This is a genomic window from Amycolatopsis samaneae (assembly GCF_039541975.1).
In the GTDB taxonomy this organism is placed as follows: Bacteria; Actinomycetota; Actinomycetes; order Mycobacteriales; family Pseudonocardiaceae; genus Amycolatopsis; species Amycolatopsis samaneae.
The window spans coordinates 226602-339488 of record NZ_BAABHG010000012.1 but is presented as its reverse complement, the minus strand read 5'-3'; the positions used below and the strand labels follow the sequence as shown (position 1 = coordinate 339488).

General features: G+C 70.4%; 107 protein-coding genes, 2 tRNA genes, 1 other RNA gene and 1 pseudogene (2 of these 111 running past the window's edge). 64 read left to right on the top strand and 47 right to left on the bottom strand.

Annotation, left to right across the window (positions count from 1 at the left end):
• From ABD987_RS30540 to ABD987_RS30520, 5 genes are all read left to right on the top strand, one after another.
• Nucleotides 1–111, top strand: partial view of an ATP-dependent DNA helicase UvrD2 gene (locus ABD987_RS30540; RefSeq protein ID WP_345401632.1) — the final stretch only. Its footprint begins 1974 nt before the window's first position; only the last 111 of its 2085 coding nucleotides appear in the window; its start codon lies beyond the left edge, outside the window; the stop codon is at nucleotides 109–111.
• 207 nt (nucleotides 112–318) lie between these two features.
• Nucleotides 319–585, top strand: coding sequence for a hypothetical protein (locus ABD987_RS30535; RefSeq protein WP_345401629.1), 267 nt, complete (start codon nucleotides 319–321; stop codon nucleotides 583–585).
• A 150-nt stretch (nucleotides 586–735) separates the two neighbouring features.
• Complete coding sequence (locus tag ABD987_RS30530; RefSeq protein ID WP_345401626.1) at nucleotides 736–1122, top strand: WhiB family transcriptional regulator; 387 nt, start codon at nucleotides 736–738, stop codon at nucleotides 1120–1122.
• 338 nt (nucleotides 1123–1460) lie between these two features.
• Complete coding sequence (locus ABD987_RS30525) at nucleotides 1461–2324, top strand: class I SAM-dependent methyltransferase (protein ID WP_345401623.1); 864 nt, start codon at nucleotides 1461–1463, stop codon at nucleotides 2322–2324.
• Entirely contained in the window at nucleotides 2321–2506 is a 186-nt protein-coding gene (locus ABD987_RS30520) for a hypothetical protein (protein ID WP_345401620.1), read from the top strand. Before ABD987_RS30525 ends, ABD987_RS30520 begins: the two co-directional genes overlap by 4 nt.
• Nucleotides 2507–2592: 86 nt before the next feature.
• Here ABD987_RS30520 and ABD987_RS30515 read toward each other — a convergent pair whose 3' ends face one another.
• The 3 genes from ABD987_RS30515 to ABD987_RS30505 all read right to left on the bottom strand — a co-directional run bounded on the left by ABD987_RS30515 (nucleotide 2593) and on the right by ABD987_RS30505 (nucleotide 6103).
• Nucleotides 2593–3534, bottom strand: coding sequence for a hypothetical protein (locus ABD987_RS30515; RefSeq protein WP_345401617.1), 942 nt, complete (start codon nucleotides 3532–3534; stop codon nucleotides 2593–2595).
• Between the two features lie 112 nt (nucleotides 3535–3646).
• Entirely contained in the window at nucleotides 3647–4990 is a 1344-nt protein-coding gene (locus ABD987_RS30510) for an ABC1 kinase family protein (protein WP_345401614.1), read from the bottom strand.
• 60 nt (nucleotides 4991–5050) lie between these two features.
• Nucleotides 5051–6103: a TOMM precursor leader peptide-binding protein gene (locus ABD987_RS30505; RefSeq protein ID WP_345401611.1), complete on the bottom strand. Its 1053-nt coding sequence runs from the start codon at nucleotides 6101–6103 to the stop codon at nucleotides 5051–5053.
• 220 nt (nucleotides 6104–6323) lie between these two features.
• On the opposite strand from ABD987_RS30505, the gene ABD987_RS30500 reads away from it, so the two are divergent.
• On the top strand, nucleotides 6324–6833 hold the full coding sequence (locus ABD987_RS30500; RefSeq protein WP_345401715.1) for a M48 metallopeptidase family protein: 510 nt from the start codon (nucleotides 6324–6326) through the stop codon (nucleotides 6831–6833).
• Between the two features lie 34 nt (nucleotides 6834–6867).
• Here the strand turns inward: ABD987_RS30500 and ABD987_RS30495 are convergent, their stop codons facing one another.
• A complete protein-coding gene (locus tag ABD987_RS30495) occupies nucleotides 6868–8211 on the bottom strand; it encodes a zinc-dependent metalloprotease (protein ID WP_345401608.1) in 1344 nt (447 codons plus the stop codon).
• Between the two features lie 203 nt (nucleotides 8212–8414).
• On the opposite strand from ABD987_RS30495, the gene ABD987_RS30490 reads away from it, so the two are divergent.
• Nucleotides 8415–9419 (top strand): YlbL family protein, encoded by a 1005-nt coding sequence (locus ABD987_RS30490; RefSeq protein ID WP_378214281.1) that lies wholly within the window; start codon nucleotides 8415–8417, stop codon nucleotides 9417–9419.
• Between the two features lie 85 nt (nucleotides 9420–9504).
• On the opposite strand, the gene ABD987_RS30485 is transcribed toward ABD987_RS30490, so the two are convergent.
• The gene (locus ABD987_RS30485; RefSeq protein ID WP_345401602.1) at nucleotides 9505–10086 is read right to left on the bottom strand and encodes a PPA1309 family protein; all 582 of its coding nucleotides are present in this window, start codon (nucleotides 10084–10086) and stop codon (nucleotides 9505–9507) included.
• Between the two features lie 168 nt (nucleotides 10087–10254).
• Here ABD987_RS30485 and ABD987_RS30480 point away from each other — a divergent pair, with 168 nt between their 5' ends.
• From ABD987_RS30480 to ABD987_RS30440, 9 genes are all read left to right on the top strand, one after another.
• Nucleotides 10255–13254, top strand: a complete 3000-nt coding sequence (locus tag ABD987_RS30480; protein WP_345401712.1) for a UPF0182 family protein — start codon at nucleotides 10255–10257, stop codon at nucleotides 13252–13254.
• 66 nt (nucleotides 13255–13320) lie between these two features.
• Nucleotides 13321–13394, top strand: a tRNA-Met gene (locus ABD987_RS30475).
• A gap of 514 nt (nucleotides 13395–13908) precedes the next feature.
• A tRNA-Met gene (locus ABD987_RS30470) sits at nucleotides 13909–13982 on the top strand.
• 364 nt (nucleotides 13983–14346) lie between these two features.
• Nucleotides 14347–14847, top strand: a complete 501-nt coding sequence (locus tag ABD987_RS30465) for a PadR family transcriptional regulator (RefSeq protein ID WP_345401599.1) — start codon at nucleotides 14347–14349, stop codon at nucleotides 14845–14847.
• Between the two features lie 63 nt (nucleotides 14848–14910).
• Entirely contained in the window at nucleotides 14911–16017 is a 1107-nt protein-coding gene (gene prfB, locus ABD987_RS30460) for a peptide chain release factor 2 (protein ID WP_345401596.1), read from the top strand.
• A 124-nt stretch (nucleotides 16018–16141) separates the two neighbouring features.
• Nucleotides 16142–16831 (top strand): cell division ATP-binding protein FtsE, encoded by a 690-nt coding sequence (gene ftsE / locus ABD987_RS30455; protein WP_345401593.1) that lies wholly within the window; start codon nucleotides 16142–16144, stop codon nucleotides 16829–16831.
• Nucleotides 16832–16888: 57 nt separating this feature from the next.
• The gene (gene ftsX / locus ABD987_RS30450; RefSeq protein WP_345401589.1) at nucleotides 16889–17782 is read left to right on the top strand and encodes a permease-like cell division protein FtsX; all 894 of its coding nucleotides are present in this window, start codon (nucleotides 16889–16891) and stop codon (nucleotides 17780–17782) included.
• 47 nt (nucleotides 17783–17829) lie between these two features.
• Nucleotides 17830–18312 carry an SsrA-binding protein SmpB gene (gene smpB / locus ABD987_RS30445; protein WP_345401586.1) on the top strand — a complete coding sequence of 161 codons (483 nt, stop codon included), beginning with the start codon at nucleotides 17830–17832 and terminating at the stop codon, nucleotides 18310–18312.
• A complete protein-coding gene (locus ABD987_RS30440) occupies nucleotides 18309–19205 on the top strand; it encodes an amidohydrolase family protein (RefSeq protein ID WP_345401583.1) in 897 nt (298 codons plus the stop codon). The genes smpB and ABD987_RS30440 overlap by 4 nt, the downstream gene beginning before the upstream one ends.
• On the opposite strand, the gene ABD987_RS30435 is transcribed toward ABD987_RS30440, so the two are convergent.
• The 5 genes from ABD987_RS30435 to ABD987_RS30415 form a co-directional block, all read right to left on the bottom strand.
• Nucleotides 19195–20550 (bottom strand): acyltransferase family protein, encoded by a 1356-nt coding sequence (locus ABD987_RS30435; RefSeq protein WP_345401580.1) that lies wholly within the window; start codon nucleotides 20548–20550, stop codon nucleotides 19195–19197. The two genes, ABD987_RS30440 and ABD987_RS30435, sit on opposite strands and share 11 nt — an antisense overlap.
• Nucleotides 20551–20659: 109 nt before the next feature.
• Nucleotides 20660–20890 (bottom strand): hypothetical protein, encoded by a 231-nt coding sequence (locus ABD987_RS30430; RefSeq protein ID WP_345401577.1) that lies wholly within the window; start codon nucleotides 20888–20890, stop codon nucleotides 20660–20662.
• A 244-nt stretch (nucleotides 20891–21134) separates the two neighbouring features.
• A complete protein-coding gene (locus ABD987_RS30425) occupies nucleotides 21135–21776 on the bottom strand; it encodes a response regulator transcription factor (RefSeq protein ID WP_345401574.1) in 642 nt (213 codons plus the stop codon).
• Between the two features lie 55 nt (nucleotides 21777–21831).
• On the bottom strand, nucleotides 21832–22968 hold the full coding sequence (locus ABD987_RS30420; protein ID WP_345401570.1) for a sensor histidine kinase: 1137 nt from the start codon (nucleotides 22966–22968) through the stop codon (nucleotides 21832–21834).
• Complete coding sequence (locus tag ABD987_RS30415) at nucleotides 22965–23660, bottom strand: sensor domain-containing protein (RefSeq protein WP_345401567.1); 696 nt, start codon at nucleotides 23658–23660, stop codon at nucleotides 22965–22967. Before ABD987_RS30415 ends, ABD987_RS30420 begins: the two co-directional genes overlap by 4 nt.
• Nucleotides 23661–23819: 159 nt before the next feature.
• On the opposite strand from ABD987_RS30415, the gene ssrA reads away from it, so the two are divergent.
• Nucleotides 23820–24191, top strand: a transfer-messenger RNA (tmRNA) gene (gene ssrA, locus ABD987_RS30410).
• A gap of 209 nt (nucleotides 24192–24400) precedes the next feature.
• Here the strand turns inward: ssrA and ABD987_RS30405 are convergent.
• On the bottom strand, nucleotides 24401–25189 hold the full coding sequence (locus ABD987_RS30405) for an IclR family transcriptional regulator (RefSeq protein ID WP_345401564.1): 789 nt from the start codon (nucleotides 25187–25189) through the stop codon (nucleotides 24401–24403).
• Nucleotides 25190–25371: 182 nt separating this feature from the next.
• Between ABD987_RS30405 and hutH the strand changes: the two genes are divergently transcribed.
• From hutH to ABD987_RS30375, 6 genes are all read left to right on the top strand, one after another.
• On the top strand, nucleotides 25372–26934 hold the full coding sequence (gene hutH / locus ABD987_RS30400) for a histidine ammonia-lyase (RefSeq protein WP_345401561.1): 1563 nt from the start codon (nucleotides 25372–25374) through the stop codon (nucleotides 26932–26934).
• A 2-nt stretch (nucleotides 26935–26936) separates the two neighbouring features.
• Nucleotides 26937–28586, top strand: coding sequence for a urocanate hydratase (gene hutU, locus ABD987_RS30395; RefSeq protein WP_345401558.1), 1650 nt, complete (start codon nucleotides 26937–26939; stop codon nucleotides 28584–28586).
• A complete protein-coding gene (locus ABD987_RS30390; RefSeq protein WP_345401555.1) occupies nucleotides 28586–29785 on the top strand; it encodes an allantoate amidohydrolase in 1200 nt (399 codons plus the stop codon). The genes hutU and ABD987_RS30390 overlap by 1 nt, the downstream gene beginning before the upstream one ends.
• Entirely contained in the window at nucleotides 29782–31089 is a 1308-nt protein-coding gene (locus ABD987_RS30385) for a formimidoylglutamate deiminase (protein WP_345401552.1), read from the top strand. The genes ABD987_RS30390 and ABD987_RS30385 overlap by 4 nt, the downstream gene beginning before the upstream one ends.
• Nucleotides 31077–32222: an imidazolonepropionase gene (gene hutI, locus ABD987_RS30380; protein ID WP_345401549.1), complete on the top strand. Its 1146-nt coding sequence runs from the start codon at nucleotides 31077–31079 to the stop codon at nucleotides 32220–32222. The genes ABD987_RS30385 and hutI overlap by 13 nt, the downstream gene beginning before the upstream one ends.
• 466 nt (nucleotides 32223–32688) lie before the next feature.
• Entirely contained in the window at nucleotides 32689–33873 is a 1185-nt protein-coding gene (locus ABD987_RS30375) for an FAD-dependent oxidoreductase (protein WP_345401546.1), read from the top strand.
• Nucleotides 33874–33897: 24 nt separating this feature from the next.
• Here the strand turns inward: ABD987_RS30375 and ABD987_RS30370 are convergent, their stop codons facing one another.
• A complete protein-coding gene (locus ABD987_RS30370; protein ID WP_345401543.1) occupies nucleotides 33898–34737 on the bottom strand; it encodes an SDR family oxidoreductase in 840 nt (279 codons plus the stop codon).
• A gap of 110 nt (nucleotides 34738–34847) precedes the next feature.
• Between ABD987_RS30370 and ABD987_RS30365 the strand changes: the two genes are divergently transcribed.
• The 3 genes from ABD987_RS30365 to ABD987_RS30355 all read left to right on the top strand — a co-directional run bounded on the left by ABD987_RS30365 (nucleotide 34848) and on the right by ABD987_RS30355 (nucleotide 36711).
• A complete protein-coding gene (locus tag ABD987_RS30365; protein WP_345401540.1) occupies nucleotides 34848–35222 on the top strand; it encodes a winged helix-turn-helix transcriptional regulator in 375 nt (124 codons plus the stop codon).
• A 129-nt stretch (nucleotides 35223–35351) separates the two neighbouring features.
• Nucleotides 35352–36479 carry an inorganic phosphate transporter gene (locus tag ABD987_RS30360; RefSeq protein WP_345401537.1) on the top strand — a complete coding sequence of 376 codons (1128 nt, stop codon included), beginning with the start codon at nucleotides 35352–35354 and terminating at the stop codon, nucleotides 36477–36479.
• A 10-nt stretch (nucleotides 36480–36489) separates the two neighbouring features.
• Nucleotides 36490–36711, top strand: coding sequence for a hypothetical protein (locus ABD987_RS30355; protein WP_345401534.1), 222 nt, complete (start codon nucleotides 36490–36492; stop codon nucleotides 36709–36711).
• Here the strand turns inward: ABD987_RS30355 and ABD987_RS30350 are convergent.
• Nucleotides 36693–37442, bottom strand: coding sequence for a hypothetical protein (locus ABD987_RS30350; RefSeq protein ID WP_345401531.1), 750 nt, complete (start codon nucleotides 37440–37442; stop codon nucleotides 36693–36695). The genes ABD987_RS30355 and ABD987_RS30350 overlap by 19 nt on opposite strands.
• Nucleotides 37439–37648 (bottom strand): hypothetical protein, encoded by a 210-nt coding sequence (locus tag ABD987_RS30345; protein ID WP_345401528.1) that lies wholly within the window; start codon nucleotides 37646–37648, stop codon nucleotides 37439–37441. Before ABD987_RS30345 ends, ABD987_RS30350 begins: the two co-directional genes overlap by 4 nt.
• Nucleotides 37649–37766: 118 nt before the next feature.
• Between ABD987_RS30345 and ABD987_RS30340 the strand changes: the two genes are divergently transcribed.
• Both ABD987_RS30340 and ABD987_RS30335 read left to right on the top strand, forming a co-directional pair.
• On the top strand, nucleotides 37767–39359 hold the full coding sequence (locus tag ABD987_RS30340) for a sensor histidine kinase (RefSeq protein WP_345401525.1): 1593 nt from the start codon (nucleotides 37767–37769) through the stop codon (nucleotides 39357–39359).
• Complete coding sequence (locus tag ABD987_RS30335) at nucleotides 39337–40005, top strand: response regulator (RefSeq protein WP_345401522.1); 669 nt, start codon at nucleotides 39337–39339, stop codon at nucleotides 40003–40005. Before ABD987_RS30340 ends, ABD987_RS30335 begins: the two co-directional genes overlap by 23 nt.
• On the opposite strand, the gene ABD987_RS30330 is transcribed toward ABD987_RS30335, so the two are convergent.
• A complete protein-coding gene (locus tag ABD987_RS30330) occupies nucleotides 39956–41110 on the bottom strand; it encodes an FAD-dependent monooxygenase (RefSeq protein ID WP_345401519.1) in 1155 nt (384 codons plus the stop codon). The genes ABD987_RS30335 and ABD987_RS30330 overlap by 50 nt on opposite strands.
• A 138-nt stretch (nucleotides 41111–41248) precedes the next feature.
• Here ABD987_RS30330 and ABD987_RS30325 point away from each other — a divergent pair, with 138 nt between their 5' ends.
• Complete coding sequence (locus tag ABD987_RS30325; RefSeq protein ID WP_345401709.1) at nucleotides 41249–41740, top strand: TetR/AcrR family transcriptional regulator; 492 nt, start codon at nucleotides 41249–41251, stop codon at nucleotides 41738–41740.
• 254 nt (nucleotides 41741–41994) lie between these two features.
• On the opposite strand, the gene ABD987_RS30320 is transcribed toward ABD987_RS30325, so the two are convergent.
• The 3 genes from ABD987_RS30320 to ABD987_RS30310 are packed head-to-tail and all read right to left on the bottom strand — an operon-like array spanning nucleotide 41995 to nucleotide 44752.
• Nucleotides 41995–42783, bottom strand: a complete 789-nt coding sequence (locus ABD987_RS30320; protein WP_345401516.1) for an ABC transporter permease subunit — start codon at nucleotides 42781–42783, stop codon at nucleotides 41995–41997.
• Nucleotides 42780–43835: an alpha/beta hydrolase family protein gene (locus ABD987_RS30315; protein WP_345401513.1), complete on the bottom strand. Its 1056-nt coding sequence runs from the start codon at nucleotides 43833–43835 to the stop codon at nucleotides 42780–42782. Before ABD987_RS30315 ends, ABD987_RS30320 begins: the two co-directional genes overlap by 4 nt.
• Nucleotides 43832–44752, bottom strand: coding sequence for an ATP-binding cassette domain-containing protein (locus ABD987_RS30310; protein ID WP_345401510.1), 921 nt, complete (start codon nucleotides 44750–44752; stop codon nucleotides 43832–43834). The genes ABD987_RS30315 and ABD987_RS30310 overlap by 4 nt, the downstream gene beginning before the upstream one ends.
• Before the next feature lie 140 nt (nucleotides 44753–44892).
• Between ABD987_RS30310 and ABD987_RS30305 the strand changes: the two genes are divergently transcribed.
• Complete coding sequence (locus tag ABD987_RS30305; protein WP_345401507.1) at nucleotides 44893–45687, top strand: ion transporter; 795 nt, start codon at nucleotides 44893–44895, stop codon at nucleotides 45685–45687.
• Nucleotides 45688–45794: 107 nt separating this feature from the next.
• Here ABD987_RS30305 and hrpB read toward each other — a convergent pair whose 3' ends face one another.
• Together hrpB and ABD987_RS30295 are read right to left on the bottom strand one after the other, a co-directional pair.
• The gene (hrpB, locus tag ABD987_RS30300) at nucleotides 45795–48218 is read right to left on the bottom strand and encodes an ATP-dependent helicase HrpB (RefSeq protein WP_345401504.1); all 2424 of its coding nucleotides are present in this window, start codon (nucleotides 48216–48218) and stop codon (nucleotides 45795–45797) included.
• On the bottom strand, nucleotides 48215–49054 hold the full coding sequence (locus ABD987_RS30295) for a glutamate ABC transporter substrate-binding protein (RefSeq protein ID WP_345401501.1): 840 nt from the start codon (nucleotides 49052–49054) through the stop codon (nucleotides 48215–48217). Before ABD987_RS30295 ends, hrpB begins: the two co-directional genes overlap by 4 nt.
• Nucleotides 49055–49143: 89 nt before the next feature.
• On the opposite strand from ABD987_RS30295, the gene ABD987_RS30290 reads away from it, so the two are divergent.
• Nucleotides 49144–49650: a MauE/DoxX family redox-associated membrane protein gene (locus ABD987_RS30290; RefSeq protein ID WP_378214282.1), complete on the top strand. Its 507-nt coding sequence runs from the start codon at nucleotides 49144–49146 to the stop codon at nucleotides 49648–49650.
• A gap of 13 nt (nucleotides 49651–49663) precedes the next feature.
• Nucleotides 49664–50479: a DsbA family protein gene (locus ABD987_RS30285; RefSeq protein ID WP_345401495.1), complete on the top strand. Its 816-nt coding sequence runs from the start codon at nucleotides 49664–49666 to the stop codon at nucleotides 50477–50479.
• A gap of 70 nt (nucleotides 50480–50549) precedes the next feature.
• On the opposite strand, the gene ABD987_RS30280 is transcribed toward ABD987_RS30285, so the two are convergent.
• Complete coding sequence (locus ABD987_RS30280; protein ID WP_345401492.1) at nucleotides 50550–52121, bottom strand: alkaline phosphatase D family protein; 1572 nt, start codon at nucleotides 52119–52121, stop codon at nucleotides 50550–50552.
• A gap of 266 nt (nucleotides 52122–52387) precedes the next feature.
• On the opposite strand from ABD987_RS30280, the gene ABD987_RS30275 reads away from it, so the two are divergent.
• The 4 genes from ABD987_RS30275 to ABD987_RS30260 are packed head-to-tail and all read left to right on the top strand — an operon-like array spanning nucleotide 52388 to nucleotide 54770.
• Complete coding sequence (locus tag ABD987_RS30275) at nucleotides 52388–52726, top strand: hypothetical protein (RefSeq protein WP_345401489.1); 339 nt, start codon at nucleotides 52388–52390, stop codon at nucleotides 52724–52726.
• Complete coding sequence (locus ABD987_RS30270) at nucleotides 52723–53850, top strand: C40 family peptidase (RefSeq protein WP_345401486.1); 1128 nt, start codon at nucleotides 52723–52725, stop codon at nucleotides 53848–53850. The genes ABD987_RS30275 and ABD987_RS30270 overlap by 4 nt, the downstream gene beginning before the upstream one ends.
• Nucleotides 53851–53859: 9 nt before the next feature.
• The gene (locus ABD987_RS30265) at nucleotides 53860–54240 is read left to right on the top strand and encodes a YbaB/EbfC family nucleoid-associated protein (RefSeq protein ID WP_345401482.1); all 381 of its coding nucleotides are present in this window, start codon (nucleotides 53860–53862) and stop codon (nucleotides 54238–54240) included.
• On the top strand, nucleotides 54237–54770 hold the full coding sequence (locus tag ABD987_RS30260) for a YbaB/EbfC family nucleoid-associated protein (protein ID WP_345401479.1): 534 nt from the start codon (nucleotides 54237–54239) through the stop codon (nucleotides 54768–54770). The genes ABD987_RS30265 and ABD987_RS30260 overlap by 4 nt, the downstream gene beginning before the upstream one ends.
• Before the next feature lie 9 nt (nucleotides 54771–54779).
• On the opposite strand, the gene ABD987_RS30255 is transcribed toward ABD987_RS30260, so the two are convergent.
• Nucleotides 54780–55583 (bottom strand): hypothetical protein, encoded by an 804-nt coding sequence (locus ABD987_RS30255; RefSeq protein WP_345401476.1) that lies wholly within the window; start codon nucleotides 55581–55583, stop codon nucleotides 54780–54782.
• Between the two features lie 134 nt (nucleotides 55584–55717).
• On the opposite strand from ABD987_RS30255, the gene ABD987_RS30250 reads away from it, so the two are divergent.
• Nucleotides 55718–56212, top strand: coding sequence for a CHAP domain-containing protein (locus ABD987_RS30250; protein ID WP_345401474.1), 495 nt, complete (start codon nucleotides 55718–55720; stop codon nucleotides 56210–56212).
• On the opposite strand, the gene ABD987_RS30245 is transcribed toward ABD987_RS30250, so the two are convergent.
• Nucleotides 56178–57083, bottom strand: coding sequence for a LysR family transcriptional regulator (locus tag ABD987_RS30245; RefSeq protein ID WP_345401471.1), 906 nt, complete (start codon nucleotides 57081–57083; stop codon nucleotides 56178–56180). The two genes, ABD987_RS30250 and ABD987_RS30245, sit on opposite strands and share 35 nt — an antisense overlap.
• Nucleotides 57084–57187: 104 nt before the next feature.
• Between ABD987_RS30245 and ABD987_RS30240 the strand changes: the two genes are divergently transcribed.
• The 4 genes from ABD987_RS30240 (at nucleotide 57188) to ABD987_RS30225 (ending at nucleotide 62424) form a co-directional block, all read left to right on the top strand.
• Nucleotides 57188–57643 (top strand): carboxymuconolactone decarboxylase family protein, encoded by a 456-nt coding sequence (locus ABD987_RS30240; RefSeq protein WP_345401468.1) that lies wholly within the window; start codon nucleotides 57188–57190, stop codon nucleotides 57641–57643.
• Nucleotides 57644–57667: 24 nt separating this feature from the next.
• Nucleotides 57668–59665: a thioredoxin domain-containing protein gene (locus tag ABD987_RS30235; RefSeq protein ID WP_345401465.1), complete on the top strand. Its 1998-nt coding sequence runs from the start codon at nucleotides 57668–57670 to the stop codon at nucleotides 59663–59665.
• 121 nt (nucleotides 59666–59786) lie between these two features.
• Complete coding sequence (locus tag ABD987_RS30230; protein WP_345401706.1) at nucleotides 59787–60344, top strand: hypothetical protein; 558 nt, start codon at nucleotides 59787–59789, stop codon at nucleotides 60342–60344.
• Between the two features lie 190 nt (nucleotides 60345–60534).
• Nucleotides 60535–62424 carry an acyl-CoA dehydrogenase family protein gene (locus ABD987_RS30225; protein WP_345401462.1) on the top strand — a complete coding sequence of 630 codons (1890 nt, stop codon included), beginning with the start codon at nucleotides 60535–60537 and terminating at the stop codon, nucleotides 62422–62424.
• Nucleotides 62425–62871: 447 nt separating this feature from the next.
• Here ABD987_RS30225 and trhA read toward each other — a convergent pair whose 3' ends face one another.
• Nucleotides 62872–63513, bottom strand: a complete 642-nt coding sequence (trhA, locus tag ABD987_RS30220) for a PAQR family membrane homeostasis protein TrhA (RefSeq protein ID WP_378214283.1) — start codon at nucleotides 63511–63513, stop codon at nucleotides 62872–62874.
• 128 nt (nucleotides 63514–63641) lie between these two features.
• Here trhA and ABD987_RS30215 point away from each other — a divergent pair, with 128 nt between their 5' ends.
• Nucleotides 63642–64418: an isoprenyl transferase gene (locus ABD987_RS30215; protein ID WP_345401456.1), complete on the top strand. Its 777-nt coding sequence runs from the start codon at nucleotides 63642–63644 to the stop codon at nucleotides 64416–64418.
• 52 nt (nucleotides 64419–64470) lie between these two features.
• On the opposite strand, the gene ABD987_RS30210 is transcribed toward ABD987_RS30215, so the two are convergent.
• A complete protein-coding gene (locus tag ABD987_RS30210) occupies nucleotides 64471–64719 on the bottom strand; it encodes a hypothetical protein (protein WP_345401453.1) in 249 nt (82 codons plus the stop codon).
• 733 nt (nucleotides 64720–65452) lie between these two features.
• On the opposite strand from ABD987_RS30210, the gene phoH2 reads away from it, so the two are divergent.
• On the top strand, nucleotides 65453–66739 hold the full coding sequence (phoH2, locus tag ABD987_RS30205) for an RNA 5'-3' helicase PhoH2 (RefSeq protein ID WP_345401703.1): 1287 nt from the start codon (nucleotides 65453–65455) through the stop codon (nucleotides 66737–66739).
• 69 nt (nucleotides 66740–66808) lie between these two features.
• Here phoH2 and guaB1 read toward each other — a convergent pair whose 3' ends face one another.
• Nucleotides 66809–68248: a GMP reductase gene (guaB1, locus tag ABD987_RS30200; RefSeq protein WP_345401450.1), complete on the bottom strand. Its 1440-nt coding sequence runs from the start codon at nucleotides 68246–68248 to the stop codon at nucleotides 66809–66811.
• 35 nt (nucleotides 68249–68283) lie between these two features.
• Here guaB1 and ABD987_RS30195 point away from each other — a divergent pair, with 35 nt between their 5' ends.
• Entirely contained in the window at nucleotides 68284–68751 is a 468-nt protein-coding gene (locus ABD987_RS30195) for a DUF309 domain-containing protein (protein WP_345401447.1), read from the top strand.
• Between the two features lie 67 nt (nucleotides 68752–68818).
• Here the strand turns inward: ABD987_RS30195 and ABD987_RS30190 are convergent, their stop codons facing one another.
• Nucleotides 68819–69442, bottom strand: a complete 624-nt coding sequence (locus tag ABD987_RS30190; RefSeq protein ID WP_345401444.1) for an MBL fold metallo-hydrolase — start codon at nucleotides 69440–69442, stop codon at nucleotides 68819–68821.
• An 87-nt stretch (nucleotides 69443–69529) separates the two neighbouring features.
• On the opposite strand from ABD987_RS30190, the gene ABD987_RS30185 reads away from it, so the two are divergent.
• Nucleotides 69530–70759, top strand: coding sequence for an NADH:flavin oxidoreductase/NADH oxidase family protein (locus tag ABD987_RS30185; RefSeq protein WP_345401441.1), 1230 nt, complete (start codon nucleotides 69530–69532; stop codon nucleotides 70757–70759).
• Between the two features lie 599 nt (nucleotides 70760–71358).
• On the opposite strand, the gene ABD987_RS30180 is transcribed toward ABD987_RS30185, so the two are convergent.
• Nucleotides 71359–71541 carry a hypothetical protein gene (locus ABD987_RS30180; RefSeq protein WP_345401438.1) on the bottom strand — a complete coding sequence of 61 codons (183 nt, stop codon included), beginning with the start codon at nucleotides 71539–71541 and terminating at the stop codon, nucleotides 71359–71361.
• Nucleotides 71542–71578: 37 nt separating this feature from the next.
• Nucleotides 71579–72448: a hypothetical protein gene (locus tag ABD987_RS30175; RefSeq protein ID WP_345401435.1), complete on the bottom strand. Its 870-nt coding sequence runs from the start codon at nucleotides 72446–72448 to the stop codon at nucleotides 71579–71581.
• 43 nt (nucleotides 72449–72491) lie between these two features.
• Here ABD987_RS30175 and ABD987_RS30170 point away from each other — a divergent pair, with 43 nt between their 5' ends.
• Nucleotides 72492–73730 (top strand): hypothetical protein, encoded by a 1239-nt coding sequence (locus tag ABD987_RS30170; RefSeq protein ID WP_345401432.1) that lies wholly within the window; start codon nucleotides 72492–72494, stop codon nucleotides 73728–73730.
• 13 nt (nucleotides 73731–73743) lie between these two features.
• Here the strand turns inward: ABD987_RS30170 and ABD987_RS30165 are convergent, their stop codons facing one another.
• The 4 genes from ABD987_RS30165 to ABD987_RS30150 all read right to left on the bottom strand — a co-directional run bounded on the left by ABD987_RS30165 (nucleotide 73744) and on the right by ABD987_RS30150 (nucleotide 78634).
• Nucleotides 73744–74412, bottom strand: a complete 669-nt coding sequence (locus ABD987_RS30165) for a Pr6Pr family membrane protein (RefSeq protein ID WP_345401428.1) — start codon at nucleotides 74410–74412, stop codon at nucleotides 73744–73746.
• Between the two features lie 276 nt (nucleotides 74413–74688).
• Entirely contained in the window at nucleotides 74689–76227 is a 1539-nt protein-coding gene (locus ABD987_RS30160) for an ATP-dependent DNA ligase (RefSeq protein ID WP_345401700.1), read from the bottom strand.
• Between the two features lie 113 nt (nucleotides 76228–76340).
• Entirely contained in the window at nucleotides 76341–77732 is a 1392-nt protein-coding gene (gene pdxR, locus ABD987_RS30155) for a MocR-like pyridoxine biosynthesis transcription factor PdxR (RefSeq protein WP_345401425.1), read from the bottom strand.
• 32 nt (nucleotides 77733–77764) lie between these two features.
• Nucleotides 77765–78634 carry a helix-turn-helix transcriptional regulator gene (locus ABD987_RS30150; protein ID WP_345401422.1) on the bottom strand — a complete coding sequence of 290 codons (870 nt, stop codon included), beginning with the start codon at nucleotides 78632–78634 and terminating at the stop codon, nucleotides 77765–77767.
• Nucleotides 78635–78762: 128 nt separating this feature from the next.
• On the opposite strand from ABD987_RS30150, the gene ABD987_RS30145 reads away from it, so the two are divergent.
• Both ABD987_RS30145 and ABD987_RS30140 read left to right on the top strand, forming a co-directional pair.
• A complete protein-coding gene (locus ABD987_RS30145; RefSeq protein WP_345401419.1) occupies nucleotides 78763–79788 on the top strand; it encodes an aldo/keto reductase in 1026 nt (341 codons plus the stop codon).
• 68 nt (nucleotides 79789–79856) lie between these two features.
• Nucleotides 79857–80654, top strand: a pseudogene (locus ABD987_RS30140) (DMT family transporter); the annotation flags it as partial.
• Nucleotides 80655–80699: 45 nt separating this feature from the next.
• Here the strand turns inward: ABD987_RS30140 and ABD987_RS44625 are convergent.
• Nucleotides 80700–81101 (bottom strand): SRPBCC family protein, encoded by a 402-nt coding sequence (locus tag ABD987_RS44625; protein WP_425551096.1) that lies wholly within the window; start codon nucleotides 81099–81101, stop codon nucleotides 80700–80702.
• A 166-nt stretch (nucleotides 81102–81267) separates the two neighbouring features.
• Complete coding sequence (locus tag ABD987_RS30135) at nucleotides 81268–82152, bottom strand: hypothetical protein (protein ID WP_345401413.1); 885 nt, start codon at nucleotides 82150–82152, stop codon at nucleotides 81268–81270.
• Between the two features lie 163 nt (nucleotides 82153–82315).
• Between ABD987_RS30135 and ABD987_RS30130 the strand changes: the two genes are divergently transcribed.
• From ABD987_RS30130 to ABD987_RS30105, 6 genes are all read left to right on the top strand, one after another.
• Nucleotides 82316–83149, top strand: a complete 834-nt coding sequence (locus ABD987_RS30130; RefSeq protein ID WP_345401410.1) for a TnsA-like heteromeric transposase endonuclease subunit — start codon at nucleotides 82316–82318, stop codon at nucleotides 83147–83149.
• A 5-nt stretch (nucleotides 83150–83154) separates the two neighbouring features.
• On the top strand, nucleotides 83155–85416 hold the full coding sequence (locus ABD987_RS30125; protein ID WP_345401406.1) for a hypothetical protein: 2262 nt from the start codon (nucleotides 83155–83157) through the stop codon (nucleotides 85414–85416).
• A 38-nt stretch (nucleotides 85417–85454) separates the two neighbouring features.
• Nucleotides 85455–86657, top strand: a complete 1203-nt coding sequence (locus tag ABD987_RS30120) for a TniB family NTP-binding protein (RefSeq protein WP_345401403.1) — start codon at nucleotides 85455–85457, stop codon at nucleotides 86655–86657.
• Nucleotides 86654–87853: a TniQ family protein gene (locus tag ABD987_RS30115; RefSeq protein WP_345401400.1), complete on the top strand. Its 1200-nt coding sequence runs from the start codon at nucleotides 86654–86656 to the stop codon at nucleotides 87851–87853. The genes ABD987_RS30120 and ABD987_RS30115 overlap by 4 nt, the downstream gene beginning before the upstream one ends.
• Nucleotides 87850–89076, top strand: coding sequence for a TniQ family protein (locus tag ABD987_RS30110; RefSeq protein ID WP_345401396.1), 1227 nt, complete (start codon nucleotides 87850–87852; stop codon nucleotides 89074–89076). The genes ABD987_RS30115 and ABD987_RS30110 overlap by 4 nt, the downstream gene beginning before the upstream one ends.
• Nucleotides 89077–89592: 516 nt before the next feature.
• Nucleotides 89593–90183, top strand: a complete 591-nt coding sequence (locus tag ABD987_RS30105) for a TetR/AcrR family transcriptional regulator (protein ID WP_345401393.1) — start codon at nucleotides 89593–89595, stop codon at nucleotides 90181–90183.
• A 62-nt stretch (nucleotides 90184–90245) separates the two neighbouring features.
• Here the strand turns inward: ABD987_RS30105 and ABD987_RS30100 are convergent, their stop codons facing one another.
• Complete coding sequence (locus ABD987_RS30100; protein ID WP_345401390.1) at nucleotides 90246–91643, bottom strand: class II fumarate hydratase; 1398 nt, start codon at nucleotides 91641–91643, stop codon at nucleotides 90246–90248.
• 114 nt (nucleotides 91644–91757) lie between these two features.
• Between ABD987_RS30100 and ABD987_RS30095 the strand changes: the two genes are divergently transcribed.
• The gene (locus tag ABD987_RS30095) at nucleotides 91758–92753 is read left to right on the top strand and encodes an NAD(P)/FAD-dependent oxidoreductase (RefSeq protein WP_345401387.1); all 996 of its coding nucleotides are present in this window, start codon (nucleotides 91758–91760) and stop codon (nucleotides 92751–92753) included.
• A gap of 134 nt (nucleotides 92754–92887) precedes the next feature.
• Here the strand turns inward: ABD987_RS30095 and ABD987_RS30090 are convergent, their stop codons facing one another.
• From ABD987_RS30090 to ABD987_RS30060, 7 genes are all read right to left on the bottom strand, one after another.
• Nucleotides 92888–94729 (bottom strand): glycoside hydrolase family 5 protein, encoded by a 1842-nt coding sequence (locus tag ABD987_RS30090; RefSeq protein ID WP_345401384.1) that lies wholly within the window; start codon nucleotides 94727–94729, stop codon nucleotides 92888–92890.
• A 20-nt stretch (nucleotides 94730–94749) separates the two neighbouring features.
• Nucleotides 94750–95547: a S1 family peptidase gene (locus ABD987_RS30085; protein ID WP_345401697.1), complete on the bottom strand. Its 798-nt coding sequence runs from the start codon at nucleotides 95545–95547 to the stop codon at nucleotides 94750–94752.
• A gap of 66 nt (nucleotides 95548–95613) precedes the next feature.
• Nucleotides 95614–96684, bottom strand: coding sequence for a class II fructose-bisphosphatase (gene glpX, locus ABD987_RS30080; RefSeq protein WP_345401381.1), 1071 nt, complete (start codon nucleotides 96682–96684; stop codon nucleotides 95614–95616).
• Between the two features lie 85 nt (nucleotides 96685–96769).
• Nucleotides 96770–97003: an exodeoxyribonuclease VII small subunit gene (locus ABD987_RS30075; RefSeq protein ID WP_345401378.1), complete on the bottom strand. Its 234-nt coding sequence runs from the start codon at nucleotides 97001–97003 to the stop codon at nucleotides 96770–96772.
• Nucleotides 97000–97407 (bottom strand): hypothetical protein, encoded by a 408-nt coding sequence (locus ABD987_RS30070; protein ID WP_345401375.1) that lies wholly within the window; start codon nucleotides 97405–97407, stop codon nucleotides 97000–97002. Before ABD987_RS30070 ends, ABD987_RS30075 begins: the two co-directional genes overlap by 4 nt.
• Nucleotides 97404–98678, bottom strand: coding sequence for an exodeoxyribonuclease VII large subunit (gene xseA / locus ABD987_RS30065; protein ID WP_345401372.1), 1275 nt, complete (start codon nucleotides 98676–98678; stop codon nucleotides 97404–97406). Before xseA ends, ABD987_RS30070 begins: the two co-directional genes overlap by 4 nt.
• The gene (locus ABD987_RS30060) at nucleotides 98675–99355 is read right to left on the bottom strand and encodes a lipid droplet-associated protein (RefSeq protein ID WP_345401369.1); all 681 of its coding nucleotides are present in this window, start codon (nucleotides 99353–99355) and stop codon (nucleotides 98675–98677) included. Before ABD987_RS30060 ends, xseA begins: the two co-directional genes overlap by 4 nt.
• Before the next feature lie 163 nt (nucleotides 99356–99518).
• On the opposite strand from ABD987_RS30060, the gene ABD987_RS30055 reads away from it, so the two are divergent.
• Entirely contained in the window at nucleotides 99519–100520 is a 1002-nt protein-coding gene (locus ABD987_RS30055) for a 4-hydroxy-3-methylbut-2-enyl diphosphate reductase (RefSeq protein WP_345401366.1), read from the top strand.
• 84 nt (nucleotides 100521–100604) lie between these two features.
• Here the strand turns inward: ABD987_RS30055 and ABD987_RS30050 are convergent, their stop codons facing one another.
• Together ABD987_RS30050 and rmuC are read right to left on the bottom strand one after the other, a co-directional pair.
• The gene (locus ABD987_RS30050) at nucleotides 100605–101471 is read right to left on the bottom strand and encodes a DUF6542 domain-containing protein (RefSeq protein WP_345401363.1); all 867 of its coding nucleotides are present in this window, start codon (nucleotides 101469–101471) and stop codon (nucleotides 100605–100607) included.
• A 199-nt stretch (nucleotides 101472–101670) separates the two neighbouring features.
• Nucleotides 101671–102585 carry a DNA recombination protein RmuC gene (gene rmuC, locus ABD987_RS30045; protein WP_345401360.1) on the bottom strand — a complete coding sequence of 305 codons (915 nt, stop codon included), beginning with the start codon at nucleotides 102583–102585 and terminating at the stop codon, nucleotides 101671–101673.
• Between the two features lie 320 nt (nucleotides 102586–102905).
• On the opposite strand from rmuC, the gene ABD987_RS30040 reads away from it, so the two are divergent.
• The 3 genes from ABD987_RS30040 to ABD987_RS30030 are packed head-to-tail and all read left to right on the top strand — an operon-like array spanning nucleotide 102906 to nucleotide 107293.
• Complete coding sequence (locus ABD987_RS30040; protein WP_345401357.1) at nucleotides 102906–104057, top strand: exonuclease SbcCD subunit D; 1152 nt, start codon at nucleotides 102906–102908, stop codon at nucleotides 104055–104057.
• Nucleotides 104054–107017 (top strand): AAA family ATPase, encoded by a 2964-nt coding sequence (locus ABD987_RS30035; protein ID WP_345401354.1) that lies wholly within the window; start codon nucleotides 104054–104056, stop codon nucleotides 107015–107017. The genes ABD987_RS30040 and ABD987_RS30035 overlap by 4 nt, the downstream gene beginning before the upstream one ends.
• A gap of 21 nt (nucleotides 107018–107038) precedes the next feature.
• Nucleotides 107039–107293 carry a DUF1737 domain-containing protein gene (locus ABD987_RS30030; protein ID WP_345401351.1) on the top strand — a complete coding sequence of 85 codons (255 nt, stop codon included), beginning with the start codon at nucleotides 107039–107041 and terminating at the stop codon, nucleotides 107291–107293.
• A gap of 26 nt (nucleotides 107294–107319) precedes the next feature.
• On the opposite strand, the gene ABD987_RS30025 is transcribed toward ABD987_RS30030, so the two are convergent.
• A complete protein-coding gene (locus tag ABD987_RS30025) occupies nucleotides 107320–107820 on the bottom strand; it encodes a methylated-DNA--[protein]-cysteine S-methyltransferase (RefSeq protein WP_345401348.1) in 501 nt (166 codons plus the stop codon).
• A 40-nt stretch (nucleotides 107821–107860) separates the two neighbouring features.
• On the bottom strand, nucleotides 107861–109381 hold the full coding sequence (locus ABD987_RS30020) for an AlkA N-terminal domain-containing protein (protein ID WP_345401345.1): 1521 nt from the start codon (nucleotides 109379–109381) through the stop codon (nucleotides 107861–107863).
• An 83-nt stretch (nucleotides 109382–109464) separates the two neighbouring features.
• Between ABD987_RS30020 and ABD987_RS30015 the strand changes: the two genes are divergently transcribed.
• The 5 genes from ABD987_RS30015 to ABD987_RS29995 all read left to right on the top strand — a co-directional run.
• Nucleotides 109465–110379 carry a polysaccharide deacetylase family protein gene (locus ABD987_RS30015; RefSeq protein WP_345401342.1) on the top strand — a complete coding sequence of 305 codons (915 nt, stop codon included), beginning with the start codon at nucleotides 109465–109467 and terminating at the stop codon, nucleotides 110377–110379.
• Nucleotides 110376–111458, top strand: coding sequence for a redox-regulated ATPase YchF (gene ychF / locus ABD987_RS30010; RefSeq protein WP_345401339.1), 1083 nt, complete (start codon nucleotides 110376–110378; stop codon nucleotides 111456–111458). The genes ABD987_RS30015 and ychF overlap by 4 nt, the downstream gene beginning before the upstream one ends.
• A gap of 196 nt (nucleotides 111459–111654) precedes the next feature.
• Nucleotides 111655–112050, top strand: a complete 396-nt coding sequence (locus ABD987_RS30005) for an SseB family protein (RefSeq protein WP_345401337.1) — start codon at nucleotides 111655–111657, stop codon at nucleotides 112048–112050.
• A 42-nt stretch (nucleotides 112051–112092) separates the two neighbouring features.
• Nucleotides 112093–112440 (top strand): hypothetical protein, encoded by a 348-nt coding sequence (locus ABD987_RS30000; protein WP_345401334.1) that lies wholly within the window; start codon nucleotides 112093–112095, stop codon nucleotides 112438–112440.
• Nucleotides 112437–112887 carry the start of a putative T7SS-secreted protein gene (locus ABD987_RS29995; RefSeq protein ID WP_345401331.1) on the top strand. The gene runs 758 nt beyond the window's last position, so 451 of the gene's 1209 nt are visible here — the first part of the coding sequence; it begins with the start codon at nucleotides 112437–112439; the stop codon falls past the right edge of the window. The genes ABD987_RS30000 and ABD987_RS29995 overlap by 4 nt, the downstream gene beginning before the upstream one ends.

Genomic DNA, 112887 nt, shown 5'->3' with positions numbered 1-112887 from the left:
CGCCCGACCGACGACAGCGCGCTGGTGGCGATCTCCGGGATCGGCGGGACGAAGCTCGAACGCTTCGGCGCGGAGGTGCTCGACGTGGTCCGGTCGACCATGCGGTCTTGACCGCGTCTCGACCATGATCCACGCGGCGAACCCGCTGCTCAGAGGCGATCTTCGTAGCTTGGACGAGTTTTCCGGAAAATAAGTTGCCCCGAGGTGGGCAGGGGCCATAACCTGCACACACCGGGTCGTTAAGGGCCCGACTGGGGATCCATGTGACGTCGGCCGCCGAGCGGTTCGCGTACGACAGAAGAAGGAGGTGCCGGTGAAATGATCTCGAACATGAAGCTCACGAACCCTGGCACCCTTCTGTCTTGCGTCGCGAACGCCGCGCAGGCTCAGCGCCAGGGCACCGGTGTGCCCGTGAGCGCTCACGGGATCCGTGGCACGCGCCGTATCGAGCGGCTGCGGGCCACCGTCGGCACCACCTTCGTCACCGCTACGGCCAAGGCCGGGGCGTACCCGCAGGTTGCCGTCGATCTGCCGACCATCAAGCAGTTCCGTGTTCCGTTGTCCATACGGGAGCGAAGTTCCTGACAGCCAGGTCAGGACGACAGGCTCACGAAGGCCGCGGAACCGGAAACGGATCCGCGGCCTTCGTGTTTTTTTGGCTGCACAACCCAGGGAGCAGCACTGTCCAGTCCCATCGCCCATCCGAAAACCCGTACGACACAAAGGAGCACCGAAATGCCTTCGGCCTTCACCCTCGCCTCCGAGGGTGCCCTGCCTGACGCCTTCGCCGAGGCGGGCGTCAGCGACCTGCTCGACGCGATCGCGTCGCCCGAGCTCAACCTGCCCTGCCGGTCGGGCGACGCGGACCTGTGGTTCGCGGAGTCACCTGCCGAGCTGGAGCGGGCCAAGAGTTTCTGCGCGGCCTGCCCGGTTCGCGAGGCCTGCCTCGCGGGTGCGCTCGCACGGCGTGAGCCGTGGGGTGTTTGGGGCGGCGAGATCTTCGAGCGTGGCGCGGTGATCGCCCGCAAGCGTCCCCGTGGGCGCCCGAGGAAGAACGCCGTTGCCGAGCCCGCCGTCGCCCAGTCGCGCCCGGCCGCTACCGCCCGGAGCGCCGCCGCATGAGCATCGCACCGGTCACTACCAGGGATTACGAGGCGCGGACCGCGGACGCGGATCGTCGGCCCACCCAGCTGAAAGACATCACGACCAAGGAGACCAACGAGATGTTGCTGTATGAAGAACTGTCCAGAGCACGAATACGGGACCTCGAGGAAGGGGTCCGTGCGCAGCGGGAACGAGGTAGCGTTCGTGCCGCTCGCCGGTGGAGCCGGGTAGCCCGCTGGGCGAACCGCCGTGCGGAGCGATACCGAGAAACCTGAGTGTGCGGAGGGCCGGCCGTCAAGGCCGGCCCTCCGGCTCGTTTCCGGCCGGGGGCACCCGATCTGGTGTTCAATGTGGTGATGGCCACACACACGCACGACGGCATCGACTGGGCCGAGCGCCTGTCCGTGCTGCGGTTGGCGGACGCGCTCGACGCCGGTGCGATGGCGGCCGCGGCGAGCCGTCTGGTCGCTCCCCTGCCCGAGTCCCCGACGATCGTCGACATCGGTTGTGGCGCGGGCGGGATGAGCGTCCTTTTCGCGCGCGAGCTCGCACGCCGCTCCGGCGGTACGCTCGTCGTCGCCGATCTGACTCCCGAGCTGCTGGCCGAGGCCGAACGCGCAGTCACCGCCGAAGGCGTCACCTGCCGGGCGGTGCTCAGCGATCTCGCCGATTCCGCGCTCCCGGATCTGCTGCCCTCGGCCGACCTGGTGTGGGCGTCGGGAGTGGTGCATCACATCCCCGACCAGCAGGCCGCCATTCGGACCCTGGCGACGCTGGCACGGCCGGGCGGATGGCTCGCCATCTCCGAAGGCGGACTGACCGCGCGCTGCCTGCCCTGGGATCTCGGCCTCGGCCGTCCGGGGCTGGAAGGGCGCATGCTGGCCGCCCGCGACGACTGGTTCGCCGAGATGCGTTCGAGCATTCCCGGTGTGGTCTCGATGCCATACGGCTGGTCCGAGGCATTGCGACGCGCGGACCTTTCGGAAGTCACCTCGTTCGGCGTGCTCGTGGAGCATCCCGCGCCGGGCCCCGCGTTGCTGCGCGACTTCGTCGTGCACCACGTACACAGGTTCGCCGAGTCCGCCGCCGATCGGCTCGCCGACGACGATCGTGACGTGCTGGGTGTGCTGCTCGACCCGGGCTCGCCCGAATACCTTGGCGCGCGCGAGGATCTGTACCTGCTCGGTGCCAAGGCAATCCATTGTGGACGCCGGGGATGACCACCGCGGAGCCGGTCGTGTGTCATCGATGCGGCCGGACGCGGCAGGACGCCGACGATCCGGCGGAAGCGCTCTCCTGGGTTTGCGACCGGGACCGGGGCACACCGCGGTGGCTCTGTCCGGGGTGCGCCCGCGAGCACGTTCGCGACATCGAGGGGAAGCTCCCCGACGAGTACTGGTGAGCGTGCTCATGCGATCGCCTCGCTCCGCGAGACAGCGTTGAATCCCTTGTGGCGCAGGGTATCCATGATTCGCTCGCATGCGCCGTTCATGCGGCGTTCTCGATCCGGCGGAAGGTACGCACCTTGGGGCGTGGAGTCCTGGCCGCCTGCGCGAACCCGCGCACCAGTTCGGCGGCGACCTCGCGGGACCGCTCCTGCAACTGCCGGAGCGTGCAGCGCACCAGGACGATCCCGGTCGCGGTCAGGGCCAGGTGGCTGAACCCGTCGTCAGGTTGCGCCGTGCCCGCCCGGTACCGCCAGGCCAGCCCGACCTCGTCCCACCACGCGTCCGCCGTGCCGATCCTGCGGCCGCGCAGGTCGCACACCGTGACGTTCCAGCTCGGCGGCGGAAGTGGTGCCACGTCCAGCACCATCGCGGCCCAGCCCTGCGCGAACGCCTCCTGCTCGCTGATCCCGCGCAGCGCCGCGCGGACGGCGGCCGATCCGCGCTGGTTGCCCGCGTCCAGCTCGGCCATCAGATCGGCCTTGTCGCACAGGCCCCAGTGCAGCGGCAGCGTGAGCAGGTACGCCATCTTCCCGGGGTCCGGTTCCTGCCGGGCGAGGTCGAGCGCCGCCCGGCTCGCCGGGGCGAACGGGAGTCCGTCCAGGAGCACCGGATCCGGCAGGCGCGCCGTCCGGTGGGTCACGATCCCCGGCGCGGTGAGCCTGCGCTGCGTGGACACCAGGAGCTGGATCTCGTTCGTCAACCGGTAGTTGATGCCGTGCGCGCGCAGCGCGTCGGTGCCGGTGATGACGACGTCGTCGCCGAAGCGCGCGATCGCGGCGTGCAGCATCTGCCGCCGAGTCGGCGCGGTGTTGTGCAGCAGGAACACCCCGGGATGCAGCCGCCGCCACGGCCCGCCGGGGCCGCTGAGCCGGGCGGTTCTTCGCGCGGACACCCCGGCGCTGCGCAACTGCTTGGTGCTGACGACTCCGCTGCCAGCATGGTCACTGAGCGCCAGGATATCGGCGCGATGGGTAGTGGTCATGAACCGAGCATGACCGCTCGGCCATCCGGGTGGAACCGCTTCCCCGAAGCTGTGGACAACTCCGCCCCGCGAACGGAGTTTTCCGGCCGTTCTCCCTTTCCTTGTGGATAACTCAGGAGGCGAAACCGGGCTGCCAGCGCTCCACGATGTCCCTGGCCGGGATCTCGGCGTCGAGCTGGCAGAGAATTCCGGTCGAGCCCGCGGTGACCCGGTGGATCATCAGGTACTCGGGCGGCAGATTGAGCGAACGGCCGACCCGGAAGTCGCTGCCGCGGGTGTTGCCCAGCCGCCCCGCCTGCTTCTGCATCCACCGGCGCGTGAAGTGGAACGTCGGCCCGGCCAGCGGCTCGGTGAACGGGGAGAGGTAGGCGAGCACCTCGTCCGCCTCCAGTTCGGTGCCGGGGCGAACGAAACCGGACTCGCGCAGTAGCCGCATGAGCTTGTCGGAGTCGCCGTCGAGTGCCAGCCGCGTCATCTCGCCGAGATGCGCGGGGATCCCGTCCGGCAGCCGGGCGACGCCCCCGAAGTCGATCACGCACATCCGGCCGTCGCCGGTGAGCATGAAGTTGCCCGGATGCGGGTCCGAATGCAGCAACCGGACCCGCTCCGGCGACGAGTAGTGGAACTCGGCCAGCAGTCGTCCCGCCAGGTCGCGGGTCTCGCGGTCGCCGTTCGTGATGATCTCCGAGAGCGGTGTACCGGTGACCCACTCGGTGATCACGACCTTGGGCGCGCTCGCGACGACCCGGGGGATCACGAACCCGGGATCGCCCGCGAACGCCTTGGCGAACATCCGCTGGTTCTGTGCCTCGGCCTGGTAGTCGAGCTCTTCGTTCATGCGGTCGGCGAGCTCGGCGAGCAGGGGTTTGACCTCCGTGCCCGGCACGAACGCCTGGAACAGCCTGCTGAACCGCTGGAGCTGCCGGAGATCGCTGCGCAGCGCTTCGTCGGCGCCCGGGTACTGCACCTTGACCGCGACCTCGCGCCCGTCGTGCCAGGTCGCGCGATGCACCTGGCCGATGCTGGCGGCCGCGGCGGGTTCGTCGTCGAACCGGGCGAACCTGCTCGTCCAGGTGCGGCCGAGCTGCTCGGCGAGCACCCGGTGGGTCTGCCGGGTCGCCATCGGCGGCGCCGCCGCCTGCAGCTTCGTGAGTGCCTCGCGATACGGCTTGGCCATCTCGTCGGGGACCGCGGCCTCGAACACGCTCAGTGCCTGGCCGAACTTCATCGCGCCGCCCTTGAGCGAGCCGAGGACCTCGAAAAGCTGCTCCGCGGCCTTCGCCGACAGTGTCGCGTTCACCTGCTCCGCGCTCTGACCCGCCATCCGCCGTCCCCAGCCGCCCACGGCCCGTCCGGCTATCCCCAGCGGCAGGCTGGCGAGCCGGGCGGTGCGGGCGACCCCCTTGCTGGGCATCGCGGTTTCACGGTCTGCGGGGACGTCGCGGGAGTCGGTCACCCTTCGAATTGTGCCTTGGGAGCCCAGGCCGGCACAGCAGGTTCGGGACGTCTCCGCGGACTACGCCGGCTGGCGTACCGCCACGGCGCCGCACGGACAACGGGGATGCGGGACCCAGGTGCGGCGTCGTACCTTTCCGTCGAAGGCGTCGATCTCCAGCGTCGCGTTCCACACCGGGGGAGGGGTTTCGCTCGGCGAGAGCAGCCGCATCGCCTGTGCCACCGCCAGCGCGGCGGTGCACTGGACGGCGCCGAGATCCGGATGCTGGTCCCGGCCCGCCAGCTGACTCGCGATCCGCGGCCAGCATGGTTCGAGATCGGTTCGGTGCAGGTCGGCGCAGCGCAGGCAGCTGGTCCGGCCTGGGACGACCAGCGGGCCGACGATGCCGGTGCCGTCCCGGACGCGGACCGGCAGATGCGGCGTTCCGGCCGTCATCAGCTCGTCGACCACCTCGGGGGCGGGGACCACAGCGTCGGTGAGCAGGACCAGTTCGGGCCCGCGCCTGCAGGTGAGACGAGTGGTCCGGGTGCGCGGATCGGCGCGGCGGACGACGTCGGCGAGCGCGGACCGCCGGGGCATGCCGAGCTCGGTTTCGGTGAACCCGGAACCGAGGTCCTGCTCGGTGACGGTGCCCGACATCCGGATGTCGAGGTGCCCGATCCCGGCGTTGGCCAGGAGGACCGCGACGGCCACGGCCAGCCTGCCGTCGCCGAGTACGGCCATCGCGCTGGTGCGTCGGCGTTCGGTCAACGCCGTCTGGTGATGCCGGGCGCGTAGGGACCACAGGCCGGTCTCGACGCCACGACGCGGTGAGTGACTCGCCGGTTCTGCCTCGGTGACCAGGCCCAACGCGGTGAGCTGGGTGAGGACTGTGCGCAACTGCTCGCGATGTTCGCTCTCCGCGAGCAGGATCGCGTCGGCGGTTTGTCTTCCGTCGAGCCGGCGAAGCCTGTCGACCAGCGTGCCGGGCAGGCCGGTGATGACGACGCCGTGCCGGGGGTCCAGGCCGATCTGGATCTCGCCGGGCCCGCGTTCGAGCACGTCGAGGCCGGAAAGCAGCACAGGATGCCCGGGCAGCGGGACCGCCGGGGTGGTGATGGCCGGAGTGCTCATGAGCGAAGCATGGCAGGTGAGCGGATGATCACCGCCCGAAATCAGGCCAGTTATCCACAGGGGGACGCTGTTGTGGACAACTCGGGGCTGTGACCTTTCGGCTCTCGGAGTTGTCGGTGTCTGGCCTTACCGTTGTCGAGTGGTCGAAGCACGGATTCCGTCTCTCAGAAGCCGGGGCAAGACGAACACCCCGGCCGACACCCCCGAACACAAGATCGAGGTGCGGCGCAGCCAGCGCAGGCACCGCACGGTCACCGCGTACTGGAACGACGACACGCTCGTCGTGCTCATTCCGGCACGGATGACCAGGGCGGAGGAAAAACACTGGGTTACCGAGATGGAGCGCAAGCTGCTGCGCTCGGAACCACGTCGCGCGGCGCCGCCGAAGGCGTCGGACGACGTACTGCTAGCGCGCTGCGAGGTGCTCTCCAACAAGTACCTCGACGGCACCGCGGTCCCGGCGAGCGTGCGCTGGGTACCGCCGATGCGGACCAGGTGGGCGTCGTGCACCCCGGTCGACGCCACGATCCGGGTCAGCGACCGGCTCCGCCGGGTGCCGCCCTGGGTACTGGATTACGTCCTCGTGCACGAACTGGCGCACCTGCGCGAACCAGGGCACGACGCGGCGTTCTGGGCGCTGGTACGGCGCTACCCGAAGACGGAACGCGCGATCGGGTTCCTGGAAGGACTGTCCTCCGCCGCCGGATGGGGAATAGCGGCGGAGGACTGATGGAACAGCGGAGGACGGCGGTGGCCAGGGCGGATCAGCCCTGGTCGCCGGTGTCCTCCTTGCCGCCCTGGCGGTCCTGCTCGGACTTGTCCTGTGCGGCCTTGCCCTGCTCCGTGCGCTCCAGCTCGGCGATCGGGTCGACGTCGCCCGAGCCGAGGCGCTCGGCGAAGTCCAGCGGCTCGTCGAGGTCGGCAGCGGTCGGCATGAGGTCCGGGTGCGACCAGAGGCGATCCCGCTGCTCGACGCCGTGCTGGTCACCGACCAGCTTCCACAGCGCCGAGGCGGCACGCATCCGCCGGGGCCGGAGCTCGAGCCCGACCAGCGTGGCGAAGGTCTGCTCCGCGGGCCCGCCGGTGGCACGCCTCCTCCGGAGCGTCTCCCGGAGCGCGTCGGCGCCCGGCAGGCGATCGCCGATGGCGTCCGCGACCACGACGTCCACCCAGCCTTCGACGAGCGCGAGCAGGGTTTCCAACCGGTTCAGCGCGGACTTCTGCTCGGGCGTGGTCTGCGGTTCCAGCAGGCCGGAGGACATGGCCTCTTCGAAGCTCGCCGGGTTGGCCGGGTCGATCCGGCCGGCGAGCTGCTCGAGGGCGGAGGTGTCCACGGTGATGCCGTGCGCGAACTCCTCGACCGTCGCGAGCAGCCGCTGGCGCAGCCACGGGACGTGGGAGAACAGGCGCTGGTGGGCGGCCTCGCGCGCGGCGAGGAAGACCAGGATCTCGCTGCTCGGCAGCTCGAGGCCCTCGGCGAACTTCTCGATGTTCGCGGGCAGCAGCGCCGAGGTCGACGCGGGGCCGAGCGGGAGCCCGACCTCGGTGGAGGTGAGCACCTCGGAAGCGAGCTGAGCGAGAGCGTTGCCGAGCTGGGAGCCGAAGGCCATCCCGCCCATCTGTCCCATCATCGACAGCAGCGGGCCCGCGGCCTGTTTCGCCTCCTCGGGCAGCGCCTGCATCCACGCGCCGGACACCTGCCGCGCCACCGGGTCGCACAGCCGCTGCCAGGTGGGCAGTGTCTTCTCGACCCAGGTGCGGGCGGACCAGGCGACCGTCGAGGTCGCGCCGGCGGGGAGGATGGTCGCCGCGTCGAGCCACAGTTCCGCGAGATGCGCGGCGTCACGCACCGCGGTGTTCGCGTCGCCGGACGAGGCGAAACCGATCTTGGTGTCGCCGGTCTCGCTGAGATTCTGCAGCGCGATCTGCTTGGCGAGGTCGTAGTTCACCGGCCCGGCCGAGCTGCCCGCCTGGCTGAGCATCTGGCCCAGCTGGCTGAGCATCTGACCGAGCTGGTTGAAGGCCTCGGCCCCACCGGGATCCGACGGCTCGTTTTCACCTCGTTTGTCGGGATCGGGCGGTCCGAAGCCGAACGGGGGGTTGCTCATGGGTCCACCGTACGCGTGCCGGGCGGGGCCGAGCCCGTCAACCGGGCCGATGAGCGTGGCCTTCACCGAGAAGCGAACACGGTCACCGTACGCTGTCGGTCGTGACCAAGTCCTCCGAGGAGACCGCTCCCGCGCAGAGCACCGCTGCCCAGGCGAACGAGTCGGCGGATCGTCCCCGCGGGATGAGCCGGCGCGGCTGGACCCTGCTGGTCAGCGGTCTGTTGTTCCTGGTGTTCGCCGTGGTCGGGTCCGTGGTCAAGGTGCCGTTCGTGGCGATCAGCCCCGGCCCGACGTACGACACGCTCGGCCGGGACGCCGCGAACAACCCGGTCATCCAGGTCAACGGGCACGAGGTGTTCCCGACGACCGGCGAGCTGCGGATGACCACCGTGTCGCTGAACGACGGCATCACGCTGTTCACCGCGCTGGGCCTGTGGGCCAGCGGCCGGTACGCGCTCGCGCCGCGCGAGGAGTACTTCAAGCCGGGTGAGACCAACGAACAGGTCAAGCAGGAGAACATCCAGCAGCTCCAGGACTCCCAGAGCAACGCGCAGGTCGCCGCGCTGCGTCATCTCGGCTACCCGGTGAAGGTGGTCGCGAAGGAGATCGTGTCCGGAAGCCCGGCCGACCACGTGCTCTCGCCGGGCGCGCGGCTGATCAACGTCAACGGGAAGAAGGTCGCCGAGGCGGGTGACGTACGGGCCGCGCTGAACGGGACCAAACCCGGCCAGTCGGTGCCGATCACCTTCCAAGCCGACGGCCAGCCGGAGCGGACCGTCCCGATCACCCTCGCGCAGCGGGCGGACCGGCAGGAGGGCTTCATCGGCCTCACCGCCGCCGACCGCGCGGACGCGCCGTTCTCGGTGAACATCTCGCTGCAGGACGTCGGCGGGCCGTCGGCGGGCCTGATGTTCACGCTGGCGATCATCGACCGGTTGACGCCCGGCGACCTCGCGGCGGGACGGCACATCGCGGGGACCGGCGAGATCAGCGAGACCGGCCAGGTCGGACCGATCGGCGGGATCTCGTTCAAGGTCGTCGGCGCGCGCGAGGCGGGCGCGACCGACTTCCTGGTGCCCGCGCACAACTGCGCGGAGGCGAAGACCGCGGCGCCCGACGGGCTGAACCTGATCAAGGTGTCCACACTGGACGACGCGCTCGCCCAGCTGGCCAACCTCAAGGCGAACAGGCCCACGACGTCCTGCTGAACCGGTCCGATCCGGCTGCCCGAGGGAGCGGGGGACCTTTGCTATCGCCGGGCGATAGCAAAGGTCCCCCGCTCCTCTTCTCGGGTCAGGGCAGCAGGGTGGCCTTGAGCGCCTCGATCAGGTTCGGCGCGAGGTCCGGGCTCTCGACGATCTCGTCAACGACGTCCTCGGGCTCGGGGGCGAGGTCGGATTCACCGGGCTCGGCGGGGGCCGCTCCCCGCAACCGCATGACGCAGGCGGCTTCGCCGTCACGGAGCACGGCGGCCACCAGCCTGGCCTCGGTGCGGCGCGGGTGGTCGGCGGCGGCGCGACGCAGGCGTTCGGCGTCGCCCTCGGCGACGTCCGGCAACTCCGCCTCGACGTCCGGTGGCAGCACGATGATCTCCTGGGCGATCGCACAGCCCGTCACGACGTCCGGCCACGCGATCCGGCCCAGTGCCTCGGCGAGGTCGCCCTCGGGCAGGGCCTCCTGCGCGACGGGGGTCAGCGGGTTCGCCGGGTCCAGCTGCCCGGCCAGTTCCGGTTGTTCGTCCAGCAGAGCGCCCGTCGGCACCAGAGCGAACAGTTGCGGCGGCTGGTCCCAGCCTCCGGCGGCGACGAACTCCTCTACTTCGCGGGCCAGACCGGCGATGGCGGTGATCGTCGGCTGCTGCTCACTGGGTGCCATGGCCCAATCGTCCCAGGCGGGCACCCGCCGCGCCGTGCCACGTCCGGTTTGGGCGGGTCCCGGGAACTCAGCACGGCATCCGTAGAGTTAGAGCATCAGGGGGCGGGCACGCCCCCTGCGAAAAGTGTTCACGAAGACAGGAGCTATGCCGTGGCGTCCCGGCCCCCCGTGAGCCTGCCGAAGCTGTCCCGGCGCAGCAGGATCCTCCTCGTCATCGCCGCCGTGATCGTGCTGGCGCTGCTCCTGGGGGCGAGACTGCTCGACACCTATGTCGACTGGTTGTGGTTCGGCGAGGTCGGCGCGCGCTCGGTGTTCACCACCCAGCTGATCACCAGGATAGTGCTGTTCTTCGCCGTCGGGCTGTTCGTCGGCGGCATACTGGCCGTGAGCCTGATGATCGCCTACCGCACGCGTCCCGTCTTCGTGCCGGTGTCCGGGACCGACGATCCGCTGGCTCGCTACCGGTCCGCGATCGTCGCCCGCATCCGGCTGTTCGGAATCGGGATCCCGGTGCTGACCGGCATCATCGCCGGCGCGTCCGCGCAGAGCGACTGGCAGGTCGTGCAGCTGTTCGTCAACGGAACGTCGTTCGGTCAGAAGGATCCCGAGTTCGGCAACGACGTCGGCTTCTACGCGTTCGACCTCCCGTTCGTGAACTGGCTGCTGGGCTGGCTGTTCATCACGGTGGTCATCTCGTTCTTCGGTTCGCTCATCGCCCACTACGTCTTCGGCGGGATCCGTCTCGCGGGCCGGGGCGGCCAGCTCGCCGGGCCGACGCGCGCGCAGCTCGCCATCACCGTCGGCATCTTCGTGCTGCTCAAGGCCGTCGAGTACTTCTTCGACCGGTACAACCTGCTGCTGTCCGACCGGTCCAACGGCCTGTTCACCGGTGCCACCTACACCGACCTCAACGCGGTGCTCCCGGCGAAACTGATCCTGCTCTGCATCTCGGTCATCTGCGCGATCGCCTTCTTCGCCGGGGCGTTCCTGCGTAATCTCCAGCTGCCCGCGATCGCACTGGTGCTGCTCATCCTGTCCAGCATCCTGGTCGGAGTGGCCTGGCCCGCGGTGCTCGACCAGTTCTCGGTCAAGCCCAACGCCAACGAGAAGGAAGCGACGTCCATCCAGCGCAACATGGACGCGACGAAACAGGCGTTCGGCATGACCAAGGTCCAGTACCAGGACTACAACGGAAAGTCCGAGGCCACCGCCGCCGAGGTCAAACAGGACACCGGCACGATGTCCAACATCCGGGTGCTCGACCCGAACGTCCTGAGCGACACGTTCACCCAGCGGGTCGGACGCGAGAACTTCTACGGCTTCCCGGCGAAGCTCGACGTCGACCGGTACACCATCGGTGGCCGCACCCAGGACTACATCGTCGCGGCCAAGGAGATCAAGACCGAGGGCCTCGCCGGCAACCAGACCAACTGGATCAACAAGCACCTCGTCTACACCCACGGCAACGGCTTCGTCGCCGCGCCCGCCAACACGATCGACCGCGCGGTGAAGGACGCCAACTCCGACGGCGGCTACCCGATCGCCACCACCAGTGACACGCAGAACCCGACCGGCGCGGGCTCCACCGGCCCGAACTCGCCGGGGATCCGGGTGGACGAGCCCCGCATCTACTACGGCGAGCTCACCTCCGACCCGTCGTACGCGATCGTCGGCGGACCGGCGGGCAAGGCGCCGGGCGAGTACGACACCGCCAACGACCGCAGCTACCTGTACAAGGGCAGTGGCGGCGTGCCGATCGACAACTGGTTCAACCGCCTCGCCTTCGCGGCCGAGTACGGCGAACGGAACATCCTGTTCTCCGACGCCATCGGCGACGGCTCCAAGATCATGTACAACCGCGACCCGCGGCAGCGCGTCAGCAAGGTCGCGCCGTGGCTCACCCTCGACGGCGACCCGTATCCTGCGGTCGTCAACGGCAAGATCCAGTGGATCATCGACGGGTACACCACGCTCAACAACTTCCCGTACGCCCAGCAGGTCCAGCTCGGCGCCGCGACCAACGACTCGCTCAACGGCACCACCCGCCAGGCCAACAGCTCGATCAACTACATCCGCAACTCGGTCAAGGCCACTGTGGACGCTTTCAACGGCACGGTGACGCTGTACGCGCTCGACGACAACGAGCCGGTGCTGAAGGCGTGGGAGAAGGTGTTCCCGGGCCTGGTCAAACCCAGCAAGGACATCTCCCCGGACCTCCGTTCGCACTTCCGGTACCCCGAAGACCTCTTCAAGGTGCAGCGGGACCTGCTGTCCAAGTACCACGTCGGCAGCCCGCAGGAGTTCTACGCCCAGCAGGCGTTCTGGAGCGTTCCGCAGGATCCGACCCAGGAAGGCGGCACGACGCCTGGCGCGTCCGGAGCCGCCAACCAGCCCGGCTACTACGTCCTCGCCGACGCGCCGGGCCAGAGCCAGACGACCTTCCAGCTGACGAGTCCGCTCACCGGTCTGCAACGGCAGTACCTGTCGGCCTGGGTTTCGGTGTCCTCAGACCCGGCCGACTACGGCACGATGAGAGTGCTGAAACTCCCCACCGGCGCCAGCGGGGCCAGTCAGGTGGACGGTCCCGTCCAGGTGCAGAACAGATTCCAGGGCGACCCCCGCGTCGCACAGGACCGATTCCTGTTCAACAACCCCAACGTGACACCCATCTTCGGCAACCTGATCACCCTGCCGGTCGCCAACGGGTTCCTCTACGTCGAACCGGTCTACATCAGACAGCGCAACCAGCTGGCCAACTACCCGCAGATGGCGCGCGTCCTCGTCTCCTACGGGTCGAAGATCGGCTTCGCGGCCACCCTCAACGAGGCACTGGATCAGGTGTTCGGCCCCGGCGCCGGCTCACTGGTCACCGCCCCGCCGCAGGGCGGCCAGCCCACCACCACGCCGACACCACCGCCCAACACACCCACCCAGCCGCCGCCCTCCACCGGCGGCAGCAACCCGGCGATGGACAAGGCCGTCACCGACATCCAGGCCGCCCTCGGCAAGCTGAGGGCAGCGCAGCAGTCGGGCAACTTCGCCGACCAGGGGTCCGCGCTGGCCGCGCTCGAGGCCGCCGCCAAGGCCTACGAGTCGGCCAAGGGCGCGCCTCCGGCAGCACCACCGTCCAGCAGCGGCGCACCGTCCTCGCCTCCACCGGGAGGGTGACGTCGCTTACTAAACGACACCTGCTTTGCGCCCGCTCGAAACCAGGGCGTAAGGTAGGTGTCACGACGCGGGGTGGAGCAGCTCGGTAGCTCGCTGGGCTCATAACCCAGAGGTCGCAGGTTCAAATCCTGTCCCCGCTACAGAGGTCGGAGGCCCGTGCTTGCGGAACACGCAAGCCGGGCCTCTTTCGTATTTCTGTCCGGGGGTCGAACCCCCGGGCCCCCGCCAAGAGGGGGCTCCGCCCCCCTTGGATCCCCCCCCCCGCGGTGGTGCCGTTGTGTGGTGCGTGCCCGTTTGAACCTGGGCGGCTTGGTGCCGTTTTTCTTTGTGTGGTGCGGGGTGCGGGTGTTGTGGTGTTTTTGGAGGGTGGGGGTTGTTGTGTTCGGGGTGGAGCGGTAGCAAAGGTCCCTTGCTTCCCTGGGCGTGAGCAAAGGTCCCTTGATGCCTCGGGGGAGCAGTGAAGGTCCCTTGCTGTCGCGGAGGGGCCGGTGCGGGCGAATCGGAGGGGGCTGCGGAGGGTGACGGTCGTGTGGCCATCGGAGGGAGGGCATGTGGTGAGCGGGTGAGTTACCGCTGGCCAGCGGGGGTTTGGCCGACTTTGGAGGGGTGCCTGAAAACGGGTTGAGGGCGTCCGGTAGTCTTTACTTACAACGACGCGGGGTGGAGCAGCTCGGTAGCTCGCTGGGCTCATAACCCAGAGGTCGCAGGTTCAAATCCTGTCCCCGCTACAGAAGACAAGGCCCGGCTTGCGGAATCCGCAAGCCGGGCCTTGTCTTTGTGGTGTTTCTGAGGTTCGGCAGCGGAGTTCTTGCGATACGCGTGAGGGTGCGTCACGCGGTCGGTGGTCCACCTTTGTGCGGCAGCGGTGAAAAGCAGAAGCGGAAATAGGGCAACGTTTCCGATCGGCGCCGTGAATGCTGTGCTGGATGGCCGAGGCGACTGGGCTGGTTGGCGGGGTTGGTTGCGCAGCGTGGCCGGGTCCACTGTGGACTAGGGCTGGATTGGGCCGATCGAGCGGATCTCACTAGCCACAATGGACAGATCCGCTGACCACTGTGGACACAGCGGCCGAGAAGTGGGAACGTAGAGGACGTGTCCGAATTAAATGCAACCGCCGCCGCTCTGCTTGGTCTGCTCCACGACGGTCCCGCCACCGGCGGGCAGCTTGTCGCAGGGGCGGGTGAGCGCTTCGGCGCCTTCTTCAGTGTCACTCGCAGCCAGGTCTACCGCGAGCTCCCGGCGCTGTCCAAGGAAGGCCTCGTTCGGCTCGGCAAGCAGGGCCCGCGTTCCAGTCAGCAGTACGTCATCACCGCCGCCGGCAAGAAGGCCTTCAAGAACTGGCTGGCCTCCGAAGCCGGTCCCGACCACCTGCGCAGCCCGCTCATCCTGCGGCTCGTGCACGCCGGGTCGTTGACCGTCAAGCAGCGCGCTTCGCTGCTCGAGACCGCTCGCGCCAGCTACGGCCAGCAGCTCGACGACGCGAAAGCCGCCACGAAGGCAGCCGACGGGCCCTACGAGAAGGCTGTCGCCGAGTTCGCGCAGGCGCAGGCCAAGGCCGCGCTGAAGCTGCTCGACGCCATCCCGTCCGCCTGATTCGCCCCGCCCACGACCGGTTCCTCGCAACCGGTCGTGGGTTTTGCCGTAACCTTGTCAAACGTGAGTGATGAGTTCGACGCGGCACTGAAGGACCTGACCGGCAAGCTGACGCAGATCGAGTCGGTGATGGACCTGGACGCGCTGCGTGCTCAGGTAGCGGATCTGGAACAGCAGGCCTCCAGCCCCAACCTCTGGGACGACCCGGAGGCGGCCCAGAAGGTCACCAGCCAGCTGTCCCATCGGCAGGCCGAGTTGCGGCGCGTCTCCGAGCTGCGCCAGCGGCTCGACGATCTCGGTGTGCTCTACGAGCTGGCCGAGGCTGAGGGCGACCCCGGCAGCCAGAACGAAGCCCAGGAAGAGCTCGACGAGCTTCTCAAGGACGTTGACGCCCTCGAGGTCCGCACCCTGCTCTCCGGCGAATACGACGCGCGTAACGCCGTCGTCACCATCCGCTCCGAGGCGGGTGGCGTCGACGCGGCCGACTGGGCCGAGATGCTGCTGCGGATGTACCTGCGCTGGGCCGAGCGCCACGGTTACCCGACCGACGTCTACGACATCTCCTACGCCGAAGAGGCGGGCATCAAGTCGGCGACGTTCAAGGTGAGCGCGCCCTACGTCTACGGCACGCTGTCGGTCGAGCAGGGCACGCACCGTCTGGTGCGCATCTCGCCCTTCGACAACCAGAGCCGGCGTCAGACCTCCTTCGCGCACGTCGAGGTGCTTCCCGAGGTCGAAGAGGTCGACCACGTCGATATCCCGGAGAAGGACATCCGCGTCGACGTCTACCGTTCGTCAGGGCCTGGTGGACAGAGCGTGAACACGACCGACTCCGCGGTCCGGATCACGCACATCCCGACCAGCATCGTCGTCTCGTGCCAGAACGAGAAGTCGCAGCTGCAGAACAAGGCCGCCGCGATGAAGGTGCTCCAGGCGCGGCTGCTGCAGCGCAAGAAGGAAGAGGAGCGCGCCGAGATGAACGCGCTCAAGGACGGCGGCTCCAGCTGGGGCAACCAGATGCGTTCCTACGTGCTGCACCCGTACCAGATGGTCAAGGACCTGCGGACCGAGTTCGAGGTCGGAAACCCGTCGGCGGTGCTGGACGGCGAGATCGACAGCTTCCTCGAGGCGGGCATCCGCTGGCGCAAGCAGCAGAACACGGCCGCCTGACCGGGACTTCCGGAAGAGGAGCGGGGGACCTTTGCTATCGCCCGGCGTGAGTAAAGCTCCCTCGCTCACCCCTGGGGCACGGGCAACCTCGGCTTAACGAACCCAATGGGTAGTATGCCGAACCGTGATCCGGCTCGAAGAGGTTTCCAAGGTCTACAAGACCTCGACCAGGCCTGCCCTGGAGCGGGTGTCGGTCGACATCGACAAGGGTGAGTTCGTCTTCCTGATCGGGCCCTCGGGCTCGGGCAAGTCGACGTTCCTCCGGCTCCTGCTGCGCGAGGAGGTGCCCTCCAAGGGCCGCGTGATGGTGTCGAACTTCGACGTCGCGAAGCTGGCTCGCCGCCGGGTCCCGCGCCTGCGGCAGACGATCGGCTGTGTGTTCCAGGACTTCCGCCTGCTGGCCAACAAGACCGTCGCGGAGAACGTGGCGTTCGCGCTCGAGGTCATCGGCAAGCCCAAGCAGACGATCCGCAAGGTCGTGCCGGAGGTGCTGGAGCTCGTCGGTCTGGACGGGAAAGCCGACCGGCTGCCCAACGAGCTCTCCGGTGGTGAGCAGCAGCGCGTGGCGATCGCGCGCGCGTTCGTGAACCGGCCGCTGGTGCTGCTCGCCGACGAGCCCACCGGGAACCTGGACCCCGACACCAGCCAGGACATCATGCTGCTGCTGGAGCGGATCAACCGCACCGGCACCACCGTGCTCATGGCCACCCACGACCATTCCATCGTGGACTCGATGCGGCGCCGGGTCGTCGAGCTGCAGCTCGGCAGGGTGATCCGTGACGATGCCCGAGGGGTCTACGGCATCGGCCGCTGACCTCCCGCACCCGCCCAGCCCCGCCAACCCCCGAACCACAAGGGATATCGACCTGCGATGCGCGCCAGTTTCGTCTTCAGCGAGGTACTCACCGGCCTGCGCCGGAACGTCACGATGACCATCGCGATGATCCTCACCACCGCCGTCTCCCTCGCCATGCTCGGCGGTGGTCTGCTCGCCGTCCGGACGCTCGACAAGATGAAGGCCAACTTCATGGCCGACGTCGAGGTTTCGGTCTACCTCACCGACGACATCAGCGCCAACGACAAGGCCTGCACGCAGGGGCTGTGCCAGTCGCTGCGGCAGAAGCTGCAGGGCAGCGCGGGCGTCGAGTCCGTGGTGTTCGAGAACCGTGACCAGGCCTACGACCGCTTCAAGAAGATCTTCGAGAGCCAGCCGGAGCTCGTGGCGCTGACCGGCCCCGAGTCGCTGCCCGCGTCGCTGCACGTGAAGCTGAAGGACCCGGACCGCAGCGAAGTGATCGTCAAGGAGTACACCGGGCAGCCGGGCGTGCGGAAGGTCGACGACCAGAAGAAGTTCCTCGACCGGGTCTTCAACGCCTTCAACGGGGCACGCAACCTCGCGTTCCTCGCCGCGCTGATCATGGCCATCGCCGCGTTGCTGCTGATCGCCAACACCATCCAGGTGTCCGCGTTCACCCGGCGCACCGAGGTCGGCATCATGCGGCTCGTCGGCGCGACCCGCTGGTACACCCAGCTACCGTTCCTGTTGGAGGCGGTGGTCGCCGGCGTGGTCGGTGCGGTCCTCGGCGTCGTCTTCCTGGTCGCGGTGAAGGCGACCTTCCTGGATTCGATCTTCACCGGCGAGGTCCTGCCCAAGATCACGATGCTCGAAGTGCTGTTCCCGGTCGCGCCGATCCTGCTGGCGGTGTCCGTGGTCATCTCCGCGATCACCGGCTACGTCACGCTGCGGCTGTACGTCCGTCACTAGCGCGATAACCACCTGCTCGACCCCGGGAAATCACGTAGAGTCGCCTTATGCCCAAGGAACGTGGCCACAAAGTAGTCGTGTCGAACCGCAAGGCTCGCCACGACTACTCCATCCTGGACACCTACGAATGCGGTCTTGTGCTCCAGGGCACCGAGGTGAAGAGCCTGCGCGAGGGCAAGGCGTCGCTCGCCGACGCCTTCGCCACCGTCGACGACGGCGAGGTGTGGCTGCGTAACGTGCACATTCCCGAGTACACGCAGGGCACGTGGACCAACCACATGCCGCGGCGGACGCGGAAGCTGCTGCTGCACCGGCGTGAGATCGAGAAGCTGATCGGCAAGACCAAGGAAAGCGGTCTGTCGCTGGTCCCGCTGTCGATGTACTTCAAGGACGGCAAGGTCAAGGTCGAAATCGCACTCGCCCGCGGTAAGAAGGCCTACGACAAGCGGCAGTCACTGGCGAAGCGGGACGCGCAGCGCGACATCAGCCGCGCCATGGGCCGCGCGCTCAAGGGCAGGGTCACCGAGTGAGCGAGGGCCCGGAGACCGACGCCGACGTCGCCGGTTGGGTGGCGTCGCTCGGTCTCGACGGGCTCGTCGACCTGCACGTCCACTTCCTGCCGAAGCCGGTGATGGACAAGGTCTGGGCCTACTTCGACCGCGCCGAGCAGCACTACGGCATGCCGTGGCCGGTGCACTACCGGACCACGGAGGACGAGCGGATCGGCACCCTGCGCGGGCTCGGGGTCCGCCGGTTCGCGCCGCTGGTCTACCCGCACAAGCCAGGGATGGCGCAGTGGCTGACGTCCTGGGCGCTGGAGTTCGCCGAGCGGGTGCCGGAGGCGGTGCCCACCGCGACGTTCTATCCCGAGCCGGGTGCGGAGTCCTCAGTGGACGAAGCGTTGCGGGCGGGAGCCCGGTGTTTCAAGGCACACGTCCAGGTCGGTGCCTACGATCCGCGTGACGAACTGCTCGACGCGGTGTGGGGGGTGATCGCCGACGCGGGCGTCCCCGTGGTCGTCCACTGTGGACATGGTCCGTTGCGGGGTGACTTCACCGGGTTGCGGGTCTTCGGTGAGGTGCTGGCCCGGCATCCGAAGCTGACCGCGGTGCTCGCGCACGCGGGGTTCCCGGAGTATGCGGCCGCATTCGACCTCATGGCGAAGTACCCGCGGGTGTACCTGGACACGACGATGGTGGGCGTCCCGTTCAGCGAGCCCGGTGCCCCGCTGCCACCGGACTGGACGGCGCGGCTGGCCGCCTTCGCCGACCGCGTCGTGCTCGGCACGGACTTCCCGAACATCCCGTACTCCTACGCCACACAGCTGCAGGCGATCGCCGGCTGGGCGGCCGACGATCGCCTGGGTGAGCCGTTCCTGCGGGCCGTGCTGCACGACACGCCCGCGCGCCTGCTCAGCGTTTGACCGCGGCCTCCTGCGTGTTCCCGGCGATCACGGTGGCCCTGCCGAGGAACTGGGTGCCCAGCCGCGTCACGGGCACGCGCTTGCCCGCCAGCAGGAACCCGCAGGCCGCGAGCGCCACCCACGGCACCGGCCCGTGCGCGATCCCGTCGCTCAGCGGCGCGAAGCCGTGCGCGGCGAGGCCGAGCAGACCGGCCGAGATGAGCAGACCGGCCAGCACCAGCTGGGGAAGGCGGGCGGTGCTGACCGTCCGGTCGCGCAGCGACTCGAACTGGCTGAACGCGCGCAGCAGGAGGCCGAGCACGGCGGCGCAGCCCGCGACCCACACCGGGGTGATCGCCACCCACTCGATCGAACCGGGCGTGGGCGTCGAGTAGCCGAGGGCGTAGACGGTGATGCCGGAGACGACGATCAGCGCCGGCATGTGCCACAGGTACACGCTCATGAACCGCGGGCCGATCCAGCGCAGGGCGGCGCCCGGCAGGGGACGCGCGGCGAAGCGGGTCAGCTGCGGCCTGAACGCGAGCAGCAGGCCGATCTGGCCGACCGCGAGGAACGCCAGGAGGACGGTGGGCGGGCTCATGTTCGACACCGGTGCGCCCGGCATCCCGATCATGCTGGCCGGGTAGGGGCCGAAGGCGACCATGAGCGCGGTGACGCCGAACCCGGCCGCGGACAGCGCCAGCGCGCCGCGCCTGCCGAGGGAGCCGAGGCCGCCGTCGACGTAGTGGAAGCCGAGCTGGTGCACCGCGACCCAGACGAACACCGCGTTGGCGTAGCCGATCATGCCGAGGTCGTTGAAGCGGGCGACGTCGACGAGTACGCCGGCGGCGGCCATCACGAGCGGGACGCGCAGGCCCCAGCGGCGGTGCGCGGCGACCATGAGCGGGGTGAGCAGGACGATGAGGACGTAGACCGCGAGGAACCACAGCAACTGGGCGGCGATCGCGCTGGCGACCTGCAACGGCTGGTCGGGGACGCCGAGCCCGCGCAGGAGGTCGGGCACCACCAGCCACACCGCGATCAGCGGCAGGACCGGCAGCATGAGCCGCCGGAGCCGGGCGGCGAGCCAGGTGCGCGGGGAATCCGCGCGGCTGAAGGAGATCAGGTTCGCGGCGCCGCCCGCGAAGAAGACCAGCGGCATGACCTGCGACATCCACGTGACGATCCACCAGCCGGGGGTGGCCAGTGCGTTGCCGGTTTCGAGATGTCCGTTCGAGTAGGACAGCACCGGCATGATCCAGTGCTGGGCGATGACGGCGAGGATCGCTCCCGCCCGGATCACGTCGAGGAAGATGTCGCGGCCCCCGCGCGCGGATCGCGGGGTGACCTGCTGGCTTGTGTGCATGCACCAAGCTTGGTCGGCGCGACCTGGGAAAACAGCGGAGCTGACCACCGTATTCGGCTAGGGCTTCCTCCCCGGCCGATGGTGGGGTTTTCTCTACTATCGCGGGATTTCAGGGCTCGCGGATGCTGTCGGGCTCGGAGCGCGACTCCGCCGCGACGCGGTACTCCCAGCCGCTCTCGGTGAGGCCCAGCTCGTAGATCGTCTCGATCTTGGGGCCGCCGTGAAGGTGGATGTGCCGGACGACGGTGCCCGGCACCAGCTCGTCGTCGCCGAGTTCGTGGACGCGGCCGTCCAGCGGTCCGCCGAAGAAGCGGACGCTCTGGGTGGGGCGGCCTGTCATCGCGACTCCTCACTCGGCCGGGGCGACGTCCCGCTCATGGTAGGTGAGTGGAACGGCGGGTTCTGCCGTCGGAACGGGTGACCGCTCGGTCCAGCCTACCGGCGGGGAGAGCGGGGGACCTTTGCTCACGCTGGTTATTTCGGCTAAGCAACGATAGTAAAGGTCCCTTGCTCTCGCCGGGCGGTAGTAAAGGTCCCCCGCTCCTCTCCAGGGTGAGCAAGGGACCTTTACTGCCGCGCGGCGGTCAGCGGCCCAGGTAGGTGAGGACCGCGCGGACCCGGCGGTGTTCCTCCGCGCTGGCTTCCAGGCCGAGTTTCGAGAAGATGTTGCCGATGTGCTTCTCGACGGCGCCGTGCGAGACGACCAGCGAGTTCGCGATCGCGGTGTTCGAGAGGCCCTGCGCCATCAGGCCCAGGACCTCCGACTCGCGCGCGGTGAGCGCGTCGAGCGGGTTCTTACGGCCGCGGGCCATCAGCTGCGCGATGACGTCGGGGTCGATCGCGGTGCCGCCACCGGCGACGCGACGGACCGCGTCCAGGAACTCCGCGACATCCGCGACACGCTCCTTCAGCAGGTAGCCGACCCCGCCGGCGCCGCCGGAGAGCAGTTCGACCGCATAGCTTTCCTCCACATACTGCGAGAGCACCAGCACCGGCAGGCCCGGAACGGCCTTGCGCGCGGCCAGCGCGGCGCGCAGGCCTTCGTCGGTGAACGTCGGCGGCATCCGCACGTCCACGATCGCCAGGTTGGGCCGGTGTTCGGTGACAGCGCCGAGCAGGTCGTCGCCGTTGTCGACCGCGGCGACCGTTTCGATTCCCTCGTCGGCGAGGAGGCGGGTCACTCCGGCCCGCAGAAGTACGGCGTCCTCGGCGATCACTACCCGCATCGGGCCCCCAGATTCATGAGTGAACAGCGAACTCCGCTATTCACTCATGAAACGGCTACCACTCACACGGCAGGTCCGCCCGGATGACGGTCGGGCCGCCCACCGGGCTCACCACGGTGATGACCCCGTCGATCGTCGCGGCCCGGTCGGCCAGTCCGGCGAGCCCGCCGCCCGGCCGCATCTCGGCACCGCCGTGGCCGTTGTCGGTGATTTCGACGATCACGTGCGTGTCGGACCGCCACACCTTCACCCCCGCCTCGGAAGCGCCCGAGTGCTTGGCGATGTTCGTCAGCGTCTCGCCGACGATGAAGTACGCGGTCGTTTCCACCGCCGCCGGCGGCCGCGGTTCGACGTCGACCTGGACGTCCACCGGGATCGGCGACTTCGCCGCCTGCGCGGACAGCGCCGCGTCCAGACCGCGGTCCCCGAGCACCGCCGGGTAGATGCCGCGGGCCAGATCCCGCAGCTCCGACACCGCCAGCTTCGCGTCCGTGTGCGCCTCGTCGATCAGCTCACGCACCGCGGCCGGGTCGTTTTCGAACTTCGACTTGGCCCGTCCCAGGCTCATCGCCACCGCGACGAGCCGCTGCTGTGCCCCGTCGTGCAGGTCGCGCTCGATCCGCCGACGCTCGGCCTCGGCCGCGTCCACACCACGGGCCCGCGATGCCTGAAGGCGTTGCGCCCGCTGCTCCAGCCGCTGCGTCCGGTTCGGCCCGAGCAGCGAAAGCGCCAGCTGACCGTGCAGCCAGCCGATCCACGGGATGACCCAGATCGCCATCGGCAGCAGCACGATCGAGGCCAGCGCGAGCGGGACCTCCACGCACGCCAGCGGGAGCGCCACCATCAGGTAGGCCAGGTCACGCCAGGTCGTCGCGTCGGTCAGCCGGGTCAGCCAGCGCCGCACGAACGACAGGCCGTCGGTCGGCAACCGCTCCACCGGCGGCAGCGGCACCCGCAGCATCTTCTGCGCCCAGCGCCGCTCGACGTCCCCAGACCACCGGACGAAGCTCGTCGTGGCCAGCAGGATCGGGAAGCCGATCCACACCACCACGGTGCTGACACCCACCGCGAACCCCACGACGGCCAGCACGAACTGGAGCAACCGCAGGGGAAAGCTCGCGATCATGTAGAGGATCGCGCGTACCGAACCCGGTCGCGGAACCTCCACCACCGACTGTTCCTCGGTCGTCATCCCGTCACCGTGTTCATCTCTTCGACCTCGTTCCACGCCTTCTCCATCCGGTGCCGCTGCGCCACCGTCGGTCCGAGCAGCGCCTTCGCGAAGCGCGCGTGGAGCCCCGCCAGCGCCTTCGTCAGCGCCACCGACAACGCCACGAACAGAACCCCCAGCGCCGCCCACGGCAACGCGGACACCGTCGAGTCGACGGTGAGCCACCGCAGATCGTAGGACGGGAAGAAGTAGGCGCCATCGGGCAGGAACCGGTAGTAGATCGGCAGCCCGACCAGCCCCAGGCTCGTCGCCCAGAACGTCGTCACGAGGACGAACTCGACCAGGCCCAGCGGGAACAGCAGGAAGAAGTAGGCGATGTCCCGCCAGGTCGACAGGTCCTTGATCCGGGCCTTCCAGCGCTCGACCTGGCGCCCGGGCGGCAGTGGCAGATACGGCAGGTCGATGTAGGTGTCCAGCAGCGCGTACACCCGTGCGCGCTCCATCCGCGCCGCACCGCGCACCGACAACACCACCAACGCCAGGATCGGCAGCCCCACCCACACCACTGCGGTCCCGATCCCCGCCGGGATCAGCCCCACCAGCAGGCTGAACGCGACGATCCCGAGCGGCAGGCTCAGCAGCAGGAACGCCAGCGAACCCCCGAACGCCGGATCGCGGCGGCCGGCCTCCCGGGTAGCCGATGCGGTGACCATGGTGACTCCTCTCCTGGACGAGAACCCCAGCATCCCGTCAACGCGGCCGTCACGACATGGTGCGGGCGGGTATCTCCCAGGTAGGGACAGCCCCACCACCCGCCGGAAACAAACCGCTAGTCAGACGCGTTATGCTGTACAGGTTATGTCCCACACCAAGGGGGTGAACGGTTTCGACTCTGGACGTCGAGTCAGGGGAAGCGTGCCGGTGCAGGCGAGAGACCACCGTAAGCGTCATCGCAAACCAATAAGCGCCAAGGCCAATAGCCAGCGCGACTACGCCCTCGCCGCCTGAGCGAGCGCGTAGTCTGTCGGACCGGGTTTTCCTCCGCCCCGGTTTCCGGCATCAGCTAGGAGGATTACCGGCAGTCCCGGCCACGGGGCCTGTTCGGGAAACCAACAGTGGCTGGGCCCGTCACTTCGGCTTGTTCACGTGACCGGAGGGGCCAAGTAGAGACACTGTGAACTGCGCACGGAGAAGCCCTGAGGAGGCGCTAGAGGACCCGGGTTCAATTCCCGGCACCTCCACAAGTTGGGGGCGGGTGCTCGCTGAGAGCGCTCGCCCCCTTCCTTGTGTCGGATTGCTTGTGGGGGCCCAGCCCCCACACCCCGGCCGGGGGCACGCCCCCGGACCCCCGCCGTGGTTGCGTCCGATGGTTCGTGCCGGTTGGCGGGCGCATTCGGTCCTTCGGTGGGTGTTTCCGCTGGTCACGGTGCAAGTGGTAGCAAAGGTCCCTTGCTTATCCTGGGACGCCGCCGATGCGGGTGGTGAGTTCGGCGGCGGTGGCGGCGACCTCCGCCGCGAGGTCCGGCCAGGTGTGGCCGCAGACCTCGGGTTCGTCCGGGCAGTGGTGGCGCAGGGTGACGCTGATGGCCGCCATCGGCCGCGCGCCGTGATCGAAGACGGGGCAGGCGACGGAGGCGAAGCCGTCGGTGACGTGCCCGTCCTCGACCGACCACCCGAGCCGTTCCTCCTCGGTCAGGGTCCGGCGCAGGTCGGCGAGCGTGCGGGGGCCGCGGTCGGTGCGCAGCACGAACGACGCGGCCGACGGGAACAGCGCGCGCACGTGTGCCGGGGGCAGATGCCGCAGGATCGCGCGGCCGGACGCGGTGAGCTGCCCGGGCAGCCGCACGCCGACGTCGGTCACCAGGGTTTCCGGACGGACCGGGCGTTCCTTGATCAGGTACAGCGATTCGTTGCCGTGCAGGACGCCCAGATGCGCGGTGTGCCCGACCCGGTCGACGAGCTTGCGCAGCAGCGGGCCCGCGAGCCGCTCCAGCGGGTCGTGCCGCAGATAGGCCGAGCCGAGTTCGAAGGCGGCGATCCCGAGCCCGTACCGGCGTTCGCTGGGCAGATGCGCGACGAACCCGGCGGCTTCGAGCTCGTTCAGCAGGTGGTAGGTCGTGGACCGGGGAAGGCCGAGTTCGCGGGCGATGGCGACGGCCGTCACCGGGCCCGCGCGGCCCGCGAGCAGCCGCAGCACGGCCAGTCCGCGCCGCAACGCCGGGACCTCGCTGCTTTCGCCCATCGGCCACCTCCTCCGCGTCGGGCGAAGCAAGGGACCTTTGCTCACGTTGTTTAGCGGAACTAACGGACGATAGCAAAGGTCCCTTGCTCCTCCGGGGAGCGTAGCCGGGGGTGTCTGGGATGTCAGACACAACCACTCGCCGGGGCGGCCCACCAGGCGTCGCGGCGTTGTCCAATGAGGCCATGCCCGACTCCGCACCCTCGCCGCTCCCGGGCGGTGACCCCGCCCGTGTCGTCCTCGGCGTCGAGCCGCTGACCGCCGGACAGTTCGTCGACATCGTCCGCGGGCACGTGCCCGTCACGCTGAGCGACGCGGCCGAGAAGAACCTCGCCGCCACTCGCCAGCACATCGAGAACCTCGCCCACGCCGAGACGCCGACGTACGGCGTTTCGACCGGGTTCGGCGCGCTCGCCACCCGGCACATCCCGCTCGAAAGCCGCACCGCGCTCCAGCGGTCGCTTATCCGCTCTCACGCCGCCGGCGCGGGCCCCGCTGTCGAGACCGAGGTGGTCCGCGCGCTGATGCTGTTGCGCCTGCGCACGCTCGCCAGCGGCTACACCGGGGTCCGCCCGGTCACCGCGCAAACGCTTGCGGCCATGCTCAACGCGGGTATCACGCCGATCGTGCACGAGTACGGCTCGCTCGGCTGCTCGGGCGATCTCGCCCCGCTCGCCGCCATCGCGCTCGCGCTGATGGGCGAGGGCGAGGTCCGCCACGAGGGCGAAACCAAGCCCGCCGCCGAAGCGCTCAAGAGCGCGAACATCGAGCCGATCGTCCTCGCCGAGAAGGAGGGCCTCGCGCTCACCAACGGCACGGACGGCATGCTCGGCATGCTGCTGCTCGCCGCCGCGGATCTGCGCAGGCTCTTCGACGTCGCGGACCTCACCGCCGCCATGAGCGTCGAGGCGCTCCTGGGCACGGATCGCGTGTTCGCCGCCGACCTCCAGGCGCTGCGCCCACACCCCGGCCAGGCCACCAGCGCCGCCCGGATGTTCAAGGCCCTCCAGGATTCGAAGATCGTCGAGAGCCATCGCGGCCCCGACTGCAACCGCGTCCAGGACGCCTACTCGCTGCGCTGCGCGCCCCAGGTGCACGGCGGCGCCCGCGACAGCCTGGCGCACGCCGAACTCGTCGCGGACCGCGAGCTCCGGTCCGCTGTGGACAATCCGGTCGTGCTGGCCGACGGGCGGGTCGAGTCCAACGGCAACTTCCACGGCGCGCCCGTCGCCTACGTGCTCGACTTCCTGGCCATCCCGCTCGCGGACGTCGCCAGCATCGCCGAGCGCCGCACGGACCGGATGCTCGACAAGGCCCGTTCGCACGGCCTGCCGCCGTTCCTCGCGCACGATCCCGGTGTCGACTCCGGGCACATGATCGCCCAGTACACCCAGGCCGCGGTGGTCAGCGAGCTCAAACGCCTCGCCGTGCCCGCCTCGGTCGACTCGATCCCGAGCAGCGCGATGCAGGAGGACCACGTCTCCATGGGCTGGTCGGCCGCGCGCAAGCTGCGCAAGGCCGTCGACGGGCTCACCACCGTGCTCGCGATCGAGCTGCTCACCGCCGCCCGCGCGCTCGACATGCGCGCGCCGCTGGAGCCGTCCCCGGTCACCGGCCGCGTCCGGGACCTGGTGCGCACGCGCGTCGAGGGCCCTGGGCCCGACCGTCATCTGGCGCCGGAAATCGCCGCCGTCGAAGAACTCGTCGCGTCGGGCGCCGTGCTCGCCGCGGCCAGGCTGGAGGTCTGAGCATGTCCCGCACGATCCGCGCCGCACGTGGCACCGGCCGCACCGCCAAGAGCTGGCAGACCGAAGCCGCGCTGCGCATGTTCCACAACAACCTCGACCCGGAGGTCGCCGAGCGCCCCGAGGATCTCGTCGTCTACGGCGGCACCGGCAAGGCGGCCCGCAACTGGGCGAGCTTCGACGCCATCACCCGCGAACTGACCACTTTGGACAATGACGAGACGCTGCTCGTCCAGTCCGGCAAGCCGGTCGGTGTGTTCCGCACGCACGAATGGGCGCCGCGGGTGCTCATCGCGAACTCGAACCTCGTCGGCGACTGGGCGACCTGGCCCGAGTTCCGCCGCCTCGAGGCCCAGGGCCTGACGATGTACGGCCAGATGACCGCCGGGTCCTGGATCTACATCGGCACCCAGGGAATCCTGCAGGGGACCTACGAGACCTTTGCCGCGGTCGCGAAGAAGAAGTTCGGCGGCACCCTGAAGGGCACGCTCACCGTGACCGCCGGGCTCGGCGGCATGGGTGGCGCGCAGCCCCTCGCGGTCACGATGAACGACGGCGTCGCGCTCGTCGTCGAATGCGACCCGCAGCGCGCGCACCGCCGCGTCGAGACGCGCTACCTGGACGAGGTCGCCGACGATCTCGACGACGCCATCGCCCGCGTCACCGCGGCCAAGAGGGAGAAGCGCGCGCTGTCTGTCGGCGTTGTCGGCAACGCCGCCGAGGTGCTGCCGGAGCTGCTGCGCCGTGGTGTCGAGGTCGACATCGTCACCGACCAGACCTCGGCGCACGACCCGCTTTCCTATCTGCCCAAGGGAATTCCGGTCGAGGACTGGCACGACTACGCGGCGAAGAAGCCTGACGAGTTCACCGACCGCTCGCGCGAGTCGATGGCCGACCACGTCGACGCGATGCTCGGCTTCCTCGACCGTGGCGCCGAGGTGTTCGACTACGGCAACTCGCTGCGCGGCGAGGCGAAGCTCGGCGGCTGCGAGCGCGCCTTCGACTTCCCCGGGTTCGTCCCCGCCTACATCCGGCCGCTGTTCTGCGAGGGCAACGGCCCGTTCCGCTGGGCCGCGCTCTCGGGCGACCCGGAGGACATCGCCGCCACCGACCGCGCGATGCTGGAGCTCTTCCCGGAGAACGAATCCCTCGCGCGCTGGATCAAGCTGGCCGGCGAACGCGTTGCCTTCCAGGGACTTCCGGCCCGGATCTGCTGGCTCGGCTACGGCGAGCGGCACCTGGCCGGCCTGCGGTTCAACGAGATGGTCGCCAGCGGCGAGCTCAAGGCGCCGGTCGTCATCGGGCGTGACCACCTCGACTCCGGCAGCGTCGCCTCCCCGTACCGCGAGACCGAGGGCATGGCCGACGGCTCCGACGCCATCGCCGACTGGCCGCTGCTCAACGCGCTGGTCAACACCGCGTCCGGGGCGAGCTGGGTGTCGATCCACCACGGTGGCGGCGTCGGCATGGGCCGGTCGATCCACGCCGGGCAGGTCACGGTCGCCGACGGGACGCTGCTGGCCGCGCAGAAGCTCGAACGCGTGCTCACCAACGACCCGGGCATGGGCGTCATCCGGCACGTCGACGCCGGGTACGAGCGCGCGGCGGAGGTCGCGGACGAGCGGGGCGTTCGTATTCCCGCGAAGGAGAGCTGATGACGGCGAGCGGGCTGCTCGGCGAGCTCACCGGCGTCGGGGCCGACCGCACCCGCGGCGGGTATTCGCGGCATGTCTTCGACGCGCCCGAACGTGAGCTGCGGACGTGGTTCGTCGAACGCGCGCAGCGTCTCGGGCTCGGTGTCGAGACCGACCTCAACGGCAACATCTGGGCCTGGTGGGGCGCGCCGGGCCCGGACGCCGTCGTCACCGGGAGTCACCTCGACTCCGTCCCCGGCGGCGGGGCCTTCGACGGCCCGCTCGGTGTCGCCAGCGCGCTCGCCGCCGTCGAACTCTTGCAGGGCAAGGGTTTTCGTCCCGGTAAGCCGTTCGCGGTCGTGGTCTTCGCGGAGGAGGAGGGCGGCCGGTTCGGCGTGCCCTGCCTCGGCTCGCGGCTGCTCACCGGCACCATCGACGCCGGAAAGGCCCGCGCGCTGCGGGATCCGGACGGGATCACGTTCGCCGAGGCGGCCGCGAAGGCCGGGCTGGATCCCGAGCGGATCGGGCCGGATCCCGAGCGGCTGGGCCGGATCGGGCGGTTCGTGGAACTGCACGTCGAACAGGGCCGTGGACTGGTCGACCTCGGCTCCCCGGTCGCCGTCGGCAGTACGGTGATCGCGCACGGCCGCTGGCGGTTTTCCTTCTCCGGTCAGGGAAACCACGCCGGTGCGACGCTGATCTCCGACCGGCGGGACCCGATGATCCCCGCCGCGGAGACGGTCGTCGCCGCGCGGCGGCTGGCCAGCACCGCCGCCGACGCGCGTGCCACGGTCGGCAGGCTGGTCCCCACCCCGGGTGGCACCAACGTGATCGCGTCCACAGTGGACCTCTGGGTGGATGCGCGGGTCCCCGGCGACACCGGGACGCTCAGCCTGGTCGAGGAGCTCACCGGCGCCGCTCGCGCGGCGGCGGAGGCGGAGGGCTGCCGGGTCGAGATCACCCGGGAGTCCTATTCGGACGATGTGGTCTTCGACGACGCGCTGCGCCGGGACCTCGGGACCTGGCTGGGCAGCCCACCGGAGCTGCCGACGGGGGCGGGGCACGACGCGGCGATCCTCGCCGGATTCGTCCCCTCCGGCATGCTCTACGTGCGGAATCCGACCGGGATCAGTCATTCGCCGGAGGAATTCGCCGAGTCCGCGGACGTCGACGAGGGGGCTCGCGCGCTCGCCGAGGTCCTGGAGAAGATGTCGGCATGACGACGACCTACTGGTGTGCGCGGGCCTGGCTCCCGGACGGCGTCGCCGACGCCGTCCGGATCGAGGTCGCCGACGGGCGGATCACCGAAGTGGCCCCGGATTCTCCCCGTACCGGGACGGTGCTGACCGGGCTCACCCTGCCCGGTTTCGCCAACGGCCATTCGCACGCGTTCCACCGGGCGCTGCGCGGGCGGACCCACCACGAGCGCGGCACGTTCTGGACCTGGCGCGACCGGATGTACTCGCTGGCGGCCCGCCTCGATCCCGACGCCTACTACCGGCTCGCGCGCGGGGTGTACGCGGAGATGGTGCTCACCGGGTACACCAGCGTCGGCGAGTTCCACTATCTGCACCACGCGCCGGGTGGGAAGCCCTACGCCGAGCCGAACGCGATGGGGGAGGCGCTGCGCCGCGCCGCCGCCGACGCCGGGATCCGGTTGACCCTGCTCGACACCTGCTATCTGGCCGGCGGCATCGGCGTCGAACCGGACGAGGTGCAGCAACGGTTTTCCGACGGTTCGGCGGAGAACTGGGCCCGGCGCGTCGCCGGGATGGGCGAGGACGAGCTGTTCCGGGTCGGTGGCGCCATCCACTCGGTGCGCGCCGTCCCGGCCGACCAGCTGTCCGATGTGGACAACGGGACGCCCTCGGCGCGCCCGCTGCACATCCACCTGTCCGAACAGCGCGCGGAGAACGAGCAGTGCCTGTCGGCGTACGGCCGTACGCCGACGACGATCCTGTACGACCACGGCGTGCTCGGCGAGCGGCTGACCGCGGTGCACGCCACGCATCTGACACAGCATGACATCGAACGGCTCGGCGCCGCGCGTGGCCGGGCGTGCTTCTGCCCGACCACCGAGCGCGATCTCGGCGACGGCATCGGCCCCGCCCGCGCGCTGCTCGACGCGGGGGTGCGGCTGTGCGTGGGCAGTGACAGCAACGCCGTCGTCGACGCCTTCGAAGAAACCAGGGCGCTGGAGCTGAACGAGCGTCTGGCGAGTGAGGAGCGCGGCCGCTTCGCCGCGGACGAACTGCTGGCCGCCGCGACGGACCACGGCGCCGTCGGCTGGCCGGAGGTGGGCACGCTGGCGGTGGGCGCGGGCGCCGACCTCGTCACGGTCGGCCTCGGCTCGGTGCGGACCGCCGGGATCGAGCCCTCGGGCGCGATCTTCGCGGCGTCCGGCGCCGACGTGCGGCACGTCGTGGTGGCGGGACGCGAGATCGTCCGCGACGGCGAACACCGACTCATCGAACGTCCGGAAACCGTACTGGCCAAGGAGATCGAGGCACTGTGGCAGTTCTGATCACCGGCATCGGCGAACTCACCACGAACGACGAGGAACGGGGCAAGCTGCACGACGCGGCATTGGTGCTCGACGGTGGCGAGGTCGTCTGGGCAGGCCCCGCGGCGGACGCACCGGACGCCGACGAGCGTGTCGACGTCGAGGGCCGGGCGGTACTGCCGGGCTGGGTGGACAGTCACACGCACCTCGTCTTCGCCGGGGACCGCACCGCCGAGTTCGAGGCCCGGATGGCCGGAAAGCCGTACAGCGCGGGAGGAATCGCGACCACGGTCGGCGCCACGCGCGAGGCTTCGGACGCCGAGCTGGCGGCGAACCTGCGGCGGCACGTCGACGAGGCGGCGCGGCAGGGCACGACGTGCCTGGAGACCAAGACCGGGTACGGGCTGAACGTCGCCGACGAGGCCCGTTCGGCGCGGATCGCCGCCGAGGTGGCCGACGAGGTGACCTTCCTCGGCGCCCACCTCGTCCCGCCCGGCGCCGAGGTCGAGTCCTATGTGGACCTGGTGTGCGGTGACATGCTGGCCGCGGTGGCCGAGCACGTGCGCTGGGCGGACGTCTTCTGCGAGACGGGCGCGTTCGACGAGGCCCAGTCGGCCCGTGTGCTGAGGGCGTCGGCGGAGCGCGGGCTCGGCCTGCGGGTGCACGGCAACCAGCTCGGCGAAGGCCCCGGCGTCCGGCTCGCGGTCGAGCATGGCGCGGCGAGCGTCGATCACTGCACGTACCTGAGTGACGCCGACGTCGAGGCCCTCGCCGCTTCGGACACCGTCGCGACCCTCCTGCCCGCGTGCGATCTGTCGACCCGGCAGGCGCTCGCGCCCGCGCGGCGGCTGCTTGACGCGGGAGCGACGGTCGCGCTGGCCAGCAACGCCAACCCGGGCAGCTCGTACACGACGTCGGTCGCGTTCTGCGTGGCCACGGCCGTGCTGCAGATGCGGATGAGCGTCGAGGAGGCGGTGTGGTCGGCGACCGCCGGGGGAGCGCGCGCGTTGCGGCGGACCGACGTCGGTGTGCTGCGCCCCGGCGCGCGGGCCGACGTGCACGTGCTCGACGCGCCTTCGGTGACGCATCTGGCGTATCGGCCGGGGGTGCCGCTGACGTGGGCGGTGTGGCGGCGGGGCGAGCGGCTTCGCTAGCCACACGCGAGGTGGTGCCCGCCGCACGCGATCTTCCGTTCGCGGCTCGTCCGTGCGCGCGCTTCACCGTTCGCGGGCGGCGGGAGCAAGGGACCTTTGCTCGCGTTGGTTAGTGCGCTAAACGTCAGCTTGCCAACGGACGATAGCAAAGGTCCCTTGCTCTCCCGCCGCAGGTCGGGAGGTCCGTGGGGGACGCATCGAGGGACTCTGGGTCCCTCGGGGAGGCCCCCACGGACCACCCGGGCGCCCGGTGGCAGGGCAGTGGAAGCGGCGGCGGTGGCGCGGAAAACGCTGGCGGGGAAGTCGACGGTTGCGCTAGCGTGAAAGGGAAAGGACGCGCGAAAGACCATTGTCCGGTATGGGTTAGGCCGGACCGCGTGATCGCGTATTTCCGAGCGCCCCCAGCGAAGCGGGCCTGCCCAGTGCGTCCCTCTCGAACCATCACTGGTACGGAAGGGACCCATCCATGGCTGGAAGTATGCCCGAAGACGTCGTCCTCGTGATCGGCGCCGGGCTCGGCGGACTCTGTCTGGCCCAGGGACTGCGCAAGGCAGGAATTCCTTACGCTGTCTACGAAAGCGACCCCTCACCGGAGTTTCGCCGTCAGGGCTATCGGCTGCACATCGACTCCCGTGGTGACGACGCGCTGCGCGCCGTGCTCCCGGCTCACCTGCACGAACTGTTCCGCGCCACCTCCGGCCGCCCGAGGGCCAGCACCCCGGTCTACGACACCCAGCTCACGCCCGTCGCCGATCTCGGGCTGGAGCGCCGGTCGGTCCAGCTCAACATCAACCGGTTCACCCTCCGGCAGATCCTGCTCGAAGGACTCGAAAACGTCCATTTCGGCAAGGAGTTCGTCCGCTACGAACGGCGTGGTGCCACGGTGATCGCGCAGTTCGCGGACGGGACCGAGGCGCGGGGCGCGGTGCTCGTCGGCGCCGACGGGGTGAATTCGCCGGTGCGCCGCCAGTATCTGCCGCACGCGAGGGTCGTCGACACCGGTCTGCGTCAGCTGTACGGCAAGATCCCGCTCACCGCCGAGACCCGGGAACTGTTCGACCCCGCCATGTACGCGGTGTTCAGCTTCATCTCCGGGCCGGACAAGTCGATGATCGGCGTCGCGCCGGTCGACTATCCCGAGCCGGTCGCCGAGGCCTGCGCGCGCCTGGCGCCCTCGCTGCGGCTCCGCGACCACGAGCCGTACATGACCTGCGCGTTCGGTGCCCGCAAGGAAACCTTCGCCCAGTCCGACGACGAACTCCGGGCGTTGTCCGGGGAGGCGATGCGGGAACTGGTGCTCGGCCGGATCAAGGGCTGGCATCCGAGGGTGATCCGGATGGTCGAAAGCTGGATCCCGGAATCGGCGTTCCTCATCTCGATCCGGACCAGCGTGCCGATCGATCCCTGGGAGCCCACCTCGGTGACCCTGCTCGGCGACGCGATCCACGCGATGAGCCCGGCCGCCGGCGCCGGGGTGAACATGGCCATGCGGGACGGTGCCGCGCTCGCCGCCGCGCTGAGCAGCGGGAAGCCCGGCGCCATCGGCGAGTACGAGGCGGAGATGCGGCGCCACGGCTTCGCGGCGGTGCGGGAGTCCGCGGCGAACGGGCAACGTTTCCTGGGGCAGGACCCGCTGCCCGCCGCGAGCTGAACGAATCGCGGTTTTCCAGTGGCCTCAGGCGAAGGCGGCGCTGTGGTCGGCGATGAAGGTGCGCAGGCTGCGTGGCGGGGCGCCGGTGATCGACGCGACGTCGTCGGACAGCCACGCCGCATCACCTTCGGCGATCAGCCCGAACACCTGGGCGTTCGAGGTGGCGACGGCCTCGGGGACACCTGCTCGGATCATGGCTTGCCGATGTTCGTCAGGAGAAATCCGGCGGTACTCGACCTCGTGTCCCAGTGCGTCGCTTAGTTCCTTCGCGACGTCGGTGTAGGTGATCAGCTCGGGGCCGGTCAGCAGGTAGGTGCGTCCCGCGTGGTCCGTGGGCTTGACGGCGATGGCCGCTGCTGCGGCGGCGACGTCGCGGGTGTCGATCATCCCGGCCTTGCCGTCGCCCGCCGACATGGTGAAACCCCGCGTCTGTTTGATCGACGGGGCGAAGGCGAGAAGGTTCTGCAGGTAGAGGTTCGGCGCGAGCAGCGTGTACCCGAGTCCGCTGGACTTCAGGTGCGCCTCGACCCGCGCGTGGTCTCGTCGCCGGTCGACCGGGGAGTCGGCTGAAGCCTTGTTGTTGGTGATCTTGACGATGTGTGTCACTCCCCGGCGGGCGGCGCTGTCGATGACCGCGATCTCCTGAGCGGGCACGGCCGGGCTGATGAGCAGGACGGTGTCGGCGTCACGCATCGCCGCGTCCAGGGTGTCCGGACGATCGAAGTCGCCGGTGACGATTTCCACGCCGTTCCCGGTGGCGCGGGACGGGTCACGGACCAGTGCCCGCGTGGGATGGTGCTGCGCGGCGAGCAGCCGGACGGCTTCCGAGCCCACTGTGCCGGTCGCGCCGGTAACCAAGATCATGATGTTCTCCTTCGGTCGCGCCGTCGAGCTGCGCGAATGTCCTGTACTCGATCATGTACCCGGGTGGTATCAGTTGTGAAGTAGGCACCTTCGCGATATATAGGTACCTGATGGATACCGACTCTGGATTTGTGTACGCGAAGGCCTGCCCGTCGCGCACCGTGGTGGACGTGCTGGCCAACAAGTGGTCGCTCTACATCCTCGGCCTGCTTCGACAGCACGAGCGGCCGCTGCGCTTCACCGAGTTGCGCCGCCGCATCGAGGGCGTGACCCAGAAGTCCCTCACGCAGGCGCTCCGCAATCTCGAACGCGACGGGCTGGTCAGCCGCACCGTCTACCCGACCATCCCGCCGCGCGTCGAGTACGGCCTCACCGCCCTCGGTATCGAGGCGGGCGCCCTCACCACCGCGATTGCCGACTGGTCCCGGGCCAACGCGTCCCGCGTCCACGCCGCCCGCGCGTCCTACGACAACCGGCCGGACTAGTCCACAAAGGACTCCCCGGCCCTGGTTCACGCAGAGTTCAGTAACCCGACACGCGCGCGGGATCGGACGCGACCCGATCGGTGAGTAGCGTCAAAACCGATCGAAGTCCGTCTCGCGACGGGGGAACACATGGACTTCTCGCTGATCGTGCTCGTGGTGATCATCGCGGCGCTCGCGTTCGACTTCACCAACGGCTTCCACGACACCGCCAACGCGATGGCGACGTCGATCGCCACCGGGGCGCTGCGGCCCAGAGTCGCGGTGGCGATTTCCGCGGTGCTGAACCTGGTCGGCGCGTTCCTCTCGGTCGAAGTGGCGAAGACGATCTCGGGCGGGATCGTGGACGACGCCAAGGTGACGCCGGTGATCATCTTCGCCGGGCTGGTCGGCGCGATCGTCTGGAATCTGCTGACCTGGCTGGTCGGGCTGCCGTCGAGTTCCTCGCACGCGCTGTTCGGCGGGCTGATCGGGGCGACGTGGATCGCTTCCGGCGCGGACGCGGTGCACTTCGCGAAGGTCGTCGAGAAGGTGCTCATCCCGGCGCTCGCGTCGCCGCTCGTCGCGGGCATCGTGGCGATCGTGGGCACGTTCCTCGTCTACCGCATCACCGCGAAGGCGCGGCAGGACGTCGTCGGCAGGACGTTCAAGACCGGCCAGGTGCTGTCGGCTTCCTTGGTTTCGCTGGCGCACGGCACGAACGACGCGCAGAAGACGATGGGCGTGATCACCTTGACGCTGATCGCGTCGGGCTCGCTCGCCCCCGGTTCGGCGCCGCCGCTGTGGGTGATCCTGAGTGCCGGCGCGGCGATCGCGCTCGGCACCTACCTCGGCGGCTGGCGCATCATCCAGACCATGGGCAAGAAGCTCACCGAAATCCAGACGCCGCAAGGGTTCGCCGCCGAGACGAGCGCCGCCGCGGTCATCCTCGCCTCCTCGCACCTCGGGTTCGCGCTGTCCACGACGCACGTGTGCTCGGGCGGCGTCATCGGGTCCGGGATCGGCCGCAAGCTCGCCGAGGTCCGCTGGGGTGTCGCGGGCAAGATGGTGATCGCCTGGGCGCTGACGCTGCCGGCGGCGGCGATCGTCGGCGCGATCGCCGCCGAGGTGTCGATGCGGGGGAGCTGGGGAACCATCCTCGTGGGCACCGCCGGTGTCCTCGTCGCGCTCGGCATCTACCTCGCGTCCAAGCGCAACCCGGTCACCGCGAAGACGATCAACGAGCCGGAAAACGAGCAGCCGCACCCGGTCGCGGCGTGAGGGGAGCGTCGTGAAGATCGATTGGGGTGCGCTCGGGATCGTGTTCGCCATCGCGCTGGGCACGGTCGCGGTGCTGGCGACGCTGTTCTCCTTCGGCGTGCGCGGGCTCGCCGAACGGGTCACGGCCCGGGAGGCGGGCCGCAGCGGCACGGCGGCGCTGACCGGCGCGGTCGCCTGTTTCGCCGTGTGCGCGGCGGTCGTGTGTTACGGGGTCTACCTGATCGTCGCCTGAACCCGTTCGCGCAGCCCGGCGGGCAGCTCGTCGACGAGGGCGAGCACGGTGTCCAGCCGCGCGTCGTTCAGGTGGGTGATCAGATCGAGCGCGGGGTCCCACAGGTCCTCGTCGTCCACGGTGGCGCGCAGCACCTTCGTCAGCCTGCCCGCCGGGAGCAGCGCGACGACGTGGTCGATCCGGCTCTTGTCGTCCAGCACGAAGGCGATCCGCAGCAGGTCCGCGTCGCCGACGACTTCGAGACTGCGCTGGACCGTCGCGTCCGGCAGGTGACCGACGAACCGTCCGAGCGTGATCCAGTCCTCGCGCCGCGTCAGTTCCCGCGCCACCTCGACGACCGTGTCCAGCGGGATACGGGCGATGATCGCGCTCGCCCGTCGCGGGTCGAGTTCCGCGGCGACCTCGGCGAGGAACCTCGGCGAGAGCCGTTTCGCCACGTCGATGCCGCGGTTGACGTCGACGAGCCCGGCGATCCGCGCGCACAGCATCGGGCCGAAGACGCGCTCGGCGATCTTCGCCAGCACCGCGCCGGGCAGCAGCCTGCTGGCCAGCGCCATGCGTTGCAGCACGACGAGGTTCGCGTCGAACAGGGTGTCGGTGACCTGTTCGCGGAAGGCACGCAGATCGTCCTCGTCGACGCGTTCGAGGTAGTCCAGGTTCTCCGGTTCGACGCCGAGCACGCGCGCGAGCTTGAGGATCTCGGCGCGGGCGGCGAAGTTTCCCGCGGTCACAGGCCCACCGCCTTGCGGACTGCGCCGCGCAGCAGTGCCGGGACGTAGCGCAGCGCTTCCTCGCCCGCCTGGGCGAGATGCTTCGACTGCCGCCGCCGCGCGTCGTGCAGCGAGTCGGCGAGATCCTGCTTCTCGTCCTCGTCGAGGGCTTCGATGCCCTCGGGGAGGTAACCGCCGAGCTGATCGGCGAGTGTGCGCTCGGCCATGGTGCGTAATCATGCCCCATCCGGCTGGTCAACGCGCGAATACGCACATCGGTCGGCATCGGGACCGGTTACTTTCGACCAATGGTGCGCCCGGGGGCGGGCTTGTAGCGTCGGGATCGTGCGGGAGCGAACCAAGCGCAGGTGGCGGGTGGTCCTGGACGTCCTCCTGTGGCTGGTGCTCGCGGGGCTCGTCCGGGTCGACAGCGCGGGCAATCCGGTCGTCTGGGAGCTGGTGGGCGGGCTCACCGCGGTGACGGTCGCGGTGGCCACCGCCCGGAAGTACCCGGTGGTGTCGCTGGGCACCGCGATGTGCGGGGCGTTCGTCATCCCGTTCTCCTTCGGCGGGCGCGTGCCGATCTGGGAGATCTTCCTGATGGTCGCCATGAGCTACCTCGCCGGGCTGCGGATGCCCGAGGGCCGCCCGATGCTGGTCGCCTTCGGCGTGATCGCGGCGATCGGCCTCCCGTTCTGCCTGGTCTTCGGCGATTCCGGGTTGTCCGACTGGGGCGCCATGGTGGGTACGGTGGTCTTCGCGTCGGTCACGCCGTGGCTGCTGGGCCGGTACATCCGGCTGCGGGGCGACCTGGCGCGCACCGGCTGGCGGCGGGCCGAGGAGATGGAGAGCCGTCAGAAGATCATCGCCGATCAGGCCCGGCTGCGGGAGCGCACCCGGATCGCCAGCGACATGCACGATTCGCTCGGGCACGAGCTGACCCTGCTGGCCGTGCGGGCGGCGGCGCTGGAGGTGGCGGGTGGGCTCGACGAGACGCAGCGCGCGGCCGCGGGGGAGTTGCGGCAGAACGCCGCCACGGCCACCGAGCGGCTCCGGGAGATCATCGGCGTGCTGCGGGAGGACGCCGCGCCGGTCGAACCCGTGCAGGGCGATCTCGGCGAGCTGATCGACCGCGCGCGTTCGTCCGGGATGCTCATCGAGTCGCGAGTGGACGGTGCGCCGGACGCGCCGCCGATGGTCCGGCTCGCGGTGTACCGCGTCGTGCAGGAAGCGCTTACCAACGTCGCGAAGCACGCTCCCGGCGCCGCGGTCACGGTGGCGGTCTCCCACACCGGTGACGCGACCGAGGTGCGGGTGACCAACCAGGCGCGCCCGGCCGGGCCGCTGCCCGGCGCGTCCTCGGGGCGGCGCGGGCTCATCGGCCTGCGGGAGCGGGTCCGGCTGGTCGGCGGGGCGTTGCGTGCCGGGCCGAAGGACGGTGGTTTCGAGGTCGCCGCGACCGTGCCGCACGACGCCGCGCCCGCCGCGGCGAGCGGGGAGACGGTCGAGGCCGAGGAGTCGACGTCGGCGAGGGAACTGGTGCTGGCCCGCCGGGACGTGCGGCGCAGCCTGATCCAGGCGTTCGCCGTGCCGCTGGGGCTGTTCGCCGTCGTGCTGGCGGTGACCGGGGTGGCGTTCCTCTACCAGTGGTACGGCTCGGAGCTGCCCGCGGCGAGCTACGCGCAGCTCCAGGTCGGCCAGCATCGCGCGCAGATCGGCCCGCTGCTCCCGGCGCGGGAACGGGTCGCGCGGCCAAGGACCGGCTGGCCGGTGGCGCCGCCGGACGCGCAGTGTCTCTACTACGGCACCGAGCGCACCTTGCTCAACGCGAACTATGAGGCGTATCGGCTGTGTTTCACGAACGACATACTGGTGTCGAAGGACGTGCTGAGCGAGGACGAGACGAGGGGGCCGCGTGATCAGGGTGGTGCTGGCTGACGACGAGGCGCTGATGCGTGCCGGGGTGGCGGCGATCCTCGCCGCCGACGACACGATCGAGGTCGTCGCCGAGGCGGGCACCGGGCGCGAGGCCGTCGACCAGGCGCTGGCGGTCCGGCCGGACGTCGTGCTGCTCGACATCCGGATGCCGGTGCTCGACGGGCTCGGCGCGGCCGAGGAGATCCGCCGCGTGCTGCCGGACACCGGGGTGATCATGCTGACCACGTTCGGCGAGGACGCCTACATCGAACGCGCGCTGGGGCTCGGCGCGAGCGGGTTCCTGTTGAAGTCCGGGGATCCGCGGGAACTGCTCGCCGGCATCCACGCGGTGGCCGACGGCGCCGCGTTCCTTTCCCCGAAGGTGGCGCAGCGGGTGATCGCGCGGCTCTCGGGCGGGCAGCTGGCCAGGGGCGCGGCGGCCCGTTCGCGGGTGGCCGCGCTGACGCCGCGCGAGCGGGAAGTGCTGACCCTGCTGGCCGCCGGACTGTCCAATGCGGACATCGCGGCGAAGATGTTCGTGGTGGAGGGCACGGTCAAGGCCCATGTCAGCACGATCCTGAACCGGCTCGGCGCGCGGAACCGGGTGCAGGCCGCGATCACCGCGTACGAGGCTGGGCTGGTGGACGGGGAGGCTCCCACCGGGTGATGGCGCCGTTGGCGCGGGCCGCGATCGAGGCCGGTATCACGCGGAGCAGCGCGGCGCGGATCGTGGTGGCGACGGGATTGCGCAGCAGCATGCCCGTTCGTCCCGCGCGCAGTGTCGCCAGCATGACCCGCCGGCCGCGGTCCCTGCGCTGGACGTCGTACTCGCGTAGCGCGTCGTCGATGGTGTCCTTTGTGGACACGGAGTGGGCCAGCACGACGGCGTCCTCGATGGCCTGGCATCCGCCCTGCCCGAGGAACGGCGGTATCGCGTGCGCGGCGTCGCCGAGCATCGCGATCCGGCCGCGGACGTAACTGGGCAGCGGGGTGGCGAGGTAGTCGACGTCGTGGTGCAGCAACGCTTCCGGTGGCGTCGCCTCGATCAGTGCCGGGATCGGGGCGTGCCAGTCGCCGAACCGGGCGGTCAGATACGTCTTGGTGTCGGCGTGGCGGATCCCGGGCTCGGTGACGTACCCCGCCCACCAGTAGACGCGGCCGTCGACGAGCGGGATCACCCCGACCTCGGCGCCGCGGTGCCAGGTGGTGCTCAGCTCGATGGGCTCGGACATCTCGGCGATGCCGCGGATGGCGGTGCCCCCGCAGTACACCGGCGCGGGGTGATCCGGCCAGAGGGCCTGCCGGATCCGGCTGCGGATGCCGTCGGCGGCCACGACGAGGTCGGCCTGGAACTCCTCGTCACCGATGCGCACGCGGCCGTCCGGCCGGACCTCGGTCACCTCGGCGCCGGTGCGCAGCCATTCCCCTGGCAGCGCGGCGCGGAGGGTTTCGATGAGGTCCGCGCGGTGCACGGCGGTGAGCGGGCCGCCCTGCCTGGAGGTCAGCGCGTCGACGTCCCAGCGGGTCAGGCGGCGGCCGTGGCGGTCGCGCAGGCCGCCGCCGTGCTGGACCGAGAGCAGCGGCGCGAGCCGTTCACCGACGCCGATCGTTTCGAGCGCGCGGACCGCGTTGGGCCACAAGGAGATCCCGGCGCCGATCGCGGTGAACCCCGGCGCGCGTTCGAGCACCGTGACCCGCCACCCGTACCGGTGCAGTGCGACCGCCGCGCTCAACCCGCCGATGCCGCCGCCCACCACGACCGCGTGTCCCATGGCGCCTCCCTCTACGTCTGTAGAGCCTGAACTCTACACCTGTAGAGGGGCCGGTAGGCTGCGGTTGTGGCGGGAACGACTCCGGACCGGGTGGGCGCGATCGGCGACGCCGCGATCGAGGTGATCGCGGCCGAGGGCATGCGCGGGCTGACCCATCGCGCGGTGGACCGCCACGCGGGCCTGCCCGCCGGCTCGACGTCGTACTACGCGCGTACGCGGGCGGCGCTGCTGGAGCTCGCGATCGCGCGGATGGTCGAACTCGACAATCTCGACGCCGATCCGCCGCCGGGTCATCTGGCGGAGTACCTGGCCCGCGCGGCGCACGGCGCGATCACGCGGGGGCGGACCCGGATGCTGGCGCGGTACGAGTTCGCGCTGGAGGCCACCCGGCGCCCGGAGTTGCGAGCCGTCTACGACCAGGGCGGCCTGCGGATCCGGCGGCGCTGCGCCGAGTTCCTCGCGGCCGCGGGCTCGCCGGACCCCGCGCGGCACACGCGGTTGCTGATCGGCTGGCTCGAAGGCACCATCTTCGACGCGCTGGCGGGCACCGGCTCGGTGTCGCCCCCCGGCCTGGCGGAACTGACCACCAGCGCCCGGGAGGTCGTGACCGCCCTGGCCCTGGACACCTGAGCCTCCCCGGCGAAGCAAGGGACCTTTGCTATCGCTTTTGGTTGCGCCACGGCTTTTCGCTGGAGGCTTCTCGCCGCTGGGTGTGCTGGTAAGGCCACCTTGAGGGCGTCAGACGCCCTCAAGGTGGCCTTACCAGCACGTCCCCACGGACCACCCCTGACCTGCGGGAAGGGAGCAAGGGACCTTTGCTCGCGTTGGTTAGCGGGGCTAACGAGTGGTAGTAAAGGTCCCTTGCTCCCACCGGAGGCGGGCGCTCAGGCGTCGCGGCGTTTGAACACCGTCGCGCCGATCAGCAGGCACGCCGCGGTCCAGACCGCGCAGATCACCGTGCCGACCCACGACGCGTACGGCGCGACCCCGCCGAACACCGGGTTCCGCGCCCCGGTTTCGAGCATCCCGTTGAGACCGGCGATCCCGGGGAAGTAGTTCGGCACGTCGGGGCCCGCGAAACCGGCCACGAGCAGCGGCAGCATCATCAGCAGCACGAACACCGTCACGAGCGTGCCCGCCGCGCTCCGCAGCGCGGTGCCGACGCCCAGGCTCAGCAGCCCGAGCAGCGCGAAGTACGCGCCCATGCCGAGCGCGGTCGTCGTGCCCGCGCCGAACGAGGTCGGCAGGCCGTGCGAGCCCTTGATCGCCGACGTCAGCGCCATCGAGGCGAGCGCCAGCACGACGCCGTAGGCGAACAGGACCGGCACCAGCACCGCGGACTTCGCCGCCAGCACGCGCGAGCGCACCGGGATCCACTGCAGGGTCGACCGGATGCCGCCGCTCGCGTATTCGCCGGTGATGGACAGCGTCGCCAGCGCGACCACGGCGAACTGCGCCAGGTAGAACGCGCCGGTCAGGGCGACCTCGTGCGCGCCCTGTGGCCGGTCGGCGGCCAGCCGCTGCACGACGCCGAGGATCACCGAGAAGCCGAGGAGCAGCACGGCCCCGCTCGACAGGCACCACCAGGTCGCCCGCACCGACCAGAGTTTCGTCCATTCCGAGGCCACCGCGCCGGAAAAACCACCACCGGCTTGTACCTGTGCCCTGGTCATCGTGCCCCCTTCAAGAAGCCGTCGAAGAAGTTCGTCAGGTAGTCCCGGTAGAAGTCGAGGCCCACCGAGGAGTCGATCGAGCCGTACTGGTTCCGCAGCAGGTCCGGCGGCAGGCTGCCGCGCAGGCCGAGCTGGTCGACGAGGATGCCTTCGTCCGTCCCCGTCGAGTGGCCGCTGTCCTCCAGCAGCAACCGCTGTTTCCAGCCGGTCAGCCGCGGCCAGTTCTCGGTCCAGCTCGCGCCGTAGGCGCCCTTGCCCAGCGGGCTCGCCAGCACCGCGAGCGGCCGGTCGATCGACACGGGTGCGAACAACGGGCCGTCGATGTTCACGCCGGCGCGGATCCGCCGGTCGGAGGTCATCGCCGCCGCGGTGGCGGAACCGCCCGCCGAGTGCCCCGCCATCCCGATCCTCGCCGGGTCGATCGGCCAGCGCCGGTCGCGCAGGAGCGTGTCGAGTACGAAGGACACGTCCGGCACCCGGCCGGCGACCGCGCCCGGCCACGGGTCCCCTGACTGTCCACAAGGGATACACGGCAGCAGTCGTCCGCCGGGGAACTCGACCTCCGAGCTTTCGTAGGCGTGGTCGATACCCGCGACGACGTACCCCTTCGACGCGAGCCGTTCCGCCAGCGACGTCAGTGTCGAGCGGCTGTTGCCCGCGCCCGGTGAGAGCAGCACGAGCGGACGCCCCGGCGAAGGCAGCACCGGCGCGTTTTCCCGTGCGTGGACCCGGACCCGCGAGAACGTGTCCGGTGGCAGGTCGAGGTGCCGCCCGGCGACCGACGCGGCGCTCTCGGCGGGCGTCACCCAGGTCGACGGCTTCCCGACCGGCACCGCCGGGTACCACATCGACACCATCAGCTCACGGCGTTGCGAGGGCTGCCACGGGTCGGCCCGGCCGGTGTCTACGAGATGTACCACCTGCCGCCCGATCGGGAGCGGCCCGCCGGGCTCGGGCAGGGACAGCGCCGGACTAGCGGACGCGCTCGCGGATACCCCCAGCAGGCCCGCGAGCACCACCGAAACCACCACCATCAGCCGTCGCGCGTTCACGCGGCCACCCCCGTCCCGTACTCGACCGACGAAGCGGTCAGCTCCATGTACGCCTGCTCCAGCGACGCGGTCCGCTCGCCCAGCCCGTGCAGCCGGACACCCAGTTCGTGTGCGAGATCGCCGACCGTCCCGACCGCGACGTCGTGCGCGAGCAGCTCGTCCGCGCCGGTCACCCGGGTCGTGATTCCGGCGTCGCGCAGCCGCTCGTCCAGCTTTCGCAGCTCGGCGGGCACCGGCACGCGCACCGCGACCGTGCTCCGCGAATTCGCCGCGATGAACTCGTCGAGCGTCGCGTCCGCGAGGAGCTTTCCCTTGCCGATCACCACGAGCCGGTCGGCGGTCAGCTGCATCTCACTCATCAGGTGACTCGACACGAACACCGTCCGGCCCTCCTCGGCGAGCGAGCGCATCAGCTGCCGCACCCAGCGCACGCCGTCGGGGTCGAGACCGTTGACGGGTTCGTCGAACATCAGCACGCCGGGGTCGCCCAGCAGCGCCCCGGCGATCCCGAGCCGCTGGCCCATGCCGAGCGAGAACTGCCCCGCGCGCTTCCCCGCGACGTCGGTCAGCCCGACGGTCGCCAGCGCCTCCTCGACGCGCCGGGCGGGGATGCCGTTGCTGCGCGCCATCGCCAGCAGGTGCTTGCCCGCGCTGCGGCCGGGATGCAGCGCCTTCGCCTCCAGCAGCGCGCCGACCTCGCGCAGCGGATGCCGCAGCTCGGCGTAGCGCTTGCCGTCGATGAGCACCTCGCCGGCGTGGGGCGCGTCGAGCCCGACCGTCATCCGCATCGTCGTCGACTTCCCGGCGCCGTTCGGCCCGAGGAAGCCGGTCACCCGGCCCGGCGGGACGGCGAACGTCAGGTCGTCGACGACGGTTTTCTCCCCGTAGCGCTTCGTCAACCCACGAAGCGTGATCATGAGACCTCCCGGTTTCGTTGCCTGCCCGGGAAGTCTGCGAGAACGGGGCACCCCGGGACATTGCCCGACGGTCGGCGTCCACCCCCGACTTTCGGCAGGGGCGGACGGCGGTGACCCGTAGGGGACGGCACAATCGGCGCATGGACACCGGTGCCCGGCGGCGGGTGAGGCCGCTCGATCTCGCCATGCTCGTACTGGCGGTGTTCTCCGTCGGCCTGCTGGTCTACGTCACCTTCTTCCCGCACACCGAGGAGACCGCACGGGTGGTCTTCGTGGTGGACACGTCGGTCTGCGGGGTCTTCGCGCTGGAATTCCTCTGGCGCTGGCGCGGGAGTGGCTGGGAGAAGCGGTTCCCGCTGCGCAACTGGTACGAGATCCTCGGCATGATCCCGATCGCGCATCCGGCGCTGCGCGGGTTCCGGCTGCTGCGGATCGTGGTGGTGCTGGTCCGCCTCGCCCGCACCGCCGACCGCGCGTTCGGGGAGCGGTTCACCCAGCGGCTGGTCGAGCGGCTGTCCCGGCCGATCGTGCTGGCGATCAAGAAGCCGGTCACCCTCGCCGTGATGGACGAGGTGGTCAAGGTCGTCGAGACCGGCAACTACCCGCGGAACCTGGCGCGCTCGCTCGGCGATCACCGCGAGTCGCTGCGCGAGATCATCACCGAGAAGATCAAGAACGACCCGCAGGCGGGGCGGCTGTCCAGGCTTCCCTTCCATGACGAGATTGTGTCGTCCATTGTGGACACCGCGATGCGGGTGGTGCTCGAGGTGCTCGTCGACCCGCGGATCGACGACTTCTTCGCGCACGTGGTGCGGGAGAACCGCGAGCAGATCCGCCTGGCCGTCGAACTGGGCCTGCACGAGGACCACGACCGCCCCGAGCTGACCGCCCGGCTGCCCGTCACCCCGGAGTACCAACTGGGCCGGGATTCCTGAACGTTCGGATACGCGGTGGTCATGCGCCCCAATGTGGCGTTCGGTGCGTCAGACGCAGCGAATGTGGCGTTCGGTGCGTTGAACGCACCCAATGCCACATTGGGGCGCTAGCGGCGCCGCGTCGTGTGCCGCGTGGGGGCGGCCGTCGCCGGGTCCTCCGGCCACGGGTGCCGGGGGTAGCGGCCACGCAGGTCCGCGCGTACCGCGGCGTACCCGGTGCGCCAGAACGAAGCCAGGTCGGCGGTGACGGCCGCCGGGCGCCCGGCGGGGGAGAGCAGGTGCAGCAGTACCGGGACCCGCCCGTCCGCGATCTTCGGGGTTTCGGTCCAGCCGAAGGTTTCCTGCAGTTTCACCGCGAGCACCGGCTGCTCGCCGTCGTAGCCGACGCGGATGTGCGAGCCCGAGGGCACTTCGAGCCGGTCCGGCGCCAGCTCGTCCAGCCGCGCCGCCTCGGGCCATGGCAGGAGCCCCCGCAGGGCGGCCCCCGCGTCGATCGAGGCGAGATCGTCCCGGCGCCGTGCCCTGGACAGGTCGAGCCAGGAGTCCACAGTGGACAAAAGCGCCTCGTCGCCGACCTCCGGCCACGGCGCGCCGAGGGCCCGGTGCAGGAACGCCATCCTGGCACGCAGCCGGGTGCCGTCCTGTGTCCACCGCAGCAGCCCGAGCCCCTCCGCGCGCAACCCGGCCAGCAGCGCCGCCCGCACCGCCGCGGGGTCCGGTTCGGACAGTGGCCGCTCGGTGAGCGTGATGGCGCCGAGCCGCCGGACACGGCGCGCCACGACGTCGCCGCCGGACCAGCCCACTTCGTCCACTTCGGACACCAGGTTCGGCGCCGCGCGGGTGGCCAGTGGCAGATCCGCCGCCGCGGCCAGCCGGATGGTGCCGTGCGCGCGGCCAGGGTCCCTGGTCGCCTCGGCCACCGCGAGCCATTCGACGTCGCCGAGTCCGCTGCCGCCGGGCAGTTCGGCCGCGGTCCCGCCCGCCATCAGGTACACCGGCGCCGATCCGGCACGCCGCCGCGCCAGCCGTTCGGGATGCGCGAGCGCCACCACCAGCGCCGGGTCGGGCCGACGGCGCCCGCCGTCGTCGCGCACCAGTCCGGAAAGCCGCCGCACCTCGGCCTTCCACCGGCGGGCGGCCTCGTCGCCGCCCTCGCGCAGGCGCCGCAGTTCCGCCTCGACGTCGGTGCGCGCGCCACCGGCGTCCAGCAGCGCGACCACCTCCGCCGCGTTCCGCGCCCCGACCTCGGCGGCGCCGTCGAGCAGCGCGCGGGCCAGCCGGGGATGCAGGCCCAGCTCGGCCATCCGGCGTCCCCGCGCGGTGACCGTGCCGTCGGCCGCCGTCGCGCCGAGGGTGACCAGTAGTGCCCGCCCGGCCGCCAAAGCGCCTTCACCCGGTTCGTCCCACCAGGACAGTCCGCTGCCGTCCGGAGTGGACCAGCAGGCCAGTTCGAGCGCGAACCGGGCCAGCTCCGCGGTGCGGATCTCGGGCTCGGGATACGCCGGGAGCGTGGCCTGCTCGTGCTCGGCCCAGCAGCGGTAGGCCCGCCCGGGTGCCTCCCGCCCGGCACGCCCGGACCGCTGCTCGGCGACCGCCGAGGAGACCCGGACCGTGGCCAGCCCCGGCAGCCCACGCCGGTGGTCCACCCTCGGCACCCGCGCCAGTCCCGAGTCCACCACCGCCCGCACACCCGGCACGGTCAGGCTCGACTCGGCGACCGCGGTCGCCAGCACCACCCGGCGCCGGTCGCGGGGCCGCAGCGCCTCGTCCTGGCGGGCCGCCGTGAGCCGTCCGTGCAGCGGCAGCACGTCCACTCCGGACAGACCGCCGAGCGCCGCCGACGTCCGGGCGATCTCCCCGGCGCCGGGCAGGAACGCCAGCACGTCACCGTCTCCTTCGGACAGTGCGGTGTGGACGGTCCGGGCCACCGCCGACTCGGCGCGCTCGCCCCGCGACGGCGGATGGTAGGACGTGGTGACCGGGTAGGTCCGTGCCTCGGCGGTGAGCACCGGCGCGTCCCCGAGCAACGCCGCGAGCCGTCCGGCCGCCACCGTCGCCGACGTCGCGAGCAGCCGCAGGTCCTCGCGCAGGCCCGCGCGGACGTCCAGCAGCAGCGCGAGCAGCAGATCCGCGTCCAGATGGCGCTCGTGACACTCGTCGAGCAGCACCACCGACACCCCGGGCAGTTCTGGATCGTGCTGCACCCGCCGCACCAGCAGGCCGGACGTGACCACCTCGATCCGCGTCCGCGCCGAGACCTTCCGGTCCCCGCGCACCGCGTACCCGACGGTCTCGCCGACCGGCTCGCCCAGTATCGCGGCCATCCGCGCGGCGGCGGCCCGCGCGGCCAGCCGCCGTGGTTCGGCGACGACGACCCGTCCCGCGTCGGTGGCCAGCGCGAGTGGCACCAGGGTCGTCTTCCCGGTACCGGGCGGTGCGACGAGGACGGCGGTGCCGTGGGCGGCCAGCGCCTCGGCGACGGCGGGCAGGACGGAGCGGACCGGCAGATCCGGCAGGTCGGCGCGGATCACTGCTCGGTGACCTCCGGTGGGGCGGGGATCGGGTAGCCGGACTGCCCGATGTTCGTGCTCAGCGAGCGCTGCCATTCCCCGCCGGAGATCATCTTCTGGATCGCCTTCCCGACCGCGGCCTTGCCTTCGGTGTCGTTCTTGCGCAGCCCGACGCCGTATTTCTCGGTCGAGAACGGCTTGCCGACGATCCGCAGCAGTTCGGGATCCTGGGCGACGTACCCGGCGAGGATCACCCCGTCGGTCGTGATGGCGTCGATCTGCCCGGCGAGCAGCGCCGTCACGCAGTCCGGATAACGCGGGTACTCGACGAGCTGGACGGCCTGGGCGTACCGGTCGCGGACCTGCTGGGCCGGGGTCGACCCGGTGACCGAGCACAGCTTGCGCCCGTTGAGGGTCTCCGGGCCGGTGATGTCGGGGGAAGTGCGGCGCACGAGCAGATCCTGCCCGGTCACGAAGTAGGGGCCGGCGAAGGCCACCTGCTGCTTGCGCCTGTCGGTGATCGAGTAGCTCGCCACGACGAGATCGACGACACCGTTCGCGAGATCACTCTCCCGGGTGGCCGAGGTGGTTTCGTGCCAGGTGATGTTCTGCGGTTCGACGCCCAGCTCACCGGCGACGTACCGGGCGACGTCGACGTCGAAGCCGAGAAAACGTCCGTCGATGGTGCGCAGCGAAAGGCCGGGTGAATCGAACCGGATCCCGATGGTGAGGTGATTCCCGGCACTGGCCTTCGCGACCACCGAATCGACGGGCGCGACCGGATCGGAACCACAACCCGCGCAGGTCAGCAGCAGAAAGGCGAGGGCGGCGAAGTTCAGGAAGGCGCGTATCCGCATCCGTCCGCTCCACCTCGCCTGCTCTGGGGACTCACGTTGTTCTCAGGTCAGGCGGCTAGCCTAGGCGCGTGTTGCGACCGTCCCAAGCCGTGCTCGACGGCGTCGGCGTGCTCGCCCGGCTCGGGCTGGCGGCCGTATGGCTGATTTCGGGCGCGCTGAAGATCAGCGAACCCGGCCAGACCTACATCGCGGTCCAGGCCTACGACGTGCTGCCGCACGTGCTGGTCGGGCCGGTCGCCACGATGCTGCCACTGCTGGAACTGCTGCTCGGGCTGTTCCTGCTGGCCGGGCTGTGGACGCGGCAGGTGGCGGGGGCGTCCCTGCTGCTGCTCCTGGTGCTCATCGCGGGCATCGCCCAGTCGTGGGCACGCGGGCTGAGCATCGACTGCGGCTGCTTCGGCGGCGGCGGACAGGTGGCGCCGGGGCAGACCGAGTACCCGCAGGAGATCCTGCGCGACTCCGGTTTCCTGCTGCTCGCCGTCTGGTTGCTGGTCCGGCCGTCGTCGTGGTTCTCGGTGGATCGCTGGCTCGGCCGCGGTCGCGGGAACTCCGCGGCACCGGCGCCCGACTACTCCGAGGTACCCGAAGGAAATTGAGGTAGGAACAACAGTGGGTGGAGCTGAGCGAACCGCTCGGAAACGTCGCCAGCAGACGCAGGCCGCGCGCGCGGTCTCGCAGGCGCGGGGCGCGTCGGCCGACCGGAAGCGGGTCATCGTCACGGTCGTCGCGGTGGTCGTGGTCGCCGTCGCCGTGATCGGCGGGGTGATCTGGATCAACGCGTCGAAGAACTCGACCGAGGGCCAGGCGATCACCACGGGCACGAACAGCGCACCGGCGACCCCGCCGGTCGCCGGTGTCGTCGAGAAGCGTGACGGCGCCGTGGTGCTGACCGGGAAGCCGGACGCCAAGAAGTCGATCGACGTCTACGCCGACTTCCTCTGCCCGATCTGCGGCGAGTTCCAGAAGGCCTACGGCCCGCAGATCGAGCAGGCCGTCAACTCCGGCCAGCTGCTGGTGCGCTACCACATGGTGCCGCTGCTCAACAAGAGCTCGGACCCGCCGGGCTACTCGCTCGACTCGGCGAACGCCTCGCTCGCCGCGGCCGACTCGGGCAAGTTCACCGCCTACCACGACGCGCTGTTCAAGAACCAGCCGGAAGAGGGCGGCCGCGGTTACGACAAGGGGCAGCTGGTCAAGCTGGGCCAGGACCTCGGGATCACCGACCCGAAGTTCGCCGAGGCGGTCAACGGCGGGACGTACAACCAGGCGATCAACGACGCCTACCAGCAGACGCTGAAGGACCCGAACCTGGAGCAGACCTTCCCGAACGGCAAGAAGGGCTTCGGGACGCCGAGCATCGTGGTCGGCGGCAAGGTGGTCAACTGGCAGCAGCCGGGCTGGCTCCAGCAGGCACTCGCCGGGTAGCGCGGGTCTCGCGAAACGCACGCGGTCCCGGTGCCGGAGGTACGTCCTCCGGCACCGGGACCGCGTTTTTTCAGGCCCGGTGCAACGTCGGGTTCCGGTCCTCGATCACGAAGCTCGCCGCGGTCGTCGCGGGCGCGTCCGGTTTGCTCACGTACGGCAGCGTGCGGAAGTCCGCGCGTACCTGCCGCGCGTCGATCTTCGTGCGCACGTAGCCGCGTCGGAAGCTGTAGAACTTCACGTGCGGGTTCGCCGTCAGCATCCCGTCGCCGAACTCGGTGGTCTCCGCGCCGTCGCGGCCCGAGGTGACCGACGTGGTGACCAGCTCGGTGGCCACCGACCGCGAGCTCGGGTCGTGGAAGTCGGCCTTGATCTCGGTGGCCCAGTGCGAGTGCACGTCGCCGGTGAGCACCACGGTGTTGCGGGTGGTGCGGAACGCGTCACGGACGCGGGCCTGTTCGGCCTGGTAGGCGTCCCAGCCGTCCATGTTCAGGAGCACCCGGGGGCCGGGGTCCTGGTCCATGCGGGCAAACCAGACCTGCTGGCCGAGCACGTCCCAGCGGGCCCGCGACCGGCGCAGCCCGTCGAGCAGCCAGGCCTCCTGCCGCCGGCCGGTGATCGTGCGCAGCGGATCGGCCAACTCGGGGGCGTCCGGCTTGTTGCCGTCGCCGAACAGCTGGTCGTCGCGGTACTGCCGGGTGTCGAGCATGTGGAAGTTCGCCAGCCCGCCCCAGCCGATCCGGCGGTAGAGGTGCATCTCGGCTCCGCGCGGCTTCGCCGACCGGCGCAGTGGCATGTTCTCGTAGTACGCCCGGAACGCGGCTTCGCGGCGCGTCAGGAACGCGGCGCCCGGCGTCTTCGAACGCTCCTGCGGGATGTCGCCCGCCCAGTTGTTCTCGACCTCGTGATCGTCGAACACCACCAGCCAGGGCGCGACGGCGTGCGCGAGCTGCAGATCCGGGTCGGTCTTGTACTGGGCGTACCGCCGCCGGTAGTCGCCGAGCGTCACCGTCTCCGGCCCGATCACCCGGCGGACGTTGTCGTCGCGGCCACCTGGCTCGTAGAAGTAGTCGCCGAGGTGCAGGATCAGGCCGGGGTGGTCCTCGGCCATCCGGCGGTACGCGGTGAAGTAGCCCTCGCCGTAGTGCGCGCACGAGGCGAAGCACATGGTCAACGGGCTCAGCGAGCCCGGCAGCGGCGCGGTCCGGGTGCGGCCGGTCGGCGAGACCTGGCCGTCCACGCGGAAGCGGTAGAAGTACTCGGTGTCCGGTCGCAGCCCCCATGGCTCGACGTGCACGCTGTGCGCGGTCTCGGGGATGGCGAGCGCCTCCCCGCCGCGCACGATCCGGGTGAACCGCTCGTCGGTGGCCAGCTGCCACCGCACCGGGACGCGACGGTCCGGCATGCCGCCCTTCCCGTCGTCGGCCAGCGGGTTCGGCGCCAGCCGGGTCCACAGCACGACGCTGTCCGGATACGGGTCGCCGGAGGCGACACCGAGCGTGAACACCCCGCCGAGCGGGCGGCCGGGGCCCGCGCCCCGGGTCTCGGTGGCACGGGCGATCCCGGCGGTGCCCGCGGCCAGGGCGAACGCGCCGGCACCGCCGAGCAGTACGTTGCGGCGGTTGAGGCCGCTGTTCTCGGGCACGGCAAGACTCCTCACGATCGGGGCTGAGCGCAGGTCATCCCATCGTGGGATGACGAACGGAACTCCCCCGTCCGGGTGGCCGCGAGGTGAACTTCGCCAAGGGGACTTCCCGCCCATCTCCTGCGAACCGGTCCCCGGTGCCGATCCCGGCATTTCGCCTCCCGGGCACCCTCGGTGGTCTAATCTGGACCCGCAGTGGCGGGGAACCAGGGTGGGGCCGGGCGCGTCGCACCCCTGGACGCGAAGGGTTGCCTGGGAGGGGCGAAGTGGACGGCACGCACAAGGGTTTCCACGTCGAGGAGGGCGCGTACGAGCGGTACGCGCGCCAGGTCGACCCGCTGGGGGACGACGTCAAGGGCGCGGCCGACAAGCACGTCGGCCCGCACGTGACGCTCGGCGGCCACGGCTTCTCCGAGATGGGCGGCGAGTCCGGGTTCTCCGGCGCCTACAGCGGCCGGATGCGCGCGCTGCAGGAGCGGATGCGTGGCCTCGGCGGCAACTGGCAGCAGGTCGGCGACGCGTCGCGACGGACGCAGGCGAACTACGCCGCGGTCGAGGACGAGCACGGCCAGACCATGCGCCGGCTGGGCAAGGACCTTTCGTGACCGGGCACGTCGACCAGGTCGTCCAGCACGGCCTGCACACCACGAATCAGTTCGCGCAGAAGCTGCGGCACGATCCGGCGGCGATCACCGGCGCCCGCGACGGGCACGTCGCGCTCCAGACGTCGATGACGAAGGCCAAGGACCACGCCGGGGACCAGCGGGTCACCCTCGCCAACGCCAGCTCGGGCAACACCACCGACCGCGCGACCACGACCTCGCAGAGCCTGGAGAAAGAGGTCCAGTCCGTGCTCGACGAGAGCGCGGAGATCGAGAAGGCCGTCGCCGAGGCCAGCGAGGCGCTGCACCTCGGCGAGATCAAGAACGACCAGGTCCGCGATCAGATCATCAAGGAGATCGCGGCCTCGATGAAGGCCCTCGCGGCGGTGAACACCATCCAGCCGCCGGAAAGCCGCGCGGCCGCCTCACGGGACATCCTGACCAAGCTCCAGACGAAGATCGGTGAGCTGACCGGCCAGGCCGCCACGTTCAGCGAGCAGACGATCAACCAGCTCACCGACATCGGCACCAAGCTCGGCGGCGGTGAGTCGACGTCGGCGAGCAGCGCTTCGAGCACGCACGTCGGCTCCCAGTTCAACTCCAACTCCGGCTACTCCGGTGGTGGCGGCGACGGGGGCGGCAGCGGCGGCGGTGGGGGAGGTGGCGGCGGCGGAGGCGGCGGTGCGCACAAGCCGCGCCTGCCGGTCGCGATCCCGCCGCAGCCCGGCACCGGCGTCGACGTCAACCTCCCCGGCGGCAAGACCGTCAAGGCCCCGAACGAGACCGCGGCGAAGGCGGTCCGGGCGGCGCTGTCCCAGCTCGGCGTCCCGTACGTGTGGGGTGGCACCGCGCGCGGCCAGGGGCTCGACTGCAGCGGGCTGACCATGACGTCCTACCAGGACGCGGGCCTGACGCTGCCGCGCACGGCTGCCCAGCAGACCGTCGGCGCCGAGGTGCCGTCGATGGATCAGCTGCTGCCCGGCGACCTCGTCGTCTGGTCCGGGCACGTGGCGATGGTGATCGGCGACGGCCAGATGGTCGAGGCGGGCGATCCGGTACAGGTCAGCAAGATCCGCACCACCAACGCGGGCCAGTCCTTCATCGGCTTCTACCGGCCGACTGGCTAATCTGGGCGAATGGCGGAATTCGACATCGACCTCGCGTCCGCGCGGGTCGCCGAACAGGTGGAACGCACGGCCCGCGAAGCCGACGAACGCTTCGCCAGGAGCGGCCCGGTCGTCGGCCGCGCCGAGTCCGGCGACGGCGGGGTCAGGGTCGAGGTCGCGCCGGGCGGGCTGCTCACCGGGATCACGCTGAGCCGCTCGGCGCTGCGCTACGGTTCGGCCGCGCTGGCCGAGCAGATCCTCGAACTCGCGCAACGCGCCACCCGCCGCGCCGGTGACCGGATGTACCACCAGCTCGCGCCGGTCCTCGGCCCGGACGACGAGAACCTGAAGTCGCTGGGCTTCGAGCCGATCCCGGAGGACGACGTCGACGCCGAGTACTACGGGAGATGAGCACGGTGGACCAAGTCCCGGTCACCTCGACCACCAGAGAGCTGATCGACCAGGCCAGGGCCCGGCAGGACGCGCTCGCGCGGGTCGAATCGCTGATGGCACAGGCACGCGGCACCGCGCACGACGTCGACGGCACGATCGAGGTCACCGTCGACGCCCGCGGCAAACTGCATCGGCTGTGGCTCGCCCCGGACGCGGTGAACTGGGGCCACGACCGGCTCGGCCCGCTGATCGTCGAGGTCTCCCAGGCCGCGATGCGCGAGGCCACCCAGGACAGCTACAACAAGGTCGCGCTGCTGCTCGGCGAGGACATGACGTACATGATCGAGCAGATGTCCGGGATGCCCGCGCCCGCACGGGCGCAGGACGACGATCCGGGCATGACCGTCGAGGAGTTCCAGCGGCAGCGCGCGCAGCGGCTCGGCGAGGCGCCGCCGGAGGCCCCGGCGCAGGCGTCCACAGTGGACGATGACGACGAGGACGCGTACTGGGAGTCCTTCGACCCGGCGTCGCTCCGCTCCGACCGCTAGCCGGGATCGTTACTTCGGCGCGGGCAGCTTCTCGCACAACGCCGAGGGGAAGTCCGGTCGCACCGCCCTGATCTCGGCGCAGCCGCCGTCTTTCGCGTTCGCGAAGCTCGCCCAGCCGTTGCCCGCCCACCGGTAGAAGACCCGGTTGGCGCGGTGCGTGTTCCGGCACGCGGGCGCGCCCTCGGCCGGTGGGCAGTCGCCGACGTGCCGGTCGAGGTCGAGGATCAGCCAGTTCTGGTCGCAGCCGCGGACGTCGCGGGCGCCGTGCAGGTGGTTGGCCGGGACGTCGGCGTTGAACGTGACCTGGTTGATCCACGCCTCGGCGCAGTGGTCGGCGGGTGGGACACAGCCCAGGTTGTCGTCACAGTGGCCGTATTCGGCGCCCTTCCGGTGCCAGGCCCGGCCGTAGTTGAGCGTGACCGCGCGGTCTCCGATCGGCGACCGGGTGGTGAGCGGGACGTCGGCTTGTTCCTTGCGCGGGCAGGCTTCGCGGGGCAGCGTCGCGCGCATGGCGTACACGATGTACGCGCTGACCGTGTCGTTCGTTTCGTCGAGGTGGTCGACGTGGGGTGAGCGCGCGCAGTCCGGGTCTCCCGCGGGCAGGATGACCCGCGCGATCACGACGTTCGGCGCCGGGCCGGGACGTACGGCCGTGACCTCGGCGCTGACGTCGTTCCACAGTGAAGCCACCGAGGTTCCCGCCTCGCCGGTGTCGGACGCCGGTGCCCGCGTGGTGGCGACGACGATCCCGCCCGCCACCAGCACGCCCAGTACCACCAGCGCGACCGGTCCGAATCTGCGCCATTTTCCCATCTGTGTTCCCCCTCGTTACGACGGTCCGCCGATTCCGCCCGATCGGCTGGACTTCGCGCGCGACCGTGTTCCGGCGGTCCGCACGTGGAGATCATGGACGCTCCGGCCCCCGATGGAAAGGTGAAAATTCCGACATGGCATCGACGAGAACCGTGCTCGGCGCCGCTCTCGCCCTCCTGTTCGTCACCGCGGCTCCCGCGGCCGCCGCCGCGCCACCACACGGCGACGACTACCCGTATCGGGACAAGCCCGACATCGTGGACCGCTGGGCCTTCTACTCCGGCCAGGACACCTCGTTCGTGGCCTGGCGGATGGAACAGCTCACCGGCTACTTCCACAACTCCATGTCGCACAACGGAATCGCCGGCCACTGGGGCAACGCCCCGGAGTGGGCGGCCAACGCGCGCAAGCTCGGCTACGCCGTCGACCGGATTCCGGAGGCCGGCGCGATCGCGCAGTGGGACGCCGGCCAGGCCGCCGGTCCCGGGCACGTCGCCTACATCGCCGAGGTGCACGGCGAGCAGGTGACGGTGGAGGAGTACAACTGGTCGGCGCCACTGCGCTACGACACCCGCGTGGTGCCGCTGAGCCAGGTCAGCTGGGTGCTCCACGTCGCGCGGGGGAGCTAGCCGCCGCGACGTCCACAAAGGACTTGACCCGCGCGGTTTCCCCGGCGCGAAGCCACAGCACGCCCCAGTCGACGCCGGGGGAGCCGCGGAACGGGACGAACGTGATCCGCGGATGGCTGAAGTACGTCGTCGCGTGCGCGGCGAGCGGGCAGATCCCGCCGCCGTTCGCGATGGTGGCGAGCAGCTCCTGAAACGTCTCCAGCGGCTCGCCGCGTTCGACGGGCCTGCCGCCGGGCGTGTGCCACGGGGCGGGTGGTTCGACCCAGTACGGCGCGGGCGGGTTCGCCGCGCGGAGAACGCGATCCCGCGCGAGGTCTTCGAGGGTGACGTGCGCGCGGCGCGCGAACGGGTGCCGCGCCGGGACGGCCAGCACCATCGGCTCGGTGTACACCACCGGTCCGGTGACGAGATCCGGCTCGTCCACCGGGAGCAGCGTGATCAGCGCGTCGACCTCACCCGCGCGGAGCAGGCCGAACGGATCGGCGAAGTCGGCTTCGCGGATCTGTACCGCGCAGCCGGGGTGCCGATCGCGGAAGGCGTCGAGCAGATCGGCGACGAGATCGGCGACGCCGGGTGCCTCGAAACCGAGCCGCAGCACCTCGCCGACTCCGCGCCCGGCGGCGACCGCGCGGGCGATGCCCTCGTGGATGCCCCGGTAGGCGGGCGCCAGATCCTCGCGCAGCCGCCGCCCGATCGGGGTCGGCTCGACCCGGCGGCTCGTACGCGCGAACAGTGGCGCGCCGATGCGGCGTTCGAGCTGCTTGATGCTCTGGCTGACCCGGGCCTGCGAGACGTGCAGGCGCTCGGCGGTGCGGCCGAAGTGCAGCTCCTCGGCGAGCGTCAGGAAGATCTCGATGTCCCGCAGTTCCATAACCTTCATGTTATCGATCGGTCTGGTTTCGCGCGTTGTTCGGGGTTCGTTCCCGCGAGAGGGTGAAGAGGTCAAAGAAACCTTCTGACCAGGGAGAACACACGATGCGCGCACGGATGACGAACCTGCCGAAGCTGGCCGCCGGTGGGTACAAGGCGATGGTGGCGCTGGAGATGTACCTCGCCGGCACGAAGCTGCCGAAGAGCACGCTGGAACTGGTGAAACTGCGGGCGAGCCAGCTCAACGGCTGCGGGTTCTGCGTCGACATGCACGCCCGCGACGCGAAGAAGGCGGGCGAGACCGACGAGCGGCTCTGGTCGGTCGCCGCGTGGCGCGAAGCGCCCTACTACACCGACGAAGAGCGCGCGGCGCTCGCGCTGACCGAGGCCGCGACGCGGCTGGCCGACCGGCCGGACCCGGTGCCCGACGAGGTCTGGGACGACGCCGCCGACCACTTCGACGAGGAGTCGCTCGCCGCGCTGGTGGTCGCGATCGCTGCCATCAACGCGTGGAACCGGATCAACGTGACCACGCGGCAGCTCGCCGGTGGCGCGGCCTGAACGAGGGCGTGCGACTCTGGGGGCATGGCGAACCGACTCGCGACCGCGACCAGTCCCTACCTGCTCCAGCACGCCGAAAACCCGGTGGAGTGGTGGGAATGGGGCGAGGAGGCGCTGGCCGAGGCGAAGCGCCGGAACGTGCCGATCCTGCTCTCGGTCGGGTACGCGGCCTGCCACTGGTGTCACGTCATGGCGCACGAATCCTTCGAGGACGAGAAGACCGCGACGTTGATGAACGCGCACTTCGTCAACATCAAGGTCGACCGCGAAGAGCGTCCCGACATCGACGCGGTGTACATGGCGGCGACGCAGGCGATGACCGGACAGGGCGGCTGGCCGATGACGTGTTTCCTGACCCCGGAAGGGAAACCGTTCCACTGCGGCACCTACTACCCGCCCTCGCCCCGGCACGGGATGCCCTCGTTCAGCCAGCTCCTGGTCGCGGTCGCCGAGGCCTGGGAGGAACGGCCCGACGAGCTGCGTTCCGGGGCACAGCAGATCGTCGGGGCGCTGGCCGAGCGGGGCGGTCCGCTCGATGAGTCCGAAGTGGACTCCTCGGTGCTGGCGGCCGCGGTCGGGAAACTGGCGGAGGAAGCCGACTCGGTGCACGGTGGTTTCGGTGGGGCGCCGAAGTTCCCGCCGTCGATGGTGCTGGAGTTCCTGCTGCGGCACCACGAGCGGACGGGTTCGGACACCGCGCTGTCGCTGGCGGAGTCGGCGGCCGAGGCGATGGCACGCGGTGGCCTGTACGACCAGCTCGCCGGCGGCTTCGCGCGCTACTCGGTCGACGCCGCGTGGGTGGTGCCGCACTTCGAGAAGATGTTGTACGACAACGCCTTGCTGTTGCGTTTCTACGCCCACCTGGCCCGGCGGACCGCATCCGCGACGGCGTGGCGGGTCGCCGAGGGAACCGCGTCGTTCCTGGCGGACTCGCTGCTGACCCCGCAGCGCGGTTTCGCCGCGTCGCTCGACGCGGACACCGAGGGCGTCGAGGGACTGACCTACGTCTGGACGCCCTCGCAGCTGTGTGCCGTGCTGGGCGAGGAGGACGGTTCGTGGGCCGCGGAGTTGTTCGGTGTCACGGAATCGGGCACCTTCGAGGAAGGTGCTTCCACGCTGCGTCTACCGCGTGACCCGGACGACGCGGATCGCTTCGAGCGGGTTCGGCTGGCCTTGCTGGAGTCGCGTGCCGCCCGGCCGCAGCCGGGCCGGGACGACAAGGTGATCGCCGCCTGGAACGGTCTGGCCATCACCGCGCTCGCCGAGGCCGGTGTCGCGTTGGAGCGTCCACAATGGATCGAACTGGCGCGCGGCGCGGCCGAACTGGTGCTGGATAAGCACATCGTCGAGGGCAGGCTGCGCCGGAGTTCGCGCGACGGCGTCGTCGGCGAGGCGGCGGGCGTACTGGAGGACTACGCGTGCGTCGCGGACGGTTTGCTGGCGCTGCACCAGGCGACCGGCGAACCCCGCTGGCTGACCGAGGCCACCCGGCTGCTCGATCTCGCGCTGACGCACTTCGCCGTGGCGGACGTCCCCGGTGCCTACTACGACACCGCCGACGACGCGGAAACGTTGGTACAGCGTCCTTCCGACCCCGGTGACAACGCCAGCCCCGCCGGCGCCTCGGCGCTCGCGGGCGCGCTGCTGACGGCGTCGGCGCTCACCGGCGCCGAGTCCGCGACCCGGTACCGCGAGGCCGCCGAGCAGGCGCTGCGCCGCGTCGGCCTGCTGGCGGCGCGCGTGCCGAGGTTCGCCGGGCACTGGCTTTCCGTCGCCGAGGCGGCCGAGTCGGGCCCGGTGCAGGTCGCCGTGGTGGGCGAGGCGCGGGGGGAACTCGTCACCGCCGCCGCGCGGTCGATCCACGGCGGCGGCGTCGTCCTCGGCGGCGCCCCGGACGCGCCGGGCGTTCCACTCCTCGCCGATCGCCCGCTCGTCGACGGTGTCGCGGCGGCCTACGTCTGCCGCGGCTATGTCTGCGATCGCCCGGTGACCACCTCCGAAGCACTGGCCGCGCAGCTCTGAGCGTGCGCTGACAGCGAACACCCTGGTCAAGGGTGTTTTCAGGCGTATCGTCGGTAGCGATGTAATCATGTAATCGTCACTGGAGGCGAGCATGAACACGTGCTTCGAGGTGGTGGGACTGATGGGACGAGGCTGGAAGGGCCGTGGCGGCTGGCAGCAGGCCGAGGTGCCCCCGGCGGCCGACGCGGCCGCGTGGTTCGGCGGGCGGCTGCCGGACGGCTGGTTCGCGGGTGACCCGGAGGTCACCGTGGACCGGGAGGAGATCGTCGTGGTCGGCGAGCTCCCGCCGCTGACCGGCGAATACGCCGACGACGCGGCCCGCGCGGCCGCCGAGGAGGGCCGGATCAGCCGGTTCCGGGAGGAGACGCGGGACGAGCGGATCGAGATCGCGCGGCAGGCCGAACACCGCTACCAGCGCAAGGTCGCCTGGGGCGCCCGGCTCGGCGGCACGAAGGTCCTGTTCACGACGTTGTCCGCGCCGGTGATGACCCGGCTGCGCCAGCCGGAACGCCAAGTCCTCGACACGCTCGTCGACGCCGGTGTCGCGCGCTCGCGGTCCGAGGCGCTGGCGTGGGCCGTCCGCCTCGTCGGCGAACACGCCGACACCTGGCTGGCCGACCTGCGCGAAGCCATGACGAAGGTCGACGACCTACGCGCCAAGGGCCCGGACCTGGACTGACCGGCGACCTCGCGTACCCAGAGGGTCGGCCACGAGCCGACCCTCCAGGTACGCGAGTCGTCCGTCCAGGTACGCGAGTCGACTGTCTGGGTGCGCGAGTCGCCTGTGTCCCTGACTTCGACCTGCGGGATCCGCGGTGGTGCGGCACGCTGGCGAGCAAGGGGAACCAGCTTGCCGCACCGGAGGAATCGTGGACGTCCCAGCCGTACCCGCCAAGGTGGACCCGGACGCGCTGACCGCCGTACTCGATGGCCGATGGGCCGCGCTGCGGCGCGACGTCCGCGTGCGGATGGCGGCCGCGTCCTTCCGCGAGACGGTGGGTTTGGACGTCGAGGCACACCGCGCGCAGGTGCTGGACCAGCTCCGGAAACTCGCCACCACCGACCTGCCCGGCCTGGGATTCGATCCCGCGTACGGTGGCGGGGGAGACGTCGGCGGCTCGGTGACGTCGTTCGAGATGCTCGGCTTCGGGGATCTGTCGCTGATGGTGAAGGCCGGAGTCCAGTGGGGCCTGTTCGGCGGAGCCGTGCAACTGCTGGGGACCGCGCGGCACCACGAGCGGTACCTGCGGCGGATCAAGGATCTGGAGCTGCTGGGCTGCTTCGCGATGACGGAGCGCGGGCACGGCTCCGACGTCCAGCACCTGCGGACGACCGCGACCTACGACGCGGCCACGGGCGAGTTCGTCGTGCACAGCCCCGATGCCGATGCGGCGAAGGAGTACATCGGCAACGCCGCGCGTGACGGTGAGCTGGCCGTTGTCTTCGCACAGCTGGTGACCGGCGGCGAATCCCGTGGTGTGCATGCCTTCCTGGTACCGATCCGCGTCGGCGGCACGACGGCTCCCGGTGTGTCCATTGAGGACTGCGGGGTCAAGGCCGGGTTGAACGGTGTCGACAATGGACGGTTGCGTTTCGACCACGTCCGCGTCCCGAGGGAAGCCTTGCTGAACCGCTTCGGCGATGTCGCCCCGGACGGGACGTACTCGAGCCCGATCGAGAGCGACGGACGGCGGTTCTTCACCATGCTCGGCACGCTCATCCGTGGCCGGGTCAGCGTCGCGGGCAGCGCGGGGAACGCGGCGAAACGGGCGCTGGCACTGGCCGTGCGCTACGGCGACACGCGGCGCCAGTTCGCCAAGCCGGACGGCGAGGAGGTCGCGATCCTGGACTACCTCGGCCACCAACGGAAACTCCTGCCCGCACTGGCGGCCTCCTACGCGCTGCACTTCGCACAGGAAGAACTGGTCTCGAAACTGCATGACATCCCCGCCGACGCTCCCGACGAGGAACAACGCGAGCTCGAATCCCGTGCCGCGGGCCTGAAAGCGGTCGCCACCTGGCACGCGACGTCCACCATCCAAACCGCGCGCGAGGCCTGCGGCGGCGCGGGCTACCTCGCCGAGAACATGCTGCCCGCGTTGAAGGCCGACACCGACGTCTTCACCACCTTCGAAGGCGACAACACGGTGTTGCTGCAACTCGTCGCGAAGGGCCTGCTGACCAGCTACAAGGAGTTCTTCGCCGACCTGAGCCCGCTCGCCACGGCCCGCTTCGTCGCCGAGCAACTGGTGGACGCGGTACTGGAACGGTCCGTCACGCGGAAGGTCCTCGAACGCCTCACCGAATCCGCCGACGCGGAGGTGCTGTTCGACCGCGACTGGCAGCTCCGCATGTTCGAAGACCGCGAAGAGCACGTCTTGGACGGTGTCGCCCAGCGCCTGCGTCGTGCGGGCTCTGATCCTTTCGATGCCTTCAACTCCGCGCAGGATCACGTCCTGCGCGCGGGCCGCGTCCACGTCGACCACCTGGTCCTTCAGGCATTCGTTTCGGCGCTGTCCCGCTGCCCGGACGCGGACGCCCGTGCGCTGCTTGAGCGCGTCTGCGACCTCTACGCCCTGTCCACCCTGGAAGCCGATCGCGCCTGGTTCCTCGAACACGGCCGTCTCACCGCCGCCCGCGCCAAGGCACTGACCGCCGCCGTCAACTCTCTCTGCCTCGCCCTGCGCCCCCACGCCCGAACTCTTGTGGACGCTTTCGCCGTCCCCGAACAGTTCTTGGCCGCGCCGATGTTGTCCTGACCAAGCGCGGGGCGTGGGCTCCGACGAGTTCCTATGCAGCGTTTACCCCAAGCATCGAGCCCATCCTTGTCCAGCGATCTCTGTGTTGGATCGAGCCGAGGTTAGGCGCGTTTGCCGAGGCCAGGTAGGCCGCCGGAAACCGTCCATACGCTCGATCGCTTCTTCTTGCGCGATTTCGTGGCCTCTTTCTGGCCAGGCGCGGGTTTCTCGGACTTCCGCTGGTGCAACCATCGTCGTCCTGCGGTTGGAGTGCGTAAGGCCGCCAAAGATGCGTTAGCCCGACCTAGGAGTCTCTGTTGCTCTGTCGAGGTCATGCTCGCGCCGCTGATCATCTCGACCACCTGAGCCAGGCGATTCACGAGACGGTTTCGTTGCTGTGCTTGCTCGGCCTTCAGCTCGTCACTTCTGGGCGCGCGAACTGTCCAGGTCTACGGGGGTGAACTGAACCTAGGCGTACATCGCGAGCCAGATGGCGATGTAGTGGGACACCGCGGCCAGCACGGTGCAGGCGTGGAAGTACTCGTGGTAGCCGAAGATCTCGGGCCAGTGGTTCGGCCACTTCGTCGCGTAGAAGACCGCGCCGAGGGTGTAGAACAGGCCGCCGACACACAGCAGCACGAGCGCGGCGACGCCGGCGTGCGTGGCGAGTTCGGGGAGGACGAAGACCGCGACCCAGCCGAGCGCGATGTAGATCGGCACGCCGAGCCAGCGCGGGGCGGTCGGCCAGAGCATCTTCAGCGTGACACCGAGGACGGCGCCGCCCCAGACGATGCCCAGGATGACGTAGCCGGTCGGCTTCGACATCGCGAGCAGGGTGAAGGGCGTGTAGGTACCCGCGATGAACAGGAAGATCATCGAGTGATCCGCCCGTTTCATCCACTTGTACGCGGTCGGGCTCCATACTCGGCGGTGGTAGAGCGCGCTAACGCCGAAGACGCCGAGCACGGTCAGTCCGTAGACGCTGGTGGCCAGCGCGGCGACCGCGGACACGGTGGACGCGGCCAGGCTGATCAGGGCCGCGGCGGCGGCGACGGCGCCGAAGAAGGACCAGAAGTGGATATGCCCTCGCAGCCGCGGGCGGGTGTCCACGGGCAGCGGGCCGGACGGCTGGGGTTCAGTCGCGAGGGTCACCGGGTCAAGGTTACGGAACCGTAGGTTTTTCGCCAGTACCCGTGGCGCGTCACACGTTCCGCGAAGGGTGCGTACGCTCCCCTGACGTGAGTCTTCGGTCCTTCTTGTCCACCATCGTTTACAGCGCGTACGGGCGGCGCCTGATCCAGCAGGCCGCCGGCCGCCATCCGCGCCACATCGCCATCATGCTCGACGGCAATCGCCGCTGGGCCAGGGAAGCGGGCTTCACCGACGTCGCGGACGGGCATCGCGCGGGCGCGAAGAAGATCGCGGACTTCCTGAGCTGGTGTCAGGAGGCCGAAGTCGAGGTGGTCACGATGTGGCTGCTCTCGACCGACAACCTCAACCGGGACCCCGACGAGCTGACGCCGCTGCTCAAGATCATCACCGATGTCACCGACGAGCTGGCCGGGCCGGCCACGCCGTGGCGGCTGCGCATCGTGGGCGCGCTCGACCTGCTGCCCACCGACGTCGCCGAGCGGCTCACCGCGGCGGCGGCCCGCACGGAGAACCGGCCGGGCATGGAGGTCAACATCGCCGTCGGCTACGGCGGGCGCCAGGAGATCGCCGACGCGGTCAAGAAGCTGCTGCTCCAGCACGCCGATGAGGGCACGTCGATCCGCGAGCTGGCGAAGATCCTCGACGTCGATCACATCTCCGAGCACATGTACACCTCGGGCCAGCCAGATCCGGACCTCATCATCCGGACCTCGGGGGAGCAGCGGCTGTCCGGCTTTCTGCTCTGGCAGTCGGCGCACTCGGAGTTCTGGTTCACCGAGGCGTACTGGCCCGCCTTCCGCCGGGTCGACTTCCTGCGTGCCATGCGCGACTACGCCTGGCGGCACCGCAGGTTCGGCGCCTGACCCGTCGAAGGGCCCCGGAGCGAACTCCGGGGCCCTTCGACGTACACCTGGCTCAGTGGTTCGCGAACGAGCCCGCGATCAGGGACGGCGTGGTGGCGATGCCGGTGTAGGCACCCGCCACCAGCGCGGCCGCACCGTAGCCGAGGGCGCCGCCGCCGTGGATGAAGGTGGTGTACGCGTCACCGAACGTCGGGTTCGGGGCGCCGGTCGGCTCGTCGCCGCCCGTGGCGGCGAACGCGGTGCCGCCCAGCATCATGAGACCGGCGGCGGTGGCGGCGACGAAACCAGCTTTCTTCAACACTTGATTACTCCTCGATAGAACTGTCGGGATTAGGGGTACTGGGGATTCCAGGGGGTGTCCCCGTGGTTGGAAAATTACCCGCTCATACGCGAATCCGTTTGCTCGATACGCCTATCGTGTGAGGCCTGACCAGGCGGTTTCACTCGGTCCGGTTTTCTTTCCTGGCCGCAAAATGCGCTTGAAAATCTTTCGTGGTAAAAGCTATCGGGCGATCGAATAAACACATCGGGTCAGTGAATTCGCTGGCGTAACTCCGTCGTGGGTGACCTGCTTGAGTATGTAGTCACTCAGGGTGACCGTCACGGGTGGTCGATGTCGGACGACTGACGGTGAGATGACGAATTGGCGAATCACCTGTGTGGCTGCCTGCACGATCCACCGGACGTAGGTACCTTCCGGAGGTGAGGGCACGCGTACCGTGCGGGTCCTCGCGGGAGGCCCTGGTCGTGGCGGTGATCGAGGGGGCGGCACAGCCGCCCACGAGATGCACGAGGGGGCCGGCACCCGGCCCTCGTGGCCGTGTCCGCTGACGCTGCCAGCGTCGGAGGAAGCGGTTTCAGCCAGGGAGGTGCCCGGCCCAGCGAGTGCGGGCGTGGGGTGCACACGCCCTGAGGGAGATGCCGTCGTGACTGCGCAGCGTTTGCCCCGCAAGGCCTCTGGCCGTTCTTCGACCGGTGCCGAACCTGGCCCGGAGAAAGACTCGATCTCGCCCGAAATCCAGCGGTCCACCTTCGTGCTCGACACGTCGGTCCTGCTTTCCGACCCGTGGGCGGTGACCCGTTTCGCCGAACACGCCGTCGTGCTTCCGCTGGTCGTCATCAGTGAACTGGAGGCGAAGCGGCACCACCCCGAACTCGGCTGGTTCGCTCGTGAATCCCTGCGCCGGCTCGACGACCTGCGCCGCCAGTACGGCAGGCTCGACGCGCCGATCCCGATCGGCGAGCACGGCGGGACGCTGCAGGTGGAGCTGAACCACTCGGATCCGACGGTGCTGCCGGTCGGTTTCCGCACCGACTCCAACGACCACCGGATCCTCGCCTGCGCGCTGAACCTCGCGGTCGAGCGGGAGTCGGTCACGCTGGTGACCAAGGACATCCCGTTGCGGGTCAAGGCGGGTGCGGTCGGGCTCGACGCCGACGAGTACCGCGCCCAGGAGGTCACGCCCTCGGGCTGGACGGGCATGGCGGACGTGGACGTCCCGCAGGAGCTGATCGACGCGCTCTTCAGCGGGAACTCCGCGGACCCGGTGGAGTTCGGGCTCGACGAGGTGGGTGAGCTGCCCTGTCACACGGGGCTGCGGCTGCTGGGCGGGAACTCCAGCGCGCTGGGGCGGGTGACCGCGGACAAGCGGATCCGGCTGGTGCGTGGCGACCGTGAGGCGTTCGGGCTGCACGGCCGTTCCGCCGAGCAGCGGATCGCGCTGGACCTGCTGCTGGACTCCGACGTCGGCATCGTGTCGCTGGGCGGCCGCGCGGGCACCGGGAAGTCGGCGCTGGCGCTGTGTGCCGGGCTGGAGGCGGTGATGGAGCGTCGCCAGCACCGCAAGGTCGTGGTCTTCCGGCCGGTGTACGCCGTCGGCGGGCAGGAACTCGGCTACCTGCCCGGCTCCGAGAGCGAGAAGATGCAGCCGTGGGCGCAGGCGGTGTTCGACACGCTCGGCGCGCTGGTCAGCCAGGACGTGCTGGACGAGGTGTTCGACCGCGGCATGCTCGAGGTGCTGCCGCTGACGCACATCCGCGGCCGGTCGCTGCACGACGCGTTCGTCATCGTGGACGAGGCCCAGTCCCTCGAACGCAATGTGCTGCTGACGGTGCTGTCGCGGCTCGGCACGGCGTCCCGCGTGGTGCTCACGCACGACGTCGCGCAGCGGGACAACCTGCGGGTCGGGCGGCATGACGGTGTCTCGGCGGTGATCGAGAAGCTCAAGGGGCACCCGCTGTTCGCGCACGTCACGCTGACGCGCTCGGAACGCTCGCCGATCGCCGCCCTCGTCACGGAGATGCTGGAGGACCACGGCTGATCGAGAAGTCCGTGGGGGCCTCCTTGAGGGACCCAGGGTCCCTCAAGGAGGCCCCCACGGACCGCTGCGTCACCAGCCGGAGGGCAGCGGGCGGCCTTCGGCGAAACCGGCGGCGGACTGGACGCCGAGCAGGGCCCGCTCGTGGAACTCCTCGAGCGTGCGCGCGCCCGCGTAGGTGCACGCGGACCGGACACCGGAGCCGATCGAGTCGAGCAGGTCCTCGACGCTGGGGCGGGCCGGGTCCAGCGCCATGCGCGAGGACGAGATGCCCTCCTCGAACAGCGCCTTGCGGGCCCGGTCGAAGACGTTGTCGGTGCGCGTCCGCGCGCCCACCGCGCGCTTCGACGCCATGCCGAACGACTCCTTGTAGGGCTTGCCCTGCTCGTCGAACCGCAGGTCGCCGGGGGATTCGTAGGTACCGGCGAACCACGAGCCGACCATCGCCATCGACGCGCCGGCGGCGAGCGCGAGCGCGACGTCACGCGGGTGGCGGACGCCGCCGTCGGCCCAGACGTGCTTGCCCAGTTCGCGCGCGGCGGCCGCGCAGTCGGCGACCGCGGAGAACTGCGGGCGGCCGACGCCGGTCATCATCCGCGTCGTGCACATCGCGCCGGGGCCGACGCCGACCTTGACGACGTCCGCGCCCGCTTCGATCAGGTCGCGGGTGCCCTCGGCGGTGACGACGTTCCCGGCCACCACCGGCACCCGCGGCGAAACCGAACGGACCGCCTTGAGCGCGGCGATCATCTTCTCCTGGTGGCCGTGCGCCGTGTCCACGACGAGTACGTCGACACCGGCCGCGAGAACCGCTTCGGCCTTCGCCGCGACGTCGCCGTTGACGCCGACCGCCGCGGCGACGCGCAGGCTGCCCGCGGCGTCGACCGCGGGGGTGTAGATCTCGGACCGCAGCGCGCCGACCTCGGTGAGTACCCCGGCGAGCCGGCCGCCGGCGTCGAGACCGAGCGCGAGACGTCCGCCGTGGTCGTGCAGCCGCTCGAAGACCTCTCGCGGCGGCGTGTGCAGCGGGACGCTGACGGCCGCGGGCTCCGCGACGTCGGCGAGACGCGCGAAGCGGTCGACACCCGCGCAAGACGCTTCGTCGACGATGCCGACCGGGCGGCCCTCGTCGTCGACGACGACCACCGCGCCGTGGGCACGTTTGTGGACCAGGTTGAGCGCGTCCGCGACCGCGTCACCACCGGTCAGGACGAGCGGGGTGTCCCATACCGGGTGCCTGCTCTTCACCCAGGTCACGATGTCGGTGACGGCGGCGCTGTCGACGTCCTGCGGCAGCACGACGAGCCCGCCGCGACGGGCGACGGTTTCGGCCATGCGGCGGCCCGCGACGGCGGTCATGTTCGCCACCACGATCGGGATCGTCGCGCCTGTGCCGTCCACAGTGGAGAGATCGACGTCGAACCGGGACTCCACGTCCGAGCGGTTCGGCAGCAGGAACACGTCGTCGTAGGTCAGGTCGTGAGCGGGCTGGTGTCCAGTGAGAAAGCGCACGGGTCGCCAGGATACCTGCGTGCCACACTTGGGGCATGAGGGATCGCGACGAAGCAGGCCGCGCCCGCAACGCCCGCCCGCGTGACGGCCTCGGCAGACCGCTGCCCTACGGCGCCGAAGGGGTCGAACGCCAGCCGGAGGGGATCGCCAGGACACCCGAGGAGACCGTGGCGGAGGCGCAGCGGCTGCTCGACGAGGGGAAGCCGTTCCACGCGCACGAGGTGTTCGAGGACGCCTGGAAAACCACCGACGACCCCACACGCGAACTCTGGCGCGGCCTCGCGCAACTCGCCGTCGGCCTGACCCACGCCGCGCGCGGCAACTGCGTCGGCGCCGCGGCGCTGCTGGAGCGGGGCGCGGTGAACATCGAGCCGTTCCGCCACGAGCCGCCGCACGGGATCGACGTCGCGGGGCTACAGGCCTGGGCGCGGTCGCTCGCCGCGGAGGCGAAGGACCGGGTCCGCGTGGAACCGGTCGCGCCCCGGCTTCGTCACGGAACGTAGCGGCGAGAGCAAAGGTCCCTCGCTCCCGCCCGGCGGTAGCAAAGGTCCCTTGCTCTCTTTTCGCTGGTCAGGGCTTCGGCCAGGTTGTCGATTCGGCCTTCTCGGCGCCGATCGTCGTGCTTTCGCCGTGACCGGTGCGGACCGACGTCGCGTCCGGCAGGGCGAACAGCCGGTCCCGGATCGAGCGCACGATCGTCGGGTAGTCCGAGTAGGACCGGCCCGTCGCACCCGGCCCGCCGTGGAACAGGGTGTCGCCGGTGAAGACGACGCCGAGGCCTTCGGCGTGGAGGCAGACCGCGCCCGGCGCGTGGCCCGGGGTGTGCAGGACCCGCAGTCCCGTGCCCGCGACGGTCAGCGTCTGCCCGTCGGCGAGGTCGCCGTCCGGCGCGCGGCCGGGGTGGGTGAGGTCCCAGACGACGCGGTCGTCGGGGTGCAGGAGGATCGGCGCGCCCGTCTTCTCGGCCAGCTCCGGTGCGGCGTTGACGTGGTCGTTGTGCGCGTGGGTGCAGACGATCGCCAGTACCTTCCGGTCGCCGACGGCCTCCGCGATGGCGCCGGCGTCGTGGGCCGCGTCGATCACGATCACCTCGGAGTCGTCGCCGACGAGCCAGACGTTGTTGTCGACGTCCCAGCTGCCGCCGTCGAGTTCGAAGACGCCTGAGGTCACCACGTTCCGCACCGTTGCCGTCATGGGGCGACCCTAACCGAGGTTGACATACCGGCGGTATCTACTGGAAGGTATCTTACTGGTAGTAGGAACCGGGTCAGGGAGCGTGCGATGTCGGCCGTCCGAGAACTCCTGTCCGAACCGCTGAAGCTTCGCTGCGGCGCCGTCCTGCCGCACCGGATCGCAAAGTCGGCACTGAGCGAACAGCTCGGCGACCGTCGCAACCGGCCGACCCCCGAACTCGCCGAGCTGTACCGGACCTGGGCGGTGGGCGGCGCGGGAGTGCTGGTCACCGGCAACGTGATGGTCGATCCGACCGCGCTCGGCGAGCCTCGGAACGTCGCGTTGCCCGCGACGCCCGATCCGGCCGAGTTCCGGGGATGGGCGCGGTCGGTCGACGGCACCGACGCGCAGCTGTGGGTCCAGCTCAATCACCCCGGGAGGCAGAGCCCACGCTTTCTGTCCCGGCAACCGGTCGCTCCCTCGGCCGTACCGTTCGGTGATCGGGGTATCCGGACCGCTTTCGCTGCGCCCCGCGCACTGACCGGCGACGAGATCGAAGCGATCATCGAGCGGTTCGCGCTCGCGGCGCGGGTATTCGTCGACGCCGGGTTCAGCGGAATCCAGCTCCATGGCGCCCACGGATACCTGATCTCGCAGTTCCTTTCGCCGCTGACGAATTTGCGGACCGACGAGTGGGGCGGGGACGCGTCGCGGCGCCGCCGGTTCCTGCTGGAACTCGTGCGCCGGGTCCGGGCGGAGATCGGCGACGACGTGCCGCTGTCGGTCAAGCTCAACAGCGCCGACTTCCAGCGGGGCGGGTTCGACGAGGGCGAATCGCTCGAGGTGGTCCGCCTGCTGGGCGAGTCCGGACTCGACCTGCTGGAGATTTCCGGTGGCACCTATGAGAAAGCCGCGATGATGGGCGCGGGCCGGGCGAGCACGCGCCGACGTGAGGCGTACTTCCTGGACTACGCGGCGAAGGCGCGCGAGGTCAGCGACGTCGCGTTGATGGTGACCGGTGGGTTCGCCACCGCCGCCGGGATGGCCGAGGCGCTGCGCTCGGGCGCGCTCGACGTCATCGGGCTGGGCAGGCCCATGACCGTCGACGTCGGCCTGCCCGGGCGCCTGCTCGCCGGTGACGAGGTCGAGGCGGAGCGGCTGTGTCCGAAGACCGGCATCCGGCTCGCGGACAGCCTGCTCGAGATCCAGTGGCACACGCAGCAGATGCACCGCGTCGCGGCGGGGAAACCGGTCGACCGGCGACGTGGCCCGCTGCGGACACTGGTGCAGGGCGGGCTCGCCGATCCGCTCAACGCGTTCCGCCGGGTCCGCGGCTGAGGCGAACTGCTTGTTTTGACGATTCCGGGTGAATCGTCAAGCTGCGGGAACCTTTTGTGACCTGGGTGATTTTCGGGGAATTTTCAATTATTCACCTGTGTGAGTGGCTCGGCTGCTCTGTTTGTGCCAAAAAATGATCTGTACGGCCGAAGTTGCCGACCTCCCTTCGTATGACCGGCCTGCTGGTGGCATGCTCTCCCGAATCGAATGCGTGCTCGGGCGCGCTGGTCCAGGGAGCTGGAAATGGATGATCTTGAGGAATTTCTACGGGTCGTTCGCGGGCTGGTGGAACGGCCGAAATGGAAATGGTCGAAGGAACATCGTGACGACCTCCGCGGGGAACGTCCGCTGCCGCTGCTGTGCCTGATCGGGAAGCCGGAGGACACGCGTGCGGTGACCGATGTGCTCTCCGCGCGGCTCACGGTGGATCCGGCCCCGTCGGGCCGGACGCCCCGGCGGCTGATCCCGTCCGTCTCGGTGGATGCCGATCGAGCCGCCGTCTTCCGGGAGCAGGGCAAGCCGCCGCTGATGCCGTTGCTCAACCTGCTGGCCCAGCAGTTGAGTTCGGATCGTTTCGGCGCGGGCAAGGACATCGCTTTCTACACCTTTCGCCTGGTGGACTGGCTGACCCGGCACGAGGCCGCGACGATGGGACGCGACCAGCAGGCGCCGCTGCGGTCGAAGCTGCTGACCTGGTACGCGACGGACGACGGCGAAGGGGTGGTCGGCCCCGCGGTGACGACGGTGGTACCCGACGAGGCGCAGGCCCTGACCAGGACCATGGTCCAGTTGCTGTCCCGGCTCGGGAAATGCCTGTGGCTACGTGGGCTCCGGGGCGGCGAACCGCGATGGCTGATGAAACAGCGGTTCATGGCTCCCACGCATTCCGCGGGCTTTCTCCGTTTCGCCCGGAGGCTGGCGCAGGATCGTCGCGAGTACGAGAACCTCGAACAGATCAAATTGCTGTTGGTGCATGCTTTTCTCCGCGATCTTCGCGTGTTCTACGGCACTGGGAGCTGGCGGTTGCGCCGATGGCGGCGTACCGCCTATGTCACCGTCGTACTGCGAGGGATCTCCGAGCACAATGGTGGCTGGGAACTGCTCCGCCTGATCAACGAGGTGCGCAACCAGACGGGTGAACACGACCCCCTGCTGGTCGTCGCCACCGCGGAGGAGATCCCGGCCGATCTCGATCTGACGCCGCGCCCGCTGGCCGAGATCGAGAGCAGGCTGAAGGCCTGGAACCACGAACTGCCGTTGCGGCGGCAGCAGTTCCACCCCGCCGCGCGGTTCGTCGCGCTGTCCGTGGACGGCCCGCCTGCCGAGGTGGACCGCAACGAGACCTGGGAACCGAGGAAGGTTCCCGTGTTCGCCCGCAGAGGGGTGGTCGTCACGATGGCCGTGCTGCTGGTGGCCGCGCTGGCGGGCGCCGCGGCCCCCGTGGCGTTCCCCGGTTCCGTGCCCGACCCGTGTGGCGTCGCGGGTTTCCCGGCGGCAGCGGCGGTGTGGGAAGGGGACACCAAGGAGTGCGTCGGCTACAGCGCCGGAGGTTATGTCTTCGGCAGCACGGTCAAGCTGCGCAAGGCGCAGGAAGCGGTGTTCGAGCAGAACGCCGAGGCCGACAACCTGCATCGCGCCAATCCGCGCCGACCTGTCATCACCTTGGTCTACTTCGCCGAGCTGACCCATCCCCGACACCCGGGAGGGCACCGACGACGCCGAGGCCGAGGAGATGACCGGTCTGCTGATCCGCCAGTCGCAGAGCAACGTGGTGGGCAACTCGATCGAGGACTCGCTGAACCCCTTGCTGCGCGTGGTCGTCGCCAACGGTGGTTACCAGATGCGGCATGCGCGGCGTGCGGTCGACGACCTGATCACGCCCCTCGTCGAGCGGGATCCCACCGTGATGGGCCTGGTCGGCGGTGGGCGGAGCGTGGCGCAGACCGAGAGCGCGGTCGGGGTGCTGGGCGCGCACGGCATCCCGATCCTGACGACGACGCTGACCAGCGAAACGCTTCCCCCGCTGTCCCCGCTCTATTTCCAGATGGTCGCGGGCGACCGGACACAGGCGCTTCTCATTGCCGAGTACGCGAAATCCATCGGCAAATCGGTGACGGTCTACCATCCGGATCTCGCGCAGGAGCCCGACCGGTATCTGCATTCGCTGCACGACCAGTTCGCCGGGCTCGCGCGCGGGAACGACGCGATCCGGCTCCGTGCGTGGCGCACGCCCTCGACGGCCGAGGTCGAATGCCGGTCGGACGAAGTAGCGTTCTACGCCGGGAGGGAAACAGGTTTCACCGACTTCCTCGGTCACGTGCTCGACACCTGCCCCGCCGCTGTCAAGCCGACCGTCGTTGGTGACGACACGATCACCAGGGTCATCGCGCAGGGGGAGAGCCGCAGGTCCGACCGGTTTTCGGGTGTGTCTCTCGGCTATGTGTCGCTGGCCAACCGGATCGTCCTCGCCGGCACCTCGTGCGTTGCCAGGGGACGCCCCGCCGTCGACGACGGTGACCCGGACGGACAGCGACCGTTGCGCATCTTCTGCGCGGGGCTGCACGGGCTCTACCAGCCGAGAGACGACCGCGCCGCCGGGTGGAAGGCCTTTGGCGCCGAACTGGCGGCGCAGGGTGGCGACCGGCGGTGGACCGGTGAGCGGGCGGGGCTCGCCTACGACGCGGCAGGGCTGTATCTCGCTGCCCTGGTGCTGGACAAGCGCCGTGCGGTGCCGGGGGCGGGAGATCTGAAGCCGAATCGGGCGGCGGTCGCGCAGGAACTCCGCGAGCTCGACTGCGCCGATCCGCAGAGCCCGGCGTGCTTCAAGGGCGTGACCGGCCGGATCGACTTTCGTGCCGGGCGGGACGGGGCCCGACGGCCGCTGGCCGTGCTCACCGTCAACGACATCACCGCCAGCGACGTCAGCCCCGTCTGCGCCTACCGCTTTCAGGACACCGCGCCCTGTGGGTGACCGGTTCCGTCGTTCACGGCGCGGAGTCGGCGACCGCGGGGACTCGTGAGGTGGCTCGGCGTGCGAAAAGCCGGTCGAGCCCCCGCGCGCCGATCGCGAGCGCGATGAAGAACAGGCCGATGATCGCGCAGTTCAGGGCGACCTGGCCGTAGCCGAGCTTCGTGACGTCGATGAACGGGTAGGGGTAGTAGTCGATGAACGCGCCGCGGATCAGCGTGACCGTCACCCAGGCGAGTGGGTAGGCCAACGACCACCAGACGGCTCGCCAGGTCAGCACGCCGCGCGGGCCGCGGAGCAGCCAGCCGAGCACGCACATGATCGGCGAGACCTTGTGGAGCATCGTGTCGGCGAACAGTGCGAGTCCGTGCAGGTCGTACAGCCCGGCGAGCGCGACCTGGTACACGACGCCGGTCACGGTGATGCCGACGAGCGCGCACAGCCACGCCACCGGGAACAGGCCGGTGGCGCGGGCCAGGCCGAACGCGAGCAGCGCGGTCGTGACGGCGACCAGCAGGTTCGAGTCGATGGTGAAGAAACACAGCAGATTCGCGACGCGGCCCGCCGTGGTGGCGAAACGGTCTTCCGCGGCGTTCGCGGTGGCGACGACCTGGGTGACCAGGCCGGTCAGCGCGGCGAGCGCGGTGAGCGCGAACCAGCCGCGGGCGATCTTCGACTCCGGCATTCCCGAAACCGTACCGGGAGTATGCCCCGCGGCCCGTTGCCCTCACCCGAACGATGCCCCGCGCCGCCGGGGGAGCGAGGGACCTTTGCTCGCGTTCGTTAGCGCACTAATCATTGGTCAGCCAAGAGGTGGTAGCAAAGGTCCCCTGCTTCGCTTCCGGCCAGCGCGGCGTCTTGACCAGGGCGGGAACGAAGGTGGCGGGGTCGCGACAGCCGCCACGAGCAGTGCCCGACTTCGCGAGCAGGGCCGTGGCGCTTCCCCGGACGGGCCTTGTCGCTAAGAGATTTCACCGGCCTCCGCGCGGCCGCCGCGCAACAGACCTCGCACGGTGTCGATCGTGTCGGCCTCGCCTGGATCCTTGTCCGGCCGGTAGCGCACCACCCGCGCGAAACGCAGCGCGAGCCCGCCCGGATAGCGCGTGCTCACCTGCGCGCCGTCGAGTTCGATCTCGACCACGGTCTCCGGCCGGACGTACACCGTCCAGTCGTCGCGGTGGGTCTCGATCTCCTGGAACCGCTCGGTCTGCCACGCCAGCAGTTCGTCGGTCATGCCCTTGAACGTCTTGCCCACCATGATCGGCGGTCCGCCGTCCGGGTCACGCGCGCCCAGGTGCAGATTCGACAGCGTGCCGGTCCGCCTGCCGTGCCCCCATTCCGCGGCGAGCACCACGAGGTCGATGGTGTGCACGGGTTTGACCTTGAGCCATGCACGGCCGCGCCGCCCCGCCGCGTAGGGAGAGGCGAGGTCCTTCACCATCACCCCCTCGTGGCCGGCCGTCATCGCCGCTTCCAGCACCGCGGCCGCGTCGGGCGGGCCGATCTCGCCGGGAATGACGTGTTCGCCGGCGACCCTCCGCAGCGCCGTGTTGCGTTCGGACAGCGGGGCGTCCAGCAGGTCGGCGCCGTCGAGATGCAGGCAGTCGAAGAAGTACGGGCGCAGCAGCAACGCCCGCACCTGCTCCTCCCGCGTGCTGCCGAAGCGGCTCATCGTCTCCTGGAACGGCCGCGGCCGTCCGTCGTCGGTCAGCGCCAGCGTTTCGCCGTCGAGGACCACCGAAGTGCACGGCAGACCGCGCACCAGCTCGACCAGCTCCGCGACGCTGCCGGTGATCTCCCGCAATGTCCTCGTGTACACGTGGACCTCGTCGCCGAGCCGGTGTACCTGGATGCGCGCACCGTCCATTTTGTACTCGACGAGCGCGTGCGCGTGTTCGGCGACGGCCTCCTCCAGCGACTCGGCCGGTGAGGCCAGCATCGGCCGGATCGGTCTCCCCAGCGCCAGCCGGAACTCCGCCAGCCGTGCCTCGCCGCCGGTCAGCGCCGCCAGCCCGGTGACCGGCAGGCGCCCGGAGAGCATGAACGCCCGCCGCACGTGTTCGACGCCGACCTCGGCGGCGGCCGCGATCGCCTCGATCATCACCCCTTCCAGCGCGCCCTGCCGCAGCTCGCCGGTGACCAGGCGGAACAGGAACTCCTGCTCGGCCTTCGTCAGCCGGGCGAACAACGCCCGCAGGACCTCGGCCCGGCGTTTCACCGAGCCCGCGCCGGAGGCCGCCGCGACCTCGCCCAGCGCGGCGTCGACCTCGGCGACCGTGACCGACGCTTCCGGCGCGGGCGTGGTGGCGAGCTCGGCCAGCGTGCGCCAGCCCGCGCCGAGCCGGTCCTGCGCGGTCTGGCCGGTGAGGTACGCGATCACCGCGGGCAGCTCCGCCTCGCCGGAGGCGCGCAGCAGCGAGGCCAGGACGGCGATCTTCGCCTTCCTGGACCTGGTCGCCGTCAGCTCGGCGGACGCGGTGACGAGGTCGGTGAGCAACACGTCCATCATCATGACCCGGACCACCGACAATTTCCGGGTGAAGTGCCTCGCCAGTGCCGTCCGGAGCCCGGCCCGGGAGTCCTCCCGTTCCGGGGCGAGGGGCCATCGGTGGTTCAGCCGGTCGCGATCCGATCGACGGCGGCGCGGAGCCGGTCCGGCGGGAGCGCCGCGTACCCCAGCACGAGCCCCGGGAACGGTGGCCCGGCAGGGTCGTGTGCGAAGGCCGACAGCGCGGGCGCGTGGACACCGCGCTCGGCGAGCGCCGCCTGTGTCGCGGCGTCGTCGGTGCCTTCGGGAAGACGGACGACGACGTGCAGCCCGGCCGCGATGCCGACCGGTCGCCAGTCCGGGCGCCGCCGGGCGAGCGCGCCGAGCAATGCGTCCCGGCGCTGGCGGTAGAGCCTGCGGGTACGCCGGAGATGCCGGTCGTACCCACCGGAGGCGATGAGCCGCGCGAGTGCGGCCTGGGGCAGGGGCGCACAGCCGAGGTCGTGCATGTGTTTGGTGGCGATGATCGACTCCCGCAGCTCGGTCGGTGGGATCAGCCAGCCGATGCGCAGCGCCGGTGCGAGTACCTTGCTGACACTGCCGACGTAGCAGACGCGTTCCGGGGCCAGCGCCCGCATCGCACCCAGCGCGGGCCGGTCGTAGCGGTGCTCCGCGTCGTAGTCGTCCTCCACGACCAGGCCGTCCACCTCGGCCGCCCAGCCGAGCAGCTCACGCCGGCGGCCGGGGTGCAGGGCGACCCCGAGCGGGAACTGGTGGGCCGCGCTGACCACGGCCGCCCGGCAGTCCGAAGTGGACAGCCGGGGGACGCTGATTCCCTTGTCGTCCACGGGAATGCCCACCGGATGCAGGGACTGGTGCCGGAACAGTTCGGCCTGGCCGGGGTGGCTCGGGTCCTCCACCGCGATCCGGCGCACCCCCCGTTCCCGCAATGCCGCGCCGACCAAAGACAGCGCCTCGGCGGCCCCGCTGGTGACCACCAGGTCGTCCGGGCGGGTGGGCAGCGCGCGGACCCGGCCGAGGTAGGCGGCGAGTTCGGCGCGCAACGCGGGGTGCCCGGCCGGATCCGGGTAGCCGAGTACGGCGTCCGGGGCGGTGGCGAGCACCTCGCGTTCGGCGGCCAGCCACTCCGCGCGCGGGAACGCCGACAGCGCGGGCAGGCCGGGCCGGAGGTCGAAGTCCCAGCGCGCCCGCTCCGGCGGAGGCGCCGACGGCGGCGTCTCGGTGTCGGCGAGCGGAGCGACGTGGGTACCGGAGCCGCGTTTGCCGATCAGGTACCCCTCGGCGATCAGCTGTTCGTACACCGCGGTCACGGTGCCGCGGGCCAGTCCGAGCTGCCCGGCGAGATCCCGGCTGGAGGGCAGGCGGGTGCCGGTCGTGAGCGCCCGGACGCGGATCGCCTCCCGCAGCGCCACCTCGACCGCGCGGCCTCGCCGCCCGCCCGCGGTGGACACCGCGGGCAGGAGCAGCTCACGCAGAGTGGTCCATTCGGCATCCATGAATGGCGAGCCTATCGCTGGACCACTGTGCTTCAGGGGCGTATCCGTTCCTCCTCGGGGGCGGCGGCGGTGGACTCGGCGATCCAGCTGCCGAGCAGGCCCAGTGCCCGCTCGGTCTCCGAACCGGGTTGCGCGGTGTAGACGACCAGCGCCAGGTCGGGATCGTCGGGCAGGCGCAGCGTCTCGTAGTACAGGTCGAGTTCCCCGACCACCGGGTTGTGGATGATCTTGCGGCCGCGTGCCTTCTCGTGCACCGTGCGCGTGGCCCACAGCTTGCGGAAGTGCTCGCTGCCCAGCGAAAGCTCGCCGACGAGCTGGGCGAGCCGCGGGTCGTCGGGGTACTTCCCGCTCTCCGCCCGCAGGTTCGCGACGATCTCGCCGGCGACGGTGTTCCACTCGGGATGCAGGTCTTTCGTGCTCTCGTCGAGGAAGAACATCCTGGGGATGTTGCGCTCGTTCCGAGGCGTGGCGGGCAGGTCGAAACTGAGCGCGCCACCGAGCGCGTTCCACGCGAGGACGTCGAGACAGCGGCCGAAGACGAACGCGGGCGTCTGGACGGCGTCCAGCATGAGCCGCAGCTCGGGCCGGAGGTGCTGGGGACGCTGCCGGGCGGGGCGGCGCCGCTTCGGGTCGACGAGGTTGCGCAGGTAGGCCACCTCGTCCTCTTTAAGCCCCAGCACCCTGGTGAGCGCGTCGAGGATCGAATCCGAGACGTTGCGGGCGCGGCCCTGTTCCAGCCGTGTGTAGTAGTCGACGCTGATCCCGGCGAGCTGCGCGATCTCCTCGCGGCGCAGCCCGGCGACCCGTCGCTTGCCCACCCCGTCGGGCAGGCCGAGGTCGACGGGGTCCAGCGCGGCGCGACGGGCCTTGAGGAAGGCACCGAACTCAGCTGCGTCACTCATGGCACCGAGTATCCCCGGCCGGGCGGTGCGTTGCCTGGTACTGCCAGACCTAGGTTGACCGTGACCTGGTCCGTCGTGCCCACCGCGCCCAGAGTGGACGGTGTCGGATCGACGACGAGGAGGAACAGGTGCGACGGCGAACTCTGGGCGGCACGGGCATCTCGGTGAGCGAGTACGCGTTCGGCGCGATGATGCTGGGGAAGTGGGGCAATCCGGATCACGAGGACGGGATCCGGATGGTGCACGCGGCACTCGACGCGGGCATCAACTTCGTGGACACCGCGGACATGTATTCCGAGGGGGAGAACGAACGGATCATCGGCAAGGCGCTCAAGGGGCGCCGGGACGAGGTGGTGCTGGCCACCAAGGGGTTCTTCCGGATGGGGCAGGACCCGAACACCGGCGGGCTGTCGCGGCGCTGGCTGACACGCGCGCTCGAAGACAGCTTGCGCAGGCTGGACACCGACTACATCGACCTCTACCAGGTCCACCGGCCCGATCCGGCGACCGATCTCGACGAGACGCTGTCTGCCCTGTCGGACTTCGTGCGCTCGGGCAAGGTGCGCGCGGTCGGTTCGTCCGATTTCCCGGCCGAGCAGATCGTGGAGGCGCAGTGGGTGTCCGAGAAGCGCGGGCACGTCCGCTTCCGCACCGAGCAGCCACCGTACTCGATCTTCAGCAGGGCGATCGAAGCCGCGGTCCTGCCGACCGCGCAGAAGTACGGGATGGGCGTGCTCACCTGGAGCCCGCTCGCCAGTGGCTGGCTGTCCGGCCGCTACACCTCGGCGTCCGATGTGGACCTCACCGAGGGGCGGAAGGTGTTGCAGCAGCACAAGTTCGATCCGGCGATGCCGGCGAACGCCGCCAAGCTGGCCGCGGTGGCCGAGCTGGCCAAGGTGGCCGCAGAACTCGGACGTCCGCTGACCCATCTCGCGCTGGCGTTCGTGCGGGCCCATCCAGGGGTGACCTCGGCGATCATCGGGCCGCGGACGCCGGAGCAACTCGCCGACCTGCTGGCCGGGGCGGATCTCGTGCTGGACGACGACGTACTGGACCGGATCGACGAGATCGTGCCGCCGGGCACCGACCTCAACCGGCTCGACTCCGACTACGTGCCACCGGCCCTCGCGGAAAGGAGGCTGCGCCGCCGATGAAGTGGTCCATTTTCACTGAGGGTTGGTGGTCCTGGCGGCTAGACCACTGAAGCGGCGAGGCTGTCGGCATGGCAGTACTGACCCGACCCGGAACCGCTCGCACGGGAGTGGCGTGCGGGGTGTCGACAGCGGTGATCGTCGGTGGCTCGGTGCCGGTGACGGGCATGCTCGACGGCTATCCGGTGCTTCCCGGCCAGGCACTGCGCTACGCGCTGGCCGGGCTGTTGCTCCTGGGCTGGGCACGGCTCGCGCGCAAACCGTTGCCCCGGCCTCGGCTCCGGGACGTCCCGACGCTGTTCGCACTGGCCGCCACGGGCATGGTCGGCTTCCAGGCGTGCCTGTTGCTGGCGCAGCGCTATGCCGAGCCGGGACTGGTCGCGGCGTTCCTGGGCGGGAGCCCGCTGGTGCTGGCGATCGCCGCGCCGTTGCTGGCCCGTCGGCGCCCGTCCGTGGCCCCGGTCGCCGGGGCGGTGCTGGCCGGGCTCGGTATCGCGGTGTTGTCGGGCGGGGGAGCGGCGCGAGGGCCGGGCCTGCTGCTCGCCGCGGCGGCGATGCTCTGCGAGGCCCTGTTCACGCTACTGGCCGTCGGGCTCGTGGCGCGGCTCGGTCCGCTGGCCACGTCGACGTGGAGCTGCTGGGCCGCGGCGGTCGGTGGCGCGGTGCTCGGCACCGTGGCCGATCCGGCCGGGGCCTGGCGCTGGCCCGACGGACGGCAGCTCGCCGCGTTGCTGGTGCTCGCCGTCCTGGTCACCGCGATCGCGTTCGTGCTCTGGTACTCCGCGGTGGCGGTGCTCGGCGCCGACCGCGCGGGAGTGCTGATCGGGCTGATGCCGGTGGCCGGGCTCGGTGTGTCGCTTCTCTTGGGAGCACAGGACTTCCGGTTCGGTCAGCTCGCCGGGGTCGTGCTGGTCTCACTGGGCGTGGTGGCCGGCCTTCGCCGTGGCGAGACGGAGCAGCGCCAGGCACTTGCGGTCGAAGTGCCGGACGACGTCACCGGCGATGATCCGCACCATGACGGCCCGCAGCGGCCCGGTGAGGGTGATGTGCTGGGTGAGCTCGGTGTTCCCGTCGTCGGCCGCGAGCGTGAACCCGAGGTCCATGTGTCCGAGGGGGACGGGCTGGCGCACCGTGATTTCGCTGCCCGGTGTCCAGGCCAGGACGGTGAAGTCGTCCGCGAGCAGTGAGTGGCCACGGCCCCGGACGCGGCCGGTGGGATGGAAGAAACCGCGCGAGCCCGTCGCGATCGGCTCGCGGAGTTCGACGCGCGCGAGGTCCGGGTCCCACCCCGGCCAGTTCTCGATGTCGGCGAGCACGTCCCAGAGCGCGCCGGTGTCCACCGGGAGGGTGTGTGTGACGGACCACGATATCTGTCACCAGGACTGGGTACTCAGCTTGCACCAGAACAAGGTATTGACACCGCAGTTGTCACCGTTTGACCACCCTGGTTGTCACAAGGTAGGTACACCGGAGGGCTTCGAGTCACCGCAGGCGCTTCGCCCGGCGCTCGGTGCGCAACTCGTCGTCTGTGGTCGCCACGGCCAGAGTCTCTGCCCACCTCTTTTTCCAAAGCTCGAGGCGTTGTACACCACCAGACTCGTCGAGAGCTTTGACGATCTTGGCGATTGCGGGCCAGGTGGGCTGACGTCGAAACCTCTCATTGACTTCTCGGAGCGTCACGTGATCGTGGAAGACGTCGGAGCGCATACCTGTCTTGCGAATGACACTTCTGGCCAGTGCGCCAGGGGATTGCTCGATCACTCTGGCAAGATCACGCATTGCTGCATCTGCATCTCGGCGAAGTTCGGCGCGTCGGTGCTCGATTAGGTGATCAAACTGCGACGGGGTGTCGAACCACCTGCTGACGATCACATCGCCGGAGCTAAGGGTGATTCGCAGACGAGTACGCTCCAACCAGCCATCTTCAGCTCTGTTGAGAAGCTCATCGGGGAGGGAAGCGGAGACCTCCACACCCTCGAATCCTCCGATCTCGCGCCCAGCGGTTTGTGCCTCCAGCGGGGCAAATATTCCGGTTCTGTCCGTAGGAGGCCAGCCACGCCGGTAAGGCCAACGCCGTTTCCAAGATCGTGCAAACCGTGATCGTGCAAACTCTGCTACCAGCGGCTGAACAGCCATTTGAACGGGTGCCTGGCCACGGTTGACCAGCCGTGCGTAGATGATGAGCGCATCTTGGCCCCGTCTTTCAGGAGCGCTGAACTGACTGAAGACCTTGGTGACCGCACCTGCGTCTTTGACGCTGACGCGCGGCCTACCTCGACGGTAGCTCAAAGCGGAGACGCACAGGCTTGCGAACGCGAACACCGCGCTGAGTGCGGAAATCCCGAGCGCGAGCTTGTCCGATCCCATCCAGCCCCTCCTTCGGATCACGACCATCTTCCTGGTTCAAGCAGGGGTATGTCTTCGTTCCACTTGATGATCGGTGAGCGGATGGATAGGCCGTTCGGGCGTTACTGTCCGGTTGGAGCGAGTCGCCCCAGGCGTTGTCGCGGAAGCAGAGTTCGATAGCGCGGTGGACGAGGACGCGTGGTCTTCGCTGTGGTCCCACAACTGCGTGTGGACGGATCTGGCGATCACTGAGACCGACTTCGCCGAGGCCCGCGAGCAGCTGCGGCTGACCGCGGACTGGCCACGCCGCTGGTCGGCAGCCGCGCAGGTCGGCAGCGGCGAGGTGGTGGTGCCGGTCCGGGATCTGGAGTCGGTGCCGGTCGCGGGCAGGAAGCCGGTACGCCGGTTCGGGTGGCATCGTGCACAACGGCACCGGCCTGGGTTGCAGCTGCTGGTCAGCACCGGCCGCCACCACGGGTGCGAGTCGCGGGCCGAGGCGGTGCTGCTGCAGATGCTGGACTTCGCCGGCGGGGTGACCGAGGTGCTGTCGCAGCCGGTGCGGCTGCGGTTCCAAGCTCAAGACGGCCCGCGGGAGCACATCCCGGATTTCTTCGCCGATACGAGCGGGGGCCGGTGGCTGATCGATGTCCGGCCTCAGGGTCGGATCGAGCCGCGTGACGAGGTCGCGTTCGCCGCGACTGGGGAGGTGGCGTTGCTGCTGGGCTGGGGATATCTCGTGGTGACCGGGTGGAGGGCACGCGTCGAGGCGACGGTGGACCAGTTCTCCGCGCAGCGGCGGCCGTTGACCGACCGGCTTGGCATCACGGAGTCGCTGTTGACGGGCTTGGCCGAGGGACTGCGGCCGTTCGGTGAACTCGCCGCGACGACGATCGCCCCGCCGATCGCGCGCGCCTACCTGCTGCATCTGCTCTGGCATCGCCGGGTCGGCATGGACCTGACCGCGTCCCTAGGCGACCACACGCTGATTACCGCGGCCACATCGACCGGACAGGGGTGAGGCGGGTGCTGGACCTGGAGCCGGGCACGGTGCTGCTGCTGGACGGCAGGGAGTGGACCGTCGAGCGTCTCGAACCCCACATCGGCCGGGTCGTGCTGCTCGGCGCGTCCGGCGAGCGGATGCCGGTGAACGCCCGGTTTCTGATGCACCACCCGGATTGCCGCCAGTCCTCGAAGAGCAGCAGCGTGAGCGCGGCCGGGCGCGGCCGCCAGGAACCGACCGAGTCGGACCTGACCGAACGACAGCGGGAAGTGCTCGGTCTGCGCCTGGCGCACCTTCTCGAAGTCGAGACTGGCTTCCGCGGCGGCGACCCACTCCGGTCGGGCCCGGGCGAGCCCCGTCCGGAGTTCGATCCGGCGGTGACGTCGTTGACGCAGCGGCGGTACGCGAAGGTGGCTGAGCTTGCCGCGCTGGATCGTGAGCACGCGCGGATGCTCGGGTTGGAGAACGTCGGCTACCGCACGCTGATCCGGTGGGCGACCCGGCATCGCGCGATCGGTGCGCTCGGCTGCGCCGACGACCGGTGGCTGCGCCCCAGCGGCGGCCGCCCGAGCGTCACCGAACTCGTCCGCGAGGCCATCTTCGCCGTCCACGCCGAGACACTGCACCGCTCGCGGATCAGCATGACCGCCCGGCAACGGCTGATCCACCAGTACGTTCGCGAACGCCATGGCCCGGACGCGATCGAGCAGATCCCCAGCTACCAGACGCTGCGCCGGGTCTGGCGCGACTGGTTCGGTCCCGGCGGCGGCCGCCAGCGCTACGTCCGCTCGGGCGCGAAACCGACCAGTGGCCAGCACGTGGTGATTCATCGGCCCGGTCAGGTGGTCGCGCTGGACACCACCATCTTGCCGGTGAAGGTCCGCGAGACCGTGTTCGGCGATCCAGTGTCGGTGCACCTGACGTTGGCGCTGGACGTCTACACGCATTCGCTGGTCGCGTTCCGGCTCACCCAGGTCTCCGACAGCGCGGTCGACGTCGCGATGCTGCTGCGGGACATCACCATGCCGCTGCCGATGCGCCCGGACTGGGGCGACGAGCTCGAGTGGCCGTATCCGGGGATCCCGGCGAGCATGGTGGCCGAGTTCGCTGGGCACCAGGTCGCCGGGCTGCCGTTCTTCGCCCCGGAAACCGTGACCACCGACCACGGATCCGTTTACCGGAACCATCATCTGGTCGAGGTCCAGCGGGTGCTCGGCGCGAACATCCTGCCCGCCCGGGTACTCCGCCCGACCGACAAACAGGCCGTCGAGCGCGCCTTCGGCGCGATCCGGTCGCTGTTGTTCGAGCAGTTGCCCGGCTACACCGGGGTCGACGTCGCCGACCGCGGCGCCGACCCCGAGGCCGACGCAATCCTCACGATCGACGCGATGGAACACCTCATCGCGACCTGGACCGTGGCGATCTGGCAGAGCCGCCGCCTCGGCGAGCACGCCCCGGCTTGGGATCCCGGCGGTGAGCATTCGCCGAACACGCTGTTCGCCGCGGCGATGAACCAGGGCGGGTTCGCCATGGAGATCCCGGATCCCCAGCTCTACTACCAACTTCTGCCCGCTCACCACGTCGGCATCCACCGCGAGCGCGGGGTGAAGATCCGCGGACTCTGGTACAACGGCCCGGCTCTCGCCCCCTACCGCTCCGGGCCATCGACGCGCGGTGGACGGCACAAGGGGAAGTGGGTGATCCGCCGCGACCCGCGCGACGTCCGCACGGTGTTCTTCCAGGACCCGAGCACCCATGCCTGGCACCGCCTGCGCTGGACCGGACTCCCGCCCGAGGACGAGATCCCCGCGTTCAGCGACAGCCGCGCCCGGGAACTGCTGGCCGCCGCCCGCTCGGCCGGGCTCAAGCCCCGCACCGACGCCGAGTTGCTTCCACTGTTGCTGGAGTTGCTCGGCGCGCACACCCCGGTCGAATCCTGGCCGAGCATCACCAAAAGCCGCCGCGCCGAGCTGTCCCGCGACACCACCCAGGGCGCGGCCGCCGACGCTGATCAGACCAGCGCTCGGCCGCTGCGTGCCGCCGGGACACCAAAACCCGCCCGCCGACGCGGCACTGCGGCCCGGCCGAGCTCGCCGCCGGAGCGGAGTTGGCCTGGGCACGCGCGGACCGTCGAGTCCGCCGTGGACACCGAGCGGCACCGTCGCCGCGAGACCGCACTCGCGAACACGCCCCTGTCCCGGCCTGCGCGACTCGGCGACGCATTCCGCCGCGGCAACCTGTTCCTGCTCACCGACGACGACACCGATGCGGGAGGCACCGAGTGAGCGCACAGCCCGATTCCACCGCCTTCATCCTGCCCGGGGTGATCCCAGACCGAGAGACCATCGAGGGCTGGCAGCAGTGGCGGCTGACCCGCCACGCGTTCGTCCCGGCACCCCGGCTCACCCTGGCCGCCTACCGCAAGCTGAGCCCGCGGCGACGGCAGATCCACGACCTGCACCGGATCGCCACCCACGCGAACCTGCCCATGCAGGAAACCCCGATGACCCGCGCGGTCGGGAAACTGATGCGCTCACGGTTGCAGACCAACTCGGTCAAGCGGAAGCCCACCACCCGGCCCGGTTTGATGATCACCGGCGGCGGCTATCAGGGCAAGACCGAGACCGCCTGCGAATTCGCCGCGGCGTTCGAGGACACCTGGCTGGACATGCACGCCCAGATCAACCCGGCCGCGCTGCCCGGCACCCGGGACCTGCACGTCCCGGTCGCCTACGTCCAGACCCCGGTCACCGCCAAGCCGAAGAGCACCTGCCAGGCGATCCTCGACTTCTTCGGCGCCGACTACAAAGGAATGAACCTGCCACAGTTGACCCGCGCGGTCCGCACCTCGTTGCGGGACCACGGAAACCGGGTCCTGCTACTGGACGACATCACCCGCCTGAAGATGCACCGCGCCGACGACCAGGACACCCTCGACCTGCTGCGCGCCTTCATGAGCATGCACACCACGCTCGTGCTCATCGGCGTCGACATCCCCGGATCCGGGCTGCTGCGCGAAGGACGCCACGACCCACGCACCGGCCAATGGGTCTTCCCGCCATCGACCGCCGAGGGCGATGACCCTGCGACCCAGACCGAGCGGCGCTTCGACCTGGTCCACCTCGAGCCGTTCCGCTACGACACCGCGAAGGGCATCGTCGCCTGGACCGAGCACCTGGCCGGGTTGCAGGACGGACTGCGGCTCTTCCGTGCCGCGCCGGACATGCTCACCGGCGGCACGATGCCCGAATACCTGTTCCGCCGCACCCGCGGCGTCGTCGGCCTGCTTGAACGTCTCATCGAGGAAGGCTGCGCTGAAGCGATCGAGACCGGTGTCGAGACCCTGACCACGGACCTGCTCGACGGCATCCTGATCAACCTCGGTAACGACCCGCGCCGCGATCCCGAAGCCGGGGAAATTCCCGACGTTCCCGAACCCGCACCGCCCCGGACAGCGAAGCGAGCGTCCCGGCCACACAACACCGTCTTCGACGACCACGGCACTTCGCCGGCGGCCGGGCAGTGACCACGCTGCCGCGGCCACTGCCACGCAGCCTCGACCCGCTGCCCGACGAGTCGATCATCGGCTACGTCCTGAGGCTGGCACATCGGCTGAACCTCAGCCCGGCACGGCTGGTCGAGATCACTGGCCTTAACGCACGTCAGCGGACTGCGAGTATCCCTGGGCTGAGCCTGGCGGTCCACGCCGCACCCGACGCCCGCGCTGCCTTTGCCCACGCGACCCGGCTGAGCCCCGGGGAGACAGATGCGCTGTTCCTCAGCGCGTTCGCCGATCGCTACCCGGCGGCGCACCCCCGGGGCGGCCCCAACCGCTGGGGCAACCCGGCGACCTTGTTCGACCGGTGGCTGTTCACCCGCTCCACGCGCTACTGCCCGCAGTGCCTTGCCGCAGGGCCCGGGCGCGTCGGAAGTGAGCTGGGTGGCCCGTGGCGACGCACCTGGCGGTTGCCTGTGGTGTTCGCCTGCACCCGGCATCGTCGCTATCTGGACCACCTTTGCCCGGCCTGCCAGCAACCTGCCTTGCAGTACTCACCACCGGGACAACCTCGATGGCGAACGACCGCCCTACACCCCACGCAATGCCGGATCATTCTCCGCCGTGACGGCGCGGCGCAGCGGACGGCCTGCGCCGCCCGCCTGGCCGCCGACATCGCGCCGACCATCCCGGTATCGGCCGCGATGCTGAAACTGCAGCGGCGCCTCCTAAGCGCGCTCAACTACGAACGGCCGAGCCAGATCAGAGAGCTCGGGCAGGAGGTCGCCGTCCGGCACTACTTCACCGACTTGCAGCTGCTGACCTACCTGATCCGGGTGTCCTGGCCGCACGGCCGCGACCTCGTCCCCACCGCCGACCTCGCTGCCGACCTCGACGCGCACCTGTCTGACCCGACCGAGCACCGCCATGCAATGAACGGCTCGCGCGACCAGATCGCGCGCGAGACCCCGCCGCTGGAGGCATCAGTCTGCGCTGCCCTGCTGGCCACCGCGGACTCCCTGCTCGGGCTCGGCTCACCGCGTGAACTCAGCACCGAGCTGCGGCGCCTATTCGCTCACGACGATCGCCGCCCCGGAAACGCGGCTTGGAGCTGGATCTTCCGGACCGACCGGCCCGACTGCTCGGAAGGCATGCGGCAAGCCGTCACGTCCGCCCTGCAAACCGACGTCCGCGAACAGCATTTCGGCTCTGCGGGCGGACGATGACAACCCTGCGGCCACTGCCCCGCAGCCTCGACCCACTGCCCGACGAGTCGATCATCGGCTACGTGCTGCGTCTCGGGCACCGGCTCGGCCTCGCCCCGGACCGCGTTGCCGACATCACCGGGCTCATCAGCGGCCACAGCAGGGATCGCATGGCGCTCGCCAAGATGCTCACCACCATCGACCACGCGTCGATGGCCGCGTTCACCACCGCCACTCGCCTCACCGCGCACGAGGCACGTCAGCTGTTTCTCGAACCGCTGATGGTCCGCTACCCGCCTGCGGTCTGGGCGACCTGGACGAAATACCGGGCCCACACCCAATTCGGGTCCTGGGTGTTCACGCGGTCGACCCGATATTGCCCGCAGTGTCTGACTGGGAACGACACCGCGATTCAACGTGACCACGGCGGAGCCTGGCGCCGGAGCTGGCGACTGCCGATCGTATTCGCCTGCACCACGCACAAGCGGTTGCTAGAACACGCCTGCCCACGCTGCGCAACGCCCGCGCATCATCGCAGCCAGGCCTACCTGCAACGGTGGAGCTCCGCCGAACTGCACCCCGCGCAATGCCGCGCCACCTCTCATCGCACCGCCCGGCCATGCGGAGCCTGGCTCACCGATCCGCGGCGTTCGTCGAGTCCGCTGGCTCCCCACCTGCGACGGCTCCAGGACAAGCTCGTAGCGCTGCTCAACGGCAAACCGCCCGGCATCCCGACCAGTCCGGGCGAAACGCAGCGCGAGCCCTCGATCTACTTTCTCGACCTCGCCATGACGACCTACCTGATCCGAGCAACCTGGCCAGTCAGCGGGCAGCTTCTCCGCAACACCGAGGAGATCGCCATCGTCGACGACGTCCTGGGCCCTGCAGACGGCCGACTGCAGTCGAACTACCCGGGCAGGACCAACCCAGCCCCGCGAAGAGCCATGAGCAAACTGCACCGGCTCCACTGCACACCGCCACTCGAAACGCTGCCCTGCGCGCTGCTGCTCAGCGCGGCCGACGAACTGCTCCAGCACGACTCCACCGAGCAACTCGTCGCCCGATTCCGTCCCATAGCCGCGGTCGCCGAGGACAAGCTCGACGTGGTCACCGGACACGCTCGGTTCCTCTGCAGCCCGCGTCTGGTCGATGCCATCGCCGAGATCCGCAACTTGCCTACACGCCGCTCCGCGACGCCGTCGGCTATCTCGTCCCTCGGAACGGGCCACAGTGCGCGAGAGTGACAGGACGGAGGGGCGCATGCTGCGTATCGAGTGCGCAGCATGCGGAAAGACCGTTAGCTACCACGGAAACGGTCGACGTCCGAAGTACTGCTCGCGGACGTATCGACAACAACGCGCCTACGAAGTCCGCAACGCCGCCACCATCCTGGGACGCGGAGACCCAGTGCCTGAAGTGCAAACCCAGGTCATCGTCCGCGCCTCACCACGAGAGCGTCCAGGCACAGCATCAACCCCGAAGACCACCAAGGACTGGAGTGATCTGCTGGCCACACTGACACACAAACTCCGAACGAACCCCGCCTCGCTCCTGAACGACGTCGACGCGCGAACCGAACTACGGAACACTGCACGCGAGCTCGCGATGGCAATCGGACTTCCAGACCCGTTCACAGTGGCCGGTGACAGTTAGCGCGGTCAGGTGACAGATAGCGTGGTCAGTCACAGTGTGGGTCGAGATTCGTGTCCAGGTCATGCCCCGACGATATACGGAACTATCGGTCTCGTAAACTGTGACGTATGACGGACAACCGCCGTGGACGGCCACGGGAACGGGGAATCGACGACGCGGTGCGGTCGGCGGTGCACGACCTGCTGGGGGAGGTCGGCTATCAACGCTGCACGGTCGACGCGATCGCCGCCAGGGCCGGTGTCGGCAAGGCGGCGCTCTACCGGCGCTGGAAGTCCAAGGCGGAGCTGGTCTTCGCGGCGGTCGTGCACGACGACGCGTTGCCGGCACCGGCGGACACCGGGACGTTGCGGGGCGACGTGGCCGAGGTACTGGCGGCCATCCAGTCCGCTTTGGACGGACCGAGGGTGCGCAGTGCCCTGCCGGGGCTGCTCGCCGACGCGCAGGCCGACCCCGCGCTGGTGGCTCGGTTCGGTGAGCTGTTTCTGGCGCGGGAGCGGGAATATCTGGTCGAGATGCTCGACAGGGCCATCGCGCGTGGTGAACTCGCGCGGCAACCCGACCTGATCGCCGTGCACGCGATGCTGCTCGGGTCGGTCTTCGCCTGGCTTCACCTGCTGAGCGAGCCCGTACCGCCGGGCGGCTTCGCCGCTTCGCTCGCGACGTCGTTGCACGCCGCCGTGGTCGTTCTCGGAAAGTAGCAAGGGACCTTTGCTCACGTCCGGTGTGAGCAAAGGTCCCTTGCTACGGTTCCGGCCCGGGGCTACTTGCCGCCGCGCGCCATCCGGAGGACGTCGAGCGCTTCGTCGAGCTGTGCCTCCGTGAGCTTTCCGTTCGCGACGTAGCCGCGCTCCAGCACGACCTCGCGGATCGTCTTCAGCTCCTTCAACGCCTGCTTCGCGACCGCGGCGGCTTCCTCGTAGCCGATGTACTTGTTCAGCGGCGTCACGATCGAGGGCGAACCTTCGGCGTACTGACGCGCACGGTCGACGTTGGCCGTCACCCCGGCGAAGACCTTGTCCGCCAGCAGCCGCGAAACCGCGGCGAGCAGCCGCGCGGATTCCAGCACGTTCCTGGCGATCACCGGCAGGTTCACGTTGAGCTGGAAGTTCCCCGCCGCGCCCGCGAACGCCACCGCCGCGTCGTTCCCGATCACCTGCGCGACCACCTGCAGCGTCGCCTCCGGGATCACCGGGTTCACCTTGCCCGGCATGATCGACGAACCCGGCTGGAGATCCGGCAGCGCCAGCTCGGCCAGCCCGGTGCGCGGCCCGGAACCCAGCCACCGCAGATCGTTCGCGATCTTGTTCAGCGACACCGCGACGGTGCGCAGGTGCCCTGAGGTTTCGACGACGCTGTCCTGGGTCGCCTGCGCCTCGAAGTGGTCGCGGGCCTCGGTGAGCGGCAGGCCCGTCTCCTGGGCGAGCCGGTCCGCGACCGCCGGGCCGAACCCGTCGGGCGCGTTCAGCCCGGACCCCACGGCGGTTCCGCCGATCGGGAGTTCACCCAGCCGCGGCAGCCCGGAACGCAGCCGCTCGATACCGAACCGCACCTGCGCCGCCCACGCGCCCGCTTCCTGGCCGAGCGTGATCGGCACCGCGTCCATCAGGTGGGTGCGCCCGGACTTGACGACGTCCGCCCATTCCGCGGCGCGTCCCTCGATCGCGCCCGCGAGGTGTTCCAGCGCCGGGATCACGTCGGTCAGCACGGCCTCGGTCGCGGCGACGTGGATCGTGGTCGGGAACGTGTCGTTCGACGACTGCGACGCGTTGACGTGGTCGTTCGGGTGCACGTCACGGCCGAGCGCGCGGCTCGCGAGTGTCGCGATGACCTCGTTGGCGTTCATGTTCGACGAGGTGCCGGAACCGGTCTGGAACACGTCGATCGGGAAGTGGGCGTCGTGGGCGCCCCCGGCGACTTCGTCGGCGGCCTTCGCGATCGCTTCGGCGACGTCGGCGTCGAGCACGCCGAGCTGGGCGTTCACCCGAGCCGCCGCCGCTTTCAGCAGGCCGAGCGCGCGGATCTGGGCGCGTTCCAGGCCACGGCCGGAGATCGGGAAGTTCTCAACGGCGCGCTGGGTCTGGGCGCGGTAGAGCGCGTCGGCCGGGACACGGACTTCGCCCATCGTGTCGTGTTCGATCCGGTATTCCTGTTCAGCCATGACCCCAGTCTCGCGCAGCCTCCGCGGCCCCGCCTCGTGTCCTTGGGCACCCGCCCGGGAGTAGGGTCGGATGTGTTCTCGATCACTGCCATCCACCACTGGCTGGAGCGAGCCATGACATTGACCTCTGGGGAACCCTCTTACGATCTCGTGATCATCGGCGCGGGCCCGACCGGCCTGTTCGCCGCGTACTACGCGGGATTTCGCGGCCTTTCCATGGCCGTCGTGGACTCCCTGCCGGAACCGGGGGGACAGGTCACCGCCATGTACCCCGAAAAGATGATCTACGACGTCGGCGGGTTCGCCGCCGTGCGGGGACGCGACCTCGTCCAGGGGCTCGTCGACCAGGCCGCGCCGTGGAAACCGGACTACCTGCTCGGGCGCAAGGCAGAAAAGCTCGAAGACGCCGACGGCGGCGGGCTGGTCCTGACCCTCGACGGCGGCGCCACCCTGCGCGCGGGCGCGGTGCTGGTCACCGCGGGCATCGGCGAGTTCACCCCGCGCCCGCTGCCCGCCGGGGACGGCTGGCTCGGCCGCGGCATGGTCCACTTCGTGCCGGAACTGGCCGTCCACGCCGGGAAGCACGTCGTGGTCGTTGGCGGTGGCGACTCGGCGTTCGACTGGGTGCTCGCCCTGCACCCGATCGCGGCGAGCGTGACCCTGGTGCACCGCCGCGCGAAGTTCCGGGCCGCCGAGTCGATCGTGCGTCAGGCGCGGGAGCTGGGCGTGCGGATCATCACCGACGCGGAGGTCGCCCGGTTCGTCGAATCGCCGGACGGGGCACTCACCGCGGTCGACGTCCTGGTCAAGGGAGCCGACGACGAGCGGCTGCCCGCCGACACGGTGGTCGCCGCGCTCGGCTTCACCGCCGACCTCGGCCCGATCGAGAGCTGGGGCCTGGAAATCGACCACCGCGCGATCAGCGTCGACAGCACCATGGCCACCGCGCGCGAGCGTGTCTACGCGGCGGGCGACGTCGCGGCGTACCCGGGGAAGGTGAAGCTCATCGCCACCGGCTTCGGCGAGGCCGCGACCGCGGTCAACAACATCGCCGTCGCGCTCGACCCGGACGCGCACCTGTTCCCCGGCCACTCCAGCAACGCCGAATAACCGCGCCGGGAGAGCAAGGGACCTTTGCTAGCGTCCGTCAGCACGCTAACCATTAGCGCGCTAAGCAACGGGAGTAAAGGTCCCTTGCTCCTCCCTGGCGTGAGTAAAGGTCCCTTGCTCCCGCGCGGGCGTCGTCACGAGCGGCAGAGCAGCGCGTCGGGGGTTTTGCTTGAGCCGACGCGCCCGGTGTAGGCGACGCCGGCGACGTACTCGTTCGACGCGCATTGTCCCTTGTACGCGCCGGAAGCGAACTCGCCGCCGGGAGCGCCCGAAGGCCGGTTGTCGCCGCGGTCGAACCACACGGTCCGGCCGTGGCGGCCCAGCCCGGTGGCCTTGCCGCACAGTGCGGCGGAGAACGCGTTCCCGGTGAGGCTGTACCCGGCGAGGAACTGGCCGGGCGGGCACTGCACCTTCGTGTACCCGACTGCCCAGTCCGTGTCCACATAGGACTCGTCGCGGACCACGGTGTAGCCGGAAGGTGCCGGCCAGGAGCCCGTGCACAGGCCCCGGCCGCCGGTGTGGCCGAGGCCGATCACCCGCTGGCCGTCCGGGCAGGTTCCCTTGCGGGCGCCCGGATTCCAGTCGGGCAGCGCACGCACGGCCCGCGACTCCGCGAAATCACCGTGGTCGAGGTTCAGCATCGACCACCGATCGGCCACCGGCACGGGGCCCGTCTTTCCCGGCGCGCCGATCAGCCGTTTCCACGCGGCCGCGCGCCAGTCGTCGCCGTCGTCGATCCCCATCCGCCCGCCGTTCGCGTCCCACGCGAGCAGCGCCCAGCCGTCGCCCGAACGGTTGGTGTGGAAGCCGACCACCGGCCAGTAGGCGAAGTCCGTGTCCGTCTGGACGAGGTAGTCGACGAACGTCTCGAACCAGGCGCGGGACTTCGGGTCCGTGTTGTTCCGGCCACCCACCCCGAACTCGCTGATCCAGAGCGGCGCGGTGAAGTGCCGGCCGGTCTCCGCCGAGACGTAGAAGGCCTGCCGGTACAGGACGTCCTTCAGTTCCTGGGGGCTGAGGTCCTGGTACCGCGGGTCGTGCGTTTCGCCGGTTCCGGTGGCGCCGGAGTGGTTCGGGCCCGTGTAGCCGTAGAAATGCGCCGAATAGACGAGTTTCCCGGAGTCGACGAGCGTGGGGGAGAGGGTGCGGGCCGGTTCCAGCGTCGGCCTGCCGTGCGGGAGGCCGTCCACCGGGATGCCCGTCCAGTTGATGCCCTCCACGATGATCAGCAGGTCCGGATTGGCCTCGGTGAGGATCCGGTCACCGGCCTGCTGGCTCGCACGCTGCCAGTCGGTGCCGTTGCCCCAGCCCCAGTTCGGGTCGTCCAGCACGTTCCGGCGGACCTCGTTGTAGAGGTCCGCGCCGACGACGCGCTTGTTCGTGGCGTACCGGCGGGCCATGAACAGCCAGTCGTCCTGCCACTGCCGTTCGCTCTGGGCGGTGTTCCAGCGTTCGTTGCCGTCCAGACCGCAGCACCAGCGGGACGTCGTCGTGTGGTTGTTGAGGATCACCGCGAAGCCGCGCGCGGTCAGCCGTTCGACGACCTTGTCGTACACCTGGAGCGGGGTTTTGCCGCGCAGGCCCGGGTTGGCGCGCAGGTCCGGCACGGGCGCGGCGTCGTGGATCATCTGGTTGGAGAACTGAAGACGGACCGTGTTCAGTCCGAGTTCGGCGAACCCGTCGATGATCGTTTCCAGCGGTGCCCGGTCCAGGCCGAGCGGGGTCTGGAACGCCATCTCGCCGGCGTGGTGGTTGGCCGGGTCGGTCCCGTCGCCGGAGCCGTTCCACGTCCCGCTCGCGCCGTGCCAGTTGCCCGCCTTCAGCTTGAAGCGGGCCCCGGTCGCGTCGACGATGTACCGGCCCCGGGTGCTCAGTGGCCCGGTCCACCCGGTCGCGGCGGCGGCCCGCGACGTGGTGGGGACGGCGACGATTCCCAGGAGCAACGCCAAACCGAGGAAAACGCGAATGGCCCTCATGTCTGGACGGTAACAGTCGGTCAGGCCCCGGCGCCAGAGGGTGAAGCGGGCTTGCCGGGAGGCGGCGGCTTGGGCGTGGTCTTCTCGGCGATCCACGGCGCGTACGCGACCGCCGAGGTGTAGATCGACGGCCCCGTCGCGCAGGTCGCGTCGCCGTTTCCGGGACGGCTGGTCAGGCCGAGCAGCAGCCACCGCTCGCCGTCCTTCGCGATCTCCGGGCCACCCGAATCGCCGTAGCAGGAACCGGCCTTGCCCCCGGGATTCTCGGTGCACAGCTCCGTCTTGGCGTCGAACGGGGCGACGCAGCCCTTCGCGTCGACCACGTGCGTGTCCAGTTGCTGGAGCACGGCAGGCGGCTTCCCGCAGTCCAGTGTCGGACAGGTCTGCCCCCAGCCGAGCAGGCGCGTCGCCGTGCCGGGGGCGGTGACCGTGCCGAGCGGGATCGGTGCCGTCTTGACCGGGTTCACCAGCCGCACCAGTGCGATGTCGCCGCCGGGGACCTCCGGCTTGTCCGGGTTGAACGCCGGATTGACCACGAACTCGGCGGGCTGCGCCGGCTCACCGCCCTGGCCGCTGTCGTTGCTGCCGACCCGCGCGGTCACCACCTCGGGCTTCTTGCCGTCCACGCAGTGCGCGGCGGTCACCAGCCAGGTCGGCGCGATGAGCGCGCCCGCGCAGAACAGCTTCCCGCCGGCGGTGTGCAGCGACACCGTGAACGGGTAGGGCTGGTCGGCGTCCTTGCCGCCGACGATGTCGTTGGCCGCCGACGCGGTGCCGGTGACCAGTGCCAACGCGCCCGCGAGCGCCAGCAGCAGCACGAGCGGGCGCGGTGGCTTCGCGCTCGTGGCGGGGGTACGTGCCTCGAGCTCGGTCACCGGGTCTCCTTACGGCAGCGGGGGTACGACGTCGCCGTCGGGCGTGTCGCCGAGGTGACCGTCGAAGTCCACCGAGGCGTACGCCCGCAGCTTGTTCAGCCGGTGGTAGCCATCGATCATTCTGACCGTTCCGGACTTGGACCGCATGACGATCGACTGCGTCGTCGCGCCACCGGCGCGGTAGTGCACCCCGCGCAGCAGGTCGCCGTCGGTGACCCCGGTCGCGCAGAAGAACACGTTGTCGCCGCGCACCAGGTCGTCGGTGGTCAGCACCCGGTCGAGGTCGTGCCCCGCGCCGATCGCCTTCTCCCGCTCGGCGTCGTCCTTCGGCCACAGCCGCCCCTGCAGCTCGCCGCCGAGGCACTTCATCGCGGACGCCGCGATGATGCCCTCGGGCGTGCCGCCGATCCCGATCAACATGTCGACACCGGTGGACGGCCGCGCCGCCGCGATCGCGCCCGCGACGTCGCCGTCGGAGATGAACCGGATCCGGGCGCCCGCCTCGCGGACCTCCTTGATGATCTGCTCGTGCCGCGGCCGGTCGAGGATGCACACGGTCACGTCGCTCTTGCTGCTGTTCTTCGCCTTCGCGACCCGGCGGATGTTCTCCGCGATCGGGGCGGCCAGGTCGATCGTGCCCGCGGCCTCGGGGCCGACGGCGAGCTTCTCCATGTAGAACACGGCGGAGGGGTCGAACATCGCGCCGCGCTCGGCGACGGCCAGCACCGCCAGCGCGTTCGGCATGCCCTTGGCCATCAGCGTCGTGCCGTCGATCGGGTCGACCGCGACGTCACAGGCGGGACCGTCGCCGTTGCCGACCTCTTCGCCGTTGTAGAGCATCGGCGCTTCGTCCTTCTCGCCCTCGCCGATCACGACGACGCCGCGCATCGAGACGGTCGAGACGAGCTGGCGCATGGCGTCGACCGCGGCGCCGTCGCCGCCGATCTTGTCGCCCTTGCCCACCCAGCGTCCGGCCGCCATCGCGGCGGCTTCGGTGACGCGGACCAGCTCCATCGCGAGGTTACGGTCGGGCGCTTCGCGACGGCGCGGGGCGCTGGCGGACTCGCTGACGGTGGACATGCGGGCCTCCCGGGTTCTGAGCAGGGCGGGTGCCCAGTCTCTCAGATCGCCGCGCCGCCGCGGTTGCCCACAGGCATGGCGAACGTCACTGGGAGTCGTCGGCGGCGTCCTCGACCGAGGCCAGCGCGGCCTCGATCCGCTCGCGCGCGCCCTCGAGATGGCGTTCGCAGAGCTTCGCCAGTTCCTCGCCCTTTTCCCACAGTGCCAGGGACTGCTCCAGGGACAGACCGCCGGCCTCGAGCTCGCGCACGACCTCGACCAGCCGGTCGCGGGCCTGTTCGTAGCCGAGTTCGGCGGTTTCGCTGCCAGATTCGCTCACGCTCGAAGATCTCCCACCTTGCCGCGCGGTGCGGTGTGCGCGCACACTACCGCGCTGGCCATCGCGTGGTCGTACCCCACGAAGGCGAGCGCGAACTCCTGGCCGTCGCCGTCCGCGATCGCCTCCTCGATCTGCTGCTGCGCGCCCGCGACCCGGCGCCGGTGCCCGGCACCCTCGGCGAACCACCACCGCGCGCCGACCTGGGTCGACGTCGCCTCGGACAGCCTGCGCAGCTGGGGCCCGAGCTCGCGGCGCGCGGCCGCGCCGCAGCCGGCCAGCAACGCGGCCCAGCACGCGCTGGCCGCATGGTCGGTCGTGATCGCCTGGCGCAGCAGCGGCACCGCGTCGAGCCGGGCCGCGGCGTCCACGGTCAGCGGGAGGAACGCCGGTGACCGGTGGTTCACGACCGTTCTCCTTCCGCGGGTGGCGTGCTGTCGGCGACGGCACCCACCGCTCCGTCGGCGACGCGGACGCGGAGGCGGGCACCGTCCTCGATGTCGGAGACGGACCGCAGGACCTGGAGGTTGCCTTCCTCGTCGGTGAACTGCACGACGGCGTAACCGCGGGCCAGCGTCGCGGCCGGGCCGAGCGCGGTGAGCCGGGCCCGCGCGCCCGCCAGCTCCGCCTGGTCCTTCGCGAGCAGGCCGAGCACGGCGCGGCGCGCGCGTTCGCGGTGGACCTCGACGTCGTCGGAGCGGCGCTGGATCGGGCCGAGCGGGTCGGCCAGCGAGGGACGGCTGCGCACCTGGTTCAGCAGCCGCGTCTGGGTGTCTACCCAGCCGTGCAGCGCGCGGCGGCCCCGGTCCCGCATCTGCCGCACCCGCTCGGTCTCCTCGCGCACGTCCGGCACGATCCGCTTGCTCGCGTCGGTCGGCGTCGAGCACCGCAGATCCGCGACGTGGTCGAGCAGCGGGGTGTCCGGCTCGTGCCCGATCGCGCTGACCACCGGCGTCCCGGCCGCGGAGACCGCGCGGCACAGCGCTTCGTCGGAGAACGGGAGGAGGTCCTCGACACTGCCGCCGCCCCGCGCGATCACGATCACGTCGATCGCCGGGTCCCTGTCCAAAGTGGAGAGTGCGCGGATGATCTGCGGGACGGCCTGCGGGCCCTGCACCGCGGTGTTGAGCACCTTGAACAGCACGTGCGGCCAGCGCGCCTGCGCGTTGACCAGCACGTCGCGCTCGGCCGCGGACGCCCGCCCCGTGATGAGCCCGATTCCTTGCGGCAGAAAGGGAATCCGGCGCTTGCGGGCCGGGGAGAACAGTCCTTCGGCGGCCAGCAGCTTACGCAGCCGCTCGATGCGGGCGAGCAGTTCGCCGATGCCCACCGCGCGGATCTCGTTGGCCCGCAGGCTCAACGTGCCGCGGCCGAGGAAGAACGACGGTTTCGCGTGCAGCACCACGCTCGCGCCCTCGCGCAGCGGCGGATCGATCGAGCGCAGCAGGCCGATCGGGCAGGTCACCGACATCGAAACGTCCGCGGACGGGTCGCGCAGGGTCAGGAACGCCGTCGACGTGCCGGGGCGCGCCGAAATCTGCGTCACCTGGCCTTCGACCCACACCGCGCCGAGGCGGTGGATCCAGTCGCCGATCTTGCGGGCCACCGTGCGGACCGGCCAGGGGTGTTCCGCACTCGTCGAGGGTGCCGCCGACGCGGCGGAGGATTCCGTGCTCACCGGCCTTCCGTGCCGTTCCCTTCCCCGTCGCTCCCCGCCGGGCCGCCGTCGCCGTTTTCGTCCTTGCGCGCGTTGCCGATGCGGCGCGCGAGCATCCCGACGAACGAGGGCCGGTCGGCGTTCGCCCGTTCGTAGGCGAGCAGCTCTTCGAGCTGCGTGACCGACAGCCTGCGCAGCCGGGCCCGCAACTGGGGCAGCGTCAGCTGGTCGTAGTTCGCCAGCCCGGCCGGGCCGTCGCCGGTCGCGTCGCCGGTGCTGTCGAACTCGCCGTCGAGGTGGTCCGCGGCGAGCGCGCGTTCCTCCTCGGCCCACGGATCGCCGAGTTCCGCTTCGAGGTCGGCCGATGACACCGCGTGACCATTGACCTCGGCGCGCGGCTCCGGGACGTCCGCGACCGGGGTGAGCGTCGGCCGGGCGGGCGGGAGGTCCGGTTCGATGTCCTCGTCGAAGGTCGCCCAGCTGGGCGTGTCCTCGACGGGGCGGAGGCCGGCCAGCGCGTCGTCACCCTTGATGGCCAGCTCGGTGACGTGCTGCTGGACGCGCATGGAGAACTGGAGTACCTGGCTGACCACGGTGACCGGGAGCCCGGTGAGCTGCTTCGGGAGTTCGCGAACCCGCTCGGCGGTGGTGACGGCGAGGCCCGCGGCGACCCGGAGGGGGAGCGGGAGAGGCTTCATGCGTCTAGCCTGCCGCATCTACGCCATCCTGCCCAACCGAACGGGTGGGTCCGGTACGTCATGTAACGGCGGACACAGTGCGACGGACGTGGCACGGACGAGGGACGAGGCTCACTCGAACGGGACTTCGAAGGGGCCACCGGACAGCCCGTACCCTGAGGGCATGAGTTCTGCGAGTCCCGGAATCGAGCAGGCGGACACCCCGACGATCAGCGACTCCGGCGCGACCGGCAAGCGAGTGCTGCTCGCCAAGCCCCGTGGTTATTGCGCCGGCGTCGACCGCGCGGTCATCGCCGTCGAGAAGGCACTCGAGGTGTACGGCGCGCCGGTGTACGTGCGCAAGGAGATCGTGCACAACAAGCACGTCGTGGAGACGCTGCGGGAGCGCGGCGCGATCTTCGTCGACGAGACCACCGAGGTGCCCGAGGGCGCGCTCGTGGTGTTCTCCGCGCACGGCGTGTCGCCCGCGGTGCACGCGGAGGCCGCGGAGCGGAACCTGCGCACCATCGACGCCACGTGCCCCTTGGTGACCAAGGTGCACAAGGAGGTCAACCGGTTCGCGAAGGACGATTACGACATCCTGCTCATCGGTCACGAAGGGCACGAAGAGGTCGAGGGCACCGCCGGTGAGGCGCCGGAGAAGGTCCAGCTCGTCGACACCGCCGAGGACGTCGACAAGGTGGAGATCCGCGATCCGTCCAAGGTCGTGTGGCTGTCGCAGACGACGCTGAGCGTCGACGAGACGATGGAGCGGGTCGACCAGCTCCGCGAGCGGTTCCCCGGCCTGGCCGACCCGCCGAGCGACGACATCTGTTACGCCACCACGAACCGTCAGGTCGCGGTCAAGGCGATGGCCGCCGAATGTGATCTCGTGCTGGTGGTCGGTTCGACGAACTCCTCGAACTCCAAGCGGCTCGTCGAGGTCGCGCTCAAGGCCGGTGCCCGCGACGCGCACCTGGTCGACTTCGCCCGCGAGGTCGACGAAAGCTGGCTCGAAGGCGTCACGACCGTCGGCGTCACCAGTGGCGCGTCGGTGCCCGACATCCTGGTGATGGACCTGCTGGCCTGGCTCGCCGAACGTGGCTGGGCCGACGTCGACGAGGTCACCACCGCCAACGAGAAGATCGCCTTCGCGCTTCCGCCCGAGCTGCGCAAGGCGCTGTAGCGGGTTCCGGAAACAGTTCAGCCGCAAGGCCTCCACGAGACCTTGCGGCTGAATGCGTTTTCTCGGCGGTTCCCGGCGACGGGCTCAGCGCTCGTCGTCCCACGGCCGCGGCCGCCGGGGCTGCGGACGCCCCGGTGCGCGGCGTGGCGGCGGGGCGTCCCCGCCGCGAGGGTCTTCGCGCGGCATGCGGCGACGTGGCGCCTCGCCGCCGCGCGGCTGGGCAGGCCGACGCGGCGGTTCGCCGTCGAGGGGACGTGGCGCGCGCGGTTGCCGCGGGCCTCCCGGTGGCGGCGTGCGCGCCGCCCGCGTGCCCGGATCGCGGTCGAGGGGTTCCCGGCCACCTCGCGGAACACGGCCACCGCCCTCGGCGGGCGGACGGGGACGTCGCGGCGGCTCGCCCTCCCGCGCGGCACCCCGGCGGGCGCCCGGCGGCAGCGGCGTCTGCCCGGTCCGGGACCCCGGCGGGCGGGGGCGTCCGGCCGCCGCGGCGCGGGTGGGCGGACGTTCCTCGTCGTCGTCGCGGCGACGTTCCGGCTTCGCCGCGTCCTTCACCTTGACCGGCGCGTTCGGATCCCGTTCGCGGTAGATCCGGAAGAAGCCGAGTGCCAGGGTCAGCACGGTGGCGATCGCCATCACCGGGAAGTTGTTGATCAGTGGCTGGCCGATGTTGAAGATCCGCGAGAACATGTCACCGCCGCTCTCCGCCCCGGAGGTGAGCAGGATGACGACGGGCACCGACACGGCCAGTACCAGCGGTGGCTGCACCATCGGGCCGAACAGCGCCCGGCGCTGCACCGCGACGACGGCTGCCACGGCCCCCACGACGTAGCAGATCTGGAACAGGATGCCCAGGTCACCGGTGGCTTTCTTGGCGACGAAGGCGCCCACCAGCGCAAGGCCGAGGCACACCAGCACGGCCCCCCACCAGGGCAGGCCGCGTCTCGCGCTCACGAGCGGCCGCTCGTCCCACGGTACGGGTCCGTCGTCGGCATCTGGATCGCTCTGGCGATCGCGTATCGCGGTCACAAGGCAACACCGTATCCGGTAGTTGTAAAGATCTTGCTACCTGTCCGCGCACATAACGGACTCACCACCCGGCTGCGTGACGACGCGTACGTACCGGAGGGCCTGCTGGTCTGGTGCCGGGGTGTCAGCTCGCGGCCAGTTCGTCCCCCTTCCTGACCTGCGGAACCTCGGCCGGACTGCCCGAGGCGTCGGTGAGGGGCGCGACCGTGGCGCGGAAGTTCTCCAGCGCTTCCAGCTCCCGGCGACGGGCGGAGATGAAGCGCTGGAGATGTGTGCCCGAAAGGTTAAGCGCCTCCACGGCGTTGCCCGCCGCGCGGTGCGCCGCCGCGGCCCCCGCCCTGACCTGCTCGACGTCCTCCACCAGCGCGCGGTCGCTTCCGGCGAACAACGCGGCCGAGGCCAGCACGCCGAACCCGGTCGGCCCGCACAGGAAGACCCGGCGGTCGATGAGCCAGCGCAGCAGCTCGGGATCGGTGTCGAGCGCCGCGACCACCGCCGCGTCCGACGGGACGAACATGATCGTCCCGTAGATGGCGTCGGCCCAGCGCTGGTAGCCCTTCCCGGCCAGCTCGGCGGCCCGTGACCGCAGCTGCCGCACGTGCACGCGCAGCGCGTCCAGCCGCTCCTCGGGATCGTCGGTCTCCACCGCCTCGGCCCAGCACGCCATGCTCGCCTTGGCGTCCACCGGCACCGCGCGGCCGCCGCCGACCCGCAGCACCATGTCCGGTTTGGCGGCGCCGCCGCCCGCCAGGTCGGTCTGCAGGGTGAAGTGCAGTTCCTCGCGCAGCCCGAGGGCCCGCGCGGTTTCCACCAGTACCTGTTCGCCCAGCTCGCCCCGGCCGCTGATCGAGGCGAACGCGACCTCGTAGCGCCGGAGCGCGAGCTGTTGCTGATCGGTGCGCGCACGCTCGGCCGCGACCAGCTTCGCCGCCGCGTCCGCCCGCCGCATGCCGTCGTTGTACAGCCGCCACAGCAGGGCGACCGCGACGAGCAGCAGCAGCGCGAGTACCACGGCCGCGGTGGTGATCACCGTGCTCACCGATCCTCCTTCTCTTCTCATCCGGGCGTCCGGCCCGGCACACGCCGGGCACGCGGGGGCCATCATGGCGGAGACCACCGACAAAAAGCGGAACCGGCTGGTCGCGGTGCGTAGCCGCGTCGCGGGGCCGCCGCCGTCCCAGTGTGTCTGTTCCGGCCCGGCAGCGGGGGTTCCGCCACGCGTCACGCGGCCTCGCGCGGGAAGTCGTTCGGACATTCGGCCGCCCACCAGTGGACCCGGTGGAGGTAGCTCACACGTTCGAGTGGTGCAGGCGGCGAGCCTCCCCCTTCTTGTCGGGGGCAGGTCCTACCTTGGGCCGCGTGAGACTCCTCCACACCTCCGACTGGCACATCGGCCGCACCTTCCACGGGGCCGATCTGCTCACCGAGCAGCAAACCGTGCTCGGACACCTCGCCGACCTCGTGGTCGCCGAGGCGGTCGACGTCGTGCTCGTGGCGGGGGACATCTACGACCGCGCGGTGCCCTCGGCGGAGGCGGTCCGGGTGGCCACCGCGGCCATCGGCCGGATCCGCGCGGCGGGCGCGCAACTGGTGATCACGCCGGGCAACCACGATTCGGCGCCGAGGCTGGGCGCGTTCGCCGAGTTCGCCGCCGCGGGCGGGCTGCACCTGCGTGCCACCGTGGCCGGCATCGCCGAGCCGGTGCTGCTGTCCGACGAACACGGCCCGGTCGCCTGCTACGGCATTCCTTACCTGGAGCCGGAACCGGCCCGGCACGCGCTGGGCGTGCCGGAGGCGCGCGGGCACACCGGAGTGCTCACCGAGGCGATGCGGCGGGTCCGCGCCGATCTGGCCGGTCGTGCGGGCACGCGGTCGGTGGTGCTCGCGCACGCGTTCGTCACCGGCGGCGCGCCGAGCGAGTCGGAGCGGCCGATCGCGGTCGGCGGGGTCGAGCAGGTGCCGGGCCCGGTGTTCGACGGTGTCGACTACGTGGCGCTGGGCCATCTCCACGGCCCGCAGACGCTGGCCGAGCACCTCCGTTACTCGGGAAGCCCGCTGGCGTACTCGTTTTCCGAGGCGCGGCAACGCAAATCCGTGTGGCTGGTCGATCTCGACGAGCACGGTCTCGCCGAGGTCCGCAGGCACGAGCTGCCGGTGCCCCGGCCGCTGGGCACGCTGACCGGGGAACTGGAGGAACTGCTTTCGGCCCCGGAACACGACGAATGGACCGAGCACTTCCTGTCGGTGACGGTGACCGATCGCGTGCGCCCGGTCGACGCCATGCGCAAGCTGCGTGAGCGGTTCCCGTACGCGGTGCACATGGACTGGGAGCCCGAGGGCGGGCACGCGGGCAAGGCGCTGAAGTACGCGGAAAACGTCCGCGGCCGTTCCGACGTCGAGATCACGCGCAGCTTCCTGGAGGACTGCCGGGGCGCGGGCCCGGGCGAGCGGGAGGAGCGGCTGGTGTTCGCCGCGCTGGAGGCGGCCGAGCGTGGGGTGATCGCGAAATGAGGCTGCACCGGCTGGAGGTCGCCGCGTTCGGCCCGTACGCGGGGCGCGAGGAGGTCGACTTCGACGTTCTGGGCGCCGACGGGCTGTTCCTGCTGCACGGGGAGACCGGCGCGGGCAAGACCACCCTGCTGGACGCGATCGCGTTCGCGTTGTTCGGCACCGTTCCCGGTGCCCGCGGCGAGGTCAAACGGCTGCGGTGCGATCTCGCCCAGCCGGACCAACCGACGGAGGTCGTGCTCGAACTGACCGTGCAGGGCCAGCGGCTGCGCATCGCGCGCAGTCCCGAGTACCAGCGCCCCAAGCGCCGGGGCGGGGGCACCACGACTCAGCAGGCGAAGGTGTCGCTGACCTGGATCGGCGAGCCGCCACACGGTCTGCCCCCGGAAGGGCTGATCCGGATCGAGGAGGTCGCGCGGACCGTCGAACGGCTGCTCGGCATGACGTCGCACCAGTTCTTCCAGGTCGTCCTGCTTCCCCAGGGCGAGTTCGCCCGGTTCCTGCGCTCGGACACCACCGAGCGCGAGAAGCTGCTGGAGCGGCTGTTCGGCACCGAACGGTTCTCCGACGTCGAGCGCTGGTTCGCGGATCTGCGTGCCGAACGCGGCCGGGCACTGCAGGAACGCCAGCAGTCGGTGCGCGAACTCGTGGCCAGGTACGCGCAGGCCGCGCAGCAGGAGCCACCCGAGGACGGGCACGCCGCGTGGGTCGACGACGTGCTGCGCGAGGCCACCGAGCGGGCCCGGCGGCACACGGCCGAGGAGGAGGCGGCGCGGGCGGTCGCGGAGCGCGCGGCGGCGGCGCTCAAGGAACGCGAGGCGGACGCGGACCGCGTCCGCCAGGTCCGGCGGGCGCACACCCGACTGGCCGAGATCGCCGCGCAGGCCGGGCAGCGCGCGGAGTGGACCGAGGAGATCACGGCCGCGCGGCGCGCGTTCGGGGTGCTGCCCGAGGCCGAGGCGCTGGACCGGCGCACGGCGGAGCTGAAGGACGCGGAGGCGACGGCCGAGGCTCGGCGTGGTGAGCTCGCGAAGCTGGGCTTCGACACCGCCGGGCAGGGCCACACCGACCTGCGGGCCAGGGTGGGCACGGTGCGCGAGGAGGCCGGGGCGCTGGCCGAGCTGGTCGCCGAGGCGGAGCAGCAGCGCGCGGACCTCGCCCGTCGTGCGGAGCGGCAGCGGGTCGCGGAACGAGCGGCGGCCGAGGCCGCGGAGCTGACCCGCGGACAGGCCGAGATCCCGGCGAAACTGGCCGAGCTGCGGGAGGCCGAGAAGGCCGCGGCCGCCGCCGAGGCCACTGTGGACAGTGCGAGGGCGAGAGTCGAGGACCTCGCGGCGGTGGCCAGGGACGTCGCGGAACTGCCCGCGGCGGAACAGAAGGTCGGCCGGGGTGAGGCGAAGCTGCGCGAGGTGGTCGACGCGCATCAGACGGCGCGGCAGCATCGGCTCGACCTGCGCGAGCGGCGGCTGGAAGGAATGGCGGCCGAGCTGGCGGCGGGACTGGCCGAGGGGGCGGCGTGCCCGGTGTGCGGGTCCCCGGACCATCCGGCACCCGCGAACCAGGAGGTGGCGCTGGTCGATCCGGCGGAGGAACGCGCCGCCGAGGAGGCCGAACAGCAGGCGGAGGCGTTCCGTCAGCGGGTGCTGTCCGCGCTGCACGAAGCCAAGGCGCGGCTGGACGAACTGCGGAAACGGCTGGGCGAGCGGACCGCCGAGTCGGTGGCCGCGGAACTCGCCGCGGCGCGCGACGAGGTCGCCACACTGACCGAGCGGGCGCGCGGCCGGGCCCGGCTCACCGAGCGGATCGGCGTGCTCGAACGGGACGCCGAGCAGCGGGCCGAACGGCTACGGCTGGCCGAGCAGGCCGGGGCCACCGCGACCGCCGAGGTCGGCGCGCTCGACGAGCGGATCGCCGAGCGCGAGCGCCGCCTGGTGGCCGGCCGGGGGGAGTTCCCCGACGTCACCGCCCGGCGGCGGCATCTGCTCGCGCTCGCCGGCGCGCTCGACGCGGTGGCCGAGGCCGAGGTGGCGGTCGAGGGGGCGGCCAAACGGCTGGCCGAGCAGCGCATGATGGTCGAAGTCGCCTTGCAGGCCAAGGGATTCGCCACACTCGGCGAGGCACGTACCGCGTATCGCTCCGAAGAGCAGATCAAGAAACTGGAACACGGTCTCGCCGAGGCCGAAGCGGCCGCCGCCGGGGCACAGGAGCTGCTCGCCCAGCCGGAGCTGGCCGGGATCTCGCCCGACGACGTGGTCGACGTCGCGCCGGTGGCCGAGGCCGCGCGGGAGGCCCGCGTCCTGGCGGAGTCGGCGTTCGCGGCGATGCGGGCCGCGGCCGGGCAGCGGGACGAGCTGGCCCGCCTCGCCGGGCGGATGAAGGCCGCGCTGGCCGGGCTGGCACCGGTCGAGGAGGAGTACGCGGAGCTGAAGGCGCTGGCCGAGGTGGTCAACGGCCGGGGGCAGAACAGCCGGAAGATGTCGCTGCGTTCCTACGTCCTCGCGGCCAAGCTGGAGGAGGTCGCGATCGCGGCGACCGCCCGGCTGCGGACGATGAGCCAGGGGCGGTACTCCTTCGTGCACTCCGACGCGGCCGGGGCGCGCGGTACCCGGGGCGGCCTCGGACTCGACGTGCTCGACGACTACTCGGGTTCGGTCCGCCCGGCGAAGACGTTGTCGGGCGGGGAATCCTTCCTCGCCTCGCTGGCGCTCGCCCTCGGCCTGGCCGACGTCGTGGCCGCCGAGACCGGGGGAGCGTTGCTCGACACGTTGTTCGTCGACGAGGGGTTCGGAACGCTCGACGCCGAAACCCTCGACATCGTGATGAACATCCTGGACGAGCTCCGCGCGGGCGGCCGGGTGGTCGGTCTCGTCTCCCACGTCGAGGAGCTGCGCCAGCGGATCCCGACCCGGCTCCGGGTCCGCAAGGCACGGGCGGGTTCGACGCTGGAGGTGGTCGCCTGCTGACGAGCACGCCAAGATGGGGCTATGACTCAGCCACCGAACGGAGCACCGCGCTACCGGCTGCTCACCGGACCCGATGACGCGCAGTTCTGCCGGAGGGTCAGTGAGGCGCTGGACGCCGGCTACCTGCTCCACGGTTCCCCTGCGGCCACGCACGACGGCAACCAGGTGATCGTCGCGCAGGCCGTGGTATGGCTGACGGCCGAGGCCGCTCCGGTGGAGACGGCGGTCGCGCACGAAATCGAGGCGATCGAAGACGAGCTTCGGCGCAGCGAGTAGTCGGCTGGGCTGATGACTAACCCTCGTCAGGGGGCTTCGTGGTCGAGCAGCCAGCGCTTGGTGTCGACACCCCAGCGGAAGTTGCCGATCGCGCCGCCGGTCTTCACCACCCGGTGACACGGCACGAACAACGCCGCCGCGTTGCGCGCGCAGGCCGAGGCGGCTGCCCGGACCGCGGCCGGGTTCCCGGTCAGCTCCGCGTATCCGGCGTAGCTGACCGGCTTCCCAGCGGGCACGGTCCGCAGCACGTCCCAGGCGTGCTCGCGGAAGGTGCCCGAACGCTGCCGGACCTCGACGCCGTCGACCGCGTCGAGGTCCCCGGCGTGGTAGCGGCGGATCGCGGTGGTGACCGGGCCGAGGTCGCGTCGGCCGGTCAGCTCGCCCGGCGCCAGCGACGCCGAGATCAGCGGTGTCAGCTCGGCGACGTCCCCGGTCCAGCCGGAGGCGAGGACGGCCCCGTCCCCGGCGACGACCGCGGTGAACGGCCCGACCTTGGTGTCCACAGTGGACCAGTAGGCGATGCTCACGAAAACTTCTCTCCTCGGAAGGCTGTCAGGTTGCGATGAATCAGGAATTGGCGCGCCACAAGTACATCCCGGCGTAGGAGCACCACGGCTGCCAGGTCCTGGCACGGTCCGCCAGCGAGGCCGCGTCGATCCCGAGGGCCGCCGCGCCGCGCCGCAGCGCCAGGTCGCCGCCGAGGAGCACGTCGGGCGCGCCGAGGACCCGCATCAGCACGTAGTCGGCCGTCCACGGTCCGATGCCGGGGCAGGCCAGCAGTTCTTCGCGCAGCTCCGCGGGGTCGCGGCCGACGTGCACGTCGAGGGTGCCTTCGGCGAGCGCGGCCGCTACCGAGGTGATCGCCGCGATCCGCCGCGCCGGTCCGCGCAGGATGTCCGCGCCTTCGGCGGCGATGCGGGCGGGGGTGGGGAACAGCCGCGTCAGCGGGGTGCCCTCGCCCGGCACCGGCTCGCCGAGCGCGTCGGTGAGCTCGCTCGCCGCGGTCCGCGCGGCGGCGACCGAGACCTGCTGGCCGAGCATCGCCCGGAGGACCAGCTCGTTCCCGTCGACCGCGCCCGGCACCCGCATCCCGGGCACCGCGGCCACGAGCGGGGCGAGCGCCGGGTCCGTGCCCAGCACGCGGGTGACCGCCGCGGGGTCGGCGTCCAGGTCGAGCAGCCTGCGGACACGGCTGACCGCGCTGCTCAGATCGCGCAGGTCGGTCAGCCGCAGCTCGCAGTGGACGTGATCCGCCCGCGGGCTCAGCCGCACCGTGCCGCTCCCGTGCGCGAGCCGCAGCGTGCGGCCGTAGCCGGTGATGCCGTCCTCGCCGGTGACGATGTGCTCGACGCCGGGGACCGCGCGATCGGCGAGGAACCGCAGGACGCCGTCGGCATCGAACGGCGGCCGGAACGGCAGCCGCAGGCTCAGCAGCGTGGCACCGCTGGGCCCGTCGATGTCCTTGCGGCCACGCCGCAGACTCGCCGCGCGCAGCTGCGAAGGCGTCGTCGCGAACACCTCGCGGATGGTCTCGTTGAACTGCCGGACGCTGGAGAACCCCGCGGCGAACGCGACGTCGGTCAGCGGAAGTTCGGACATCTCGATGAGCAGCCGCGCCGAATGCGCGCGGTGGGCGCGGGCCAGCGCCAGCGGGCCGGCACCGAGTTCGGCGGTCAGCACCCGGCCGAGCTGCCGCTCCGAGTAGCCGAGCCGCCGCGCCAGGCCGGGGACGCCCTCGCGCTCGACCGTGCCGTCCGAGATCAGCCGCATCGCGCGGGCGGCGAGGTCGGCGCGGACGTTCCAGTCCGGTGAGCCCGGCACGGCGTCGGGCAGGCACCGGCGGCAGGCGCGGTAGCCGTTGGCCTGCGCGGCCGCGGACGTCGGGTAGAAGCTGACGTTCTTCGCCTTCGGCGTCAGCGCCGGGCAGGACGGGCGGCAGTAGATGCCGGTCGTGCGCACCGCCATGATGAACTGGCCGTCGAAGCGGGAGTCGCGGGCGGCCACCACCCGGTAGCAGCGCTCGGTGTCGCGCCAGATCGCCGGGGAAGTCGGCGTCCCGGTCGGCGCGGTGGCGGTGTGCTGGGGCATGACCTCGATAATGCCAGCAGGTCAGACGTGTGACTGGCGGAAATCCGACGGGACGTTCCGTGCCGCTCGGATACCGTGGTGGCATGACGGTCATGGGGAATCCGTGGGAGTGGGCGGAGCAGGTCTGGCGAGGCGGGGTCGACCGGGTGCGCGCGGGCAGGCGCCTGGTTCCGGACACCTGGCCCGGCGGCGCGCGGGCCGCGGTGGCGTTGTCGTTCGATGTCGACAACGAGACGAGTTCCTTGCGGAACAAGGAATTCAGCCCGTGTCAGCTTTCGCAGGGCGAGTACGGCAGCCGGGTCGGCGTGCCGAGGGTGCTGCGGCTGCTGGCCGAACACGGCGTCACCGCCACGTTCTTCGTCCCGGCGGTGTCGGCGCTGCTGCACCCCGGTGACATCGCGGCGTTCGTCGACGGCGGGCACGAGGTGGCGCTGCACGGGTGGATCCACGAGCGCAACACCGCGCTGCCGCCCGGCGTCGAACGCGAGCTGACCCTGCGCAGCGCGGACACCCTCGAACGGCTGGCGGGCACGCGGCCGGTCGGCCTCCGCACACCGGCCTGGGACTTCAGCGCCGACACGCTCGACGTGATCCGGGAACTGGGGCTGCGCTACGACTCCTCGCTGATGGCCGACGACGAGCCGTACGAGGTGCTGGCCGACGGCGAACCGACCGGGCTGGTCGAGATCCCGGTCGAGTGGATCCGGGACGACGCGCCGTTCTTCCCCGGCGACCCCACCCGTCCCGCGATGGCGCCGCGGCAGGTCCTCGAGATCTGGCGTGACGAGTTCGACGCCGCGTACGCCGAGGGCGGGTTGTTCCAGCTGACCATGCACCCGCACGTGATCGGCCACCGGTCACGGCTGGTCGCACTGCGCTCACTCGTCGAACACATCGCAGGTCACGACGGGATCTGGTTCGGCTCACACGCCGAAGTCGCCGACTGGGTGCTGGTGCGCGGAAGCGGTCGGGACGCCACGTACACTGCGGGGTCGTGAGCCTTACCCTCGGTATCGTCGGCCTGCCCAACGTCGGCAAGTCCACCCTCTTCAACGCGCTGACCCGCAACGACGTGCTCGCCGCGAACTACCCGTTCGCCACGATCGAGCCCAACGTCGGCGTCGTCCCGCTGCCCGACCCGCGGCTGGACAAACTCGCCGAGGTGTTCGGCTCGGAGAAGATCGTGCCCGCTGTCGTGTCCTTTGTGGACATCGCGGGCATCGTGAAGGGCGCGTCCGAGGGGGCGGGGCTCGGCAACAAGTTCCTCGCGAACATCCGCGAGGCGAACGCGATCTGCCAGGTCATCCGCGTGTTCGACGACCCGGACGTCGTGCACGTCGACGGCCGGATCGACCCGTCGAGCGACATCGAGACGATCAACACCGAGCTGATCCTCGCCGACCTGCAGACGCTGGAGAAGGCGCTGCCGCGGCTGGAGAAGGAAGCGCGGACGAAGAAGGAGAACAAGCCCGCGCTGGACAACGCCCAGCAGGCCAAGGAGATCCTCGACAGCGGCCGGACCCTGTTCCAGGCGCAGAAGGAGGTCGACTTCGACGCCCTGCGCGAGCTGAGCCTGCTCACCACGAAGCCGTTCCTCTACGTCTTCAACGCCGACGAGGCCGTGCTCACCGACGAGGCCCGGCGCGAGGAGCTGACCAAGCTGGTCGCCCCGGCCGACGCGGTGTTCCTCGACGCCAAGGTCGAGGCCGAGCTGCTGGAGCTGGACGACGAGGAGTCCGTCCGCGAGCTGCTGGAGTCGGTCGGCCAGAGCGAGCCGGGCCTGTACTCGCTGGCCCGCGCCGGGTTCCACACCCTCGGCTTGCAGACCTACCTCACCGCCGGGCCGAAGGAAGCCCGCGCGTGGACCATCCCGCAGGGCGCCACCGCGCCGCAGGCGGCCGGGGTCATCCACACCGACTTCGAGCGCGGCTTCATCAAGGCCGAAGTGGTCTCCTACGCCGACCTGATCGAGGCCGGCGCCATGGCCGCAGCCCGCTCCGCCGGGAAGGTCCGCATGGAGGGCAAGGACTACGTCATGGCCGACGGCGACGTCGTCGAGTTCCGCTTCAACGTTTAGTTCTGCCAAAGACGTAACTGTGCTGGAGGTCCGCAGGGCTTCCAGCACAGTAGTGCGTGTCGCCGCACGGGTCCGGTGTCGAATCGGTTCAGCCGGCGCTGAATCCGTCAAGCGGGACCTTCAACCGGGTTGACCAGCTCGTGTGACAACGTTGTCACGATGCCCGCTCGTTCGCCCGTTCACTACAGTCCTTCGTGTGGAGCCGATCGACTCCGAAGACGTGCCGCTGGCTTCCATCGCCAGGCAGGTGTGGGCAGGTCATTGCCGCCCAGCCGAGTTCTTCGATGCTTTCAACCGTGAACGAATTTTCGCCCAGCGGCCCGAGATTCCCGGAATTCTGGTTACCGATACCCCTGATCGCGGTTGTTGGACGCGGGTGTTCTCCACTATCGAGCGACTAGCCGCACACGCTGGCGAATGTGAGTACCTTTCCACCACGGGTGCGGACTTCATGCAGCTGGTGCCCACTGGGGTGGGGGTGATGCTCGACCCGGACGACGAGCACCGTATCCCGGTTTTGTCCCAGGTCGCCTCCGCCGCCGAGTTGGAGGTGGCCTGGGCTCGATTCGCCCGTGAGCGGAATCCGCGGTGATCGGCTGTCGTCGAATCTGGCCGGAGAGAGGAGGAAGGCGCCATGCCACTGGACGGGCCGGGCTTCCATGTGGAGATCGAACTCCTGGAAACCGCATCCAGGAACATGGCCCAGATCGTCCACGACCAGGACGGTTTCGAGCTCCGTGGTCTTTGCGGCGAGTCGGAGATCTACGGTCATGAAGGCGTTCATTCCGGGCTGGCTGAGTTCTGTGGCAGGTGGAGTGTCGGGCTGGACGCACTCGCCGATCGCGCCGAGCGAATGGGAGACAAGCTGGGTGAGGCGGCCAAGGCCTACCGGGGTGTCGATCAGGCCAACGCCGGGTCGCTAAAGGGGGATCCGGCCATCGACGCTGTCGATCCGCCGACCTTCACCGGGGGAGCGGTATGACCGCTGAACTCGGGCAGTCCACGGATCCGCGTGCTCTGGTACCCGGTAATCCGGAGGCGATCTTCGAGAATGTCCGGGTGCTGGAGGGGCGGGCCAAGTCCGCCATCGCGGCCGGCGAGGCGCTCAGGCGGATCGACACCGGTGGCTGGCAGGGAAAGGCCGCGGACCGCTTCCACGAAACGAACCAGACCGAGGCGCCCCGGTGGCTTACCGGTGGCGACACCCTGCAAAAAGCCGCCCGATCGCTGAACGGCTATGCCGAGAGCATGGTGTGGGCGCAGGGGCAGGCCCGGGAAGCCGTTGCCCTGTGGCAGCAGGGCGAAGAGGAGACGAAGCGGGCGAAGGAGAACTACAACCGGGCTGTCGACCAGGCGAACGCCGAGAACCAGACGCGGGCCAACCGAGGGGAAACGAACTTTGTCACGGTGCCACCGTTCGCCGACCCCG

What these genes read in the sequence shown, in the direction of transcription:
- ABD987_RS30385 (WP_345401552.1), top strand. Translation starts at nt 29,782, where the DNA reads ATGACGACGACCTACTGGTGTGCGCGGGCCTGGCTCCCGGACGGCGTC.
- ABD987_RS30370 (WP_345401543.1), bottom strand. Translation starts at nt 34,737, where the DNA reads ATGATCTTGGTTACCGGCGCGACCGGCACAGTGGGCTCGGAAGCCGTC.
- ABD987_RS30110 (WP_345401396.1), top strand. Translation starts at nt 87,850, where the DNA reads ATGACAACCCTGCGGCCACTGCCCCGCAGCCTCGACCCACTGCCCGAC.
- ABD987_RS30260 (WP_345401479.1), top strand. Translation starts at nt 54,237, where the DNA reads ATGAGCACGGTGGACCAAGTCCCGGTCACCTCGACCACCAGAGAGCTG.
- ABD987_RS30165 (WP_345401428.1), bottom strand. Translation starts at nt 74,412, where the DNA reads ATGCCGGAGTCGAAGATCGCCCGCGGCTGGTTCGCGCTCACCGCGCTC.
- ABD987_RS30105 (WP_345401393.1), top strand. Translation starts at nt 89,593, where the DNA reads ATGACGGACAACCGCCGTGGACGGCCACGGGAACGGGGAATCGACGAC.
- ABD987_RS30330 (WP_345401519.1), bottom strand. Translation starts at nt 41,110, where the DNA reads ATGGGACACGCGGTCGTGGTGGGCGGCGGCATCGGCGGGTTGAGCGCG.
- ABD987_RS30530 (WP_345401626.1), top strand. Translation starts at nt 736, where the DNA reads ATGCCTTCGGCCTTCACCCTCGCCTCCGAGGGTGCCCTGCCTGACGCC.
- hutH (WP_345401561.1), top strand. Translation starts at nt 25,372, where the DNA reads ATGCCCGACTCCGCACCCTCGCCGCTCCCGGGCGGTGACCCCGCCCGT.
- ABD987_RS30515 (WP_345401617.1), bottom strand. Translation starts at nt 3,534, where the DNA reads ATGACCACTACCCATCGCGCCGATATCCTGGCGCTCAGTGACCATGCT.
- ABD987_RS30175 (WP_345401435.1), bottom strand. Translation starts at nt 72,448, where the DNA reads ATGGGTCAGCTCGGCGAAGTAGACCAAGGTGATGACAGGTCGGCGCGG.
- ABD987_RS30305 (WP_345401507.1), top strand. Translation starts at nt 44,893, where the DNA reads ATGGACACCGGTGCCCGGCGGCGGGTGAGGCCGCTCGATCTCGCCATG.
- ABD987_RS30310 (WP_345401510.1), bottom strand. Translation starts at nt 44,752, where the DNA reads ATGATCACGCTTCGTGGGTTGACGAAGCGCTACGGGGAGAAAACCGTC.
- ABD987_RS30535 (WP_345401629.1), top strand. Translation starts at nt 319, where the DNA reads ATGATCTCGAACATGAAGCTCACGAACCCTGGCACCCTTCTGTCTTGC.
- ABD987_RS30135 (WP_345401413.1), bottom strand. Translation starts at nt 82,152, where the DNA reads ATGGGATCGGACAAGCTCGCGCTCGGGATTTCCGCACTCAGCGCGGTG.
- ABD987_RS30430 (WP_345401577.1), bottom strand. Translation starts at nt 20,890, where the DNA reads ATGACAGGCCGCCCCACCCAGAGCGTCCGCTTCTTCGGCGGACCGCTG.
- ABD987_RS30190 (WP_345401444.1), bottom strand. Translation starts at nt 69,442, where the DNA reads ATGACGGCAACGGTGCGGAACGTGGTGACCTCAGGCGTCTTCGAACTC.
- ABD987_RS30245 (WP_345401471.1), bottom strand. Translation starts at nt 57,083, where the DNA reads ATGGAACTGCGGGACATCGAGATCTTCCTGACGCTCGCCGAGGAGCTG.
- ABD987_RS30250 (WP_345401474.1), top strand. Translation starts at nt 55,718, where the DNA reads ATGGCATCGACGAGAACCGTGCTCGGCGCCGCTCTCGCCCTCCTGTTC.
- ABD987_RS30055 (WP_345401366.1), top strand. Translation starts at nt 99,519, where the DNA reads ATGAGTTCTGCGAGTCCCGGAATCGAGCAGGCGGACACCCCGACGATC.
- ABD987_RS30150 (WP_345401422.1), bottom strand. Translation starts at nt 78,634, where the DNA reads ATGAGTGACGCAGCTGAGTTCGGTGCCTTCCTCAAGGCCCGTCGCGCC.
- ABD987_RS30495 (WP_345401608.1), bottom strand. Translation starts at nt 8,211, where the DNA reads ATGAGCAACCCCCCGTTCGGCTTCGGACCGCCCGATCCCGACAAACGA.
- ABD987_RS30265 (WP_345401482.1), top strand. Translation starts at nt 53,860, where the DNA reads ATGGCGGAATTCGACATCGACCTCGCGTCCGCGCGGGTCGCCGAACAG.
- hutU (WP_345401558.1), top strand. Translation starts at nt 26,937, where the DNA reads ATGTCCCGCACGATCCGCGCCGCACGTGGCACCGGCCGCACCGCCAAG.
- ABD987_RS30320 (WP_345401516.1), bottom strand. Translation starts at nt 42,783, where the DNA reads ATGACCAGGGCACAGGTACAAGCCGGTGGTGGTTTTTCCGGCGCGGTG.
- ABD987_RS30525 (WP_345401623.1), top strand. Translation starts at nt 1,461, where the DNA reads ATGGCCACACACACGCACGACGGCATCGACTGGGCCGAGCGCCTGTCC.
- ABD987_RS30000 (WP_345401334.1), top strand. Translation starts at nt 112,093, where the DNA reads ATGCCACTGGACGGGCCGGGCTTCCATGTGGAGATCGAACTCCTGGAA.
- ABD987_RS30325 (WP_345401709.1), top strand. Translation starts at nt 41,249, where the DNA reads ATGCGCGGGCTGACCCATCGCGCGGTGGACCGCCACGCGGGCCTGCCC.
- ABD987_RS30090 (WP_345401384.1), bottom strand. Translation starts at nt 94,729, where the DNA reads ATGAGGGCCATTCGCGTTTTCCTCGGTTTGGCGTTGCTCCTGGGAATC.
- ftsX (WP_345401589.1), top strand. Translation starts at nt 16,889, where the DNA reads ATGCGCGCCAGTTTCGTCTTCAGCGAGGTACTCACCGGCCTGCGCCGG.
- ABD987_RS30435 (WP_345401580.1), bottom strand. Translation starts at nt 20,550, where the DNA reads ATGCACACAAGCCAGCAGGTCACCCCGCGATCCGCGCGCGGGGGCCGC.
- ABD987_RS30095 (WP_345401387.1), top strand. Translation starts at nt 91,758, where the DNA reads ATGACATTGACCTCTGGGGAACCCTCTTACGATCTCGTGATCATCGGC.
- ABD987_RS30505 (WP_345401611.1), bottom strand. Translation starts at nt 6,103, where the DNA reads ATGAGCACTCCGGCCATCACCACCCCGGCGGTCCCGCTGCCCGGGCAT.
- ABD987_RS30405 (WP_345401564.1), bottom strand. Translation starts at nt 25,189, where the DNA reads ATGGGCGAAAGCAGCGAGGTCCCGGCGTTGCGGCGCGGACTGGCCGTG.
- ABD987_RS30030 (WP_345401351.1), top strand. Translation starts at nt 107,039, where the DNA reads ATGACTCAGCCACCGAACGGAGCACCGCGCTACCGGCTGCTCACCGGA.
- ABD987_RS30345 (WP_345401528.1), bottom strand. Translation starts at nt 37,648, where the DNA reads ATGGCCGAGCGCACACTCGCCGATCAGCTCGGCGGTTACCTCCCCGAG.
- smpB (WP_345401586.1), top strand. Translation starts at nt 17,830, where the DNA reads ATGCCCAAGGAACGTGGCCACAAAGTAGTCGTGTCGAACCGCAAGGCT.
- ABD987_RS30015 (WP_345401342.1), top strand. Translation starts at nt 109,465, where the DNA reads ATGACGGTCATGGGGAATCCGTGGGAGTGGGCGGAGCAGGTCTGGCGA.
- ABD987_RS30360 (WP_345401537.1), top strand. Translation starts at nt 35,352, where the DNA reads ATGGACTTCTCGCTGATCGTGCTCGTGGTGATCATCGCGGCGCTCGCG.
- ABD987_RS30390 (WP_345401555.1), top strand. Translation starts at nt 28,586, where the DNA reads ATGACGGCGAGCGGGCTGCTCGGCGAGCTCACCGGCGTCGGGGCCGAC.
- ABD987_RS30255 (WP_345401476.1), bottom strand. Translation starts at nt 55,583, where the DNA reads ATGGGAAAATGGCGCAGATTCGGACCGGTCGCGCTGGTGGTACTGGGC.
- ABD987_RS30485 (WP_345401602.1), bottom strand. Translation starts at nt 10,086, where the DNA reads ATGGCACCCAGTGAGCAGCAGCCGACGATCACCGCCATCGCCGGTCTG.
- ABD987_RS30230 (WP_345401706.1), top strand. Translation starts at nt 59,787, where the DNA reads ATGGGACGAGGCTGGAAGGGCCGTGGCGGCTGGCAGCAGGCCGAGGTG.
- ABD987_RS30425 (WP_345401574.1), bottom strand. Translation starts at nt 21,776, where the DNA reads ATGCGGGTAGTGATCGCCGAGGACGCCGTACTTCTGCGGGCCGGAGTG.
- ABD987_RS30420 (WP_345401570.1), bottom strand. Translation starts at nt 22,968, where the DNA reads ATGACGACCGAGGAACAGTCGGTGGTGGAGGTTCCGCGACCGGGTTCG.
- ABD987_RS30020 (WP_345401345.1), bottom strand. Translation starts at nt 109,381, where the DNA reads ATGCCCCAGCACACCGCCACCGCGCCGACCGGGACGCCGACTTCCCCG.
- ABD987_RS30520 (WP_345401620.1), top strand. Translation starts at nt 2,321, where the DNA reads ATGACCACCGCGGAGCCGGTCGTGTGTCATCGATGCGGCCGGACGCGG.
- ABD987_RS30060 (WP_345401369.1), bottom strand. Translation starts at nt 99,355, where the DNA reads ATGAAGCCTCTCCCGCTCCCCCTCCGGGTCGCCGCGGGCCTCGCCGTC.
- ABD987_RS30035 (WP_345401354.1), top strand. Translation starts at nt 104,054, where the DNA reads ATGAGGCTGCACCGGCTGGAGGTCGCCGCGTTCGGCCCGTACGCGGGG.
- ABD987_RS30295 (WP_345401501.1), bottom strand. Translation starts at nt 49,054, where the DNA reads ATGCGGATACGCGCCTTCCTGAACTTCGCCGCCCTCGCCTTTCTGCTG.
- ABD987_RS30180 (WP_345401438.1), bottom strand. Translation starts at nt 71,541, where the DNA reads ATGGTCCTGGTCAGGGCCTGCGCCTCGTCGGGTACCACCGTCGTCACC.
- ABD987_RS30235 (WP_345401465.1), top strand. Translation starts at nt 57,668, where the DNA reads ATGGCGAACCGACTCGCGACCGCGACCAGTCCCTACCTGCTCCAGCAC.
- ABD987_RS30170 (WP_345401432.1), top strand. Translation starts at nt 72,492, where the DNA reads ATGACCGGTCTGCTGATCCGCCAGTCGCAGAGCAACGTGGTGGGCAAC.
- ABD987_RS30185 (WP_345401441.1), top strand. Translation starts at nt 69,530, where the DNA reads ATGTCGGCCGTCCGAGAACTCCTGTCCGAACCGCTGAAGCTTCGCTGC.
- pdxR (WP_345401425.1), bottom strand. Translation starts at nt 77,732, where the DNA reads ATGGATGCCGAATGGACCACTCTGCGTGAGCTGCTCCTGCCCGCGGTG.
- ABD987_RS30415 (WP_345401567.1), bottom strand. Translation starts at nt 23,660, where the DNA reads ATGGTCACCGCATCGGCTACCCGGGAGGCCGGCCGCCGCGATCCGGCG.
- ABD987_RS30240 (WP_345401468.1), top strand. Translation starts at nt 57,188, where the DNA reads ATGCGCGCACGGATGACGAACCTGCCGAAGCTGGCCGCCGGTGGGTAC.
- glpX (WP_345401381.1), bottom strand. Translation starts at nt 96,684, where the DNA reads ATGTCCACCGTCAGCGAGTCCGCCAGCGCCCCGCGCCGTCGCGAAGCG.
- ABD987_RS30100 (WP_345401390.1), bottom strand. Translation starts at nt 91,643, where the DNA reads ATGGCTGAACAGGAATACCGGATCGAACACGACACGATGGGCGAAGTC.
- ABD987_RS30195 (WP_345401447.1), top strand. Translation starts at nt 68,284, where the DNA reads ATGAGGGATCGCGACGAAGCAGGCCGCGCCCGCAACGCCCGCCCGCGT.
- ABD987_RS30365 (WP_345401540.1), top strand. Translation starts at nt 34,848, where the DNA reads ATGGATACCGACTCTGGATTTGTGTACGCGAAGGCCTGCCCGTCGCGC.
- ABD987_RS30375 (WP_345401546.1), top strand. Translation starts at nt 32,689, where the DNA reads ATGGCTGGAAGTATGCCCGAAGACGTCGTCCTCGTGATCGGCGCCGGG.